86 protein-coding genes and 4 pseudogenes (1 of these 90 running past the window's edge) are annotated in these 95,498 nt (G+C 70.1%); 41 read left to right on the top strand and 49 right to left on the bottom strand.

Going from position 1 to position 95,498, the window contains the following annotated elements; translation table 11 throughout:
- Positions 1–639: 639 nt before the first annotated feature.
- From AB0L75_RS24200 to AB0L75_RS24185, 4 genes are all read left to right on the top strand, one after another.
- Positions 640–1,602 carry a hypothetical protein gene (locus AB0L75_RS24200; RefSeq protein WP_365184255.1) on the top strand — a complete coding sequence of 321 codons (963 nt, stop codon included), beginning with the start codon at positions 640–642 and terminating at the stop codon, positions 1,600–1,602.
- Positions 1,603–1,776: 174 nt separating this feature from the next.
- Positions 1,777–2,310, top strand: a complete 534-nt coding sequence (locus AB0L75_RS24195; RefSeq protein ID WP_365184252.1) for a hypothetical protein — start codon at positions 1,777–1,779, stop codon at positions 2,308–2,310.
- A 4-nt stretch (positions 2,311–2,314) separates the two neighbouring features.
- A complete protein-coding gene (locus AB0L75_RS24190; protein ID WP_365184250.1) occupies positions 2,315–3,538 on the top strand; it encodes an MAB_1171c family putative transporter in 1,224 nt (407 codons plus the stop codon).
- Positions 3,535–4,737 carry a cytochrome P450 gene (locus AB0L75_RS24185; protein ID WP_365184247.1) on the top strand — a complete coding sequence of 401 codons (1,203 nt, stop codon included), beginning with the start codon at positions 3,535–3,537 and terminating at the stop codon, positions 4,735–4,737. Before AB0L75_RS24190 ends, AB0L75_RS24185 begins: the two co-directional genes overlap by 4 nt.
- 73 nt (positions 4,738–4,810) lie before the next feature.
- On the opposite strand, the gene AB0L75_RS24180 is transcribed toward AB0L75_RS24185, so the two are convergent.
- The 3 genes and pseudogenes from AB0L75_RS24180 to ychF form a co-directional block, all read right to left on the bottom strand.
- Positions 4,811–5,167: a hypothetical protein gene (locus AB0L75_RS24180; RefSeq protein ID WP_365184244.1), complete on the bottom strand. Its 357-nt coding sequence runs from the start codon at positions 5,165–5,167 to the stop codon at positions 4,811–4,813.
- Positions 5,164–5,397: pseudogene (locus AB0L75_RS24175) on the bottom strand (hypothetical protein); the annotation flags it as partial. The gene AB0L75_RS24180 and the pseudogene AB0L75_RS24175, both read right to left, overlap by 4 nt.
- Positions 5,398–6,066: 669 nt before the next feature.
- Positions 6,067–7,155 (bottom strand): redox-regulated ATPase YchF, encoded by a 1,089-nt coding sequence (ychF, locus tag AB0L75_RS24170; protein ID WP_365184241.1) that lies wholly within the window; start codon positions 7,153–7,155, stop codon positions 6,067–6,069.
- A 198-nt stretch (positions 7,156–7,353) separates the two neighbouring features.
- Here ychF and AB0L75_RS24165 point away from each other — a divergent pair, with 198 nt between their 5' ends.
- The gene (locus AB0L75_RS24165; RefSeq protein WP_365184238.1) at positions 7,354–7,917 is read left to right on the top strand and encodes a DUF6542 domain-containing protein; all 564 of its coding nucleotides are present in this window, start codon (positions 7,354–7,356) and stop codon (positions 7,915–7,917) included.
- Between the two features lie 74 nt (positions 7,918–7,991).
- Here the strand turns inward: AB0L75_RS24165 and ppgK are convergent, their stop codons facing one another.
- Both ppgK and AB0L75_RS24155 read right to left on the bottom strand, forming a co-directional pair.
- Positions 7,992–8,738 (bottom strand): polyphosphate--glucose phosphotransferase, encoded by a 747-nt coding sequence (gene ppgK / locus AB0L75_RS24160; protein ID WP_365184235.1) that lies wholly within the window; start codon positions 8,736–8,738, stop codon positions 7,992–7,994.
- 29 nt (positions 8,739–8,767) lie between these two features.
- Positions 8,768–9,784, bottom strand: coding sequence for a 4-hydroxy-3-methylbut-2-enyl diphosphate reductase (locus AB0L75_RS24155; protein WP_365184232.1), 1,017 nt, complete (start codon positions 9,782–9,784; stop codon positions 8,768–8,770).
- 64 nt (positions 9,785–9,848) lie between these two features.
- On the opposite strand from AB0L75_RS24155, the gene AB0L75_RS24150 reads away from it, so the two are divergent.
- The 4 genes from AB0L75_RS24150 to AB0L75_RS24135 all read left to right on the top strand — a co-directional run bounded on the left by AB0L75_RS24150 (position 9,849) and on the right by AB0L75_RS24135 (position 13,517).
- A complete protein-coding gene (locus AB0L75_RS24150; protein WP_365184230.1) occupies positions 9,849–11,222 on the top strand; it encodes an APC family permease in 1,374 nt (457 codons plus the stop codon).
- 132 nt (positions 11,223–11,354) lie between these two features.
- Positions 11,355–12,563 carry an exodeoxyribonuclease VII large subunit gene (xseA, locus tag AB0L75_RS24145; RefSeq protein ID WP_365184227.1) on the top strand — a complete coding sequence of 403 codons (1,209 nt, stop codon included), beginning with the start codon at positions 11,355–11,357 and terminating at the stop codon, positions 12,561–12,563.
- The gene (locus AB0L75_RS24140) at positions 12,560–12,784 is read left to right on the top strand and encodes an exodeoxyribonuclease VII small subunit (protein WP_365184224.1); all 225 of its coding nucleotides are present in this window, start codon (positions 12,560–12,562) and stop codon (positions 12,782–12,784) included. Before xseA ends, AB0L75_RS24140 begins: the two co-directional genes overlap by 4 nt.
- A gap of 142 nt (positions 12,785–12,926) precedes the next feature.
- Positions 12,927–13,517: a malonic semialdehyde reductase gene (locus AB0L75_RS24135; RefSeq protein ID WP_365184221.1), complete on the top strand. Its 591-nt coding sequence runs from the start codon at positions 12,927–12,929 to the stop codon at positions 13,515–13,517.
- 79 nt (positions 13,518–13,596) lie between these two features.
- Here AB0L75_RS24135 and AB0L75_RS24130 read toward each other — a convergent pair whose 3' ends face one another.
- On the bottom strand, positions 13,597–14,124 hold the full coding sequence (locus AB0L75_RS24130) for a DUF4245 domain-containing protein (RefSeq protein WP_365184218.1): 528 nt from the start codon (positions 14,122–14,124) through the stop codon (positions 13,597–13,599).
- Between the two features lie 127 nt (positions 14,125–14,251).
- On the opposite strand from AB0L75_RS24130, the gene glpX reads away from it, so the two are divergent.
- Entirely contained in the window at positions 14,252–15,286 is a 1,035-nt protein-coding gene (gene glpX, locus AB0L75_RS24125) for a class II fructose-bisphosphatase (RefSeq protein ID WP_365184216.1), read from the top strand.
- Between the two features lie 52 nt (positions 15,287–15,338).
- On the opposite strand, the gene AB0L75_RS24120 is transcribed toward glpX, so the two are convergent.
- Both AB0L75_RS24120 and AB0L75_RS24115 read right to left on the bottom strand, forming a co-directional pair.
- Entirely contained in the window at positions 15,339–15,713 is a 375-nt protein-coding gene (locus AB0L75_RS24120; protein ID WP_365184213.1) for a WhiB family transcriptional regulator, read from the bottom strand.
- Positions 15,714–15,886: 173 nt separating this feature from the next.
- A complete protein-coding gene (locus tag AB0L75_RS24115) occupies positions 15,887–16,606 on the bottom strand; it encodes a DUF1707 domain-containing protein (protein ID WP_365184210.1) in 720 nt (239 codons plus the stop codon).
- A 168-nt stretch (positions 16,607–16,774) separates the two neighbouring features.
- Here AB0L75_RS24115 and AB0L75_RS24110 point away from each other — a divergent pair, with 168 nt between their 5' ends.
- The 4 genes from AB0L75_RS24110 to AB0L75_RS24095 all read left to right on the top strand — a co-directional run bounded on the left by AB0L75_RS24110 (position 16,775) and on the right by AB0L75_RS24095 (position 21,627).
- Positions 16,775–18,436, top strand: coding sequence for a fumarate hydratase (locus tag AB0L75_RS24110; RefSeq protein WP_365184207.1), 1,662 nt, complete (start codon positions 16,775–16,777; stop codon positions 18,434–18,436).
- A 255-nt stretch (positions 18,437–18,691) separates the two neighbouring features.
- On the top strand, positions 18,692–19,333 hold the full coding sequence (locus tag AB0L75_RS24105; RefSeq protein WP_365184204.1) for a hypothetical protein: 642 nt from the start codon (positions 18,692–18,694) through the stop codon (positions 19,331–19,333).
- A 21-nt stretch (positions 19,334–19,354) separates the two neighbouring features.
- On the top strand, positions 19,355–20,938 hold the full coding sequence (locus AB0L75_RS24100) for a hypothetical protein (protein WP_365184202.1): 1,584 nt from the start codon (positions 19,355–19,357) through the stop codon (positions 20,936–20,938).
- On the top strand, positions 20,935–21,627 hold the full coding sequence (locus tag AB0L75_RS24095; protein WP_365184199.1) for a TIR domain-containing protein: 693 nt from the start codon (positions 20,935–20,937) through the stop codon (positions 21,625–21,627). The genes AB0L75_RS24100 and AB0L75_RS24095 overlap by 4 nt, the downstream gene beginning before the upstream one ends.
- Positions 21,628–21,698: 71 nt before the next feature.
- On the opposite strand, the gene AB0L75_RS24090 is transcribed toward AB0L75_RS24095, so the two are convergent.
- Positions 21,699–22,538 (bottom strand): macro domain-containing protein, encoded by an 840-nt coding sequence (locus AB0L75_RS24090; protein ID WP_365184197.1) that lies wholly within the window; start codon positions 22,536–22,538, stop codon positions 21,699–21,701.
- 191 nt (positions 22,539–22,729) lie between these two features.
- On the opposite strand from AB0L75_RS24090, the gene AB0L75_RS24085 reads away from it, so the two are divergent.
- Positions 22,730–24,091, top strand: a complete 1,362-nt coding sequence (locus AB0L75_RS24085) for a macro domain-containing protein (protein ID WP_365184195.1) — start codon at positions 22,730–22,732, stop codon at positions 24,089–24,091.
- Between the two features lie 84 nt (positions 24,092–24,175).
- On the opposite strand, the gene AB0L75_RS24080 is transcribed toward AB0L75_RS24085, so the two are convergent.
- Positions 24,176–25,681 (bottom strand): ricin-type beta-trefoil lectin domain protein, encoded by a 1,506-nt coding sequence (locus tag AB0L75_RS24080; RefSeq protein WP_365184193.1) that lies wholly within the window; start codon positions 25,679–25,681, stop codon positions 24,176–24,178.
- A 103-nt stretch (positions 25,682–25,784) separates the two neighbouring features.
- Here AB0L75_RS24080 and AB0L75_RS24075 point away from each other — a divergent pair, with 103 nt between their 5' ends.
- From AB0L75_RS24075 to AB0L75_RS24060, 4 genes are all read left to right on the top strand, one after another.
- The gene (locus tag AB0L75_RS24075; protein WP_365184191.1) at positions 25,785–27,182 is read left to right on the top strand and encodes a class II fumarate hydratase; all 1,398 of its coding nucleotides are present in this window, start codon (positions 25,785–25,787) and stop codon (positions 27,180–27,182) included.
- A gap of 84 nt (positions 27,183–27,266) precedes the next feature.
- Positions 27,267–27,956: a DUF402 domain-containing protein gene (locus tag AB0L75_RS24070; RefSeq protein WP_365184189.1), complete on the top strand. Its 690-nt coding sequence runs from the start codon at positions 27,267–27,269 to the stop codon at positions 27,954–27,956.
- 320 nt (positions 27,957–28,276) lie between these two features.
- Positions 28,277–30,379, top strand: coding sequence for a SpoIIE family protein phosphatase (locus AB0L75_RS24065; RefSeq protein ID WP_365184187.1), 2,103 nt, complete (start codon positions 28,277–28,279; stop codon positions 30,377–30,379).
- Between the two features lie 185 nt (positions 30,380–30,564).
- The gene (locus AB0L75_RS24060) at positions 30,565–31,017 is read left to right on the top strand and encodes a DUF2690 domain-containing protein (protein WP_365184185.1); all 453 of its coding nucleotides are present in this window, start codon (positions 30,565–30,567) and stop codon (positions 31,015–31,017) included.
- Positions 31,018–31,130: 113 nt separating this feature from the next.
- Here AB0L75_RS24060 and AB0L75_RS24055 read toward each other — a convergent pair whose 3' ends face one another.
- Entirely contained in the window at positions 31,131–33,497 is a 2,367-nt protein-coding gene (locus AB0L75_RS24055; protein ID WP_365184182.1) for a transglycosylase domain-containing protein, read from the bottom strand.
- Positions 33,498–33,727: 230 nt separating this feature from the next.
- Here AB0L75_RS24055 and AB0L75_RS24050 point away from each other — a divergent pair, with 230 nt between their 5' ends.
- The 5 genes from AB0L75_RS24050 (at position 33,728) to AB0L75_RS24030 (ending at position 38,537) form a co-directional block, all read left to right on the top strand.
- Positions 33,728–34,663, top strand: coding sequence for an SPFH domain-containing protein (locus AB0L75_RS24050; protein ID WP_365184179.1), 936 nt, complete (start codon positions 33,728–33,730; stop codon positions 34,661–34,663).
- Positions 34,660–34,893, top strand: a complete 234-nt coding sequence (locus tag AB0L75_RS24045; RefSeq protein WP_031163798.1) for a hypothetical protein — start codon at positions 34,660–34,662, stop codon at positions 34,891–34,893. The genes AB0L75_RS24050 and AB0L75_RS24045 overlap by 4 nt, the downstream gene beginning before the upstream one ends.
- Before the next feature lie 94 nt (positions 34,894–34,987).
- Positions 34,988–35,512: a PadR family transcriptional regulator gene (locus tag AB0L75_RS24040; protein WP_365184176.1), complete on the top strand. Its 525-nt coding sequence runs from the start codon at positions 34,988–34,990 to the stop codon at positions 35,510–35,512.
- A complete protein-coding gene (locus tag AB0L75_RS24035) occupies positions 35,509–36,198 on the top strand; it encodes an ABC transporter ATP-binding protein (RefSeq protein WP_365184173.1) in 690 nt (229 codons plus the stop codon). Before AB0L75_RS24040 ends, AB0L75_RS24035 begins: the two co-directional genes overlap by 4 nt.
- Positions 36,195–38,537: an FtsX-like permease family protein gene (locus tag AB0L75_RS24030; RefSeq protein WP_365184170.1), complete on the top strand. Its 2,343-nt coding sequence runs from the start codon at positions 36,195–36,197 to the stop codon at positions 38,535–38,537. The genes AB0L75_RS24035 and AB0L75_RS24030 overlap by 4 nt, the downstream gene beginning before the upstream one ends.
- A gap of 44 nt (positions 38,538–38,581) precedes the next feature.
- Here AB0L75_RS24030 and AB0L75_RS24025 read toward each other — a convergent pair whose 3' ends face one another.
- Complete coding sequence (locus tag AB0L75_RS24025; RefSeq protein ID WP_365184168.1) at positions 38,582–39,580, bottom strand: LysR substrate-binding domain-containing protein; 999 nt, start codon at positions 39,578–39,580, stop codon at positions 38,582–38,584.
- A 134-nt stretch (positions 39,581–39,714) separates the two neighbouring features.
- On the opposite strand from AB0L75_RS24025, the gene AB0L75_RS24020 reads away from it, so the two are divergent.
- From AB0L75_RS24020 to AB0L75_RS24000, 5 genes are all read left to right on the top strand, one after another.
- Complete coding sequence (locus tag AB0L75_RS24020) at positions 39,715–40,269, top strand: peroxiredoxin (RefSeq protein WP_023547062.1); 555 nt, start codon at positions 39,715–39,717, stop codon at positions 40,267–40,269.
- Positions 40,270–40,272: 3 nt separating this feature from the next.
- Positions 40,273–40,815, top strand: a complete 543-nt coding sequence (locus AB0L75_RS24015; protein WP_365184166.1) for an alkyl hydroperoxide reductase — start codon at positions 40,273–40,275, stop codon at positions 40,813–40,815.
- Between the two features lie 322 nt (positions 40,816–41,137).
- The gene (locus tag AB0L75_RS24010; protein ID WP_365184164.1) at positions 41,138–41,680 is read left to right on the top strand and encodes a hypothetical protein; all 543 of its coding nucleotides are present in this window, start codon (positions 41,138–41,140) and stop codon (positions 41,678–41,680) included.
- Between the two features lie 91 nt (positions 41,681–41,771).
- The gene (locus AB0L75_RS24005; RefSeq protein WP_365184161.1) at positions 41,772–45,770 is read left to right on the top strand and encodes an SGNH/GDSL hydrolase family protein; all 3,999 of its coding nucleotides are present in this window, start codon (positions 41,772–41,774) and stop codon (positions 45,768–45,770) included.
- Between the two features lie 72 nt (positions 45,771–45,842).
- Entirely contained in the window at positions 45,843–46,295 is a 453-nt protein-coding gene (locus tag AB0L75_RS24000) for a hypothetical protein (protein ID WP_365184159.1), read from the top strand.
- Here the strand turns inward: AB0L75_RS24000 and AB0L75_RS23995 are convergent.
- From AB0L75_RS23995 to AB0L75_RS23975, 5 genes are all read right to left on the bottom strand, one after another.
- Positions 46,251–47,579 (bottom strand): AI-2E family transporter, encoded by a 1,329-nt coding sequence (locus tag AB0L75_RS23995; protein ID WP_365184156.1) that lies wholly within the window; start codon positions 47,577–47,579, stop codon positions 46,251–46,253. The genes AB0L75_RS24000 and AB0L75_RS23995 overlap by 45 nt on opposite strands.
- A gap of 141 nt (positions 47,580–47,720) precedes the next feature.
- Positions 47,721–48,419, bottom strand: a complete 699-nt coding sequence (locus AB0L75_RS23990; RefSeq protein ID WP_365184154.1) for a transglycosylase SLT domain-containing protein — start codon at positions 48,417–48,419, stop codon at positions 47,721–47,723.
- Positions 48,420–48,836: 417 nt separating this feature from the next.
- Complete coding sequence (locus AB0L75_RS23985; protein WP_365184151.1) at positions 48,837–50,162, bottom strand: PhoH family protein; 1,326 nt, start codon at positions 50,160–50,162, stop codon at positions 48,837–48,839.
- Positions 50,163–50,535: 373 nt separating this feature from the next.
- Positions 50,536–51,309, bottom strand: a complete 774-nt coding sequence (locus AB0L75_RS23980) for an isoprenyl transferase (RefSeq protein WP_365184149.1) — start codon at positions 51,307–51,309, stop codon at positions 50,536–50,538.
- 777 nt (positions 51,310–52,086) lie between these two features.
- On the bottom strand, positions 52,087–52,872 hold the full coding sequence (locus AB0L75_RS23975) for a methyltransferase domain-containing protein (protein ID WP_365184146.1): 786 nt from the start codon (positions 52,870–52,872) through the stop codon (positions 52,087–52,089).
- A gap of 52 nt (positions 52,873–52,924) precedes the next feature.
- Here AB0L75_RS23975 and AB0L75_RS23970 point away from each other — a divergent pair, with 52 nt between their 5' ends.
- Positions 52,925–53,422 carry a DinB family protein gene (locus AB0L75_RS23970; RefSeq protein ID WP_365184144.1) on the top strand — a complete coding sequence of 166 codons (498 nt, stop codon included), beginning with the start codon at positions 52,925–52,927 and terminating at the stop codon, positions 53,420–53,422.
- Here AB0L75_RS23970 and AB0L75_RS23965 read toward each other — a convergent pair.
- Genes AB0L75_RS23965 through AB0L75_RS23950 form a run of 4 tightly spaced genes read right to left on the bottom strand, consistent with a single transcriptional unit; the run spans position 53,406 to position 55,384 of the window.
- Positions 53,406–53,555, bottom strand: coding sequence for a hypothetical protein (locus AB0L75_RS23965; protein ID WP_365184141.1), 150 nt, complete (start codon positions 53,553–53,555; stop codon positions 53,406–53,408). The two genes, AB0L75_RS23970 and AB0L75_RS23965, sit on opposite strands and share 17 nt — an antisense overlap.
- Complete coding sequence (locus tag AB0L75_RS23960; protein WP_365184139.1) at positions 53,555–53,938, bottom strand: nucleoside deaminase; 384 nt, start codon at positions 53,936–53,938, stop codon at positions 53,555–53,557. Before AB0L75_RS23960 ends, AB0L75_RS23965 begins: the two co-directional genes overlap by 1 nt.
- A 16-nt stretch (positions 53,939–53,954) precedes the next feature.
- Positions 53,955–54,464 carry a GNAT family protein gene (locus AB0L75_RS23955; RefSeq protein WP_365184136.1) on the bottom strand — a complete coding sequence of 170 codons (510 nt, stop codon included), beginning with the start codon at positions 54,462–54,464 and terminating at the stop codon, positions 53,955–53,957.
- Between the two features lie 47 nt (positions 54,465–54,511).
- Entirely contained in the window at positions 54,512–55,384 is an 873-nt protein-coding gene (locus tag AB0L75_RS23950) for an LLM class flavin-dependent oxidoreductase (protein ID WP_365184134.1), read from the bottom strand.
- An 88-nt stretch (positions 55,385–55,472) separates the two neighbouring features.
- Here AB0L75_RS23950 and AB0L75_RS23945 point away from each other — a divergent pair, with 88 nt between their 5' ends.
- Positions 55,473–55,877 (top strand): DUF192 domain-containing protein, encoded by a 405-nt coding sequence (locus AB0L75_RS23945; RefSeq protein WP_365184131.1) that lies wholly within the window; start codon positions 55,473–55,475, stop codon positions 55,875–55,877.
- Positions 55,878–56,059: 182 nt separating this feature from the next.
- Here the strand turns inward: AB0L75_RS23945 and AB0L75_RS23940 are convergent, their stop codons facing one another.
- From AB0L75_RS23940 to AB0L75_RS23875, 14 genes are all read right to left on the bottom strand, one after another.
- Positions 56,060–56,671 carry an OmpA family protein gene (locus AB0L75_RS23940; RefSeq protein WP_365184128.1) on the bottom strand — a complete coding sequence of 204 codons (612 nt, stop codon included), beginning with the start codon at positions 56,669–56,671 and terminating at the stop codon, positions 56,060–56,062.
- Between the two features lie 7 nt (positions 56,672–56,678).
- Positions 56,679–57,263 (bottom strand): hypothetical protein, encoded by a 585-nt coding sequence (locus AB0L75_RS23935; RefSeq protein ID WP_365184125.1) that lies wholly within the window; start codon positions 57,261–57,263, stop codon positions 56,679–56,681.
- A gap of 16 nt (positions 57,264–57,279) precedes the next feature.
- Positions 57,280–57,828, bottom strand: a complete 549-nt coding sequence (locus AB0L75_RS23930; RefSeq protein ID WP_365184123.1) for a pilus assembly protein TadG-related protein — start codon at positions 57,826–57,828, stop codon at positions 57,280–57,282.
- 50 nt (positions 57,829–57,878) lie between these two features.
- Positions 57,879–58,076, bottom strand: coding sequence for a hypothetical protein (locus AB0L75_RS23925; protein WP_365184121.1), 198 nt, complete (start codon positions 58,074–58,076; stop codon positions 57,879–57,881).
- A 125-nt stretch (positions 58,077–58,201) separates the two neighbouring features.
- Positions 58,202–58,954, bottom strand: coding sequence for a response regulator transcription factor (locus AB0L75_RS23920; RefSeq protein ID WP_365184119.1), 753 nt, complete (start codon positions 58,952–58,954; stop codon positions 58,202–58,204).
- 14 nt (positions 58,955–58,968) lie between these two features.
- Complete coding sequence (locus AB0L75_RS23915) at positions 58,969–60,225, bottom strand: histidine kinase (RefSeq protein ID WP_365184116.1); 1,257 nt, start codon at positions 60,223–60,225, stop codon at positions 58,969–58,971.
- Positions 60,226–60,559: 334 nt separating this feature from the next.
- Positions 60,560–61,447 carry a DUF5936 domain-containing protein gene (locus tag AB0L75_RS23910; RefSeq protein WP_365184114.1) on the bottom strand — a complete coding sequence of 296 codons (888 nt, stop codon included), beginning with the start codon at positions 61,445–61,447 and terminating at the stop codon, positions 60,560–60,562.
- A 16-nt stretch (positions 61,448–61,463) separates the two neighbouring features.
- Positions 61,464–62,408 carry a type II secretion system F family protein gene (locus tag AB0L75_RS23905; protein ID WP_365184111.1) on the bottom strand — a complete coding sequence of 315 codons (945 nt, stop codon included), beginning with the start codon at positions 62,406–62,408 and terminating at the stop codon, positions 61,464–61,466.
- Positions 62,409–62,418: 10 nt separating this feature from the next.
- Positions 62,419–63,756, bottom strand: a complete 1,338-nt coding sequence (locus AB0L75_RS23900) for a CpaF family protein (RefSeq protein ID WP_365184109.1) — start codon at positions 63,754–63,756, stop codon at positions 62,419–62,421.
- A 10-nt stretch (positions 63,757–63,766) separates the two neighbouring features.
- Complete coding sequence (locus AB0L75_RS23895; protein ID WP_365184107.1) at positions 63,767–64,117, bottom strand: TadE/TadG family type IV pilus assembly protein; 351 nt, start codon at positions 64,115–64,117, stop codon at positions 63,767–63,769.
- A 1-nt stretch (position 64,118) separates the two neighbouring features.
- Positions 64,119–64,511 (bottom strand): TadE family protein, encoded by a 393-nt coding sequence (locus AB0L75_RS23890; protein ID WP_365184104.1) that lies wholly within the window; start codon positions 64,509–64,511, stop codon positions 64,119–64,121.
- 17 nt (positions 64,512–64,528) lie between these two features.
- On the bottom strand, positions 64,529–65,761 hold the full coding sequence (locus tag AB0L75_RS23885) for a P-loop NTPase (RefSeq protein ID WP_365184101.1): 1,233 nt from the start codon (positions 65,759–65,761) through the stop codon (positions 64,529–64,531).
- Positions 65,762–65,773: 12 nt separating this feature from the next.
- A complete protein-coding gene (gene cpaB / locus AB0L75_RS23880; RefSeq protein ID WP_365184100.1) occupies positions 65,774–66,481 on the bottom strand; it encodes a Flp pilus assembly protein CpaB in 708 nt (235 codons plus the stop codon).
- Between the two features lie 60 nt (positions 66,482–66,541).
- Positions 66,542–67,372: a hypothetical protein gene (locus AB0L75_RS23875; RefSeq protein WP_365184279.1), complete on the bottom strand. Its 831-nt coding sequence runs from the start codon at positions 67,370–67,372 to the stop codon at positions 66,542–66,544.
- 381 nt (positions 67,373–67,753) lie between these two features.
- Here AB0L75_RS23875 and AB0L75_RS23870 point away from each other — a divergent pair, with 381 nt between their 5' ends.
- A complete protein-coding gene (locus AB0L75_RS23870; protein WP_365184098.1) occupies positions 67,754–69,472 on the top strand; it encodes a glycoside hydrolase family 18 protein in 1,719 nt (572 codons plus the stop codon).
- Between the two features lie 69 nt (positions 69,473–69,541).
- Positions 69,542–70,183, top strand: coding sequence for a CatB-related O-acetyltransferase (locus AB0L75_RS23865; protein WP_365184095.1), 642 nt, complete (start codon positions 69,542–69,544; stop codon positions 70,181–70,183).
- A 40-nt stretch (positions 70,184–70,223) separates the two neighbouring features.
- Here the strand turns inward: AB0L75_RS23865 and AB0L75_RS23860 are convergent, their stop codons facing one another.
- The 6 genes and pseudogenes from AB0L75_RS23860 to AB0L75_RS23835 form a co-directional block, all read right to left on the bottom strand.
- Positions 70,224–70,775, bottom strand: coding sequence for a hypothetical protein (locus AB0L75_RS23860; protein ID WP_365184092.1), 552 nt, complete (start codon positions 70,773–70,775; stop codon positions 70,224–70,226).
- A gap of 73 nt (positions 70,776–70,848) precedes the next feature.
- Positions 70,849–70,983, bottom strand: a pseudogene (locus tag AB0L75_RS23855) (hypothetical protein); the annotation flags it as partial.
- 91 nt (positions 70,984–71,074) lie between these two features.
- Positions 71,075–72,069: pseudogene (locus AB0L75_RS23850) on the bottom strand (transposase); the annotation flags it as partial.
- Between the two features lie 279 nt (positions 72,070–72,348).
- Positions 72,349–72,759: a RidA family protein gene (locus tag AB0L75_RS23845; protein WP_365184090.1), complete on the bottom strand. Its 411-nt coding sequence runs from the start codon at positions 72,757–72,759 to the stop codon at positions 72,349–72,351.
- Positions 72,760–72,775: 16 nt separating this feature from the next.
- Positions 72,776–73,537: an IclR family transcriptional regulator gene (locus tag AB0L75_RS23840; protein ID WP_365184088.1), complete on the bottom strand. Its 762-nt coding sequence runs from the start codon at positions 73,535–73,537 to the stop codon at positions 72,776–72,778.
- A complete protein-coding gene (locus AB0L75_RS23835; protein ID WP_365184086.1) occupies positions 73,534–74,562 on the bottom strand; it encodes a sugar kinase in 1,029 nt (342 codons plus the stop codon). Before AB0L75_RS23835 ends, AB0L75_RS23840 begins: the two co-directional genes overlap by 4 nt.
- Positions 74,563–74,721: 159 nt before the next feature.
- On the opposite strand from AB0L75_RS23835, the gene AB0L75_RS23830 reads away from it, so the two are divergent.
- A complete protein-coding gene (locus AB0L75_RS23830) occupies positions 74,722–75,993 on the top strand; it encodes an amino acid deaminase (protein WP_365184083.1) in 1,272 nt (423 codons plus the stop codon).
- 25 nt (positions 75,994–76,018) lie between these two features.
- A complete protein-coding gene (locus AB0L75_RS23825; protein ID WP_365184080.1) occupies positions 76,019–77,629 on the top strand; it encodes a D-aminoacylase in 1,611 nt (536 codons plus the stop codon).
- A gap of 17 nt (positions 77,630–77,646) precedes the next feature.
- Here AB0L75_RS23825 and AB0L75_RS23820 read toward each other — a convergent pair whose 3' ends face one another.
- Positions 77,647–78,480, bottom strand: coding sequence for a serine protease (locus tag AB0L75_RS23820; protein WP_365184077.1), 834 nt, complete (start codon positions 78,478–78,480; stop codon positions 77,647–77,649).
- A gap of 438 nt (positions 78,481–78,918) precedes the next feature.
- Complete coding sequence (locus tag AB0L75_RS23815) at positions 78,919–79,566, bottom strand: hypothetical protein (protein WP_365184074.1); 648 nt, start codon at positions 79,564–79,566, stop codon at positions 78,919–78,921.
- 126 nt (positions 79,567–79,692) lie between these two features.
- On the opposite strand from AB0L75_RS23815, the gene AB0L75_RS23810 reads away from it, so the two are divergent.
- Both AB0L75_RS23810 and AB0L75_RS23805 read left to right on the top strand, forming a co-directional pair.
- Positions 79,693–80,904 carry a pyridoxal phosphate-dependent aminotransferase gene (locus AB0L75_RS23810; RefSeq protein ID WP_365184071.1) on the top strand — a complete coding sequence of 404 codons (1,212 nt, stop codon included), beginning with the start codon at positions 79,693–79,695 and terminating at the stop codon, positions 80,902–80,904.
- Positions 80,905–80,993: 89 nt separating this feature from the next.
- A complete protein-coding gene (locus AB0L75_RS23805; protein WP_365184069.1) occupies positions 80,994–81,404 on the top strand; it encodes a hypothetical protein in 411 nt (136 codons plus the stop codon).
- Between the two features lie 363 nt (positions 81,405–81,767).
- Here the strand turns inward: AB0L75_RS23805 and AB0L75_RS23800 are convergent, their stop codons facing one another.
- Positions 81,768–83,582 (bottom strand): phosphoenolpyruvate carboxykinase (GTP), encoded by a 1,815-nt coding sequence (locus tag AB0L75_RS23800; protein ID WP_365184067.1) that lies wholly within the window; start codon positions 83,580–83,582, stop codon positions 81,768–81,770.
- A 369-nt stretch (positions 83,583–83,951) separates the two neighbouring features.
- Between AB0L75_RS23800 and AB0L75_RS23795 the strand changes: the two genes are divergently transcribed.
- From AB0L75_RS23795 to AB0L75_RS23780, 4 genes are all read left to right on the top strand, one after another.
- A complete protein-coding gene (locus AB0L75_RS23795; RefSeq protein ID WP_365184064.1) occupies positions 83,952–84,665 on the top strand; it encodes a hemolysin III family protein in 714 nt (237 codons plus the stop codon).
- A 111-nt stretch (positions 84,666–84,776) separates the two neighbouring features.
- The gene (locus tag AB0L75_RS23790) at positions 84,777–86,345 is read left to right on the top strand and encodes an MFS transporter (protein ID WP_365184062.1); all 1,569 of its coding nucleotides are present in this window, start codon (positions 84,777–84,779) and stop codon (positions 86,343–86,345) included.
- Positions 86,342–86,998, top strand: a complete 657-nt coding sequence (locus tag AB0L75_RS23785) for a TetR family transcriptional regulator (RefSeq protein ID WP_365184060.1) — start codon at positions 86,342–86,344, stop codon at positions 86,996–86,998. The genes AB0L75_RS23790 and AB0L75_RS23785 overlap by 4 nt, the downstream gene beginning before the upstream one ends.
- A 33-nt stretch (positions 86,999–87,031) precedes the next feature.
- Positions 87,032–87,763 carry a Mut7-C RNAse domain-containing protein gene (locus AB0L75_RS23780; RefSeq protein ID WP_365184058.1) on the top strand — a complete coding sequence of 244 codons (732 nt, stop codon included), beginning with the start codon at positions 87,032–87,034 and terminating at the stop codon, positions 87,761–87,763.
- Positions 87,764–87,839: 76 nt separating this feature from the next.
- Here the strand turns inward: AB0L75_RS23780 and AB0L75_RS23775 are convergent, their stop codons facing one another.
- The 5 genes and pseudogenes from AB0L75_RS23775 to AB0L75_RS23755 form a co-directional block, all read right to left on the bottom strand.
- Positions 87,840–90,245 carry a galactose oxidase early set domain-containing protein gene (locus AB0L75_RS23775; protein ID WP_365184056.1) on the bottom strand — a complete coding sequence of 802 codons (2,406 nt, stop codon included), beginning with the start codon at positions 90,243–90,245 and terminating at the stop codon, positions 87,840–87,842.
- Positions 90,242–91,411: a glycosyltransferase family 2 protein gene (locus AB0L75_RS23770; protein WP_365184054.1), complete on the bottom strand. Its 1,170-nt coding sequence runs from the start codon at positions 91,409–91,411 to the stop codon at positions 90,242–90,244. Before AB0L75_RS23770 ends, AB0L75_RS23775 begins: the two co-directional genes overlap by 4 nt.
- On the bottom strand, positions 91,408–93,051 hold the full coding sequence (locus tag AB0L75_RS23765; protein ID WP_365184051.1) for a glycosyltransferase family 39 protein: 1,644 nt from the start codon (positions 93,049–93,051) through the stop codon (positions 91,408–91,410). Before AB0L75_RS23765 ends, AB0L75_RS23770 begins: the two co-directional genes overlap by 4 nt.
- The gene (locus AB0L75_RS23760; RefSeq protein ID WP_365184049.1) at positions 93,048–94,316 is read right to left on the bottom strand and encodes a glycosyltransferase; all 1,269 of its coding nucleotides are present in this window, start codon (positions 94,314–94,316) and stop codon (positions 93,048–93,050) included. Before AB0L75_RS23760 ends, AB0L75_RS23765 begins: the two co-directional genes overlap by 4 nt.
- A 236-nt stretch (positions 94,317–94,552) precedes the next feature.
- Positions 94,553–95,498 (bottom strand): annotated as a pseudogene (locus AB0L75_RS23755) (thioredoxin domain-containing protein); it runs 1,162 nt beyond the window's last position.

Raw genomic sequence — 95,498 nt, 5'->3', positions numbered from 1 at the left:
TGAGACTTCGAACACCTCCCCCAACGGCACAGGAGCCTCGTGCGTTGCGCACACCACCAGCGTCACCCGATCAGTGGCCGCGCTGAAAACACTCAATGATTGAAAAGCAAACGGATCACGGCGTGTCCGTCACGGGAAGTTGCCCATCGGACACGGCTCAACTCGCCAGGATCGTGCTAGGTCCGATAAGCAATGTCAACGATCGTTTTCGGCTAAAGGATCGTTGAAAGCAGGCAGTGCGCGACACCCGCTGGTCTTGCACACCTGGGCGTTAGACCAGACAGCGCGGCGCTGCAGGTGCTGCCTGACGTGGCGGACTCACCCACGCCCCATCCGCGGCCGTACGGCACTTCGCAGGACAGGTCACGGGCCGCACCAACGGCCCCCGCAACACGGGATGACGGCGTGCCGCATCCGCTGAGCTGCACCAACGACGCCTGCCATGACAGATGCCGAGTAGCAACGCACTGCCTCGCAACGTCCTGCCAGCACGAGCGGATCGATGCACAGCGATCTCATTTTCGGCGATAAATGATCGTTGAGCCTGCGACCGACGGCACTGTAATGTGCCATGCACAGACCAACCAAATCCACCCGTAGCCTGGGAGTGTCTCAGTGGGTTCTGCCTCACCCCTGCCGATGACGCTTGCGCGCCTCGAGGCACTGCTCAAAGAACGGGGCATAAATCGATCGCAAGTGCTCAACATCGGGGAGTTGGCAGCCAAGGCGGCGCTGCCCGAAGACACCGTCGCCGTCCTGCTCGGAGGCGGCCAAATTCCGGCCGACACCGTGGCCGCCCGGGTCAGCACACGTGTCAAGATCCTCGCTGATGCATACTTGGCGTGCACCGGAAAGCCTATGTCAGACCTGGCCGGCAGCATTTCCCGTCAGCTGGGTGTTTCCTCTTTCTGGGCACGCCAGGTGTGCTCTGGCGACAAAGTACCCAGTGTTGAACTGCTGCACGGCCTGGTGGGATTCTTCGGGGTCGAAGGGGGCGAGGCGTTCTTCACCGCGCCTGCTGCTGAGGCCCTCAACCGCGTACTGCTGCCCATGCTGGCCGCACTGCAGCAGACGTCACGGGGGCCGGAGGTCGATGGTTTGGCCACTTCGCCGGCTGAGCGCGAAGTAGCGGTGCCCTCACCCCGGGAGGCGGACGCCGAGAACCCGCCGAGGCCTGCACAGCCGCCGTCCGCAGTCTCGGATCTCTCGGCGAGACTGAACCGCCTTTTCGCGGTCATGCACCCCAGAGGACGTGCGATGTACACCTCACACGAGGTTGCCGAGACAATCACTGCGCACGGGGTCGAGATCACAGCGGCACAAGTCGAGCAGCTACGACACGGCATCTGGACTTCACCGAGTCCTGAGCAACTCGAAGCCCTCGCCAGCTTCTTCGGCGTACCCGTCGGCTACTTCGTCAACGACGACGTAGCGTCTCAGGTCTCCGCGGATCTCAACCTGGTGGAGACACTGAAGTCCCAGGGCATCGGCCCCCGCCAGATCGCTCTACGGGCAGTCACCGATCTGGACGAGGAGGCGCTTGCTGCCCTTGTCCCGGTGATCCAACACCTGCAGCGGGCAAGCAAGAGGCAACGGATGTGAGCTGCTGGTAGGGCGGTATACGAAGTTGCCCCACTGCAGCCAACCGAGTTGGGACCGGCGGCCCATGCGGGCTTCCGCCGCTGCCGAGCGAGACAGGTGCCGCTGTGGTGAGGGGGGAGCACGAGAGTGGTCTTTGTCCAGTGGCAGTGCGCCGACCCGGGGGGGGGAGCGGGGATGAACGACAGGGAACTGCGTCGCTACTGCGCCGATCTGGTCCGGCAACTCGACCTCCCCGAGCCGTTCAACATCAACGCCCTCATCGACCAGATAGAGGAACGCCGCGGACGACCCATCTCGCTTGTACCGATGCCGCTCCCCGCCGACCGAGGCCTGTGCGGCATGTGGGTCGCTACCCCCGACGTCGACTACGTCATCTACCAGGCGAAGGCCAGAAAGGCACACCAAGGCCACATCGTCCTCCACGAGATCGGCCACATGCTCTGCGAGCACGAGTCCACCCCGGCAGAGGAGGAAGAGGTCTCCCGACTCCTTCTGCCGAACATCGACCCTGCGCTCGTGCGCACCGTCCTCGGGCGCACCTGCTACGACCGGAGCGAGGAGAAGGCTGCCGAGCTTGTTGCCTCGCTGATCCCCCTGCAGGCCACCAACGCCGCTCCCTGGCCGACGACAAGTCTTTCGGAAGACGTGGTCAACCTCGTCAGCCACCTCGAGCGCTCCCTGGGGCGCAGTTCCACACCAAGGACATAGCCGAGTGTTTTTCAACGTCGTCTACGGGATGCTCTCCCTGATCACCTGGAGCGCATTCGCCTTCAAACTGCGAGACCTCGCCCGCGACTGGCGCAATAAGGAGTTGCAGCGGCTTTGCCTGGCGATCGCCACGTTCGCCGCACCATTCGGCTTCGCCACCCCCGCGGTGTACGTACGTGTCGATGCCCTGTTCGGCACGCCCAACATCACTTCGCTGATCATCTACACCACCGTGGAGGTCTGCCTCACCTCGTTCCTGGCCCTCCTCGTCAGCTGGTCGTCTGCGCAGTCGAACGTCCGGCTCCGTCACCGGCTGATCCTCGGATACGCGATCGCCACGGTCACCACGAACTGGGCGCTGTTCTTCCTGGGGGACGCCACCGACGCGTCGCACGCCCTTGACTTCGACGTTCACTATGCCAAGACCGCGTACATCTGGGAGTTCCTCCTCGTCCACCAGACCCTGTTCACGGTCAGCATGATCGGCCTGATCCGGCTCTGCTGGCGCTACTCCAAGATCGTCGGTCAGCCTTGGCTGCGCCGCGGCCTGCGCATCGTCACCGTGGGAGCAGTCGCCGGCTTGGGCTACTGCCTGCCCAAGGCCATCTCCCTCATCTGGGACAAGCTCGGCATCTCACCACTCGGCTTCGTCAACTCCGTTGTGGCCCCCATGTTCGCCAGCGTCGCGGCCGCTCTCTTCGCCGTAGGGTTCACCATGCCCGCCTGGGGCGTCGGCCTCGGCAGAGCCATGGCATGGATATCCGACTACCGCACCTTCCGCCGCCGCTACCCACTTTGGCAGGCGATCACCCGTGCCTTCCCCGAAATCGTCCTCGTCGCCCCGCCGGCCTCCCGCAGGGAGCTGGCTCGCGACCTCCGGTTCTTCCTCGGTCGCCAGGTGATCGAGATACTCGACGGCGAAATGAGACTTCGTCCCCACCATGACCCGGAAATCAATCGCGTGACACGAGAAGTAGCGGCGAACCAGAACATCACCGGTGACGAGGCGGATGCCGTCGCAGAAGCCGCGCAAATCGCAGCAGCCCTTCAGGGTCGGTCTACCGGTCACGAGGCGTCAGGGGGACACGGCACAGACTTCGACGACGCGGCCAACGGCGACCTCAACAAGGAAGGTGCTCGTCTGACCCGGGTCGCCGACGCCTTCAGCACCTCCACCGTCATCCCCGACGTTCTCGAGCGGCTCCAGTCGGCGACAGCAGACGCATGAGCAGCACCGAACGGACCGGCAGCCTCTCGTCACTGCTCAGTGAAGCACTCGTCGCTGACCCACATGGCGCCTACGCCCAGCTCCGCGAAGCCGCCCCGGTCCACCGCACCACCACTCCCGACGGCGAACCCGTGTGGCTGATCACCCGGTACGCCGAGGCCCGCGCAGCTCTGGCAGACCCCCGGCTCTCCCTGGACAAGGCAAAAGCCAAAACCAGTGGCGAGTACAGATCCTCCATGCCCCCTGAGCTCGACGCTCACCTGCTCAACATGGATCCACCCGACCACACTCGTCTGCGCCGACTCGTCGCCAGGGCATTCACTCCCCGTCGCGTCGAGGGCCTGCGCATGCGCATCCAGAAGCTGACCGACGAACTCCTCACCACGATGACCGGCCCTCACGTGGACCTCGTCCACGACCTGGCCGTCCCGCTGCCGATGGGTGTCATCTGCGAACTGCTCGGCATCCCGGAGACAGCAAGGCACGACTTTCGGGCCTGGACCGACACACTTTTCTCACCGACGCAGGGAGCGGCAACGGAGTCACGCACTGCGATGAGGCAGATGCACCAATTCCTCAAAGGTGTCATCGAGGACAAACGAAACAGCCCAACCGAGGACCTTCTGTCTGCCCTCGTCCAGGCACGCGACGACCACGACGCACTCACCGAGCCTGAACTCGTCTCCCTGGCGTTCCTCACTCTGTTCGCCGGCTACGACAACGCCGTACATCTCATCGGCAACACAGCACTGAGCCTGTTGCTGCACCCCCGACTGCTCACGGCAGTGCGAGGTGGCGCCATCCCGATACGGTCGGTAGTCGAGGAGACGCTGCGCTGGAACCCCCCTTTCGCACTGGCAGTGCGCCGCTTTGCCCTCGAAGATGTCAGCATCGGGAACGCTCTCATCCCGGCCGGCAGCCGAGTGTGGGTCTCGATCGCTTCGGCGAACCGGGACGGGCGGGAGTTCGCGTCTCCTGACGTGTTCGACCCGGTCCGTGCACCAACTCACCTGGCATTCGGTTACGGAGTGCACTACTGCCTTGGCGCCCCGCTCGCGCGGATGGAAGCGGAAATCGCCGTACGGTCCCTCCTGGAACGGTTCCCCGTGCTTGAACTAGCCGGAGCGGCTGACGAGTTGGAGTGGTGGCCGACGTTTCACAAACGGGGACTGCGCAGCCTCCCAGTGGTGACTTACTGATGGGATGAAGGGGGTCTCCCGCCCCCTTCATCCCATCAGTGACCAAGCCGTTCCTTCGCAGCCGAGCCAGCAATTACCGATGGGCCGCCGTACCATCGAGCGCCTGCCTCGCTTCATACTCAGCGGTCATCTCGACAACTGTCAGCAGCGAGCGCGCAACCACGCCGAGGCCATGCAGCCGTGCCGCCCGGTCCACTCTCGGCGCCGCCGGGTCAAGCACTTCGTCCGCGTATCGCAGCGTGTGCATCGCGGCGCCCTGCATCTCGTCCTCGAGCGTAGGGGTGAGCGCCGCGACCTCGGGCGAAAGCTGCCGGACGTAGAACCGGAACATCGGCCCCAGATTTTTGACTTGCGGAAACGACCGCGAATCGGTGCGGATCCAGCCAGGATCCAGCCACCGGATACGGCCGGTCGGCGACCGGGATTTCACGCTGGATCATCGGGCTTGTGCGGGGTCCCCGATGCTCCGTCTGACGGTGCGGTGGCCGTGGTGTCGGGCCGTAGCGCGGTCTGCATGATCGTGCGGCAGCGGTCCCAGGACGCGGGGACGAGGTGCCCGTACACGTCGACGGTGGTCTTGATGGAGCGGTGTCCGAGCCAGCGGGAGACTTCGTGGATCGGGATGCCGTGGGCGAGGGCGGTTGAGGCGAAGAAGTGCCGTAGTCCGTGGGGGGGGCGCCCGTCGCTCGCCGATCCTCATCAGGCCGCCACCGCGCCCGAAGTCAACACCCCCGGATGGCCTCCAGCACCCCAGACGCAATCCGCCCCATGCACAACCAATACACAAACGCGCGGGAACTCCCGGGAAATCGCAGGTCACAGCGGGCACTGCCGCGGGACGAGAAATGGCCCTGCCCCGGTGAAAACCCCAGGTCAGGGCCATAAAAGCAGACGAGTCGGGCTATACGCCGGGTTCAGAGCGTCCGCAGCGATTCCACTCGCCATATTTTGCGGCTCCCGCCGGGGGACTCGCCCCCTGTGGCCAACCGCACCACCGCCCCACGCCCCGCACACGGCCATCACCGGCGGCAACAGCGCCGCTGGCACTGCCCCCGACCCCTGGACCCCTGCCATACGAGCCCCGAAGTCCTCGCTCCACACAGGCACGGCGCCCCGCCGCGCATCCCGCTCGCTGACTCTCCGTTCAGCCCGCTCCAGCCAGAATCCAGCCGCCGTACAGAGAACGACGGACGACGACAGGTGACGAGCCGTCAGTTCATCCAGCCAACATCCAGCCGTGGGTACACCAACGGGGCCGACCCGGAATCGGGTCGGCCCCGCCTGACCTGCATATTTGCCTAGTTCGCCAGGTCCATGCTAACGCGTGGCCTATACATTGAAGCGGAACTCCACCACGTCCCCGTCCTGCATGACGTAGTCCTTGCCCTCCATGCGGGCCTTGCCCTTGGCTCGGGCCTCGGGGACCGAGCCGGTTTCGAGCAGGTCGGCGAAGGAGATGACCTCGGCCTTGATGAAGCCCTTCTGGAAGTCGGTGTGGATCACACCGGCCGCCTCGGGGGCCGTGGCGCCCTTCTTGATCGTCCAGGCGCGGGACTCCTTGGGGCCGGCCGTGAGGTAGGTCTGCAGGCCGAGGGTGTCGAAGCCGACGCGGGCGAGGGTGGCCAGGCCCGGCTCGTGCTGGCCGACGGACTCCAGCAGCTCCAGGGCCTCCTCCTCGTCCAGTTCGGCGAGGTCCGCCTCCAGCTTGGCGTTGAGGAAGATCGCCTCGGCGGGGGCGACCAGGGCGCGCTGCTCGTTCTTGAAGTCCTCGTCGATCAGTTCGTCCTCGTCGACGTTGAAGACGTAGAGGAAGGGCTTGGTGGTGAGCAGGTGCAGGTCGTGGAGGAGTTCGTTGCGCTCCGTGCCCTGGACGATGCCGTGCGCGAAGAGCGTGTCGCCCTTCTCCAGGATCTCCTTGGCCTCCTCGACCGCCTTGACCTTGGGGGCCACGTCCTTCTTGATCCGGGACTCCTTCTGGAGGCGGGGAAGGACCTTTTCGATCGTCTGGAGGTCGGCGAGGATCAGCTCGGTGTTGATCGTCTCGATGTCGTCCTTCGGCGAGACCTTGCCGTCGACGTGCACGACGTTCTCGTCCTTGAAGGCGCGGATGACCTGGCAGATCGCGTCGGACTCACGGATGTTCGCGAGGAACTTGTTGCCGAGGCCCTCGCCCTCGGAGGCGCCGCGCACGATGCCGGCGATGTCGACGAAGTCGACCGTGGCCGGAAGGATGCGCTCCGAGCCGAAGATCGAGGCCAGCTGGGCAAGGCGGGCGTCGGGGACGCCGACCACGCCGACGTTCGGCTCGATCGTGGCGAACGGGTAGTTGGCCGCCAGCACGTCGTTCTTGGTCAGGGCGTTGAACAGGGTCGACTTGCCGACATTGGGCAGGCCGACGATTCCGATCGTGAGCGACACGTTGCGACTTCCCGTAGATGAGTGGGCGATGAGTGGGCCAGAAGAGGGTGCCAGGGGCCAGAGACCGACACTGGCCGATCCCCCAGTTTACGGCGTCCGCAACCACCGGCTCGCGGGAGCTTCGAACGCCTGGCCAAGCTCTTCCCACCGGCGTGTCTGATGGGTGATTCGACACATAAGCAGACCTAAGTTGGTCCAGTGGAGCAACACAGATCGCGACCCTCGAACGACGGACCGCGACGTGGCGCGCCGCAGCCCGCGCACCTGCCTCCGCAGGCCCGGCGCCAGCCGGGCGGCGAGGGCGGGCCCGGGGCGGGGGCACAGCGGCGGGACCGCGTCGCACGACAGGCACGGGCCGCCCGGCAGGGTCCGGGACCACGGTTTCCGAACCCCCGGCTCACCGGGCTCGGCAGCGGGCTGTTCTGTACCGTCGTGATGTTCCTGCTCGGCTGTCTGGACGCGCTGCTGTTCGGCGGTGCCCTGCCGGTGTACGGCGTGCTGTTCGTGCCGGTGTGCGTGCTGACCGCGCTGTGGGTGCGGGCCGGGGACGTGCTGACCGCCCCGGTGGTCGTACCGGTCGCGTTCGCGGTGGGGCTGGTGCCCGTCGTCGACGGCAACGGGGGGCTGCTCGGCCAGCTGATGGGACTGTTCACCGGACTCGCCACCCAGGCCGGCTGGCTGTACGGCGGGACGATCATCGCCGGAGTGATCGCGCTCGTACGCCGGGTGCGGTGGGTGCGGCAGCGCCGGCGCCGGACCTGAGCGGGACCCCCCGCGGCCCATCACGGCCCCGGTGTCGCAGGGCCCGCGACACCCTGGCGCCCGGGCCGCCCGGCCTACGCCAGCTGGGCCGCTCTCATCGCCGCTCCCACGATCCCCGCGTTGTTCTGCAGCTGTGCGGGGACGATCTCGGCCTTGATGCCCTCGATGAAGTGCAGGAACTTGTCGGCCTTGCGGCTGACCCCGCCGCCGATGATGAACAGCTCTGGCGAGAACAGCATCTCCACATGCGCCAGATACTTCTGGACGCGGTGCGCCCACTGCTCCCAGCTCAGGTCGTGGTCCTCCTTGGCCTTGCTGGAGGCCCGCTTCTCGGCGTCGTGGCCGTGCAGTTCGAGGTGGCCCAGCTCGGTGTTGGGGACGAGGGCGCCGTCCACGAAGACGGCGCTGCCGATGCCGGTGCCGAAGGTGAGCAGGATGGCCGTGCCCTTGCGGTCCCGGCCGGCGCCGAACTGCATCTCGGCGACGCCTGCCGCGTCCGCGTCATTCAGGACGACCACGGGCAGGCCGCCCAGTCTGCCGGCGAACAACGCGCGCGCGTCGGTGTCGATCCAGCTGCTGTCGACGTTCGCCGCCGTACGGACCATGGCGCCGCCCGTGACCACTCCGGGGAAGGTCAGCCCGACCGGGCCGGTCCAGCCGAAGTGGTCCACGACCTGCTTCACCCCGTCCGCCACACCGTCCGGTGTCGCCGGGTGCGGGGTGAGCACCTTGCAGCGCTCCTGGGCCAGGTCGCCCTTGTCCAGGTCCACAGGGGCGCCCTTGATCCCGGATCCGCCGATGTCCACGCCGAAGATCTGCATGGCACTACGTTACGACGGACGACTGACAGTCACTTCCCGGAAGTGCCGGTGCCGCCGCGCTCGGCGGCCAGGGTGGCCGCCTCCTCGCGCAGGTCGCGGCGCAGCTCCTTGGGCAGCGAGAAGGCGATGGACTCCTCGGCCGCCTTGACGATCTCCACATCGCCGTAGCCGCGCTCGCCGAGCCACTCCAGCACCTGCTCGACCAGGACCTCCGGGACGGAGGCACCGGAGGTGACGCCGACCGTCGTCACGTCCTCCAGCCAGGCCTCGTCGATCTCGTCGGCGAAGTCCACGAGGTAGGCCTCGCGGGCGCCGGCGAGCTTGGCGACCTCGACCAGCCGCTTGGAGTTGGAGGAGTTGCGCGAGCCGACGACGATGACCAGCTCGGCCTCGGCGCCCATCTGCTTCACGGCGAGCTGGCGGTTCTGCGTGGCGTAGCAGATGTCGTCGCTGGGCGGCGAGACGAGCCCCGGGAACTTGGTCTTCAGGGCGTCGACGGTCTCCATGGTCTCGTCGACGGAAAGGGTGGTCTGCGACAGCCAGACGATCTTCGACGGGTCGCGGACCTCGATCTTGGCGACGTCCTCGGGGCCGTCGACGAGCTGGATGTGGTCGGGGGCCTCGCCGGAGGTGCCGATGACCTCCTCGTGGCCCTCGTGTCCGATCAGGAGGATGTCGTAGTCCTCCTTGGCGTACCGGACGGCCTCCTTGTGGACCTTGGTGACCAGGGGGCAGGTGGCGTCGATGGTGGCGAGGCGGCCCTGCCGGGCCTCCTCGTGCACGACCGGGGCGACGCCGTGCGCGGAGAACATGACGATGTTGCCCGGCGGCACCTCCTCCGTCCGTTCGACGAAGACGGCACCCTTCTTCTCCAGGGTCTGCACGACGTACTTGTTGTGGACGATCTCGTGCCGCACATAGATCGGGGCCCCGTACTGTTCGAGGGCCTTCTCGACGGCGATCACCGCGCGGTCCACACCGGCGCAGTAGCCCCGGGGGGCGGCGAGCAGGACACGGCGGGCAGGCGAAGCGGTCATGCGTCCCATCGTAAGGCCGCCTTCGGCGGCGCAGAGATCGCGTGCCCGCTGCCGTGCGGGCAAGACTATTGACATGTCCGACACGGAAGCCACGGCGTCCCCGGCGGATGAGCACCACGAGCTGCGGCGCAGCCTCGGCTTCCGGGATCTCGTGGTCTACGGGCTTCTCTTCATCGCCCCCATGGCGCCGGTCGGCGTCTTCGGCACGCTGGACGCCAGGTCGCACGGCGCGGTGGCGCTGGTGTACGCGGTGGCCACGGTCGCCATGGGGTTCACCGCATTCAGTTATGCGCAGATGGTGCGGGTGGTACCGCAGGCGGGGTCGGTGTTCGCCTACGCGCGCGTGGCGCTCGGCGAGGAGGCCGGGTTCATCGCGGGCTGGATGGCGATGCTGGACTACGTCCTCATCCCGGCGGTGGCGTATCTCTTCTCCGGGATCGCGATGAACGCGCTGGTCCCGCAGGTGTCCCGGTGGGTGTGGACCGCGCTGGCCGTCGGCGTCACGACGCTGCTGAACCTGTGGGGCGTACGGGCGGCCGCGGTCGTGGGGTTGCTCGTCCTGGCCATGGAGATCGTCGTGCTGCTGGTGTTCGTGGTGGCGGCGAGCGTGGCGCTGGCGCGGGACGGGGCGCACCGGGGCCTGTGGTCGCCGTTGTCGGGTGACGGCACCCAGGGGCCGTTCACGCTCGCGGCGGTGATCGGCGCGGTGTCGGTGGCGGTCCTGTCGTATCTGGGCTTCGACGCGATCGCGACGTTCGCCGAGGAGGTCACCGGGGGTTCGGCGAGGGTGGCGCGGGCGCTGCTGTCCTGTCTGGCGCTGGCGGGTGTGCTGTTCGTGGCGCAGACGTACCTGGTGGCGCTGCTGGAGCCGATGACGTCCGCGCGGCTGGCCGCCGCCCCCGGCAGGCAGGGCGCCGCCTTCTACGACGCCGTGGACGTCTCCGTGGGCGGCTGGCTGCACGATCTGGTGGCCGCGAGCAAGGCGATCGGGGCGGCGTTCGCGGCGCTGGCCGGGCAGGCGGCGGCGGGGCGTCTGCTGTTCGCGATGGGCCGGGGCGGGCGGCTGCCGCGGGCGCTGTCCCGGACGGACGGCGGAGTGCCGCGGGTCGCACTGCTGTGCTCGGCGGTGGTCACGCTGCTGGCGGCGGGGTGGGCGGCGCGGCGGGGCGACGGCCTGGACAAGCTCGTCTCGGTGGTCGACGTGGGCGCGCTGACGGCGTTCACGCTGCTGCACGCGAGCGTGGTGGGTTATTTCGCGGTACGGCGGTGGGGGCGGGGGCCTGTGAGCTGGTGGCGGCATGTGGTGGTGCCGGTGGTGGGGGCGGCGATCACGGTGGCGGTGATCGTGGCGGCGAGCGGGGTGGCGCAGGTGGTGGGGGCGGTGTGGCTGGGCGTCGGCTTGGTGGTGCTGGTGGGGCAGCGGGGGCGGGTGGAGGCGTCCGGGTAGCTGGGCGAGGGGGCTGGCGAGGGTGGGTTTTCGCTTGCCCGCGACGGGGGGTGCCGCTGCGACGGCGCGGTGTCCGATCGCGCGCCCGGCGGCGCGTCCCCGATGTCAGTACTCTCCGTTACGCTCGGCCGCATGGCTGTGAACACGACCCCTGAGGCGCCCCTGCCCGTAGGTGAGGTCTCCCGGCTGATCGGGGGGTGGATCGATCGGCTCGGTGCGGTGTGGGTCGAGGGGCAGATCACGCAGTTGTCACGGCGGCCCGGTGCCGGGGTCGTGTTCCTGACGCTGCGGGATCCGTCGTACGACATCTCGGTCAGCGTCACCTGCTACCGGCAGGTGTTCGACACCGTCGCGGACGTCGTCGGCGAGGGCGCCCGCGTCGTCGTACTGGCCAAGCCGGAGTGGTACGCACCGCGCGGGCAGCTGTCGCTGCGTGCCGCCGAGATCAGACCCGTGGGTGTCGGCGAGCTGCTGGCCCGGCTGGAGCGGCTGAAGAAGGCGCTCGCGGCCGAGGGCCTGTTCGCGCCGGAGCGGAAGACACCGCTGCCGTTCCTGCCGCAGCTGATCGGGCTGGTCTGCGGCCGCGCCTCCGCCGCGGAGCGGGACGTGCTGGAGAACGCCCGGCACCGCTGGCCCGCCGTCCGCTTCGAGGTGCGCAACGTCCCGGTGCAGGGTGTGCACGCCGTCCCGCAGGTCGTGCAGGCCGTCAAGGAGCTGGACGAGATCGAGGACGTGGACGTGATCATCGTCGCGCGCGGCGGCGGCAGCGTGGAGGACCTGCTGCCGTTCTCCGACGAGCAGCTCGTGCGGGCCGTGGCCGAGTGCCGTACGCCCGTGGTCTCCGCGATCGGGCACGAGCCCGACAATCCGCTGCTGGACCACGTCGCCGACCTGCGCGCCTCCACGCCCACCGACGCCGCCAAGAAGGTCGTGCCGGACGTGGGCGAGGAGTTCGAGCGGGTGCGGATGCTGCGGGACCGGGCCCGGCGGTGCGTGAACGCGTATCTGGAGCGGGAGGAGCGCGGGCTGGCGCATGCCCTGGCCCGGCCCTCGATAGAGGATCCGCACCGGATGCTCGACGAGCGCGCCGAGCACGTGACTTCCCTCGCCGAGCGCAGCCGGCGCACGCTCGGCCATCTCCTGGACCGTGCGGACTCGGAGCTGAGCCACACGCACGCGCGCGTGGTGGCCCTCTCCCCCGCGGCCACGCTCAGGCGCGGCTACGCGGTACTGCAGAAGGCGGACGGGCATGTGGTGCGCGGCCCGGACGAGGTGACGGAGGGCGAGGCGCTGCGGGCCCGCGTCGCCGACGGCGAATTCACAGTGAAGGTAGGCGAATGACCGACAAGGTGGGCGAAGCGCTCTCGTACGAGCAGGCGCGGGACGAGTTGATCGAGGTCGTACGACGTCTGGAGGCGGGCGGTACGACGCTGGAGGAGTCCCTGGCGCTGTGGGAGCGCGGCGAGGAGCTGGCCAAGGTGTGCCGGCGCTGGCTGGAGGGGGCGCGGGCCCGGCTGGACGCGGCGCTCGCCGAGGAGGCCGAGGAGGCGGACGCCGAGTAGGCATCACCCCGGGGTTGTGAAGCGGGTCACCACACCCCGAGTTTTGTTGAAGGTTGAACTTCGCTGGCGTAAGGTCATGCTGTCAGCCGATCCGGACCACGGTCCGGTTCGTCGGATCAAGACGCACCTAGGAAGTCCACGCATGTCTCTCGTTCTTGACCCCGCCGCCCAGGACCTGCTGTTCCGCGAGGCCCGCACCGCGAACACCTTCACCGACGAACCGGTCACCGAGGAGCAGGTCCAGGCGATCTACGACCTGGTCAAGTACGGCCCGACCGCCTTCAACCAGAGCCCGCTGCGCATCACCCTCGTCCGCTCCCCCGAGGCCCGTGAGCGCCTGGTGAAGCACATGGCCGAGGGCAACCAGCCGAAGACGGCCACCGCCCCGCTGGTCGCGATCCTCTCCGCGGACAACGAGTTCCACGAGGAGCTGCCGACCCTGTTCCCGCACTTCCCGCAGGCCAAGGACGTCTTCTTCAGCGAGCGTCCGGCCCGTGAGGGCGCCGCCACGCTGAACGCCGCCCTGCAGGCCGCCTACTTCATCGTCGGCGTCCGTGCCGCCGGCCTCGCCGCCGGCCCGATGACCGGCCTCGACTTCGAGGGCGTCCGCAAGGAGTTCCTGGACGACGACCACACCCCGCTGATGGTGGTCAACATCGGCAAGCCGGGTCCGGACGCCTGGTTCCCGCGCTCGCCGCGCCTGGCGTACGACGACGTCGTCACGACCGTCTGAGCGCCCCGCGCACGGAAAGAGGCCCCCAGCACCGCCGGGGGCCTCTTTTCCTGCGCGTGGGCTCACCACGCGCGGGAGCTCACCGCGTCTTCAGCGCCGACGCGAACTTCGTCAGGTCCGCGAAGGACGCTGTGCCGGCCACCACCGTGGTGGAGCCGGACCCGCCGTTCAGGACGAGGGCGTCGTAGCGGCCGCCCGTGTAGCGGGTCCAGGTGCGGCCGTCGATCGTCTCGGTCTGCTTCGTCGCCGACGCGCCCTGGCTGGCGTCGTCGATGAAGGCGGCCGGCTTCTGCGTGGACTGCTCGATCTGCACGTACTGGCTGTCCGGGGTCTGGAAGCCCAGGTGCCAGCGGTCGCCGTTCTCGCCCTGGAAGCGCACGGAGGTCGCCTTCCAGGCGCTCGGCAGGCCCTCGGGGGCGGCCACCGGGTAGGTCGCCGCGCGGCGGGCCGTGAGCAGTTCGACCCGGTAGTCGACCCGCTTGAGGTCGGGAGCGTGATCGTCGTGCGGGATGGCGAAGAACCAGACGCCCGCCGCCGCGATGCCGATCAGGGCCAGGGAGAGAACCATGTCCCGGGCCGTCTTCTGCTTGCCGTTCGAACCTGCCACGCCTTCTATCGTCGCAGGTGCCCCAAGCGCTCATCCGTGGGGTCCCCTGCTCATTTTGTCTGCCTAACGATAGAGTCAGGGCCAATACCCTCATCCGGCCGTCGTCGTATCAGAAAGGTGCGCTCCGATGACCGAAAATCATCACCTGCCGTCCGAGCTAGATGTTCCCTCCGAGGCTCCCGACCGCAACCTCGCCCTGGAACTCGTCCGGGTGACCGAAGCCGCCGCCATGGCCGCGGGGCGCTGGGTGGGGCGCGGTGACAAGAACGGCGCCGACGGTGCCGCGGTGCGCGCCATGCGGACCCTCGTCTCCACCGTGTCGATGAACGGCGTCGTCGTCATCGGCGAGGGCGAGAAGGACGAGGCGCCGATGCTCTTCAACGGGGAGCGGGTGGGCGACGGCACCGGTCCGGAGGTCGACATCGCGGTCGACCCGATCGACGGCACCACGCTGACGGCCAAGGGCATGCCGAACGCGATCGCCGTCCTGGCCGCCGCCGAGCGCGGCGCCATGTTCGACCCGTCCGCCGTGTTCTACATGGACAAGCTGGTCACCGGCCCGGAAGCGGCCGACTTCGTCGACATCGACGCGCCCGTGGCCGTGAACATCCGGCGGATCGCCAAGGCGAAGAAGGCCACGCCCGAGGACGTCACCGTCGTCATCCTCGACCGGCCGCGCCACGCGGGCCTGATCAAGGAGGTCCGGGAGGCCGGCGCGCGCATCAAGCTGATCTCCGACGGTGACGTCGCCGGCTCGATCTACGCGCTGCGCGAGGGCACGGGCGTCGATCTGCTGCTCGGTGTCGGCGGCACGCCGGAGGGCATCATCTCGGCCTGTGCCGTGAAGTGCCTGGGCGGAACGATCCAGGGCAAGCTGTGGCCCAAGGACGACGAGGAGCGGGCGCGGGCCATCGACGCCGGGCACGATCTGGACCGGGTTCTGACGACCGACGACCTGGTGTCCGGGGAGAACGTGTTCTTCGTCGCCACCGGGATCACCGACGGCGAGCTGCTGCGCGGGGTCCAGTACCGGTCGGAGACCGCGCTGACCGAGTCGATCGTGATGCGGTCGAAGTCGGGGACCGTGCGGCGCATCTACTCCGAGCACCGGCTGAGCAAGCTGCGGGCCTACAGCGCGGTCGACTTCGACCGGGCCAAGTAGGTCCGGAGACGAGAAGGCGCCCCCTGTGCGGAGGGGGCGCCCTCATCGACGCTCAGCCCGCTATGCGGTTCGCCGTCGCCCTCGCCGCCTTCTTCAGCTCCATCTCGCGGCGGCGGCGCCTCGCCAGGACCACGCGGCGCTCCGCTGCCGTGAGGCCGCCCCAGACGCCGTACGGCTCGGGCTGCAGGAGGGCGTGTTCGCGGCATTCGACCATCACCGGGCAGCGGGCGCAGACGCGCTTGGCCGCTTCCTCGCGGGACAGCCGGGCGGCGGTCGGCTCCTTCGACGGGGCGAAGAACAGGCCCGCTTCATCACGCCGGCACACCGCCTCGGTATGCCAGGGAGCCTCTTGATCCCTGTCCCTCGCTGGCACCCGCTGGGCCGGAACGGCAGCGACCTGCAAGGACGAATGCGGCGGTTGCAGCACGGTCTACTCCTGACGACGGCTTCGCGAGCGAGAGACGATGCAGCAAGGCCTACCCGCTGTGCGCGCGCCTATGCACAGCGTTCCCAACCGCAGGCGCGCGACGGCTCGTTCGCGCCCCTCGGTGGCGGCTCAGCAGGAGTGGAACGCTCCGTTCACCGGCGGATTCGCGAGCGTCAACGGCCCAGGTGTTTGCGCAGCTTCCGGTCGACCTTGTCCTGGACCCGCTCCAGCTTCCGGTCGACCTTGTCCTGGACCCGGTCCAGGATGTCCGCCACGCGCTTGCCGCGCTTGGGGCGGGCCTCGACATTGCCGAGCACGGCCCAGCCGTCGACGTAGACGACGGGGGCGTCGGCGTCGACCGAGTCCAGCGTGTCCACCTCGAAGTTGCCGAGGACGCCGCCTCCGGTGCCGCGCAGCGACACGTTCTCCGGGACGCGGATCTGGACGTCGCCGAAGACCGAGACGGCCTTGATCACGACCTGCTGGTACTCGAAGATCGCCTCGCTGAGGTCGATCTCGACGCTGCCGAAGATCGAGTACGCGTGGAGCCGGCGCCCGGCGCGCCAGCGGCCCCGGCGCACCGCGCTGCTGAAGACGGCGACGACGTTGGCATCCGCCTCGTGCGGGATCGCGCCCGGGGCGGGGCGGGGCGGCACGGGTGTGTAGGCGGGGGCGGCGCCGCCCTGGTGGGCCGCCGGCAGATCCCGGATGAAGACCTCCAGCTCGCCCACCGTCTTGGCGGCGAGGACACCCTCGACCCGCTCGGCATGCTCGTCGGCGGTCAGCCGGCCCTCGGCCAGGGCCTCACGGAGTATCTCGGCGATGCGGTCACGGTCGGCGTCCGAGGCACGCAGCTCGGAGACAGGTGCTTCGGTGTGCTTCTGAAGGTCCACGACAACAGCGTACCGAAACGCGATAGATCGCGACTAGGGGCTGTGGAAAACCCCGGCGTGTCGAACTGAGCCTTACCTCACAGGTTCCCTGTCGGCGGCAGGTTCTACGCTGGTGAGGCCCGCCAGCGTCGGCGGGCCGCCGTCCGTCAGAGTGAGGAATGGGCTGAGATGCCTGAGTTCGCGTACACCGACCTGCTCCCCCAGGGAGCGGACACCACCCCGTACCGGCTGGTGACGTCCGAGGGCGTCTCCACCGTCGAGGGCCCGGACGGGCGGACGTTCCTCAAGGTGGAGCCGGAGGCGCTGCGCAAGCTGGCCGAGGAGGCCGTCCACGACATCCAGCACTATCTGCGCCCGGCCCACCTGGCGCAGCTGCGCCGCATCATCGACGACCCGGAGGCGTCGGGCAACGACAAGTTCGTCGCGCTCGACCTGCTGAAGAACGCGAACATCGCGGCGGCGGGCGTGCTGCCCATGTGCCAGGACACCGGCACGGCGATCGTGATGGGCAAGCGCGGGCAGAACGTGCTGACGGAGGGCCGCGACGAAGAGGCGCTGAGCCGCGGCATCTACGACGCCTACACCAAGCTCAACCTGCGCTACTCGCAGATGGCTCCGCTCACCATGTGGGAGGAGAAGAACACCGGCTCCAACCTGCCGGCCCAGATCGAGCTGTACGCCACCGACGGCGGCGCCTACAAGTTCCTGTTCATGGCGAAGGGCGGCGGTAGCGCCAACAAGTCCTTCCTCTACCAGGAGACGAAGGCCGTCCTGAACGAGGCCTCCATGATGAAGTTCCTGGAGGAGAAGATCCGTTCGCTCGGTACGGCCGCCTGCCCGCCGTATCACCTGGCGATCGTCGTCGGCGGCACGAGCGCCGAGTACGCGCTGAAGACCGCGAAGTACGCCTCCGCGCACTACCTGGACGAGATCCCGGCCGAGGGCTCGCCGCTCGGGCACGGCTTCCGGGACAAGGAGCTGGAGGAGAAGGTCTTCGAGCTGACCCAGAAGATCGGTATCGGCGCGCAGTTCGGCGGCAAGTACTTCTGCCACGACGTCCGCGTGGTCCGCCTGCCCCGGCACGGCGCGTCCTGCCCGGTCGCCATCGCCGTGTCCTGCTCGGCCGACCGCCAGGCGGTCGCGAAGATCACCGCCGAGGGCGTCTTCCTGGAGCAGCTGGAGAGGGACCCGGCGCGCTTCCTGCCGGAGACGACCGACGAGCACCTCGACGAGTCGTCCGACGTGGTCAGGATCGACCTCAACCAGCCGATGGACACGATCCTCGCCGAGCTGACCAAGTACCCCGTCAAGACGCGGCTTTCGCTGACCGGCCCGCTGGTCGTCGCCCGTGACATCGCGCACGCGAAGATCAAGGAGCGGCTGGACGCGGGCGAGGGGATGCCGCAGTACCTGAAGGACCACCCGGTGTACTACGCGGGCCCGGCGAAGACCCCCGAGGGCTACGCCTCCGGTTCCTTCGGTCCGACGACGGCCGGCCGCATGGACTCCTACGTGGAGCAGTTCCAGGCCGCGGGCGGCTCCAAGGTAATGCTCGCCAAGGGCAACCGCAGCAAGCAGGTCACCGACGCGTGCGACGCCCACGGCGGCTTCTACCTCGGCTCCATCGGCGGCCCGGCCGCCCGCCTGGCCCAGGACTGCATCAAGAAGGTCGAGGTCCTGGAGTACGAGGAGCTGGGCATGGAGGCGGTCTGGAAGATCGAGGTCGAGGACTTCCCGGCGTTCATCGTCGTGGACGACAAGGGCAACGACTTCTTCACCGATCCGTCGCCCGCGCCCACGTTCACGTCCATCCCGGTACGCTCGTCCTGATGTGGCGGGTCGCCCTCGGGCGGCCCGAGGATCGCCACCAAGACCCGGCTCCGCAGCCGACGTTCACTCAATCTCAGAGCCCCTGGCCCGCCGCCAGGGGCTCTGCCCGTTTCCGGCGCTGTCGTGGCATCAGGATCGGAAGCGGTTCGGAAGCGGCGAAACCGGCTCCAGCCCGGCGGATGTCGGGCAAGGTAGCTCCGTTCGTACCGAAGAGACGAGCGAGACCCGGCGGTCTGCCGGGAGCTGCGAGGACCCATGAACCACATCTACAAGCCTCCGAGCTTGTTACCCTTCGCCGGCCAGGAGCGGACATACGCGCTGATCATCGCCGGTGTCCCGCTTCTGCTCATCCTGCTGACCGGCGTCCTGCCCCAACTGGCCTCGGACGACGGCGACTCCAAGGGCACGGCCGTGACCGGCAGCGGCGGCTACTCCTACCAGCCGTCCGCCACGGATCCGGCGACACCGGACATATCCACGACGTACGGCACGACGACAAAGGCGTCCGCTCCCGGCACCGGCGCCACGGACCTTTCGCCGAGTCCGCTCGCCACGACGGGCACGGACAGCGCGCGGAGCACGGACAGCACGGCCGGCACCGAGGGCACGGCCGATCCCGCCGCGACGGTCAACGGCTACTTCAGCGCCATCAACGGCCACGACTACCGGACCGCCTGGGCGCTCGGCGGCAAGAACCTCAGCTCGTCCTACTCCTCCTTCGTGGCGGGCTTCGGCAACACCGGGCAGGACCTGGTCACGGTCGACTCGGTCCAGGGCACGACCGTCTCGGTCACCCTCGTCGCCCGGCAGACCGACGGCACCCAGAAGTCGTACAGCGGCCGGTACACCGTGGTGGACGGGGTCATCACCGCCGCCTCGATGACCCCCGCCGGCTGAGCAGAGCGGAGCAGTCCAGACATGGCCAGTGACATCCTTTCCCTCTCCGTTCCGCCGCCGGACCCGACCGGGCGCGCCCCGGGCCGCCCGTCCGGGGACGCCACGAGCAACGCCACCCGACTGCTGTGCGCCGGTACCTACCTCGACCCGGTGTACCGCGCCACGGTCATCCGCGAGCTGCTGACCCACCGGTTCCGGGTGGTGGCACCGTCGTACGGGTACGACGCGGTTCCGGTGCTCGCGCACGCCCTGGCGGCGCGCCGGCTGCACCGTGCCCGGCTGGCCGTTCTCGGCGCGGGCCTCGTCGTCACGTTCGCCCTGATGGTCTCCGGCGTGCTGAACGAGTTCGCCGCGTCGCTGACGATGCTGTGGCTGGTGTGGGTCACCGCGTATCTACGGCGGGTCGTCACCCTGCAGACCCTCACGAGCCGGCTGCGCGGCCGCACCGACGCGGCAGGCCGGAAGGCCGGGTTCGACGGCGCCTATCCCGACCATCCCCGGCTGACGGCCGAGCTGGTGGCCAAGATCGACCGGGAGCAGACGTCGGACGGCAGTCTGATCTGCTACGGCGGCTACAAACCGTTCGTCGGCGCGGGCCAGCAGGTGCGGCGCTGGTCGAACGCCGAGCTGCTGATCGGGGCGCCGGCCCCGGCGTTCGAGCAGCACCAGCACGGACCGGGCATGTCCCGGGCCGCGGCAGGCCAGGAGCCGAAGCGGAAGGAGGTCATCGCCTTCACCGCCGAGGAGATCACCGCCTATGTCGGCGACCGCATGACCGCGGAACTGCGCGACCGGGCACGCGAGGCGGAGCGGATCGACGGACTCGCCGTCGAGCGGTCCACGTTCACCACGGCCGTCACGACCCGTCTCGGGGTGTGGGAGCCGGTCCGGGAGCGCCTCGGCGGCGGCTGGGAGGACGGCTACGGCTCGCAGCGCGCGTATCTGTGCGTCCGGGTGGGCTCGTGGAACCAGGAGCTGGTCACCACGGCGTTCGTCGGTTTCGACCTCAAGGGCAACACCCTCCACACCGAGTTCTACTCGTATGTGCTGGCGCCGATCGAGGCGAGCTTCCATCTGGTGGACCGGCTCCCCGCCGCCCTGAACGGCCGGCTGCTGCTCAGGGTCGCCTGGCACACCCTGCGCAGCACCCCCGAGGCCGCCCTGCGTCCCGCCCTCACCCGGCTGCGCGCACTGCTGCCCGGCCTGCTGCCCTGGCGGTGGGGGAAGACCCTGATCCGGGTGCTGCAGCCGCCCGACACCAGCGAGTTCCGCCTCGGCCGCTACGCGGACACCGTGCTGAACCGCGGGGCGCTCACCAGCATCCGGGAGATGGCGACCAGCGACGACTTCCACGTCTTCTTCCAGGAGACGGACACGATCAAGTACACGCAGATCGTGGAGCGCCAGCTGCTGCAGGTCGTCCGTGACTTCCTGCACGAGCACAACGTGGACCTCGCCGAGCACGAGGCGCGCCAGACGAACATCCTCAACAGCTACGGCGACAACAACAACTTCGTGAACAACAACAGCGGCACCGTCAACTCCGGGACGCAGAACTTCCATCGCGGCACCGACGGCGGCGGCCAGGGGGCGGGATCCTCATGACCGGAACCGGGCACCACAACAACTTCGTGAACGACAACAGCGGCAACGTCAACTCGGGAGAGCAGAACTTCTACGACGGTGCACCGCCCGCCGCCCCGCAGCAGCACGCCGCTCCCGGTCCCTCCCCGGACCGCGGCCGCAATGTCTTCGTCGTCCACGGACGCGACGAGGAGGCGCGGATGAAGGTCTTCGACCTGCTGCGTCTGCTCGATCTGCGTCCGCTGGAGTGGGAGGACCTGGTCAGAGCCACGGGCAAGACGGCGCCGTTCCTCGGCGAGGTCATCGCGCAGGCCCCCGCTCAGGCCCAGGCGGCGCTGGTGCTCCTCACCCCGGACGACGTCGTCCAGCTCCATCCGGACCTGCGGGGCCCGAACGAGCCGCCGTACGAGAGCGAGCCGACCGGTCAGCCCCGGCCGAACGTGCTGATCGAACTGGGCCTGCTGCTGATGGCCTACCCGGAGCGCACGCTGCTGGTGGAGATCGGCGCGCTGCGCACGATCTCCGACATCGCCGGCATGAACGTCATCCGGTTCGACGGCACGGCGACCGCCCTGGGCAAGGTCGTCGAACGGCTGAAGCTGGCGGGCTGCAAGGTCAACGACACCGGCTCGGACTGGCGCCAGACCTGGCCGTACACCCATCTGTCGGCGTACGGCCGCACCGGGCGGGCCGTGCCGCCGACCCGCTGAGCCGCGGTACGGGCCCGCTGACCGGGGGAGGGCCCGTACCGCACGGGTGGGCCCTGGGCGGGCGCCCGGTGTCACACATGGCGCCGGGCGCCCGCCGCCAGGGTCGCCAGGAAGGCACCGGTCTCCTGCAGGTCGATCCGGCCCAGCTCGCCGGGGCGGACCAGCACGCGCAGTTCGCGGCAGACGGTCCGCTCCCAGGAGTGTGCGACGAACGAGAGCAGGATCAGCCGCAGCAGGCTGTCCTCGTCGAGGTCGTGCAGCCGGGCGAGCCCCGCGCCGGTCAGCGGCATGGTGACGCGTTCGAGCTGGGCGTGCCGGTGGACGGCGTCCCACAGCCGGTCCAGGCCGAACCACAGGTCGTGCACGCTGGAGGAGGCGACGCAGTCGTTGCCCATGCGGCTGTAGGCGACGGCGAAGACCAGCCGCGGCCGGCTGCCCAGGGTGGCGACGGTCCCGATCGGATACCGGTCCCGCTTGCCCCGCGGCTTGTCCCGCGCGCTCTCCCTCGCCAGCGGGGCCACCCCGTGCAGCGCGGCGGCCAGTTCCGCGTCCAGTCGCGGGGCGTCCCCGTCGTAGCGGCGGGCGAGCAACTGGCCCTGCACACTGCCGTCGTTGATGACGACGCCGTCGTCCACGCGGGTGTCGAAGGTGTCGGTGAACCCGACCACCAGATGGCCGGGCTGGTCGAAGAGGTCGCCCTCCTCGACCACCACCGTCATCGCGGGGCGGCGGAACTCCTGCCGTACCGCGGACTGCGGCCGCGCCCGGGCGAGTCCCCAGGCCAGGCAGAGGGCGGCGGAGGCGGCGAGGACCATTCCCGGGCGGGACACGGCACGGGGGTACAGCTGCCCGACGAACTGCACGAAGGCCGACACGGCACCGAAGGCCGCCAGCACACTGCCCAGGAACATCCGCCGTCCGCGGCGCGACCCCGGGAGCCGCAGCGTCGGTCGCGGTCGTACGGGACGGAACGGCGGGCTCCAACCGGTCCATCGCAAACCGGACAATCGCATGATTCCCTCCAGGTCCCCTTGGTACGCTGACGGACAGTCACGCGGCAGAGGGGGCGAGGCGCGTGCAGACCCTTACATCCTGCGTACGCGTGAGCGTCCTGGGCCCCGCCCGGCTGGACGTGAACGGCACTCCGGTACGCCTCACCCCGCTGACGGCCCGTCTGCTGGTCCGCCTGGTCGCCGCCGAGGGCGAGGCCGTGACCGCGCGCCGGCTGTACCGGGACGTGTGGCAGCCGACCGTCGAACTGCCGCGCCAGGAGCTGCGCAACCGCAACGAGGTGCAGAAGCGGATCCTGGAGCTGCGGCGCGCTTTCGACCTCGCCGGGCCCGGCCGCGGCGCCCGGATCATCCGTACGGGACAGCTGCCGTCCGGGCGCGGCACCCAGAGCACCTACCAACTGAACCTCGCCGAGGACGAGTTGGACAGCACGGAGTTCACCCGTCTGATCTGCGACGCGCTGCGCGCGGCACCGGCCTCCGCGGTCCGGCTGCTCGCGGAGGCGCTGCGGCTCTGGCGCGGCCGGCCGCTGACCGAGGTGCACGAGGAGGAGTTCGCGCTCGCACCGGTCAGGCGGCTGGTCCAGCTCCGGGAGACCGCGCTGCGGGAGCTGGTCCACGGACACACCGCGCTGGGCCGCTACGACCTGGCGCTGCCGGTGGCCGAGCAGACGGCCCTGGAGCGGCCGGGCGACCCCGAGGCCGCCGCCGTCCTCGCCCGGCTGAACGCCCGGCTGCGCGAGCGGCACGGCGACGAGCTGCTGCGCCACACCCTGCGCGGGCTGCGGGTGGACGTCGTGGTGGTGCGCGGCGACCTGTTCGACCAGCAGGACACCAATCTGGTCGTGGGGTTCTCGGACACCTTCGACACCTTCGCCGACGACGTCGTGATAAGCCGGGAGAGCGTGCAGGGCCAGCTCGTCGACCGGCTCTTCGGGGGCCGGCACCGGCTCCTCGACGACAAACTGCGCCGCGGCCTCGGGGCGTTCACCCCGCTGGCCACGGAGAGCGTCCGGGCGAAGCGGCGCGGCCGGCGCATCCGCTATCCCATCGGTACGGTGGTGGCGGTGCCCGTCGGCACCCGCCGTGTCTTCGCGCTGGCCTACTCCCGCCTGGGCAACGATCTGCGCGCCCGGTCCGGCCCGGCGGACCTGCGGCTGAGCCTGGACCGGCTGTGGCCGACGGTCGCCCTGCACGGGCTGTTCAAACCGGTGGCGATACCGCTGATCGGCATGGGCCTGTCCCGGATCGTCGAACTCGACCGGACCCAGCTCGTGCTGATGATCGTGGAGACCTTCATGCAGAGCCTGCGTCAGGATCCGGCCGTCTCCCCGGAGTTGCGCATCGTCGTCCGCGCCGACGACCTGGAGCGGACCGATCTGTCGGCGGTGGAGGCGTTCTTGCGCGGGGCGGACGAGCGGGGGCCGGCTTACCCGCCGGCCACGGTGCGTTGATCGGGTCACTCCCCCAGCAAAGGTCCCCGTGCGCTTCCGCCGACAGTCGTCGCCCGCTTCCGAAACGCTTCCGGTCCGCGTCGGCTAGCCGAGCCGCTGGTCCGGCGACCCGTCGCAGTTCTGCAGCCGGACACGGTCCTTCGCCGCGGCCTGGGTGAGGCACAGCCCCGGTGCCGCCGCCGGGCGGATGGTCCCCGAGTCGCGGAGGAACTGCTGGTTGGTGCCGCCGTGGCAGTTCCAGACGATCAGGCCGGTGCCCGCGGTGTAGGCGCCGCCCGGCACGTCCAGGCAGCGGTCGTGGGTCAGCTCCAGGTGCAGGGAGCGCTGTCCGGGGTCGTACCACCAGCCCTGGTTACGGCCGCCGTGGCAGTCCCAGCCGATCACCTCGGTGCCGTTCGCGCTCGAACCCCCGGACGCGTCGAGGCAGTTCCCGGTGGCCTGGTCGGTCAGCGGCCGGAAGGCGTCGTCCCAGGCGCCCGGGTACAGCTTGGGACTGCCGGTGCTTGCCGGGTCGGCGCAGCCCGCCTCGCGGTAGCCGGAGTCGTAGAACTGGGTGAGGCAGGACGCGAAGGCGCCGTGGCCCCGGTAGTCGGGGTGGAAGGACTGGCGTACCGAGTTGGAGTCGGGCGGGAAGGGGTTGGTGAGGTCGATGTACAGGCCGCGCGCCCAGGCGTCCTCCATGCAGACCTCGTGGCCGTGGAAGAGGCGGGAGTTGTCGAGGTAGGAGGCGCCGCTCTCCTCGGCGGCCCTGCGCATGCCGCGTTCGAAGAGCGGGACGGCGGTGTTGCGGCCCCAGGCGGCGTCGGAGTCGTAGCCCATGCAGCCGCCGGGGAGCTTGCCCGGGAAGTTCGGGTTGTCGTGGATGTCGGGGCCGATGGGGCTCGGGTAGCCCATGAGGACGAGTGTGTAGTCGTCGTCGCCGTAGCCGGCGTCCCGCATGACGGTCCTCAGGTCGGCGACGGTGGCCTCCACCTTCGGGACCAGGCCGTCGACGCGGGCCTGCCAGCCGGGCGCGTACTTGGGTTCGCAGGGGCCCTGGAGGGTGACGTAGCGGGTGACGCAGTCGGTCATGACGGGGCCGAACTGAAGGTCGTCGTTGGCGCCGATGCCCAGCACGATCATCTTGATCCGGGTGTTGCGGGCCTTGATGGCGAGGCTGTCGCTCTGGACGAGTTCGTCGGCGTACTGCTTGCTGCCGCCGATGCGGATGTTGCCGGTGGAGGCACCCGAACAGGCGACGTTGTAGGTGACGTCCGCAGGGATGCCGGTGCGGTGGATGGCGGAGTCGGGCGAGCGGTGGCACCAGTTGTCCGGGCCGTCGGTGCCCGGTTCGTAGGTGCCGACGCCCTCGCCGGAGATCTCGCTGTCGCCGAGGGAGATCAGCGCGGTCTTGCGGTCGGCCGGGGGCCGCTCGGCGGAGTCGCCGTAGAGGGCGGTGGCCTCGGCGGCGCGGATCCTCTCCAGGCCGGCCGGCAAGGGGGTGGAGGTCGGGGCCGCATGGGCGGCGGGGGCCGCGAGGCCCGCGAGCACGGTGGCGGTCGCCGCGACAGCGACGGCCGTACATCTGATCCTGGACCTGACGCGTTGCATGACGCCTCCCCGAAGCAGGTGTTACTCCGGGTATTTACTGGCGAGTAGTCACAGAGGGAATACACATGCGGCGACAAGTGCTCACCTTTTCGGAGGTACGACGATGACGAGCGAAGAGCCGCGGTACCGGATCGAGCACGACTCGATGGGTGAGGTCCGGGTCCCGGCCCATGCCAAGTGGCGGGCCCAGACGCAGCGCGCCGTGGAGAACTTTCCCGTGTCCGGGCAGCGGCTGGAGCGGGCGCACATCGAGGCGCTGGCCCGGATCAAGGCGGCCGCCGCGAAGGTGAACGCCGAACTCGGCGTCCTGGACAAGGAGATCGCCGAGGCGATCCAGGAGGCGGCCGCCGAGGTCGCCGCGGGGGCCTGGGACGAGCACTTCCCGGTGGATGTGTTCCAGACCGGTTCCGGGACCTCGTCCAACATGAACACCAACGAGGTCATCGCGACCCTGGCGAGCGAGCGGCTGGGCCGGGACGTGCACCCCAACGACCATGTCAACGCCTCGCAGTCGTCCAACGACGTGTTCCCGTCCTCCCTCCACATCGCCGCCACCGCGGCCGTCACGCACGATCTGATTCCGGCGCTGGCGCACCTGGCGGCGTCCCTGACCCGCAAGTCCGAGGAGTTCGCCGACGTCGTGAAGTCGGGGCGGACGCATCTGATGGACGCGACGCCGGTGACGCTGGGCCAGGAGTTCGGCGGGTACGCCGCCCAGATCCGCTACGGCATCGAGCGGCTCGACGCCTCCCTCCCCCGCCTCGCCGAGCTGCCGCTGGGCGGCACCGCCGTCGGCACCGGCATCAACACCCCGCCCGGTTTCTCCGCCGCCGTCATCCAGGAGGTGGCCCGGGCCACCGGGCTGCCGCTCACCGAGGCCCGCGACCACTTCGAGGCGCAGGGCGCCCGGGACGGGATCGTGGAGACCAGCGGACAGCTGCGGACCATCGCGGTCGGACTGACCAAGATCGCCAACGATCTGCGCTGGATGTCCTCCGGGCCCCGCACCGGGCTCGCCGAGATCCGGCTGCCCGATCTTCAGCCGGGCTCGTCGATCATGCCGGGCAAGGTCAACCCGGTCGTACCGGAAGCCGTGTTGATGGTCGCCGCCCAGGTCGTCGGCAACGACGCCACCATCGCCACCGCCGGGGCCGCCGGGAACTTCGAGCTGAACGTCATGCTCCCGGTCATCGCGAAGAACGTGCTCGAATCGATCCGGCTGCTCGCGAACGTCTCGCGGCTGCTGGCCGACCGGACGGTCGACGGCATCACCGCGGACCGGGAGCGGACCCGCGAGTACGCCGAGTCCTCCCCCTCCGTGGTCACCCCGCTCAACAAGTACATCGGCTACGAGGAGGCCTCGAAGGTCGCCAAGAAGTCCCTCGCCGAACGGAAGACGATCCGCCAGGTCGTGCTGGAGGGCGGGTACGTCGAGCGCGGCGAGCTGACCCTGGAGCAGCTCGACGAGGCGCTGGATGTCCTGCGTATGACGCGCCCGTAACCGCCGGCGAACCTTTCCGGCCACCGGCCCGGACCCGTGATGTGCACCGCAGCGTCGTATGCCTACGGCACCTAATATCTGTCCATGACGGACGACGGAGCGGTGACACGCGTGGACGGGGGACCTGTGCCCCACTGGACCCCCGGGACCCGGATCCTGTGGCGCTACCGGGAGAACGCCGGCGAGCACTTCCACATCGCCCGGCCCGTCACCGTCGTACGCGACGACGAGGAACTGCTCGCGGTGTGGCTGGCCCCCGGCACCGAGTGCATGAAGCCGGCCCTGGCCGACGGCACGCCCGTGCATCTGGAGCCGCTTCAGTCCCGCTACACCAAGCCGCGCACGGTGCAGCGGGACCTCTGGTTCGGCACGGGCGTGCTGAAGCTGGCCCAGCCCGGCCGGCCCTGGTCTGTGTGGCTTTTCTGGGAGCCGGGCTGGCGGTTCAAGAACTGGTACGTCAACCTTGAGGCGCCCCTGGCCCGTTGGGCGGGCGGGGTGGACTCCGAGGACTACTTCCTGGACATCTCCGTGCACCCGGACCGCAGCTGGCACTGGCGCGACGAGGACGAGTTCACGCAGGCCCAGCGGGACGGGCTGATGGACGCGGCCACCGCCGAGCGGGTCCGGGCGGCGGGACGGGACGCGGTGGAGGTGATCGAGGGCTGGGGGACGCCGTTCGCGGATGACTGGCAGTACTGGCGCCCGGATCCGTCCTGGGCGGTACCTTCTCTCCCCGAGGACTGGGACCGTACACCCGCGCACGTGTCCTCATGAGACCCTTGATGCGCCCCCGGGCACAAAACGTAGGATCGTCCTCCGCAAACCGATAGTCGGGGGCAGTGTGAAGCACTGTCGTCGAGGGGTGGTGGTCGGGTGGCGGGAGGGGCGCACACAAGCAACTACCGGGGCATGGGCCGAGCTTGACCGATCGTCACCGAGGGGCGGCAGCACGTGAGCGAGGGGCACCAGGGCACAGGAACCACCTCTGAGCACGCGGGAAATCCGTTCCTGGGGCACGTATTGCGGGTATCGGGACTTCTGCGGGACCAACTGCGCGCCCGGCGCGCAGCGCCGTACGGATGGATGCGACACGCGTGACGGAGCAGCCCACCTCCTTCGAGCGCCCCCAGGGCGCCGACCCCGCGGAAGGCCGCGGGGCGCTCCGGCGTGCCCCGAAGCCCGCCGCCACCCCGGCCTTACCGGCGCAGGTCCGGGCGGAGGGAGCCCCCTCCGGGCCGGGCACAGCCACACCCTGTGGCCAGGCAAAGGACGGCAAGGGGAAGGAGCCCCCAGTCAACGGCCCCGAGCACTCCCAGCCCGCCGCCGCCGAGCCCGGCGCACACCGCCCGCGCCCCGCGCCGGAGGGCATTCCGCCGCAGCCCGGCGCCGAGCAGGAGCGGTCGCCGGGCGGTGAGGACCGCCGTACCGGGCGCGGCCTGCCGCCGGGTCGGCCGATGCCGATGCGGCGCGACGGGGACCGGCTCAGATTCGTGGGCGCGGCCACCCGCAGGATCGCGCGCGGCCTGGATCTGGACGAGATCGTGATGGGCCTGTGCCGGGCGACCGTGCCGACGTTCTCGGACGCCATCCTGGTCTATCTGCGCGACCCGCTGCCGGTCGGCGACGAGCGGCCCGTCGGGCCGGTGGTGCTGCGGCTGCGCCGCAGCGACCGGATCCCGGAGGAGCGGGACACCGACGGTGTGCTGCTGCCGCCCGCCTTCGACCCGGAGCCGGAGCCGAGCGCGCTGGCCGAGCTGTCCTCGCTCACCACCGAGTTGTGCGAGGTGCGGCCCGGCGGCGCGCTGAACGAGGTACTGCGCGGGGTGCGGCCGGTGTTCGCCGACTCGCCCGCCGCCCGGGCCGCGCTGCCCGAGCTGCTCGGCGAGGGCAGCGAGGCGGTCGTGCCGTCCGGGCAGCACGCGATCCTCGCGCCGCTGCGCGGCCGACGCCGGGTGATCGGCGCGGCGCTGTTCCTGCGCCGCCCGGAGCGGCTCGCCTTCGAGGCCGACGATCTGCTGGTGGCGGCCCAGCTGGCCACGCACAGCGCGCTCGGCATCGACAAGGCGGTGCTGTACGGCCGGGAGGCCTACATCGCCGACGAGCTGCAGCGCACCATGCTGCCCGAGACCCTGCCCCGCCCGACCGGCGTGCGGCTCGCCTCGCGCTATCTGCCGGCCGCCGAGACCGCGCGGGTCGGCGGCGACTGGTACGACGCGATCCCGCTGCCCGGCAGCCGGGTCGCCCTCGTCGTCGGTGATGTCATGGGCCACTCCATGACCTCGGCGGCGATCATGGGCCAGCTGCGCACGACCGCGCAGACACTGGCCGGGCTCGACCTGCCGCCGCAGGAGGTGCTGCACCACCTGGACGAGCAGGCGCAGCGGCTCGGCACCGACCGCATGGCGACCTGTCTGTACGCGGTCTACGACCCGGTCACGCACCGCATCACCATCGCCAACGCCGGCCATCCCCCACCGGTGCTGCTGCACCTGGGCGGCCGGGCCGAGGTGCTGCGGGTGCCGCCGGGCGCGCCCATCGGCGTCGGAGGCGTCGACTTCGAGGCCGTCGAGCTGGACGCGCCCGCCGGGGCCACGCTGCTCCTCTACACCGACGGCCTGGTGGAGTCCCGGCTGCGGGACGTGTGGACCGGCATAGAGCAACTACGCGAAAAGCTCGCCGCGACCGCCCAGTTGACCGGCCCCGACCATCCGCCGCCGCTGGAAGCCCTGTGCGACGAGGTGCTGGACATGCTCGGGCCGGGCGACCGGGACGACGACATCGCGCTGCTCGCGGCCCGCTTCGACGGGATCGCGCCGAGCGATGTCGCCTACTGGCGGCTGGAGCCGGAGGAGACCGCCCCCGGCCAGGCCCGCCGGCTGGCCCGGCGCGCGCTCGCCCGCTGGGGCCTGGAGGACCTGTCGGACTCGGTGGAGCTGCTGGTCAGCGAGGTCGTGACCAACGCCGTACGGTACGCCTCCCGGCCGGTGACGCTGCGGCTGCTGCGCACGGACGTGCTGCGCTGCGAGGTCGGCGACGATGTGCCGCAGCTGCCGCGCCTGCGGCAGGCGCGGGCCACCGACGAGGGCGGGCGCGGCCTGTATCTGGTCAACAGGCTGGCCCGGCGCTGGGGCGCGACCCGGCTGAGCACCGGCAAGGTGGTGTGGTTCGAGGTCAACTACACGGCCCCGCAGGACTGAGCGCGCACAGCGAGTCGCTTTTCGGTCAACGTGTCCTGAAGGCAAAAGATCCTTGAGGATTTCATTGACTGGAGTGCCGGATGTGAATCAGTCTCACTTGGTCGGCGGAAAGATCACCAGCCGACAGCGCGCACGGCACTGACCGGCCGGGTGCGCTCCATGTTCCTGAGGGGGGAAGTTCAGCCATGCGCAAGATCACAGCCAGGCTGGCGCTCATCGGTGTGGCAGCGGCGACGATGTCGATGGTGCCGCTGGCGGGTACGTCGTACGCCGCCGGCGGCTGTTCCGGCGCCGGGTGCGACAACAAGGGCCCGGCCACCTACAGGTGCGACGCCAGCAGCTCCACGAAGCGGACGGTGAACAGCAACGGCCGAGTGGCCGAACTGCGCTGGTCGGCCGACTGCCTGGCCGGCTGGGTGCGGATCAAGAACAACGCGGACCCGTCGGTCTACGACTCCACCGCGACCATCGAGAAGTGGAGCCTCGACGGCAAGCTGCTGAAGTCCCTGTCCGTCAGGACGCCCGGCTACGGCCAGACCGACTGGTCGAACATGCTCGGCGGTCCGGAGTTCGAGTACCGCGTGTGCGTCCGCTTCGACAGCGACCTGTACCCGCTGCAGTGCAGCAGCAAGTTCTAGTGCCGCCGCGACGCCGGACCGCCGGATGACCGGCTGACCGGAACTCGTCGGACGCACCGGTCCTTCCTTGCGGCCCGTATCCGTGCCACGGCTCGGATACGGGCCCGCCTGCGTTACTGGCCGAAGTTCTGGCCGCCACCCGGATCGAGCGGGTTCTCGGGCGTGGTGCCGCCCGTCGGCGTCTGCGTCGGCGTCTGCGTGGGGGTCTGCGTCGGCGTCTGCGTGGGCGTCTGGGTCGGCTTGTGCGTCGGCGTGTGGGACGGCGACGTGGAGGTCGACGGCTTGCTGGACGGACTGTGCGTCGGCGTGTGGGACGGGGTCGGGCTGAACGTCGGCGTCTGGGTCGGCTGGACGGCGGCGCCCTGCGTGGTCTCCAGGTCGAACTTGCTGACGCTGGCCATCGCCCCGAAGGTGTACGCGGCCCAGATCTTCGCCGGGTAGGTACCACCGTTGATACGGCCGCCGCCTTTGGTGATGAGGCCCGTGGCGCCCGTCAGCGGAACCTGGGCGTGGGTCTTGGCGTCCTCGCCGAACAGGCCGACCGAGGTGACCAGGCCGGGGGTGTAGCCGGTGAACCAGGCCGACTTGTTCTTGTCGGACGTACCCGTCTTGCCGGCGACCTGCTGGCCGTTGCGCTCCGGGTTCTTCGCCACCGACTCGTTGGCCGTACCGTCGTCGACCACGCCGGTGAGCACCGAGGTGACCGTGTCGGCGGCCTCGCGGGGGATCACCTGGTCGCCGATCGGGTCCGGCAGGGTGACAGTGCTGTCCTTGTGCTCGGCCGACTTGATGATCGCCGGGGTGACCTTCACGCCGTGGTTGGCGAAGGTCGCGTAGATGCCTGCCATCTCCAGCGGGCTCGCGCCCATGGAGCCCAGCGTCTGCGCGGGGACCGCTTCCATGCCCTTGGTGTCCATACCGAGCTTGCCGGCCACGGACATCACCTTGTCCATGCCCACATCGACGCCCATCTGCGCGAAGACGGAGTTGACGGACTGGTTCATGGCCGTCTGGACGGTGATGGGGCCGTAGTCCGTGTGGTCCTCGTTGGGCGGGCCGAAGCCGACCTTGCTGCCGTGGTCGACGACCTCGCGGCCGCTGGTGCCGTCGTAGATCGTGCTCGCCGTGATGGGCTGGTTGTCCTGCGTCTGGGCGCCCTCGGCGAGAGCGGCGGCCAGGATCACCGGCTTGAAGGTGGAGGCGGGCTGGTAGTCGCGGCGGGTCGCGTTGTTGGTGTAGTGCTTGAAGTAGTCCGCGCCGCCGTACATGGCGAGGACCTTGCCCGTCTTCGGGTCGACGGACACGGCACCGGGCTGGACATCGCCGTCGACGGAGCGCTTGTTCGCGTCCAGCTTGCTGGTCAGCTGCTCCTTGACGGCCTGCTCCAGCTGGCGCTCCTTCTTCCGGTCGATGTTGAGCGTGATGGTCCAGCCGCCCTTCTTCACCAACGCCTCGGCGTCACCGAGGGAGTTGGCCTTGCCCTGGGCGACCAGCTGCTTCTCCAGCTGCGCGTTGGCCGCGTCCACCAGGTAGCCGGTCTGGCCCTTCATGCCGGGGGCCGCCTTGGGCGCCTTCGGCACCGGGAAGGTCATGGCCTGGCGCTTGCCCGCGTCCAGCCACTGCTGCTTGACCATGTTGTCCAGGACGTAGTTCCAGCGGGCCTGCGCCAGCTTCTTGCCCGTGTCGGTGGCGAGCGCCCAGTCGTACTGGTTCGGCGCCTGGAGCAGCGCCGCGAGGTAGGCGCCCTCCTGGACGGTGAGACTCTTGGCGTCCTTGTGGTAGTACGCCTGTGCCGCGGCCTGGATGCCGTAGGCGCCGCGGCCGTAGTAGCTGGTGTTGATGTAGCCCGCGAGGATGTAGTCCTTGGACTTCTGGCGGTCCAGCTTCAGCGAGATGACCAGTTCCTTCAGCTTGCGCGAGACGGTCTGGTTCTGGTCCAGGTAGTAGTTCTTGACGTACTGCTGGGTGATCGTCGAACCGCCCTGCGTGCCGCGCCCCATGAGGGTGTTGAGCACACCGCGGGCGGTGCCCCTCAGGTCGACGCCGGCGTCGTGGTAGAACGACTTGTTCTCCGCCGCGACGAAGGTGCGCTGGACGTCCTTGGGGACCTCGGCGAGGTCGACGCTCTCACGGTTGAGGTCGCCGGTGCGGGCGAGCATCGTGCCGTCGCTGTACTTGTAGATGTTGCTCTGCAACTGGGCGGCGGCGTTGCCCGCCGGGATGTCCACGTACATGTACAGGCCGATGAAGGTCGCGATCATCAGCAGGCACAGCCCGAAGAACGTGCCGAGGACCTTCTTCCAGGTGAAGATCCGGCGTATGAGGGGCTTCTTCTCCGGCCTGGGCCTGTCCGCCCTGGACGTCTCCGCCCTGGACGTCTCCGCCGTGGGCGTCTCCCCCGTGGGCCTGGAGCGGCGGGGCTTGGGCGCCGCGCGGTGGCCACCACGCTGTCGCGCTCGTCTCTCTTCCGCTCGTCCCATCGGTCCCTACGCTCGCTTCCGTCTCGGGGTCAGCTCCGAAAGCTAACACCCGCCTATATGACAAAGGACGTCCGATCCGCTCTTTTGCGGACGTGACAATGAGCACCTGCTCCAAGGGAACCGACGGCTGTGGAGGTCACAGGGTTGCTTCGACGAGTAAAAGTGATATCACTTAGCTAGAAGCAAGCTAGGCCTGCCGCGGCAGGCCGCAGGAGAAACGGGGACCACCCATGTCCGCACACAACCCGGCCGCCGGCGCCGACGTACCCGAGATGCCCGCCCCGCGGGTGCGCGAGTTCACGGCGCACAGCATCGGCGGCGGGCTCGCCCTGCTGCTCGGCCTGCTCGGGCTCGGCGCCGGCATCGCGCTGTTCGTCACCGCCTCCACGGTCTCCGCCGCCGGTGCCAAGGCCGCGCTCATCGTCGCGGGCGTCGTCGTCTTCCTCGCCGGCGTCATCTCGGTGCGCGGACTGAACACGGTGGCGCCCGGCGAGGCCCGGGTCGTCCAGCTCTTCGGGCGCTACCGGGGCACGATCCGGCAGGACGGCCTGCGCTGGGTGAACCCCTTCACCTCGCGGACCCGGATCTCCACCCGGGTCCGCAACCACGAGACCGCCGTACTGAAGGTCAACGACGCCTACGGCAACCCGATCGAGCTGGCCGCGGTCGTGGTCTGGAAGGTGCAGGACACCGCGCAGGCCACCTTCGAGGTGGACGACTTCGCCGAGTTCGTCGCCACGCAGACCGAGACGGCCGTGCGGCACATCGCGATCGAGTACCCCTATGACGCCCACGACGAGGCCGGCCTGTCGCTGCGCGGCAACGCCGAGGAGATCACCGAGAAGCTGGCCGTCGAGCTGCAAGTGCGCGTGGAGGCGGCCGGAGTTGAGATCATCGAGTCACGCTTCACGCATCTCGCCTACGCTCCCGAGATCGCCTCGGCGATGCTCCAGCGGCAGCAGGCGGGGGCGGTCGTGGCGGCGCGTCGGCAGATCGTGGACGGCGCGGTCGGCATGGTCGAGGCGGCGCTCGCCCGGATCTCCGAGGCGGACATCGTGGAACTGGACGAGGAACGGAAGGCGGCGATGGTGTCCAACCTGATGGTCGTGCTGTGCGGAGACCGGGCCCCGCAGCCGGTCCTCAACACCGGCACCCTCTACCAGTGACGGACCCCTCAGAGGCTCCGAAGCGACGGCCGCAGCAGCGCAAGCAGGTGCTGCTGCGGCTCGACCCGTCGGTGTACGAGGCGCTGGCCCGGTGGGCCGGGGACGAGCTGCGGTCGGCGAACGCGCAGATCGAGTTCCTGTTGCGCAAGGCGCTGGCGGAGGCGGGACGGCTGCCGAAGGAGACCGGGCCGCTGCCTCGTCGCGGCCGCCCGCCCGTTTCGGAACCGTGACAATCGGCCCCCACCTGGACCGCCGTACAGCGGGCCATGATCGGAACACTCCACGTATACATGCCGCGTATACACCGTGTGTAGAGTGCTCCGCATGTCCATCGGTCACACCCTGCTGGGGCTCCTGGAGTCCGGCCCGCGACACGGCTACGACCTGAAGCGGGCCTTCGACGAGAAGTTCGGTCACGACCGGCCGCTGCACTACGGCCAGGTCTACTCCACGATGTCCCGGCTGCTGAAGCACGGCCTCGTGGAGGTCGACGGCATCGAGGCCGGCGGCGGCCCCGAGCGCAAGCGCTACGCCATCACCCACGCCGGCATCACCGACGTCGAGCGCTGGCTCGCGACCCCGGAGAAGCCGGAGGAGTACCTCCAGTCGACCCTGTACACCAAGGTCGTCCTCGCGCTGCTGACCCACCGGAACGCGGCCGACATACTCGACACCCAGCGCGCCGAGCACCTGCGCAGCATGCGGATCCTGACCGACCGCAAGCGCAAGGGCGATCTCGCGGACCAGCTGGTCTGCGACCACGCGCTGTTCCACCTGGAGGCCGACCTGCGCTGGCTGGAACTGACCGCCGCGCGCCTGGACAAGCTCCATGCGGAGGTGACCCGATGACCGCTCCCGCCGGCTCCCTGCTCGCCGCCGAGAACCTGCACAAGGCCTACGGCCCCACGGTCGCGCTCGACGGCGCCGAGTTCTCCATCCACCCCGGCGAGGTCGTCGCCGTGATGGGCCCCTCCGGCTCCGGCAAGTCGACACTGCTGCACTGCCTCGCCGGCATCGTGCCGCCCGACTCCGGATCCATCGTCTACGACGGCCGCGAGCTGGCCGGCATGAGCGACACCGAACGCAGTGCGCTGCGGCGCAGCGAGTTCGGGTTCGTCTTCCAGTTCGGGCAGCTCGTACCGGAGCTGACCTGCGTGGAGAACGTGGCGCTGCCGCTGCGGCTGAACGGCACCTCCCGCAAGCAGGCTGAGAAGGCCGCGCTCGGCTGGATGGAACGCCTGGAGGTGGACGACCTCAGGGGCAAGCGGCCCGGCGAGGTCTCCGGAGGCCAGGGACAGCGGGTCGCGGTGGCGCGGGCGCTGGTCACCTCGCCCCGGGTGGTGTTCGCCGACGAGCCGACCGGCGCGCTGGACTCCCTCAACGGCGAGCGGGTGATGGAGCTGCTGACCGATGCGGCCCGCTCCGCCAACGCGGCCGTCGTCCTGGTCACGCACGAGGCCCGGGTGGCCGCCTACTCCGACCGGGAGATCGTCGTACGCGACGGCAAGTCCCGGGACATGGAGCGCGCCATATGAATGCCCGGCAGTGGACCCGGGACCTCGGCATGGGCGTCCGGTTCGCGTTCACCGGCGGGCGCGAGGGCTGGATCCGGATGCTGCTGACGGCCGTCGGCGTAGGCCTGGGCGTGGCGCTGCTGCTGCTGACGACCGCGATCCCGAACGCGCTGGCGGTACGCGACCAGCGCAACCAGGACCGCATGGACTACCTCTTCGGCGCGCACCCCGCCAAGGCCGCGAACACCCTGGTGATCTCCGACGCCGACAGCTCCTTCCGGGGCAGCGACGTACGCGGCCGGCTGGTGGAGCCCGAGGGGCCGCGGGCACCGATCGCCCCCGGCCTGTCGAAGTACCCCGCGCCGGGCGAGATGGTCGTCTCCCCCGCGCTGAAGAACCTCCTCGGCTCGGCGGACGGGAAGCTGCTGCGCGAGCGGCTGCCGTACCGGATCGTCGGGACGATCGGCGAGCCCGGACTCGTCGGCTCGCACGAACTCGCCTACTACGCCGGGGCGAAGGACCTGGCCGCGCACACGAAGAACTGGCGGACGACCCGGATCACCCACTTCGGGCCTCCGCAGGCGTCACCGCCGGACAAGACCGAACCGGTGCTGATCCTGCTGGTGCTGGTCGTCTTCGTGGTGCTGCTGATGCCGGTCGCCGTGTTCATCGCCACGGCCGTGCGGTTCGGCGGCGAGCGGCGCGACCGCAGGCTGGCGGCGCTGCGGCTGGTGGGCTCCGACAGCCGGATGACCCGGCGGATCGCGGCCGGCGAGGCGCTCGCCGGATCGCTGGTCGGGCTGGCCTTCGGCACGGTCTTCTTCCTGCTCGGCCGCCAACTGGCCGGTTCGGTCGAACTCGTGGGCATCAGCGTCTTCCCCAGCTACCTCGATCCCTCCCCGGCACTAGCCGCCCTGGTCGCCGTCGCCGTGCCGGCGGCCGCGGTGCTGGTGACGCTGTTCGCGCTGCGCGGGGTGGTCATCGAACCGCTGGGCGTGGTCCGTACGGCCAAGCCGGCGCGCCGCCGGCTGTGGTGGCGGCTGCTGCTGCCGCTGGCCGGACTGGCCTGCCTCGCGCCGATGATCGGCCAGGGCCGGAACAACGGCACCTTCAACGAGTACCTGGTGATCGGCGGCGTCCTGCTGCTGCTCGTCGGCGTGACCGCGCTGCTGCCGTGGGTCGTCGAGGCGTTCGTGGCCCGGCTCGGGCGCGGCGGGGTGGCCTGGCAACTGGCCGTACGGCGGCTGCAGCTGAGCAGCGGCACGGCGGCCCGCATGGTCAACGGCATCGCGGTCGCGGTGGCCGGTGCGATCGCCCTGCAGATGCTGTTCGCGGGGATCCAGGGCGACTTCACCAAGTCCACCGCACAGGACACCGACCGCGTGCAGATGCAGGTCAGCCTGGAGCGCGGTGTTCCCTTCCTCCCGGCCGCCGAGAAGTTCGCCGCGACCAAGGGCGTACGGCAGGCCATCTCGCTGGGCGAAACCGAACTGGGCGACCGGCGCTGGACCTCCGACAGCGGGCCGGACAACACCGTCGGTCTCACCGTCGGCACCTGCGCCTCGCTGCGTACGATGGCCGCCCTGCCGACCTGCCACGACGGGGACGTCTTCGCGGTGAGCGGCGGGGACCGGGACACCGACGTGGCGAAGCTCGCCCGGCCCGGCCGCACCCTCCACGTCGACACGAGCGCCGGCAGGGACACCGGCCCGGACCTCCTGTGGACCGTGCCTGGCGGCCTGAAGCAGGGCCGCGCGCTCACCGGCCCGTCCGGGATCAAGGAGAGCGGTGTGCTGATGACACCGGCCGCCATGTCCCCCCGGATGAGCGCCGCGCTGACCGGATCGGTGTACCTCGCGCTGGACGAGTCCCTTCCGGACGTGCACGAGTACGTCCGCAACACCGCGGCCCGCATCGACCCGCTGGCGGACGCGATGGTGTGGTCGTCCACCGAGCGTTCCAGGCAGTTCACCTCGATCCGCACCGGTACGTTCGCCGGCGCCATCTGTGTGCTGGCACTGATCGGCGCGAGCCTGCTGGTCTCCCAGCTGGAGCAGTTGCGCGAGCGCAGGAAGCTGCTGTCGTCGCTGGTCGCCTTCGGCACCCGGCGGCGCACCCTGAGCATGTCGGTGCTGTGGCAGACGGCGATCCCGATCGCACTGGGCCTGCTGCTCGCCTCGGCCGTCGGACTGACCCTGGGCGCGGTGCTGCTGAAGATGGTGGGCGCGACCGTGGGCGTGGACTGGGCGAGCGTACTGTCGATGGCAGCCGCGGGCGCGGCGGTGGTCCTCACGGTCACAGTCCTCAGCCTGCCGCCGCTGCTGCGGCTGATGCGCCCGGAGGGATTGCGTACGGAGTAGGCGGGGGCGGGTCGGAGCAGGCGGCGCAGCCGCCACTCCGGCTGTCAGTCCAGAACCCGCACCGGCAGCGCGCCCAGCGCACCGCGCAGAGCCGAGGCCAACTCCTCGTACTCCGCGGAGCGGGCCGCCCCCGCCCTCATCGCGAGAGCGACCCGGCGGCTCGGGGCGGGCTCGGCGAAGTAGCCGGTGAGGAGCTGGCTGCTGCGGGTGGTCTCCAGCTTCAGCGCGGTGCGCGGCAGCAGGGTGCAGCCGAGGCCGCCCGCCACCAGCTGGACGAGGGTGGAGAGTCCGGCCGCCGTCGTGGTCACCGGGGCGCCCGCCCGTCGCCCACCACCACCCTCAACCGAGGGGCTTCGCCCCGTCCCTTTGAATCCCAGGCCTGCCTCGCGGCAGATGTCCAGGGCCTGGTCGCGCAGGCAGTGGCCCTCGTCCAGGAGGAGCAGGTTCAGCTCCTTCAGGGCCTCGCGCGGGATGCCCTCGCGGCCGCCGAGCCAGTGGTCGAGCGGGGTGACGAGCACGAAGTCCTCGTCGAACAGGGGGAGTTCGACGACCCCGGGCACACTGAGCGGGACCGCCAGCAACAGCAGGTCGAGGCGGCCGGAGCCCAGGCCGTCGATCAGGCTGGCGGTCTGCTCCTCGTGCACCTGGAGGTCGAGGTGCGGGTAGCACCCATGGACGAGCCGCAGCACGGTCGGCAGGAGGTACGGCGCGACCGTGGGGATCACCCCGAGCCGCAGGACACCCGTGAACGGCGCCCGGACCGCCTCGGCCTCCTCCAGCAGTGCCCCGACCGCGTCCAGCACCGCCTTCGCCCGTACCGCGAGCCGCTCACCGGCGGGCGAGAGCAGCACCTTGCGCGTCGTACGCTCAAGGAGGGTCACCCCGAGGGTCTCCTCCAGCGCCGAGACCGCGCCCGACAGGGCGGGCTGGCTCATCCCGATGGCGGCCGCCGCGTCCCGGAAGTGCAGATGCTCGGCGACAGCGGCGAAGGCACGCAGCTGGGCGAGGCTCGGCTGCCTCCGCTTGCCGTTACTGATGGTCACTGATAGCTACCTCCGATCAACGCGACCGATTGTAGCTATTTCTCTAATCAATGCAGATTATGCCACCATCGACAACGTCCAACCCCATGAGAAAAGCCCCCAAAAGGGGCGATTCTTCGCTGCAAGGAGAGCGTGTGCTCACTGTCGGTGACAAGTTCCCCGAGTTCGAACTGACCGCCTGCGTCTCGCTGGAGAAGGGCAAGGAGTTCGAGCAGATCCACCACAAGTCCTACGAGGGCAAGTGGCTGGTCGTGTTCGCATGGCCGAAGGACTTCACCTTCGTCTGCCCGACCGAGATCGCCGCGTTCGGGAAGCTGAACGACGAGTTCGCCGACCGCGACGCCCAGATCCTCGGCTTCTCCGGTGACTCCGAGTTCGTCCACCACGCCTGGCGCAAGGACCACCCGGACCTGACCGACCTGCCGTTCCCGATGATGGCCGACTCCAAGCACGAGCTGATGCGCGACCTCGGCATCGAGGGCGAGGACGGCTTCGCGCAGCGCGCGGTCTTCGTCGTCGACCCCAACCGCGAGATCCAGTTCACCATGGTCACCGCCGGTTCCGTGGGCCGTAACCCCAAGGAGGTCCTGCGGGTGCTGGACGCCCTGCAGACCGACGAGCTGTGCCCGTGCAACTGGAGCAAGGGCGAGGACACCCTGGACCCGGTCGCGCTGCTGGCTGGTGAGTGACCCATGTCGCTCGACTCGCTGAAGTCCCGCGTCCCGGACTACGCCAAGGACCTGAAGCTCAACCTGGGCTCGGTCATCGGCAACTCCGAGCTGCCCGCGCAGCAGCTGTGGGGCACCGTGCTGGCGACCGCCATCGCCTCGCGGTCCCCGATCGTGCTGCGTGAGCTGGAGCCGGAGGCGAAGGCGAACCTGTCGCCGGAGGCGTACACGGCCGCCAAGTCGGCCGCCGCCATCATGGCGATGAACAACGTCTTCTACCGGACGCGCCATCTGCTGTCGGACCACGAGTACGGCACCCTGCGCGCGGGTCTGCGGATGAACGTCATCGGCAACCCGGGCGTGGAGAAGGTCGACTTCGAGCTGTGGTCGTTCGCGGTCTCCGCGATCAACGGCTGCGGCCTGTGCCTGGACTCGCACGAGCAGGTGCTGCGCAAGGCCGGCGTGGACCGCGAGGCCGTCCAGGAGGCATTCAAGATCGCCTCGGTGATCCAGGCGGTCGGCGTCACGCTGGACGCCGAGGCCGTGCTTGCCGAGTCGGCCGAGTAACCCGTCCCGGCGCATCAAAGCCCCTGCCCATCCGATGGGCAGGGGCTTTCGCATGTCCATTGACGTGACGTGCGCCACTCACCCCGCTCCGCACCGGAGCCACGAGTGAACAAAGGGGTCGGGCTATTGCCCGATTCTCCCCTTCGGGTAAGAAATTTCCACACGCGTAGCGTCATAGCGGAATACAACTCTCCACTTCTCTCACAGAATTACCGATCGACAGTCACGGACGCGATCTGATTGGCTCACAGAGACCGCTTTCCCGCCGCCGAATCACATGCACCGGCGGCTACTTGAATGTTTTTCAGAGGGGGAACCTCTCATGTCCGTACTCAGCCATGTCTCGGCACGGACCGTCCTGGCCGCTGCCGCCGCCGGCCTGGGCATCCTCAGTGTCACCGCTCCGCAGGTCGCCGCCGCCGACCAGGCGGTTCCCAGCATCTCCGGCAAGGCCGACCAGCACACGAAGGCGATAGCCGCCGCCAATCCCAAGGGGGTCGCGGCAGGCGCGACCGTCTGCGGTACGGGATACAACCTCTACAAGGCGGACATGCTGCCCGACTCGTCGCGCCTGGGGACTCTCTTCGTCTACGTCAAGGGAAACAACCCCTCCAGCAATGACGCCCCCACGTGCGCCATTCTCGACAACAACACGGTCGGCAAGAAGTGGATGAAGATCAAGCTCTGCTCGAACTACACGGCAGAGGGCTGCGCGAGTGACGCGGGCGTCTACTCCCAGTACGCCGGACCCGTCTACCGCAACCACGGCGGCTGCGGCACGGTCACGTCACTGATGAGTTCCACCACCTCCAGCTCGAGCACGCTCCTCATCAACAACGTCACGGACAGCACGAACTGCGACTAGCAGCCGCTGAACGATCCGTGCACCGGGACTCCACGCATCTCGCGTGGAGTCCGTCTTGTTGCGCCACTGAACCGGAAATCGGGGAACTCCCTTGCGTTTCAAGCGAAGAAATCGCGCGCCCCTGGTGGCCCTTGCGGCCTGCGCCGCAGTGACCGGCGGTCTGCTCCAGGCGGCACCCGCCGACGCCACTCCCAATTCCCGCCCCTCCGCCCACCCCACCACACCACCGGCGCCCCCTGGCGCGATACAGAACCCGGGCGAGAAGCTCGGCAAGGGCTGGCAGAACAGTTCCGACCGCGCGGTCACCGCCGCCGCCGACGCGGACGGTCTGCGCATTCTCGTCGCCGACAGCGACAAGGCCTACACGTGGAAGACCGTCGCGCTCCTGTCGGAGCCGGGCATGCCGGCGGATTCGTGGATCGGCAACCAGTGCCTGATGGACCGCTCGCACGCGGCCGTCGTCTATGCGCCGCGCACCTTCACCAACAAGCCCGACCTGATGCAGGGCGGCGCGTTCGCCGCCGTCGTCGATCTGACGACCGGCAAGGTGACGAAGCTGCCCTTCACCGCGTCGCTGGCGTCCTTCGACCCGTCCTGCAACACGACCACGCACCAGGCCGCGTTCACCGGCTTCAGGGACATGAACGACGCCGCGAGCACACGCACCCGCGTCATCACCGTGAATACGGCCGGGAAGACCACGGGCACGGTGGCGGCCAAGGGTGAGTTCACGAGTGCCGTACCGGTGAAGGACGGCACGGTCGCCGCACTCGGCAGCCGCCTGGTCCACCTCGACCTCTCCGGCAGGGTGAAGAACCTCGCGAACGCGGACAGTGCGCCGTTCGACATCCGGCCCGCCGCCGACGGCACGATCGCCTTCGTCGCCCGCTTGGGCGACTCCACGGCGAATGCCGAACTGTTCACCGGGCGCGGCAAGCCGAAGGGCATCGCCTCGGGCAGGCTCGGCGACCTCGACCTCGTGCAGGGCGATGCGGGCAGGGTCTTCCTCACCGGCCGCCCCAAGGGCACACCCGCCACCGCGGGAACCGGCGTCACCCGCCTCGCCGCCCCGGCCGGCACCGATGTGTCCTCCCAGGGCCGTCTCGCCATCGACCCGGTGCTCACCCCCGGTGTGCACGCGGGCCTGACGCACATCAAGGACGGGGGCAAGGGCTTCACGAAGTCCCAGGAACCCGCCCCGCACACCGCGGCGCCCGGCACCGCCGGCGCCGAACCCCTGACGGTCACCAGCACCGCCACCACCACCGGGACCAGGCTGACCCAGAGCGTGCGGCAGGACGCCGTCGACGGCTCGGGGAACGATCCCTCCCCGGCCCTCCCCGCGGCCACCGGGACGCACCGGCCGAAGGGCGCCTCCTCGAAGGCGGGCCTGACCGCCGGCTCGCCGACCGACGACGACCGCTGGTGCGCCGTATCACGCAACGATGTCAAGGTGCAGGCGCTGCAGCCGACCTCGAACCAGGTCGAGTGGGCGGTCGACATGGCCGTACGCGGTGATCTGAGCGCCAGCTTCATCCGTCAGGGCGGATACCGCGGCCAGGCCGGCATCGGCACCGTCGACCCGCAGGCCCTGTTCCCGCTGCCGAAGCTGACGGGCAACGGCAGGATCCCGGCCAACGTGGTCCTCGGCATCATGGCCCAGGAGTCCAATCTGTGGCAGGCCGAGGGCGGGTCGATCCCCGGTCAGATGGGCAACCCGCTGGCCGCCGTCGACGGCTACTACGGCCACAAGGCCGACCCCAACGACCCGGCCGCCTACTGGCAGATCAACTGGGACGAGTCCGACTGCGGCTACGGCGTCGGCCAGGTGACCGACGGCATGCGTCTGGCCGGTCACGAGAAGCCCCACGAGACCAGCCTGTCCCCGGGGCTGCAGAAGCTGGTCGCGATCGACTACGCGACGAACGTCGCCGCCTCCCTGAAGATCCTCGCCGACAAGTGGAACGAGGTCCACAAGGACGGCCAGAAGATCACCGTCAACAACGACGATCCGTCCATGGTGGAGAACTGGTTCACCGCCGTGTGGAACTACAACCTCGGCTTCAACCCTCCGTCGGAGGCCGGCAAGCACTCCGGGCACTGGGGCCTGGGCTGGTACAACAACCCGGCCAACCCGATCTACGCCAAGGGCTGGGGCCACCCGTTCATGAACACCGACGTGGACGGACCGGCGGCCAACAAGGACGCGGCCCATCCGCAGGACTGGCCGTACGAGGAGAAGGTGATGGGCTGGGCCGCCTGGTCCCAGGACACCGGCCTCTCCTACGCCACCTCCGGCCGTCAGGACTGGCCCGGCGAGTCCGGCTTCTCCTCGGCCGGCTTCCGGCCCGCCTGGTGGACCCTGCCCGCCCAGCGCATCGCCGTCCAGCCGCAGCTGAGCGCGTTCTGCAACACCAAGAACAACTGCGATCCCAACACGCCGCCCAAGTGCCCGGACGCCGAGTGCTACGCGCAGTTCTGGTGGAACCAGCCCAACGTGACCTGGAAGGCCGACTGCGCCACCAGCTGCGGCCACGAGAGCATCAAGTACCAGTCCCTGGTGCAGGAACCGGGGCGCGGCTACCGGCTCCAGGTCGGTACGCCGGTGTGCTCCGGCGCCCCGTCCGGTTCCAAGGTCGTCGCCTCTGTCCCGGACGGAACGCCGTCCTGGGACGACAACTGCGGGCCGATCAAGTCCGCGGGAAGTTTCCAGTTCTCGTTCAACCCCGGCACCGAGGGCCGCTACGAGGCGAAGGCCGACCTGCACTCGGTGGGCGGCGGCTACGGCGGCCACTACTGGTACACCCACACCCGCGACACCGACCACTACGGTGGCCCGGGCGGCTACATGACCATCGACGGCACCTGGACCCTCAACCAGAGCCTCAACTGGGCGCGCGTTCTCGTCCACCTTCCCGACACCGGCGCGCAGACCCGGCAGGCCGCATACAACGTGCTGGGCACGGACAGCCTGAGTCCCAAGCGGGTCGTGCTCCAGCGCGCGGGCGGATGGGTCAGCCTGGGCGCGTTCCACTTCACCGGTACCCCGCGGGTGGAACTGTCGAACTCGACCAAGGACAAGGACGGAACCGCCGACGAGGACATCGCCTGGGGTGCGGTCGCCTTCCAGCCGCTCGCGGGCAAGCCGGCCAACTTCGTCGTCGCCATGGGCGACTCCTATTCCTCGGGTGAGGGGGTCACCGGGGAGAACGGTTCGGACCTGTTCGCGGAGACCGACCATCCCGACAAGCAGAACGACAAGGAAGTCGACAAGTGCCACCGTTCCAAGCTGGCCTGGTCGAGGCAGGCGACCCTGCCGGGCTACTCCAGCTCCATCGGTGCCATGGCCGACGGCCTTGACCCGCAGCTGGACTACCACTTCGTGGCCTGCTCCGGGGCTCGCACCTACAACATCCTCAACCAGGACCTGTCCGGCGAGCTGCCGCAGATCGACACCGGGTACCTGGACCAGAACACCACCCTGGTGACGCTCAGCATCGGCGGCAACGACGCCCGCTTCAGCGACGTCATGGGCAAGTGCATCGACATCGCCGATCCGCAGACGACCACCTGCCCGTACTCGGAACTGGACAACGTCGACCCCGCGACCGGCAAGTCGACGGGCGGCACCACCGGCCCCCTCAAGGACTGGGCGCCGAAGTGGCTGCACGACTCCGTGCGGCCGCAGATCGCCCTCACGCTGAACACCATCCACGCCAAGGCCCCGAACGCGAAGGTCGTCCTCATGGGCTACCCGCGCCTGGTGGAGAAGGACCACAGCTGCTTCCCCGGCGCCTACGAGACCGTCGAGAACGACTGGGTACGGACTCTGGCCGACGATCTCGCGACCGAGATGAAGGGCGCCGCCGAGCAGGACGCCGGCACGTGGGCGGTCTTCGCCGACCCGCGGACCAACTTCGACGGCAAGGCGGCCTGCGGCAATCCGGAGACCATCAACGCCATCGTGGAGAACGGGCGGGAGAAGGCGGACACCGAAGGCCCGAACGCGTCCATGCAGAGCCTCCACCCGAAGATCGCCGGGGCCCGCATCTACGCGGACACCCTCGAACAGACGCTTCGGAAGCCGTGACCCACAACTGACCCCGGGGGCCTGAGTATCCGTACTCAGGCCCCCGGCCGTTGCCTACGGAAGGCTCCAGGCATGACCACCTCCCGCACGGAACCACAGTCCGTCCTGCCGCGGGTGCTGGGCGCGGCCGTCACAGGAGCGGTTCTGGCCGCCGGCGCCCGGGCCTACCTCTCATGGGCCGGGCAGCGCAGCGACCGGATCTGCCGGACAACCGACTCCCTCTGCTTCACCGGATGGAATCTGACAGCCGTCCCCCTGCTGTTCACCGTCGCCCTGATCGTGCTGCTCGTGGTCTACAAGCGGCTGGACATCAGGCCGCGGCTCGCCGTCATCCCGCCGACGCTCGTGCTGGCGCCGATCCCTCTCTCTGCCGCACACACGGCGGCCGGCTGGTGGGCCGTCGCCCTCGCGGGCGGGGCCTGGTCGTACGCGTGGGCGCTCGCCGCGTGGAGCCGCTACCGGACTGCGGCGCTCGCCGCCTCAGCCGCGCTGTTCCTCGGCTCCATGGTCGTCCTCTACGGCTGACGGCTCGATCTTCTTCGCGGCCACTTCCTCGGAGTACACGCGCAGATATCCCACCACCGTGTTGGTCACCGCCACCAGCGGTACGGCGACCACCGCGCCGCCGATGCCGGCCACCATGCCGCCGGCCGCGACCGTGAGGACGACCGCCAGCGGGTGGACGCGGACGGCGCGGCCCAGGATGAACGGCTGCAGGACATGGCCCTCGATCTGCTGGACCGCGAGCACGACCACCAGGGTCATGACGGCCGTGAAGACGCCCTGGGTCACCAGCGCCACGATCACCGCGAGCGCGCCGGAGGCGACCGCGCCGACGAGCGGGATGAACGAGAACAGGAAGATGAACACGGCCAGCGGGACGGCCATCGGCACGTCCAGGAAGTAGATGCCGATGCCGATGAAGGTCGCGTCGATCAGGGCGACCAGAACCGTGCCGCGGACGTAGGCGGTCAGGGTGCGCCAGGCGCGCGGGCCGGCGCCGGCCACGCCGGGGCGGGCCGCGGCGGGCACCAGCTTCAGGAACCACTCCCAGATGCGCTTGCCGTCGTAGAGCAGGAACAGCGTCGAGAAGAACACCAGCAGAATGCTGGTCAGGGTCTCGACGATGACCTGGACGCCCTCCAGGCCGGCGGACGTTATCTGGTCGGCGTTGGCGCCGATCGCCTCGCGGAGGTTCTTGGCGATCTGGTTGATCTGCTTGTCGGTGACGTGGAACGGGCTCTTCAGCAGCCAGTTGCGCAGGTCGTCGATGCCGGACTGGATCTGGGTGGAGAGGGAGTCGATGTTCTCCATGACCTGCCAGGTCACGAACCAGCCCATCAGCCCTATGACGACGAACCCGCTGATCGCGGTGAGGGCGGTGGCGAGGCCGCGCGGCACTCCGCGGCGGGTGAGCCGGGCGACGGTCGGCTGGAGCAGCGCGGTGACGAGCAGGGCTATGACAAAGGCGAACACCACCAGCTGGATGGCGCTGATGACCCGCATCAGGACCCAGAGGGTTCCGGCGAGGACGAGCAGCCGCCAGCCGGCCTCGGCGGCGACCCGGACCCCCCAGGGCACTGCCTGGGCCGGGTCGGGGCGGGGGCCGGCCGGCGGCGCGGGCCTGGGGGCGGGTGGCGGGGTGGCGGCGGCCGGAGCGGCGGGGGCCGCGTCGGGGCGTTCGGGCTCGGTGAGCGGGGTGTCCGGGTCGCTCTCGTGCTCGACCTCCGCGCGGCGTTCGTCCAGGCGCTCGCTCATCTCGGTGAGCCCGGCACCGAGCCGGCCGAGCCACCCAGGCACTCGCGACATGATCCGTCCTCTTCCCCCGCGTCCCCGCGTGCTCGCCACCTCTCCTCCCCCTGGAGGTATCCGGGTACGACCGTACAGGGCGAAAGCCCCTCCCCTGAGGACGGGGAGGGGCTTCGTGAGGTTGAGAGCCGCGGCCGGGCCTCAGTAGTTGCCGTTCGCCTGCCAGTACGACCAGGCGTCGCAGGGGCTGCCGTACCGCACGTTCATGTAGTTCAGGCCCCACTTGATCTGGGTGGCCGGGTTGGTCCGCCAGTCGGCGCCCGCGGACGCCATCTTGCCGGCGGGCAGGGCCTGCACGAGGCCGTAGGCGCCGGAGGAGGCGTTGACCGCCTGGTAGTTCCAGGTGGACTCGTGGTCCACGATGTTGCTGAAGCACTGGAACTGGCCGGCCGGCACGATCTGCCGTGCGATGGCCTGGACCTGCGCCACCGTGTACGAGGACTGAACGGGGAAGTTCGCGTCGCTGCTGTCACCGCTGCGGCTGGCCGCCGTCTTCATCTCGGCGCGCTTCTTGGCGTCGTCCGCCGCCTTCTCAGCGGCCGCCTTCTTCGCGTACGCCGTGTCGGCGGCCGCCTTGCGGGCCGCTGCCTCGGCGTCCTTCTTGGCGCTCGCGTCCGCGGCGATGGCCTGGGCGTCGGCCTGCTGCGTCAGGGACGCGGACTGGACCTGGGCCTGCTGACCCTCGGGTATGTCCGCGAGGAGCGTGGTGTCGGCTGCCGGCGCCTCGGCGTCGTTGTTGTTCTGCGCGACGCTGCCCGAGGCAACTCCGACGACGCTTCCGACGGCGGTGACCGCGGTGGCCGAGGCCACTGCGAATCCCCGGACCGAAATCCGGCTCACACGGTTTCCTTCCAGCATCGCCCGCTTCGGTGACCCTGGCGGACGCAATCGTGCCCCTGACACTGGCCTCCCAACTGCGGGGTCACGGGAGGCGCGGGCCCGGTGGGCAACTCCTTCACGAGGAGCGCCGCGTGGTGCTCGGGCGGCATACGACGAACTGTATGGAGTTGGTGGTGCTTCTGTGGCGCTGTACCGCTGGGGGTACTGCTGTGTCGTATGCGGGGCCTGACAGGAGTGAGACTCTGCCGCAACCGGACGCCGCGTGGCAATTCTGCGTTGAGTGTGAAAGCTCACATCTCGTTTGCCCTTGGGGATTTCTGGAAAGCTCCACGAGCGACGGCGCCGCCCGGCTAGGCTCTTGGCCTTTGCCGGACGGCGCCAACTTCCGTGTGGGGCAGGGCAGATGCGACGGAGGGGTCAGATGTGACCGTCCTCCAGCATTTCGGTCACAAGCGCGGCAATCTGGGACCTCTCGGACCTGGTCAGCGTGACATGGGCGAAGAGCGGGTGCCCCTTCAGCTTCTCCACGACGGCGACCACTCCGTCGTAGCGACCGACCCGCAGATTGTCCCTCTGTGCCACGTCATGGGTGAGAACGACCCGTGAATTGGCGCCGATTCGGGACAGAACGGTCAGCAGGACATTCCGCTCCAGGGACTGCGCCTCGTCCACGATCACGAACGCGTCGTGCAGTGAGCGGCCACGGATGTGGGTGAGCGGGAGCACCTCCAGCATCCCGCGCGCGGTGACCTCCTCGATGACCTCACGGGTCGTGACGGCGGAGAGCGTGTCGAAGACGGCCTGCGCCCACGGGCTCATCTTCTCCGCCTCGCTGCCCGGCAGATAGCCCAACTCCTGCCCGCCGACCGCGTACAGCGGCCGGAAGACCATCACCTTCTGGTGCTGGCGGCGCTCCAGGACCGCCTCCAGGCCCGCGCACAGCGCCAGCGCCGACTTGCCGGTGCCGGCCCGGCCGCCCATCGAGACGATCCCGACGTCCGGGTCGAGCAGCAGATCGAGCGCGATGCGCTGCTCGGCGCTGCGGCCCTTGATGCCGAACGCCTCCCGGTCGCCGCGCACCAGGCGGACGTTGCCCTCGGCGGTGATGCGGCCGAGCGCCTTGCCGCGCTCGGACTGGATGGTCAGGCCAGTGTGCACGGGGAGGTCGGAGGCCTCCGGCACATACACATGGCCCTCCTCGAAGAGGATGTCCACCTGCTCGCCGGAGAGGGTCAGTTCGGACATTCCGGTCCAGCCGGAGTTCTCCGTGATGGCGAGTTCGGCGCGGTATTCCTCGGCGAGCAGCCCGACCGAGGATGCCTTGATCCTCAGCGGCAGGTCCTTCGACACGACGGTGACGTCGTACCCCTCGGCCTGCAGATTGCGGGCCACCGCGAGGATGCGTGAGTCGTTGTCCCCCAGGCGGTAGCCGGTGGGCAGCACGCTGGGGTCCGAGTGGTTCAGCTCGACCCGGACCGTCCCGCCGAGTTCCCCGATCGGGATGGGGGCGTCGAGGCGACCGTTCTTCACCCGGTAGTCGTCCAGCAGGCGCAGGGCCTGGCGGGCGAAGTAGCCGAGTTCCGGATGGTGCCGCTTGGCCTCCAGCTCCGTGACCACCACGATGGGGAGCACGACCTCGTGCTCGTCGAAGCGGGTCAGGGCGTTCGGGTCGGCCAGCAGGACGCTGGTGTCGAGAACATAGGTGCGCCGGTCTGGCTTGTGGCGCTTTGTGCTGGTCACCACGGAAGGACGTACCCCCTCGGATGAGGTCGGGGAGCGACGGAGTGGATGCCGGGCCGGGAGGGTGGGGGAACCACGGCCGGTGTCCCGCCCGCGCGTACGGCGGGCCGAGAACCGGCCCTCCGCGGCTGCTTCCGTGCAGTGACCGCACGATCGGGCTGGTGCAAAGGGCCTCCCGGGCGGACGGCCCCGTGCCGCCCGCTGAGATCCGACGCCCGTGGTTCGGGCGTCGACCTGCTTGGCTTATGCCCTCGAACATGCACTGCCATGCAAAAGCAGCCAACAGCGCGCCGGTGAACTCCTCGTTACGCCCACCCGAACCGGGGTATACGGAGCGCCCCGCTGCCGTGGTGGTCAGCGGGGCGTCCGGTGGGCCTCAGCCGCCGTAACGGCGGTGACGTGCGGCGTAGTCGCGCAGCGCGCGCAGGAAGTCGACCTTGCGGAAGGCCGGCCAGAAGACCTCGCAGAAGTAGTACTCCGAGTGCGCGGTCTGCCACAGCATGAATCCGGACAGTCGCTGCTCGCCGCTGGTGCGGATGACGAGGTCCGGGTCGGGCTGTGCGCCGGTGTAGAGATGACGGCCGATCATGTCGATGTCGACGGACTCGGCGAGGTCCTCCATCGACACGCCCTTGTCCTGGGCGTCGAGCAGCATGGAGCGCACGGCGTCGGCGATCTCCTGCCGGCCGCCGTAGCCGATGGCCACGTTGACCACTATGCCGTCGATGTGGGCGGTGGCCTCCTCGGCCTCCTTCAGGGTGCGCTGCATGCCGCCCGGCAGCAGGTCCGTCGTGCCGACGTGGTGCACGCGCCAGCGGCCGTCGGCGGCGAGGGTGCGGACCACGTCCTCGATGATGCCGAGCAGCGGGACGAGTTCGTCCTGCGGCCGGTCGAAGTTGTCCGTGGACAGCAGCCACAGGGTGACGACCTCGACGTCGGTCTCGGTGCACCAGCCGAGGAACTCCTCAATCTTCTCGGCACCGGCCCGGTGGCCGTGGACGGTGGTGGAGCCGGACGCCTTCGCCCAGCGGCGGTTGCCGTCCATGATGACGCCGATGTGCTTGGGCACCTGATCGTGGTCGAGGTGGCCCTCCACCCGGCGTGCGTAGAGCCTGACGAGCAGGCTGCGCAGGTTGTCGCGCAGGTTCACGTGGCCCTCCGGGGGATTGGCGGGGGATATGGGTGCCGGAGCCGTTGAAGCCTACCCCCGCCGGGGTCCGGCTCTGGCTCGGGGTTTGGGTGGGAAGGGTGCGGCGACCGCTGCGGGCCGGTGGGGGCTTGTCGGCTCCCCCGTCGCGACGGTAGCCGCATGGCAGACACGGCCCCGCGCCCCTTTTAGTAAGGACGCGGATCGCTCGCCGAGCGGTTCCGGAGGCGGAGCGAAAAAACGGGCCGGTCCGTGGGGGGGAGACGGACCGGCCCGAGGGGGGGTTTCCACCATAACCCTTCGTAAGGGATGGTGGGTGCATCAGCGCGAGACAACTACTCTCCGGAATCATCCGGCGACGCCCCGGTGGGCGCGGAATGCTGGATTCAGTGGTGCGGCACGGCCGATTCACAGCGGAATCTCAGGGAAAACCGGTCGGATACGAAGTGATTCGGAGGGATCCAGATGGTTTGGGCCATCTTGGGGATCTGTCGGCATGTCGTCCCGGAGTCCCCCCGACGGGCTACCCGGCCAGTGAATGGTGACTTGACGATTCCGCTACGCGGGCGCGGCGGGATCACCGGGCTTCACGGCACCGCGCAGCCCCCTCCACCGCGCGGTGCCGCCCGCGCAGCTTTGCTGACGCGAATTACCTTGGTCTGAACTTACGTGACAGGTGGGACTGATGTGAACCGGAGGAGATAACGATGTGGAAACTCGCGGCAAACTCCGGATGAACCACCGCCGTTTTCAGCCGATTTCACCGCGGAGGCCGGTTCGTCAGCGGGCCGGCTTGCGCACATCGAAGAGATGCCGGGCGCTGTGCGCGACGAACGGGCCCTCCCGCTCGATCCGTTCGTGCAGCGCGCGGAGCCGGGGTTCGTACGCCTCCACCGTGAAACCCGGGACCATCCACACCACCTTGCGCAGGAAATGGACGACGGCGGCGATGTCGTGGAACTCCATCCGCAGTCGCTCCGCCCGCAGCCCGGCCACCTGAAGGCCCGCCGCCTCGGCATCGGCCCGCTCACGCTCGGGGGCCCGGCCGGAGCGCACCTTTGCCGGCTGCGGCCCGAGGAAGTACTCGACCAGCTCGAAGACGCTGGCCGGCCCCACATGCTGGGCGAAGTACGTGCCGCCGGGCCGCAGCACCCGGGCGATCTCCTCCCAGTGCGGACGCACCGGATGCCGGCTGAGCACCAGATCGAACGCCTCGTCGGCGAACGGCAGCGGCGCGTCGTCCGGGGCGGCGACGACCACCACACCGCGCGGCCGGAGCAGGGCGGTGGCCTTCGCCACGTTCGGCGGCCAGCCCTCCGTCGCCGCGGCCAGCACCGGCCGGGCCGGCTCGGCCCTGCCCAGCGCGAAGTCCAGCACCTCACCGCCGCCGGTCTGGATGTCGAGCGCCGCCTGCGCCCGGGCCAGCCGCTCCCCCGCCGACACGGCATACCTCCACGAGGGCCGCTCCTCGCTCGCCCGCCCCTCGAACCAGGAGAAGTCCCATCCCTCGGTCGGCACGGCCGCGCCCTCGGCCAGAAGGTCTTCGAAGGACGGGTTCACAGCCATGTCGGCCATGATCGCAGGACGCTGCCGGGACGGCCTGCTAATTTCCGCCGGTATGACGACCTACTCCGCCGGAGAGAAGCAGACGCTGCACACGAGCCTCAACCGGCACCGGGACGCCGTGCTGTGGAAGCTGCAGGGCCTCGACGACGAGCAGCTGCGCCGGCCGATGACACCGACCGGCACCAACCTGCTGGGCCTGGTCAAGCATCTGGCCAGCGTGGAGTACGGCTGGTTCGTGGAGACGTTCGGCGGCGAGGCCGAGCCGCTGTGGTTCGACCCGCACGACGACATGCGAGTCACCCCGGAGGAGACGACGGAGCGGATCGTCGCCTTCTACGGCCGTGCCCGCGCCGCCGCCGACGCCGTGATCACCGGGCTGCCGCTGGACGCCCAGGGCAGCCCGGCCTGGCGGGACATCACGGTCAGCCTGCGCTGGACCCTGGTCCACATGGTCGAGGAGACCGCACGGCACGCCGGGCACATGGACATCCTGCGGGAGCTGATCGACGGCGCCACCGGCGACCACCCGCCGGTCACCGGCCGGAGCTGACGAGACAGGGGGCGGCCAGGACGTAGGCCGCCCCGCCGGTCGGCGCGTCGAGCACGCCGGCGTCCAGCGGGCGCCGCGCGAGGGCCTGCGCCGCCGCCCGCTCCGGGGTGTGCAGCGCGACCCACAGCTGCATCAGCAGCCCACCGAACAGGGCGAGCGGCCGCAACGGCCCCGCCGCGCCCAGCGGGCACCGATCGCGCCGCCGACCTGCGGGACATGGGCGTGGATCAGCGCGCTGCCGCACGGCAGGCAGGGTTCGAGGGTGGTGTGCAGCCGGTGACCGGGGTGACGGCGGCCGGCCGGCAGCTGGGCGAGGGCGTTGATCTCGGCGTGCGCGAGGTCCGTACCGGCCGGCTGGCCCGGCGGGGCGTCGGTCTCCCGGCTACGGTTCCGCCCGGCCGCGACGACGTGGCCTTCCGGGTCGTACGGCACCGCGCCGACGGGCCTGCTGCCGGCCCGCAGCGCTTCCCAGGCCAGCTCGAAGGGCAGCTGCCAGGGCGTGGGGAGGCCGGTCATCGGGGGCAGCCGGTCATCAGGGGCGGCCGCTCTCGGGCCCGTCGAGGACGAGGAGGATGTGCTCGTCCTCCCCGTGCCGGACGGTGCCGGCGCGCTGGAAGCCGTGTCTCTCCAGCAGGCGGACGGAGGCGGTGTTCTCGTGGAAGGGGTCGGCGTACAACGGCCGTATGCGCTCCAGCTCCAGGAAGAGGCCGAGCGTGCGGGTGCCGACGCCGCGACCCCAGTACGGCGGCCCGAGCCAGTACCCGACGAACCGCCGCTCGCTCTCCGTCCAGGAGACGACATGCCCGGCGGCCTCGCCGCCCACCGTGACCGTCCGCACGACACAGTCCGGATCGCCCAGCACACGCTCGCGCCAGTGCCGCAGGAAGGCGTCCCGCGGCCGGGGGGTGAATCTCGACCGCCGAACCGCCTCCGGGTCGTGCTCATAGGCGAGGAAGACGAACAGGTCGTCGTCCGAGACGCCCCGCAGGCTCACTTCACCGTGCTCACTGTCCTCGCTGTGCCCGCCATGTTCGTCGGTCATGGCAGGCAGTCTGGCAGCCGCCACTGACAACGCCTCGCCACCTGCGGTTACGGCACCAGCGGGCGGACTTCCTCGGCGGCGAACCGCACGAATCCCTCCGGGTCGGGCTCGTCCGCGGTCGGCTGCAGCACGACGGTGTCGGCACCGGCCCCGGCGAGCCGCCGTACGGCCGCGGCCACGGCCCCCGCGTCGCCCGCCACCCCCACGCCCGAGGCCGACTCCAGTCCTTCGCCGGCGAGTTCGGCCCGCAGCCGGGCGGCGGCGCCGGCTCCGGTGGCGGCGAGCAGATAGACGACGACCGGGTGATGCTCACCGCGCCCCGCCTCCTTCTGCCCCTCCTCGATGAGCTGCCGGGCCCGCCGTACGCCGTCCGGGGAGGTGGAGGCGGTGAGCAGGGTCCCGTCGGCCTTGGCGCCGGAGAGACGGAGGGTGCGCGGCCCGGTGGCCCCGGCGAAGACGGGCACGGCCCGCTCCGGCGGCCAGTCGAGGGCGACATCGTCGAGAGAGACGTACCGCCCCCGCACGGTGAGCCGATCGCCTCCCAGCAGGCCGCGCAGGGCGTCGAGATGCTCGCCGAGGAGGGTGAGCGGGGAGGCGGCGCGGGCACCGACCTGACCCATCCAGTCCTGGACACCGTGGCCGACGACAAGGGTCGCGCGGCCGGGGAACATCCGGTGCAGGGAGGCGGCCTCCATCGCGGTCACGGCCGCGTTCCTGAGCGGCACGGGCAGCAGCCCGACACCGACGCGCACCCGCTCGGTCCACGCGAGCGCCGCGGCGGCGGTCGAGATCCCGCCCTCCAGGAAACAGTCCTCCCACAGCCACAGTTCCTCGAGTCCCGCTTCGTCCGCCGCACGGGCCACCGCCCGCAGCCGCTCAGGCGGAAGCTGGGGGCGGAAGACAACACCGAGTCCAGTCATGGACGCCTTCCTAGTGGGGAGGAAGTGGGGTGGCAACCGGATTTCCACACCGGTGAGTTGGCTGCACCTCGGGGCTGTGGGAGGGGACATGGGTAGACGCTGGCGGGACGGGACGGCGAGGTTGATCGTGCCGAGGGAGGAGGGCGAGGGGGGCGAGGGGGATCCGATGGCCCCGGTGGTCCTCCCCGTGGTCCTCCCGCTGGAGATCGCGGCCTCCTACCGGGCCCGGACGAAGGGGCTGCTGGGCCGGGACTCGGTCGACGGGGCGATGCTGCTGTCACCGGCGAGCGGGGTGCACACCTTCGGGATGCGGATCCCGATCGACGTCGCCTACCTGGACCGCCGCCTGACCGTGCTCGCCGTCCGCACGATGGAACCGGGCCGCCTGGGCCGGCCCCGGCTGCGGGCACGGCACGTGCTGGAGGCGGGGGCGGGGACAATGGCGCGCTGGGGACTGAAGGTAGGAGTTCGGGTCGCAGTCGAGGTCGAGTAGGCCTACCAATAAGGTCACCAGGCCCCCAGGGAGGTCGAGGCGACCCGCGGCCTGTGCCTCAGTTCTCACCCGTCGAAGCCGCCCTCCGTAGACTCCCCGTGGGTCCAGTGAACGGCCGGCCTGATGGCGGCGAATGTCCCGTCGAGGATCTTGTCAGCACGTTCCGCCGCTTCTTGCATGTGCTACTCGCCTCGCGGGAACGACACCTCGACGCGGCGGTTCTTCTTCCGGCCCTCCTCCGTGGAGTTGTCGGCGATCGGGTACTGCTCGCCGTAGCCGCGGACCTCGAAGGTGACGTTCGGGTCGTTCAGGTCCTGGTCCAGGACGGCCTGGACGGCGTTGGCGCGTTGCCTGGACAGGATGTCGCCGTGGGCGGCGGAGCCGAGGTTGTCGGTGAAGCCGAAGACACGGATCTGGTTCGCCTTCTGCTTCTTGATCTCCTCGGCGATGGTGGCGATCCGGGACTTCGCGTCGTCGCCGAGCTTGGCGCTGTCCTTGCCGAAGAGGACCTCGGCCTGCAGGGCGAAGGTGACATCGGCGTTCGTGTCCTCGCGTCGCTCGTCCCCGCTCTGGTCCTCGACGACCGACTTGATGTCCAGCACCTTGGGCGCGGCGAGGGTGGCACCTTCCGGGAGCTTCAGGTCCGGGTCGGTGGGGTCGATCTTCACCGGGGCGGTGGCGGACGGCTCGGTGACGGGGGGCTGACTCGGGTCCGTGTCGTCGGCCCGGGCCGGGGTGACGGTGAGCAGGAGGGTCACGGCGGTGAGGGTGAGGGCGAGACGGGTGGTGGTCACTTCGGCCTCATCCGGAGATCTTGATGGTGGCGGAGGAGAACGTCGGCAGCTGGAATTCCACCCCGTCCGTGTTCGCGGGTGGGGCCGGGAACTGCATGAACACGGCCAGGGTGGCGCCGGCCTTGAGCGCGGTGAAACCGGTGGTGGTCAGCGGGCGGCCGTCGGTGTCCCGCAGCACGTAGTACCGCTTCTTGCCCTGCGGATCGACCAGCGTGGCGCCGCCGAAGGACTTGCCGTTCTTGATGATCTCTGTTTCGGTGCCGCTCAGCGCGGAGGGGATCACCATGGTCTGGGCTCCGTCGTTCTTCAAGGTGCCGTTGACCGTCACAAAGCCGCCCGCATCGCGTTGAGCGGAGGTGATCTGGAGCAGCAGGCCGTCCGACCCGTGCAACTCGGCCAGCGGCTGGTCCGACTGCCCTTCCTGGGCGCTCGGGCCGGAGCCACCGGTCCGGGACGCGGACGCCGAACTGCCCGGCTTCTTGTCATCGCCTCCGCCGCCTCCGCCGCAACCGGCCACACCGACGGCCAGACCAGCCGCAACGGTCAATGCGACCATCCCCCTGCGGGCCTTCGCAGTGAACCGAATGCTCATCGCTTCGCTTCCTTCGTCATTGATCGTTCGCTGGTGAGTCGGCCAGGTGGACGTCGAAGAGGTCTTGAGGCTTCGGGAGCCCGGTCGTGTCGTCCGGCTTCGGATGCCAGACCTTGTCCCTGCAGGTCAGTTGGGGCAGGTCAGCACCCTTGGCACCGTCAGCGGGGAGCTTGAACTTACAGAGGGGTTCGATCACGGCGATCGCGTGCGCCGTCGCATGCTGGTTCTCGGTGCCGGGTACGACGGAGTCGCCCACGGGCTTGATCGTCGTCGCGTCGACTTTGTAGCTCCGCGGCCGTCGGAACTGGCAGCCCGCCGTCGCGCCGTTGTCGGAGGCGAGTTGGACGGCACGCGAGCAGAAGTCGACGCCCCCGACCCCGTCGAAGATGTCCTGCCACTTGGTCGGGTCGCCTACGTCAGCCACCCACATGCCCGCGAGCTGGTCGCGGGTCTTCTGGGCTGCCGCCAGCGCCGCCGCGTCCGCCGCTGTCTGTGCGCTGCTCCGGTTCACCGCGGCCTGGCCCACCGCAAGGTAGGCCAACGCAAGAAAGAGCAGGCCCGCCACCACCGTGATGTAGATGGGGAAGGCCTGCCCTGCATCGTTACGCGGGGGAATCAGCCACCGGTCACTTGGGTGATCTTGCTCGTGATCGCATCGAAGATCGTCTGGCCGATGCTCGTCCCCGTGATCGCCAGGACGATCGCCACCACCACCGCGATGATGCCCAGGTACTCCACGGCGGTCTGGCCCTTGTCGCTGCGGGCGACCCGGGCCTGCAGGTATGCGACGGTGGTGTTGAACCAGTTGCTCATGGTGGTCCCCTCCGGGTTCGCCTGCGATCCGGACAACGTAGGCCGGAACCGCGTACCTGCCAGAGGGCCCCTGGGCCCAAGGCCGGGCCCATTCGGCGCCGTTGGCACTCCCCCGCGCCCTCACCTCACGCCACCCCCAGCCACTTCGCGGCCGCCTGGGACCTGGTGGTGGTCTGGAGTTTGGCGAAGATGCGGTTGATGTGGTTCTTGACCGTCTTCTCGGAGATGAAGCAGGCGGCGGCGATCTGCTGGTTGGTCATGCCGGACGCGATGAGGTCCATGATCTCCGCCTCCCTCGCACTCAGCCGGAAACGTGAACGGAACGACTGTCCCATAGAGGATTGCAGTTGCGAAAGCTCTTGGGGCGAGTTTTCGCCTAAGAAGTACGGGACTTGAGGGTTTGCGTGTGCAGGTGTGTTTGCCCGTAGCTGCATCAGCAACGCCTTCGCCGCTCCCGGCGTCACATGCGGCCGGCCCTCCCGGACATCCCGGACCGCCCTCACCAACTGCTCCGTCGTGAACTCGCCGTGTACCAGGTATCCCCCTGCCCCCAGCCGCAACGCCTCCCGCACGGTCTCCGTCTCATGGCTGTAGGTGAGCATCATGACCGGCGCCAGCCGCACCAGGTGCGGCAATGCCGAGATTCCGTCGACTCCGGGCATGCGGACGTCGAGGAGGATGACGTCCGGGCGGTGTCGTAGCGCCGCCTCGTACGCCTCACGGCCGTCCGTCGCCTCCGCCACCACCGTGGTGTCGTCCCGGCCCGAGAGCAGGGCCGTCAGGCCCGCCCTGACCACGGGGTTGTCGTCGGCCACCAACAGGCGCAGCGGAGGAGGGGACGGTGGGGGAACCTCCGGCCAGGGCTGACTGTGCTGCATGGCGCTGCCTCCTCTCAGGGTTCTGCGGGTGCGGTCGCGGAGTGGTTCAGGGCGGACAGGGGAACTTCCACGCGTACCTCCGTGCCCCGTTCGTGTCCGCCCCTGCCGATACGGATCCGGGCGCCCATCTGTGCGGCCCGTTCCACCATGCCGAGCAGACCGAAGTGGCCGGACGCGCGCAGGCCGTCCAGCGTGGTGCCGGCCGGCAGGCCTCGGCCGTCGTCGTGGACGGTCAGGCGCAGCAGCTCACCGTGGACCGCCGCGTGTACGTCCACCTCGGTCGCGCACGCGTGGCGGTGGGCGTTCTCCAGCGCCTCCGCCGTGATGGAGAGCAGGTGGCGGGCCAGGGGGGCGGGGAGCGGGGGGAGGGCGGCGAGGGTGTTCGGGGGCGGGAGTACGCACGTGGTGTTCAACGCCGTACGCGAGGTGAAGTCCCGGATGTACGCGTGCAGTTCCGGCCAGAACGGGACGTCCTCCGCCCCGTCCGGCGGCGCCTGCTGGCGCAGGTCCCTGAGCAGCTCCCGTGACTCCGTCGCCGCCCTGCGCGCCGAGCGGGACACCAGGTCCGCCTGGGCCCTGATGCGGGCCGGATCGGGAGCCTCCGTCGAGGCCGTCGCCGCCAGGCCGTCCGCCGCCAGGGCCACGCCGTACAGGGTCTTGGCCACCGAGTCGTGCATCTCGCGGGCCAGTCGGGCGCGTTCCGCGCTCACCGCCTCCGCCGCCGCAAGGCGTGCCTGGACCGTCGTCAGGGCCTGGGTCGCCGCGCCGAAGCGGAGCATCAGGTTGCGCAGGGTCGAGCCCATGGCACCGGCGATCACGCACAGGCCGGGCAGGAGGAGGGCCTCGGCGACGGGTGCGTGCCGGTCGGCCTTCAGGGTGGCGTGGACCAGCAGCAGGATCAGGGACTGTAGGGAGGCGAAACAGGCCGCGCCCCGCCAGCTGTAGACCAGCCCGGCCAGCAGCGGGGTGCAGACGCTGACGTAGGCGAGGGTGGTGTCCGGGCCCGCCGAGATCAGGAGGAGGGAGCCGACGAGGGTGTCGGCGGCGAGCAGGCTGGGGTGGCGCAGGAGGAGGGGACCGAAGCGCTCCCAGTCGCGGAAGAGGACGTAGGACGCCATGAAGGTGACGACCACGGCCCCGCCGACCAGGCGGACGCCCAGTCCGGGGGCCGCGTGGAGCAGGGCGGCGGGGGCGGCGAGGGCGATCATGGCCAGGCGGAAGCCGAAGACCTGCCGGCACATCGCCTGCAGCGCGCTGACCTGGATCTTCATGGAGGGTTCGGGCGTGGTGGCCGCCGCTGTGCCGGACGTCGTGCTCGCCCGGCCCGTTGTCGCACGGCGCGCGAACCGGCCGGTGAGTCCCCTCAGCCCCGCACCGGCAGACGTCCCGCTCCGCCCCCTCAGCCCTGCACCGGCAGACCTCCCGCCCCGCCCTCTCAGCAACGCACCGGCAGACGTCCCACCCCGCTCCGTCAGCGACGCACCGGCAGACGCCCCTTCCCGCCCCGCCAGCGACGCACCGGCAGACGCCCCGCCCCGCCCCCGCAACCACGCACCAAGTGCCCCGCTGCTCCGTCCCGTCACCCCGGTCACCGCCATCCCCGTCTCACTTCCCCGTGAGTGAACCGAAGTCCACGCCGGAGCCGAGGATCAGGCCGGCGCCCAGCAGGAGCATCGTGGCCGGGACCATGAACGTGGTGATCATCAGCGTGGCCTTGGGCACCGCGCGGGCGGCCTTGCGGCGCGCGTTCTGGGCGTCGGTGCGGCGCATGTCCTTGGCCAGGGAGACGAGCGTGTCGACGATCGGCGCGCCCAGTTCCTCGCCCTGCTGCAGTGCCGTCACGAACATCGCCACCTGCTCGGAGTCGTTCCTGCGCCGCAGTTCCGCGAAGGCCTCGCGGCGGCTCATGCCGAGGTCCATCTGGCGCAGGGTGATGCGGAGTTCGTCGGCCCAGGGGCCCTCGTAGCGGGAGGCCACGCGGTCCAGGGCCTGGCGGAAGCCGAGCCCCGCGCTGACCACCACCGCGAGCACGTCCAGGAAGTCCGGCAGGGTGCGCTCGATGACGTCCTTGCGGACCCGGATCGCCGACCAGATGCCGACCTCCGTCCAGAACGCCCCGAAGAGCAGCAACAAGACCGCCACGAACCACTGGCCGCGGAGCAGGAACACCAGGAAGCCGACCACGCCCAGCGCGCCGTACACCGCCCGGCGGGCCGCGTAGCGGTCGATGGTCAGGCCGCCGGGGTTGCCGGCGAGGTCGATCTTGCGGCGGTACTTGGCGACCAGGCGCGGGCCCATCAGCCGCAGCACGGCGGGGGCGTAGCGCATGCCCATGCGGTCGATGACCGAGCCGACCGCACCGGTGCGGGTGGCGCCGACCTCCAGGGCGACGGCGAGGTCCCCGGGGAGCCTGGCGTCCGCGCGGTACATGCGGATGCCGGTGAAGGCGCCCCAGACGCCGAGGCCCATCAGCAGCGCGAGCAGGAATGCCATGGAGTCCGCGCCCCCCTCAGACGTCGATCCGGCTCAGGCGGCGGATGAGGACGAAGCCGACGGCGTACATCGCGAACGCGATGACCACACAGGCCTGGCCGATCGGCGAGCCGGTCATCCGCTCCAGCGCGCCGTGCTTGACGCCGTTCATCAGGAACAGCGCGCCGACGCCGAGGACGGGGACGGCGTACGAGGTCATGGTCACCTGGGAGAGCTGGGTGCGGACCTCGCGTCTCGTCTCCTTGCGTTCCTCCAGCGTCTCGGTCAGGTTCCGCAGGGCGGAGACCACTTGGCCGCCCGCCCGGTTGGACAGCACCAGCGTCGTGACCAGGACGACCAGCTCGCGGGACGGGAGCCGGTCGGCCAGCTCGCCCAGCGCGTCGTCCAGGGACTGGCCGATGGCCAACTGGTCGGCGACCTTGCCGAGTTCCTCGCCCGCCGGGGCCTCCAGCTCCTCCGCCGCCATGCCGATCGCGGTGCGCAGGGCGAGGCCCGCCTGAGTGGCGTTGGCCAGGATGCGGGCCAGTTCGGGGAGTTGGTTGATGAAGCGTTCGATGCGCTTCTGGCGCTGCCAGTTGAGGAACTGTACCGCCGCCCAGATGCCGAGCACTCCGGCGAGCGGGCCGAAGAAGGGGGCCAGGGTGGCCTGGCCGATCAGCCAGAGCGCGGCGACGGCGGCGAGCATGGAGACGAAGAACTCGCCGGGGGTGACGTCCAGACCGGTCGCCGCCAGCCTAAGCTGCAGCCAGCGGCCGAGGCGGGTGCGGCGCAGCCGCCGGTCCAGGTCGCGGAAGCGGCGTCTGCGGCCGGTCGCCGGCACCGGGCCGGTGTGCGTGAGACGGTCCACGAGGGCGGCGCGCTGGGCCCGGCCCGAGGCGTAGACGTGCACGCCGGCCACCGCCAGGACGCAGGTCAGCAGCGCCACGCCGGTGGTGAGCTGGACGAGGGTGCGGAGTTCCATGGTCCTGGTCCTACCTGGCTTCTCGGGTGGTGAGTTGGTCCGCCGTGTGGGCGACTCCGAAGGCCTGCGGGATGGGCTGGCTCGCCATGTAGAGGCGGTCGGCGGTACGGCGGGGCAGCGGGAAGTACTGGAAGGCGCCGTACACACGGCCGTCGGGGGTCATGGGCTGGGCGTCGAACCGGGCCACGGTCGCGATCCGGTACGGCTCCCCGCCGTGGCTGTCGAGGAGCGCGATCTCGGTGATCCGGCGCGCGCCGTCGGCGAACCGGGTGAGCTGGACGAGGACGTCGACCGCGCTGTTGATCTGGTCGTGCAGCGCTGCGAAGGGGACCTCGACGTCGGACATGGAGGCGAGGGTCTGGAGCCGGGTCAGGGCGTCCTCGGCGCTGTTGGCGTGCACGGTGGCGAGGGAACCGTCGTGACCGGTGGACATCGCCTGGAGCATGTCGAGGGACTCACCGCCGCGGACCTCGCCGACCACGATCCGGTCCGGGCGCATGCGCAGGGAGTTGCGGACCAGGTCGCGGATGGTGACCTGGCCCTTGCCCTCGACGTTCGGCGGCCGCGCCTCCAGGCGGACCACATGCGTCTGCTGGAGCTGGAGTTCGGCGGAGTCCTCGATGGTGATGATGCGTTCGTGGTGCGGGATGAGCCCGGAGAGGGCGTTGAGCAGGGTGGTCTTCCCGGTGCCGGTCGCGCCGGAGACGATGATGTTGAACTTCGCCTGCACCAGCCCTGCCAGCAGATACACCATGTGCTCGTCGAGCGAGCCGAAGGAGATCAGCTCCTGCAGGGTGAAGGAGCGCGGGAAGCGGCGGATGGTGAGGATCGGGCCGGTCAGCGACAGCGGCGGGATGATGACGTTGACCCGCTCGCCGGAGGGGAGACGGGCGTCGACCATCGGATTCGACTCGTCCACCCGGCGGTTGACCGTGGACACGATCCGCTCGATGGTCTGCATCAGCTGGTCGGCGGAGGCGAACCGGAGCGGCAACTGCTCCACGCGTCCGCCGCGCTCGACGAAGACCGCGTCGGCGCCGTTCACCATGATCTCGGTGATCGACGCGTCCTCCAGCAGCGGCTCCAGGATGCCGAGGCCGAGCGCCTCGTCCACGACCCGGCGGATCAGCTGCGAGCGCTCCACCGTCGACAGGACCGGGCCCTCGCGGCTGATGATGTGCCCGAGCACCCGCTCGAGGCGCGCCCGCCGGTCGGCGGCGGCCAGGGCGCTCATCTCCGCGAGGTCGATCTCCTCCAGCAGCTTGGCCCGGTAGGAGGCGACCAGATGCGCGTCCTCGCCCCGGCTGCCGTGCTCCTCCGGAGTACTGATGCGTGCCCGCAGACTCATGGCTCCTCGCTTAGTGGTCGAGCGGCATGGTGGCGGACTTGACGGCGGGGTCGAAGTGCCAGCCGGGGACGATCTGGGGGATGCCCACGGTGGCGGTGACGGTGACCGAGCCGTCTCCCGCTCTCCGGTCGCACTTCACCGTGATCACGCTGCTGACGGCTTCGGAGCACGCCTGCTGCGCGTCCTGCTCCAGAGAGGCCGCCCGCGCCCCCGCCCGGGCCGCCGTGCTGGCCTGCTCGGCGGCGTAGGCGACGGCCCCGATCTGGATGCCGGCCATGGCCACGATCAGGAGGACCGGGATGAACCCCAGGTACTCGATGGCGACCTGGCCCGCGTCCCGCCGCTTGTGCCGGTACGACATCTCAGTGCTTCACCTCCTCGACGGCGCCGGCGTGGCCGTGCACGGTGGCGGGAAAGGAGAACAGCCCGGGAAAGAGGACCGGGACCCGCAGGGAGACGTCGGCCGTGACATAGCCGGAGGGACTGCAGTCCACTGCCGCGTCCTCCTTCCACCCTGCCGACAGGTGCTTCATCCCGGCCGCCGAGCAGGCCGCCTGACGTGCGGCACCCTGTGGCGCCGCCGTCCCCGCCCGCACCCCCTCGTCCGCAGCATTCCCGGCCAGCGTGAAGGTGTACCCCACCAGCACGGCCTGCCACACGAGCACCAGCGTCAGGATGATCAGCGGCGTCATCCCCAGGAACTCGATGCTCACCTGCCCGCGGTCGCGGTCCCGGTCCCCACCGGGCCGTCTCATCACCCGCTCACTCCCGCTCACTCCTTCCGCCGCCGGAATCCACCCGAGCCGCGCCCGCTCCCCCGATGCGCCCCCTCGCCCGCCTTCACCAGCCCCAGCTCCCCGGCGAGCCCCCACAGCGCCTGCTTCACGGAACTCCTGCTGTCCAGCTCGTGGACCCGCCCCGCGTCCACGACGGCCTGAAGTTCCTTGAAATTGGCGGGAATGGCCGTACGCGCGAGCGCGGTCCCGGTGATGCGCTGCACCAGCGCGGGCTGGATCTCCGTGCTCCGCGTATGCCGGTTGACGACCACCGTCGTCTCCTCGGCCTTGCGGATCTGCAGCCGGTCCCACATCCGTACCGTCCGCTTGGCGGCGCGTACGGAGACGACGTCCGGGGTGGTGACGAGCAGGGCGGTGTCGGCCATCTCCACCACGGCCGCGCCGGCCCCGCTGAGCTGGGCGCCGCAGTCCACCACGACCACCTCGTAGCGGGAGCGCAGGGCGCTGACGATCTGGCGGGCGGCGCGGTCGGTGACCTCCTCGCCGCGTTCGCCCTCGGCGGGGGCGAGGAGCAGGGCGAGTCCGGTGTCGTGGCGGAAGACGGCGTCGGCGAGGACGCGGGGCGAGATGTCGGTGATCGTGGCGAGGTCGGCGACGGACCGCCGGAACTGGATGTCGAGGTAGGAGGCGATGTCCCCGGTCTGGAGGTCCAGGTCGACCAGGGCCGCCGTCCGGCCGGAGGCCTGCGCGGCGAGGGCGAGATGGATGGCCGCCAGGGTGGCGCCCGTTCCCCCCTTGGCGCCGCTGACCGTGACGACCGTACCGCCGGCACCGCCGAACACGTCGGCGCCGTGGCCGAGATGGCGCCGTACGCCGGTGGACCACTGGGCGACGGCCTGGACCCGGCTGGCGAGTTCCTCGTACGACAGCGGAAGCGCGACCAGGCCGCGGGCGCCGGAGTCCATGGCGGCCGAGAACAGGCCGGGGCTCGCGTCGGTGGTGACGAGGATGACGCCGACGGCGGGGAAGCGCAGGGCGACCTCGCGGATCAGCTCCAGGGCCGGAACCGGGCCGATCCGCTCGTGTACGACCACGACCTCGGGCAGCTCGTCCACCGACTCGGCGGCGAGGCGGGCGAGGGTGTCGACGAGTTGGGTGGAGTCGCCGACCGGCGGCTGCGGCTCGGCGTCGGGGAGCTGGCTGAGGAGGGTGACGAGGGAGCGGACGGCGTCGGGGTCCGCGCCGGCCGGGAGGATCCTGGTGGGCATGCGGGCCGCCTCTCACTTGTCCGTCGCGAGTTCGTAGGTGCGGTCCTTGTCGGGGACGCTGGTCTCGCCGCCGGGGGCCACCAGCGCCAGCCGGACGCGCTGGGCGAAGGACTCGGCGTAGGTGATGCGCTGGGCGTCGAGGGTGGACAGCGCGAAGGTGATGGGGACGGCCTCGGTGGGCTGCTGCTGGTTCTTGCTGCTGTCGGGGTCCAGGGCCGTGATCCGGCCGACGTCGAGGACCCGGGCGTCGGTGACGATGATCTTGGACTGGTCGGGGTCGCCGTCCTTCTTGCCCTGGAAGGTGGCGTACACGTTGACGCGCGCCCCCGGGGTGATCTTGCCTGCGACGCCCGTCGCCGCGTCGATCATGATGGCGACCTCCTGCTGTCCGGGCTGGAGGGCGGGCTGGTCGACGATCATGTCGGTCTGCAGCAGGGATCCGGCGCGCAGGGTGGTGACGGCGATCTTGCCCTGGATCTGGCGGAGATCGGTGACCGCGTTGCCGGACAGCCACCGCCTGGGCATCTCGATCTTCTCGAACTGGCCCGTGTCCAGCGTGGTGTACGGCTTGACGTCGGACCTGACCCGATAGGCGGTGACCTCGGGACCGACCTTGGAATTCGCGTTGTGGACGACGGAGAGCACACCGGCGAACGCGCCGAGAGCGCACAGGACCGACAGGATCAGCAGTATCACGCCGCGGCGCTGACGGGAGTTCATGAGCCGTGCAACCTCATTGGGGGAATCGGTCGGGCGGGATGTGGATCAGGTGCGGTCGGGTCAGGCGGGCGTGCGTTGTTCCAGGGCGCGGGGCGGGGCGGGTTCATGGACGGGCGGGGTGGCGGAGCAGAAGACACAGCGGTCGCCGATGACGTCCAGGCCGCACCAGTGGCAGCTGGTCTGCCGTACCGAGGCGACCAGTTGGTACAGGACGGACAGATCGGCGAGGTAGCTGCAGAACTCGGTCATGCGGCCCGTCCCCCACCACACGGGGGACTCGGCGGGCAGCGGGACCTCGCGCAGCCCGTGCACGCTCCACTGCCCGGCGAGCCCGGCCACCCAGTCGCCCTGCGCCTGCTGCGCTCTGGCGACGAGCATCCAGGTGTTGAAGTCGGGCCCCTTGAGGGTGGCGCCGGGTGCGGTGCGCACGAGCTGCGGCTCCGGATGCGCGAGTACGGCGAACTGGCTGCCGGGCATCCAGGACTTGGCGTGCGCCTTCAGCCCGACCGGCACCCGGTCCAGCCGGGCCACCGAGCCGAGGACGGCGCCGGCGTGGATGTAGTGGGTGAGCAGCCGTCCGGCGGAGGCGAGCACGCCGGGGCTCAGATCGCAGGAGGCGAGCTGGCGCAGCTGGCGGGCGATCACGGCGACGCCGAGGGGCGGCAGTTCGGGCCGGAAGAATGCGATGCGGTCGCTCTCCAGCAGCGAGCGCAGGGTGTGCAGCCGTCGCAGGACGGGCTGGGGAGTGGCCCGGGAGCAGACGACCACGAGGTAGCCGTACTGCTCGGTCAGGGTGTGGAGTTCGGTGAGCGCGTGCTCCAGCGGCCGCTGGTCGAGGCCGCTCAGCACGACGGCCGGCATGGTCCGTTCGTCCTGCGCCGGCAGTGCCATGTCGGCACTGGTCACGGCAATGGCAGTTGGCACGCGCAGCTCCCCGTTCTTCACACTCGCCGGCCCACCGGAGTAACTCCCGTACACCGCAACGACTTCACTGCGTGACTACGTGAGCACTGTATCCACGGCCGAATGGCCGGAGAACAGCGTTTGTGAAGCTCATGTGCAACTCGCTCGGAACAAGTCCCGGCAAATCCGGACAGGTTGAGCGGGTATACGGAAACGCATTTGGTCTGGACCTCTTGACACCCTGATTGGTCTGGACCAACTTGTACGCCAACGGTGGCCACTTCTCCCCTTGATCGCCGTTTCCCTCCCCCTCCTTCCTTCCCTCCTCCCCGCCGAGCCGGCACGCCGAACTCCCCACCGGAGGCCCCAGTGGACCACGCACCAGGCATACCCAGACCCCGCGGACGGCGAATCTCCCTGTGGTCCGCCACCACCGCCCTCGCCCTCTCCGTCGCGGGCCTCACCGCGGCCGCAGGCCCGGCCTCCGCGGCGGACGTCAACAACGTCAAGAACGCGGGCTTCGAGTCGGGCCTGACCAACTGGACCTGCACGGCGGGCAGCGGTACGACCGTCTCCTCCCCCGTGCACTCCGGCTCCTCGGCGCTGAAGGCGACGCCCGCCGGCCAGGACGACGCCCAGTGCACCCAGACGGTCGCGGTCAAGCCCGGCTCGACGTACACGCTCAGCGCGTGGGTCCAGGGCGGCTACTCCTACCTGGGCGTGACGGGCACGGGCACGACCGACGTCTCGACATGGACCCCCGACACCACGTCCTGGAAGCAGTTGTCGACGACCTTCACCACCGGCGCCTCCACGACCTCCGTCACGGTCTACACCCACGGCTGGTACGGCCAGGCGGCCTACTACGCCGACGACGTCTCGGTCTACGGCCCCGACGGCGGCGGAGGCGGCGACCCGGCCCCGACGGTGCCGTCCGCACCGTCCGGCCTGACGGTCTCCTCCACGACCTCCTCCGCGGTCTCCCTCTCCTGGTCCCCGGTCTCGGGCGCGACGGGTTACAGCGTCTACCGCGACGGCACGAAGGTGACGGCGGTGACCGGAACGTCGGCCACGGTGACCGGCCTGACCGCCGCCACGTCGTACACCTTCCAGGTGACCGCGACGAACCCGGCGGGCGAGTCGGCCAAGTCGGCGTCGGTGACGGCCACCACGTCGTCCTCCGGAACCAGTGGCGGCGGCCCCCTCCCCAAGCACGCGGTGACGGGCTACTGGCAGAACTTCAACAACGGCGCGACGGTGCAGAAGCTGTCGGATGTCCCGTCGTCGTACGACATCATCGCGGTGGCCTTCGCGGACGCGACGTCGACACCGGGAGCGGTGACCTTCAACCTGGACTCCTCCGGCCTGGGCGGCTACACGGTCGACCAGTTCAAGGCGGACATCAAGGCCAAGCAGGCGGCCGGCAAGAAGGTCGTCATCTCGATCGGCGGCCAGAACGGCACGGTGTCGATCAGCGACTCGGCGTCGGCGGCGAACTTCGCGAACTCGGTGTACGCGCTGATGCAGACGTACGGCTTCGACGGCGTCGACATCGACCTGGAGAACGGCCTCGACGCGACGTACATGACACAGGCACTGAGGTCCCTCTCCGCGAAGGCGGGCTCGTCCCTGATCATCACGATGGCCCCGCAGACGATCGACATGCAGTCGACGTCCAACTCCTACTTCCAGACCGCGCTGAACGTGAAGGACATCCTCACGGTCGTCAACATGCAGTACTACAACAGCGGTTCCATGCTGGGCTGCGACGGCAAGGTCTACAGCCAGGGCTCGGTCGACTTCCTCACCGCCCTCGCCTGCATCCAGCTCCAGGGCGGCCTGGACCCGTCCCAGGTGGGCCTCGGCCTCCCGGCCTCGACCAGCGCGGCGGGCAGCGGCTATGTGTCGCCCTCCGTGGTGAACAACGCCCTGGACTGCCTGACGGCGGGCACCGACTGCGGTTCGTTCAAGCCCGCCAGGACCTACCCCGGCCTGCGGGGCGCGATGACCTGGTCCACGAACTGGGACGCATCGGCGGGGAACGCGTGGTCGAACGCCGTGGGAGCGCATGTGCACGCGCTGCCGTGAGCCATGAGCACCCGAGCAACGCGATCATGGACCGGTCACTGGCCATCGACCGCCGAGGAGCCGAGCCCCATGCCTGTACCCGCCGACCCGACCGTCCTTCGTCCGATGCCCGGGCAGCCGCGGGTCGTGCTGCTCAAGCCGCTGGTCAAGTCCCCCCTGATCGAGGTCGGGGAGTACTCCTACTACGACGACCCGGACGACCCGACCGCGTTCGAGACGCGCAACGTGCTCTACCACTACGGGCCGGAGAAGCTGATCATCGGCAAGTTCTGCGCGCTGGGCACGGGCGTGCGGTTCATCATGAACGGCGCCAACCACCGCATGGACGGCCCCTCGACCTTCCCCTTCCCCACCATGGGCGGCTCCTGGGCCGACCACTTCGACCTGCTGACCGGCCTGCCGAACCGGGGGGACACCGTCGTGGGCAACGACGTCTGGTTCGGCCACGGCACCACGGTGATGCCCGGCGTACGGATCGGACACGGCGCGATCATCGCCTCCGGCGCCGTGGTCACCGGTGACGTGCCCGACTACGGCATCGTCGGCGGCAACCCGTCCCGCCTCATCCGCACCCGCTACGACGCCCGGGACATCGCCCGGCTGCTGGCAGTGGCCTGGTGGGACTGGCCCGCGGAACACATCACCGAGCACGTACGCACGATCATGTCGGGCAGCATCACCGAACTGGAGGCCGCGGCCCCGAACGCCTGAGGCGGGCACGGAAGCCCGGTGGCGAGCAGCTGGTCGGCGACTAGTCGCCCTCGAAGTACGCGTCCAGGACCGCGTCCAGCTGCTCGTCCCACTCCTTGAAGCGAGACCTTGCCGTCGCCTCGATCTCGATGGGGTACCAGCGGCGGTCCGGGGTGTGCACGGTGATGGTGTAGCGCTTGCCGAAGCGGGGGGACTCCGTCTCGACCGCGGCGATCTCGTCCCAGCGGAATGCGCAGGACTCCTCGTCCAGGCGGAGATGGACGCCCTTGCGGTCGGCCACGATCTTCGCGCGGCGGTCGGCGGCCTCGAAGACCGGGCCGCCGTCCGAGCCGTCGTCCGCGCCGTCGTCGTCCGCGGGCTCTTCGGTCTCCTCGGCCGTCCCCGCGCTCGCGGCGGGTGCTTCCGCGTCCTCCGGCTCTGCCGGTACCGCCTTCGTATCCCGCGGTTCCGGCTCCTCGGACGCGGCCGGTGCCGGGGCCGGGGCCGTGAGGCCGGGGATGAACGCCGGGTCGAAACCGGCGCCCGTCACGGGCTCGGCCTTCAACGGCTCGGCCTCGGACGGCTTGCTGCTCGCTCCTATGCGCTGCTCCACGGCGGCAGTATGGACGACTTCCCTGTGCCGGAACCAGTCAGCCCACTCATCCCCGGGTTCACTCACGTCACGTTCACACGATCACGCTCACCGCCGCCGCCACCGCGAAGCCCGCCACCGACAGGACCGACTCCAGCACCGTCCACGTCCGCAGCGTGTCCCGTTCGCTGATGCCGAAGTACTTGGCGACCATCCAGCTGCATCCATCAGCGCGCTCCGCGCGCGGGCACCGCCGTTGACATGCGAGGCGAAGGTGACTCCACCCACCGCTATAGGCGGCGGGCTTCCTACGTCGGTGGCTACGCCTCCGCGCAGAGGACCAGCCCGGCCCTATGTAGGACATTCAAGGCGCCTACGCGGTCGGCGTTTCCCACCAGGCCGCAACTGACGCACTCGAACTTTGCTTGCTTGACGCGGTTCTCCTTCGCGACGTGCCCGCATCCGCCTATCTCCGGCGGGCACGTGCGGGAGGTGTTGCGGGCGTCCACCGGGATCACTCGGCGAGCGGCACTCTCAGCCTTCTGCGCCAGGATTCCGAGAAACTGTCCCCAACCCGCGTCGAGGATACTTTTGTTGAGCCCGGCCTTCGCGGCGGCACCGTTCGCAAGGAACACTCCGGGCTGTTCAGGGTTCGGCTTGGGCGCGGGCGCTTTGGTCATTCCCGCTGTGTTCAGCTTCTCGTGCCCGATCACGTCGTGTTCACGGACGAGGGCGAGAGCCTGCTTGTGGTGGTAGTCGAGACGCTGGCGCCGGATCTTGGCGTGCAGCTTGGCAACCTTCCGTGCGGCGGCGCGGTGCTTCTTCGTGCGGCGCTTGGTGCGCTTGGGGAAGGTGGAAAGGTGCTGATCGGCAGTGGTCAGCTCATCGGCCATCGCATCGAGGAACTTCGCGTTCTCGACGTGCACTCCGCCCGAGTCGGTGAAGAAATGCACCGTGCCCATGTCGATGCCCAGATACTGCCCGTGGCCGGAAGCGGCTCGGCGGGCACCTCGTCACAGGCGAGGACTACGTACCAGCGCCTGCCCTCGCGCTTGACGCTGATCGTCTTCACCCTGCCGCGCACCGGGCGGTGCTGGTGCACCCGGATGTGCCCGACGCCTTGCAGGCGTACTCGTGTCCGGGCGTCGTGCGGGGTGGAGTCCCAGCGGCACCCGTCCCCGTCCTTGGGAAAGGTCACGGTGTCGAAGTGCCCGACGCCCTTGAACCTGGGGTATCCGGGCGTCAGACCAGCCTTCACCCGCTTGAAGAAGGCTTGGAACGCCTTGTCCAGGCGGCGCAAGGTGGCCTGCTTGGTCCCGAAGAGCCTGCTCTTGGCACGTAGTGGGACGAAGGAGGAACTTGTACGCCCGTATCACGAGGCATCCCTCTTCTCCTTCTGCCAGAGGTGCTCCCACAGCGCCCCTGCGGCGGGCGCCTGCTGGTCGAGCCCTACCTCTTGGGGCGCTGTGAGAGAAAGACGCGCACGGCAACCGCGGTCGCGCGCCGCGCTTTCCCTCATGTCCCCTCCCCGTCAGCTCTTTGATCTCATCAACGGCATTACCGCGAAAAGGTCACGAGTTCGAGTTGCGATCAATCAGTCGAGTACCGCAAGGGCGTCGATCTCGATCAGCAGCCCCTTGGGGAGACCGACATACACCGTCGTACGGGCGGTTGCCGGCTGGGTGAGGCTCTCCTTCTCGAAGTACGCGTCGTAAATCTCGTTCATCTCCGCGAAGTGGTCCACGTCCGTCAGATAGACGCGGAGCATCATCACGTCGTCCCAGCTCGCGCCGCCCTCTTCGAGGATCGCCCTGACGTTGGCGAGGGTCTGGAGGGTCTGCTCGCGCAGGGTGGGGCCGGCGGGCGTCGGGGGCTTGCCGTCCTCGGCGGGCAGGAAGCCGACCTGGCCGGCGACCTGGAGGATGTTGCCCTTCTTCACACCGTGGGAGAACCGGGCGGGCGGGGTGGTGTGGGTCTTCGGGGTGAGGGCGGTCTTCTCGGTCATGCACGGTCCTTGTCTGTCATTCGGGGTCGGCCACTGGCGTTCTTCCGGAGTACTCACCGCTGATCGCGTCCGCGGTACGGCGGACCTGCGGGAGCAGGGTGAGGAGTTCCTCGGCGGTGACGACCACGTTCGGCGCGGACACCGACATCGCGGCGACCACCCGGCCGTCGGCGCCGCGGATGGGGGCGGCGACGCAGTTGATGGACTCCTCGTGGCCGCCGAGGTCGGTGGCCCAGCCCTGTTCGCGCACCTTGTCCAACTCGCGCAGGAATGCTGTGGAATCGGGGGTGGAGCGGGGCGTGTAGAGGGGGTAGTCGAGCTTGTCCGCGAGGGCGTGGCGCTCGGGTTCGGGCAGGTCGGCGAGGAGGAGTTTGGCGACGGCGGCGACCGTGATGGCGACGGGCTTGCCGATCCGCGAGTACATGCGGACCGGGTAGCGGCTGTCCACCTTGTCGATGTAGAGGACCTCGCCCTCCTCGTACACGGCGAGGTGCACGGTGTGGCCGCAGGCCTCGTTCAGCCGGGCGAGGTGGGGGTGGGCGATCTCGCGGATGTCGAGGCTCTCCATCGCCTCCTGGGCGAGCGCGAAGAGGCGGGCGCCGAGGCGGTAGCGCTGGTCGGACTGGCGGTAGACCAGGCCGTGCTCGTGCAGGGTGCGCAGCAGGCGGAGTGCCGTGGACTTGTGCACGCCCAGGCGGTCGGCCACCTGGCCGAGGTCCGCGGGGCCCTCGGCGAGCAGCGGCAGGATGCTCAGGGCGCGGTCTACGGTCTGACTCATGGGGTGTTCGCCTCCTCCGTGGCCCGCTCGGCCTGCGTCCAGCCGGGGGCGAGTCGAAGTCTCCCCCATGCGGTGTCGTCCAGGGCGGTCAGGCGGTCGGCGTGGTCCCGGGCGGGGGGTGCGGCCAGGTCGCCGGGGGCGGTGAGGGCCGCGGCGGCGAAGAGGTGGCCGCAGCGCAACCGGGTCCTGAGCGGGAGGCCGCGAAGGGTGCCGGAGAGGAAGCCCGCGGCGAAGGCGTCCCCGGCACCGGTGGTCGCCACGACGTCCACGCGGGGGGCGGGTTCGAAGGCGGCGCGGGGTGCGCCCGCCTCGTTCCCGAACGCCGTCGCCCCCTTCACCCCCTGTTTCACCACCACGACCGCCGGCTCCGGCAGGGCCGCCCGGATCGCCTCCGGGCCGCCCGTGATGCCCCAGGCCCCCTCCGCCTCGTCCTCGCCGACGAAGACGATGTCCGCTCGGCGGGCCAGGTCCAGCAGCGTCAGAGGGCCCTGCGCGCTGCGCCACAGGGCCGGGCGGTGGTTCACGTCGAAGGAGAGGACCGGGCGCCCGGGGCCGGGTGCCGTCAGGGCGTGCATCAGGGTGCGGCAGCCGGCGGACAGTGCCGGGGTGATGCCGGACAGGTGCAGCACCCGGCCGGCCCGCACCGCCGCGAGGTCCACGGTGTCCGGGGACATCGCCGAGGCCGCCGAACCCGCCCGGTAGTACGCGACCTCGTGCGCGCCCGTGCCCCGCTCACCGGCCGTGCGGAAGTAGACGCCGGTCGGGCGGGCCGGGTCCCGGGACACGGACGAGACGTCGACGCCGTACCCGGCGATCCGCTCCAGCAGATGGTCGCCGAAGCCGTCCGCACCCACCCGGCCGACCCACCGCGCGCTGTGCCCGGCGGCGGCCAGCACGCAGGCCACGTTGGACTCGGCGCCGCCGATCGCGCGGTGGAAGGAGGGCACGTCCGCGAGGCGGCCCGGCCGGCCGGGCAGGAAGGTCACCATGGACTCGCCGAGCGCGACCACGTCCACGACATCCATGGCCACACCCTTCACGGCGTAAGCAGCGTCGTTGATGATGACTCCTGTCCGATCCCCGGGTCACGGCTCCGTTGACCCGATGTCGGCGAGATGCTAGACACCATTCAGCAACCTGCGCAATGACCGTTGCAGAGAATGCAACGGCAAGAGAGGGGCTCCATGAGCAGCGAAGCGCTCACCCGGCTGGCCGAGGAACGCGTCGACCATCGCTTCAAGGGCCTCCCGCCGGACGCCGACGGCCTCACCGTCCGCGAGCTGGCCGCCCAGCGCCGCAACCTCTTCGCCGAGTCCGACGGCTTCACCACGCCCGTCCTCGCCCTGTCCGCCGAGCGCCTGGAGCACAACCTGGCGCTCATGGAGACGTACGCCGCCCGGCACGGCCTCGCCTTCGCCCCGCACGGCAAGACCTCCATGGCACCGCAGCTCTTCCACCGCCAGATCGAGCACGGGGCGTGGGGCATCACGCTCGCCGTGCCCCATCAGGTGCGCGTGGCCCGGGCGTTCGGCATCCGGCGGGTCTTCCTCGCCAACGAGCTGGTGGACCCCTCGGCACTGCGGTGGATCGCGGCCGAACTGGCCGCGGACCCCGCCTTCCGGTTCGTCTGCTACGCCGACTCCGTGCGCGGGGTGGAGCTGATGGACGCGGCGCTCCAGGGGACCGTCCGCCCGGTCGACGTCGTCGTCGAGCTGGGGGCCGGCGACGGAGCCCGTACCGGTGTGCGCACGGAGGCGGAGGCGCTGGCCGTCGCCGAGGCCGTGGCCGGCACCCGGACACTGCGGCTCGTGGGGGTCGCGGGCTACGAGGCCCAGGTGCCCGGCGCCGATCCGGAGCTGGTGCGAGCCTGGCTGGAACGGCTGGTCGCGCTCGCCGTGGAGTTCGACAAGGCCGGGCGGTTCGCCGGGGCCGAGGAGATCGTGGTGAGCGCCGGCGGCAGCGAGTGGTTCGACGCCGTCGCCGACGTGTTCGCCCGGGTCCCCGGCCTGTCGCTGCCCGTCCTGAAGCTGCTGCGCTCCGGCGCCTACGTCTCGCACGACGACGTGCACTACCGCAGGCTCACCCCGTTCAACCGGGTACCCGAGGAGGGCGCCCTGGAGCCCGCCTTCCGGCTGTGGGCGCAGGTCGTCTCCCGCCCCTGTGCCGACCAGGCCTTCGTCAACGCGGGCAAGCGGGACGCCGCCTACGACCTGGACCTGCCCGTCGTCCAGGTGGTACGCCGGAACGGCACGGAGCACCCGGCCACCGGGATCGAGGTGACCGCCCTGTCCGACCAGCACCTGTGGCTGCGCACAGACCCGGGCGCGGACGTCGAGGTCGGCGATTGGATCGGCCTCGGGCTGTCCCACCCGTGCACGTCGTTCGACAAGTGGCAGCTGATCCCGGTGGCCGAGGCGGACGGGACGGTCGTCGACTACGTGCGTACGTTCTTCTAGGAGCCGGTGACAAGGGAGGCGGGACATGGAGGACCTGGTCGTCCGGGACGCCGACGTCGTCGACGGCAGCGGCGAGCCGTCGTACCGCGCCGATGTGGTGATCGACGGCGGGCGGATCGTCGCGATCGTCAAGGAGGCCGCGGCGGCCGGCTGCCAGCGCCCGCGCGCCATGCGGGAGCTGGACGCTGAGGGACTGGTCCTCTCCCCCGGCTTCATCGACATGCACGCCCACTCCGACCTCGCGCTGCTGCGCGACCCCGACCACAGCGCCAAGGCGGCCCAGGGGGTCACCCTTGAGGTCATCGGGCAGGACGGGTTGTCGTACGCACCGGTGGACGACCGGACGCTGGAGGAGGTGCGGCGGGCGATCACCGGGTGGAACGGGTACGGCGACGACATCGACTTCGACTGGCGGTCGGTCGGCGGGTATCTGGACCGGCTGGACCGGGGCATCGCCGTCAACGCGGCCTGTCTCGTCCCGCAGGGCACGGTCCGCGCGCTCGTCGTCGGCTGGGAGGACCGGCCGGCCACCCCCGAAGAGCTGGACCGGATGCGGCAGTTGGTGGCGGAGGGGTTGGAGCAGGGGGCGGTGGGGCTGTCGTCAGGGCTCACCTACACCCCCGGCATGTACGCCCCGGACGCCGAACTGACCGAGCTGTGCCGGGTGGTGGCGTCGTACGGCGGCTACTACTGCCCGCACCACCGCTCCTACGGCGCCGGCGCCCTGGAGGCGTACGCCGAGATGGTCGCTCTCACCCGGGCGGCCGGCTGCCCGCTGCATCTGGCCCACGCGACGATGAACTTCGGCGTGAACGAGGGCCGGGCGCCCGAGCTGCTCGCCCTGCTGGACCGGGCCCTGGACGCGGGCGCGGACATCACGCTGGACACCTACCCCTACACCCCCGGCTGCACCACGCTGGCCGCGCTGCTGCCGAGCTGGGCGAGCGAGGGCGGCCCCAGGGAGATCCTGGCCCGGCTCACCGACCCCGAGACGGCCGAGCGGATCCGGCACCACCTGGAGGTGACCGGCTCGGACGGCTGCCACGGTGTGCCCGTGGAGTGGGAGACGATCGAGATCTCCGGCGTCGCCGACCCCGCGCTCGCGGACCTCGTGGGCCGTACCGTCCGGGAGGCGGCCCGGCTGCACGGCGAGGCCCCCTGGGAGACCGCCCGCCGGGTCCTGGTCGAGGACCGGCTCGGGACGACGATCCTCCAGCACGTCGGCCACGAGGACAACGTCCGCACGATCATGCGGCACCGCACCCACACCGGCGGCTCCGACGGCATCCTCCAGGGCGACAAGCCGCACCCGCGCGCCTACGGCACCTTTCCGCGCTATCTCGGCCACTACGTACGGGAGTTGGGGGTGCTCTCCCTGGAGGAGTGCGTCGCCCGTCTCACCTCGCGGCCCGCGGCCCGGCTGCGCCTGCCGGACCGCGGGCTGGTGCGCGAGGGGTACCGGGCCGACCTGGTGCTCTTCGACCCGGAGACGGTGGCGCCCGGCGCGACCTTCGCCGAGCCCCGCAGGCTTCCCACGGGGATCCCGTACGTCCTCGTCGACGGCCGGTTCGTCATCGAGGACGGGAAGCGGACGGACGTGCTCGCGGGCCGGTCCGTCCGCCGCACCCCGGTGTGACCCAGGGGCCCTGGGCCTTACGGCTTCGGCAGGACGCAGCCGGACGCGTCGAGGTTCAGCTTGTTGCCCGTCGTGAAGCAGGCCGGGATCTGGTAGGTCTCCTCGGCGTAGTTGATGCCCTGGTGGATGGTGACGTTGCCGTTCTCGTCCACCTCGCACGGGTTGTTCTCCGTGCAGGTCTCGCCGTCCTCGTTGCCGGTGTTGTTGACGGCGACGACCTTGCCGGTGCCGGTGTCGATGACCGGGGAGCCCGAGGTACCGCCGATGGTGTTGCACGACGAGGTGTAGCGGACGGAGTCCTTCCAGGTCCAGTCGCCCTCCTTCAGCCGGTACACGAACCCGTCGATGCTGCAGCTGTAGGTCCGCTTCCAGTAGCCGGAGACGACCTTGATGGCCGTCCCGGCGGTGGGGTGGGTGTCGTTCACGGTGAGCGGGCTGATGCCGTACGCGCTCTTGATCTTCGCGTACGTGGTGGTCAGCCGGTAGATCGTGATGTCCGTGTCCGTCATGGTCGAGTACACGACCTGGTTGGCGCGCAGGGTGGCGACCTTGCTGCCGGACGAGTTCAGCAGGCCGAAGGTACGGCTGGAGGACTGGCCGGTGATGACCTGGCCGGGGTCCGGGAAACCGGTCTCCAGGCAGTGGCCGTTGGTCAGCACGAGCGCCGGGTCGGTGTCGGCCGAGTTGGGGAAGCGGATCACGGAGCCGGAGCAGTTGCTGAGCGCGACGGTGCCGGCGAAGTCCACGGTCGCCTTGGGCTTGACCGCGCTGTGCGGTGCGGCGACCGCGGGGGCGGCGCCCAGCCCGGTCAGCGCCAGGGAGGCGAGTGCGGCAAGGAGAGGCTTGTTCATGTGGGGGTCCCCTCTTACGACTTGAGCGACCGGACATCTTCCGGCCGCCCGCTCGTTTGTCATGCGCATTGTCATGGCATGCGCGGGGAGGGAACAAGAAGCCGGCTCAGGTCATAGGGGTTTCCCTGTACGAGCGACCGCGCAAAACACCGGACCGTATACGGGCCACTCTCACCCACCGGACGGTCCGACACCGCACACCGACGGCCAAGTGGCCGGGACTGCACCATCGTTGACGCGAAGGCACCGGCCCACGCCGGTCACTGGTGATGCCTCCCGCCAGCAGCCGGGGAAGCCGGAGACGGAGGCCGTCGGACTTGCGGTCGTACCGGCGGGCGTGGGCGGGAGGGCGGTCGTGGAGGTCGCGGCACCGCGCGCCGGGCGGCCAAGTGGCCAGGGCTGCAACATGGTTGACGCGAAGGCACCGGCCCACGCCGGTCACTGGTGATGTCGCCAGCCGCCGTGGCCGTGCCGCCAGCCGCCGGGGAAGCCGGAGACGGAGGCCGTCGGGCTTGCGGTCGTACCGGCGGGCGCGGGCGGGAGGGCGGCCGTGAAGGTCGCGGCGGAGGGTGGGGCGGTCGCGCCGCCGGTCGCTGACGACCGGGAGCTGCGGGCGGCCGCGGAGGCGGATGGTGCGGACGTGCCGGTGGCGGCCGTGCCCGGGGAGCCGGTGTCCGTGCGGGGGCCGGCGGTGGCGGAGTCGCCTACGGCGACACGTCCGCCGCCGGCCGGCCGGGATCCGCCCGGCGTGCCGGAGTCCGAGCCGCCCGCCACCGCGGCGATCACCGCGACCGCGCCGGCCACCCCGAGCGCCCCGGCGGCGGCCGCGACCCGCCGGCGGCCGCCCGTGCGCCGCTCGGCGCGCCGCCGCGCGGCCCGCCCCGCAGGACCTGCCGGCTCGGTCAGCGGGGGCAGCTCGCGCGTGTCGTCGTAGGCGTGCTGCCAGCCGTGGGCGGTGGCGGGGTCGGTGTACCCCTCGTAGGCCGGGGCCGGAGCCTGCGGGAGGTACACATTCGGCCGGGTGTGGGGCGCGCCCGGCTCCGGCGTGCCGTACGGCCCCGCCTCATGCTCCCGTTCGGTGGACATGACGGCGGATTCTAGGGACGCGAGGGGCTCCTGAGACAGCCCGTGGCGATATCCGGGCAAACCTCCCCGTCTCACGTGGCGGAAAACACGGCCCAGAAGGCATTACCGGGTCGTAAGCTCACGGGCATGCAGGTGATCCAGTCGACCAAGCTCGCCAACGTCTGTTACGAGATCCGGGGCCCGGTTCTCGAAGAGGCCATGCGGCTTGAGGCGGCGGGGCACCGCATCCTCAAGCTCAACACCGGCAACCCGGCCGCCTTCGGCTTCGAGTGCCCCCCGGAGATCCTGGAGGACATCCTCCGCAACGTCTCCACCGCGCACGGCTACGGCGACGCCAAGGGCCTGCTGGCCGCCCGCCGCGCGGTGGTCATGCACAACCAGACCATCGGCATCGAGACGGACGTCGAGCACGTCTTCATCGGCAACGGCGTCTCCGAGCTGATCGTGATGGCGATGCAGGGCCTGCTCGACGACGGCGACGAGGTCCTGGTCCCGGCCCCCGACTACCCGCTGTGGACGGCGGCCGTCTCCCTGTCCGGCGGTACAGCCGTGCACTACCGCTGCGACGAGCAGTCCGACTGGATGCCCGACCTCGCCGACATCGAGCGCAAGGTCACCGACCGCACCAAGGCCATCGTCATCATCAACCCGAACAACCCCACGGGCGCGGTGTACGACGAGGCGATGCTGAAGGGCCTGACCGACATCGCCCGCCGGCACAACCTGCTGGTCTGCTCCGACGAGATCTACGACAAGATCCTCTACGACGGCGCCACGCACATCCCGACCGCGAAGGTCGCCCCCGATCTGCTCACCCTCACCTTCAACGGCATGTCGAAGGCGTACCGGGTGGCCGGCTACCGGGTCGGCTGGATGTCGCTCTCCGGGCCGCGCGCGCACGCCGACTCCTACATCGAGGGCCTGACGATCCTGGCGAACATGCGCCTGTGCGCCAACATGCCGGGACAGCACGGGGTGGTCGCCGCGCTCAGCGGACGCCAGTCGATCAACGACCTGGTGCTGCCGGGCGGCCGGCTGAAGGAGCAGCTGGACACCGCGTACGAGCTGCTGACCCAGATCCCGGGCGTGAGCTGTGTACGGCCCAAGGGCGCGCTGTATCTCTTCCCGCGCCTCGACCCCCAGATGTTCAAGATCAAGGACGACCGGCAGATGGTCCTGGACCTGCTGCGCCAGGAGAAGATCATGGTCGTCCAGGGCACGGGCTTCAACTGGCCCGAGCCGGATCACTTCCGCGTGGTGACCCTGCCCTCGGTCGGCGACCTCCGGGCCGCGATCACCCGGATCGGCACCTTCCTGGACGGATACGGCCAGTCGTAGTCGACAGACTTCATTCCATGATCCGACTCAACTTTAGACGAAATCCAAGCTAGGATGGCTTCCTGTCAGAGCACAGGAGGCCATCCCCCATGTACGAACCGATCCGCACCAAGTCGGTCCACAGCACGATGGCCGGCACCGCCTCCGACTTCCCCCACCGGTCGCGCGAGGAGGAGCTGGACATCCAGCTCGCCGGCCATCTCGCGGCGTTGCTGGCGGTCACCGACGAGCTGCGCGGGCTGACTCCCTCGGTCGAGCTGGACACGGCCGCCGAGCGGCTCGCCGAACAGGTGGCCCGACTCCGGGGAGGGCGCGGCCCGCTGCGGGCGGAGCCCTCCGCCGACGGCGAGCCGCTGCCGCTGCACCGGCGTGCGCACGCCCTCGCCGGCCGGGCGCTCGTCGTCGCGGCGTCCCGCGCGGACACCTCGGCGGCGATCCTCGCGGCCGAGCGGATGGACGCGCACAGCTCCGCGCTGGCGCTCAGCGCCAGCGCCCACTGACCTCCGCCGGGGTCCCTCGATCGGCCCCGGTCCGCGTGCACCCGCAGCGACGCGCGGACCGGGAGCCACACACTGCGTTGGCCCCAGCCGCGGCGCGTTTCGCCGTAGGGGCGTGTGTCGTCCTGCGGATGCCGGCTGTTCGTGGTTGCTCGCGCAGTTCCCCGCGCCCCTCAGGGCGCTGGCGCTACCCGGTGGAGACAGGCGAAGGCCTGTCGTCGCGCTCCCGTCGGGGCGGACGGGAACGTGACGACAGGCCACGACCCCCACGCCGTTGTGCGGGCCTCGCCGGCATGTCACCACGGCCGGCCGGGACGATCGCTGGTCAGGGCACGGCGGCCGGCCGTGGAGTCTTCAACGGGCGGTTCAGCCCAGGCGCTTCACCAGCGCGTGGTACTCGTCCCACAGCTCGCTCGGGGTGTGGTCGCCGAAGGTGTTGAGGTGCTCGGGGACGAGCGCGGCCTCCTCGCGCCAGACCTCCTTGTCGACCGAGAGCAGGAAGTCCAGGTCGGAGTCGGCCAGTTCGAGGCCGTTCGTGTCCAGGGCGTCCCGGGTCGGCAGGATGCCGATCGGGGTCTCGACGCCCTCGGCCTTGCCGTCCAGCCGCTCCACGATCCACTTCAGGACGCGGGAGTTCTCGCCGAAGCCCGGCCAGACGAACTTGCCCTCGTCGTTCTTGCGGAACCAGTTCACGTAGTAGATCTTCGGCAGCTTGGCCGCGTCCGCGGACTTGCCGACCTTGATCCAGTGGGCCATGTAGTCGCCCATGTTGTAGCCGCAGAAGGGGAGCATGGCGAAGGGGTCGCGGCGCAGTTCGCCGACCTTGCCCTCGGCCGCCGCCGTCTTCTCGGAGGCCACGTTGGCGCCGAGGAAGACGCCGTGGTTCCAGTCGAAGGACTCCGTCACCAGCGGCACCGCGGTGGCGCGGCGGCCGCCGAAGAGGATCGCCGAGATCGGCACGCCCTTGGGGTCCTCCCACTCCGGCGCGATGATCGGGCACTGGGCGGCGGAGACCGTGAAGCGGGAGTTGGGATGCGCGGCGGGCTCCGAGGACTCCGGGGTCCAGTCCCGGCCCTTCCAGTCCGTCAGGTGGGCCGGAGTCTCCTCGGTCATGCCCTCCCACCACACGTCGCCGTCGTCGGTGAGCGCGACGTTGGTGAAGACGGCGTTGCCCCACAGGGTCTTCATCGCGTTGGCGTTGGTGTGCTCACCGGTGCCGGGCGCGACACCGAAGAAGCCGGCCTCGGGGTTGATGGCGTAGAGGCGGCCGTCCTCGCCGAAGCGCATCCAGGCGATGTCGTCGCCGATCGTCTCGACCGTCCAGCCGGAGACCGTGGGCTCCAGCATGGCGAGGTTGGTCTTGCCGCAGGCCGAGGGGAAGGCCGCCGCCACGTACTTCGACTCGCCCTGCGGAGGCGTGAGCTTGAGGATCAGCATGTGCTCGGCCAGCCAGCCCTCGTCACGCGCCATGACGGAGGCGATACGCAGCGCGTAGCACTTCTTGCCGAGCAGGGCGTTGCCGCCGTAGCCGGAGCCGTAGGACCAGATCTCGCGCGACTCGGGGAAGTGCGAGATGTACTTGGTGGAGTTGCACGGCCAGGGGACGTCCTGCTGGCCCTCCTCCAGCGGGGCGCCGAGGGAGTGCACGGCCTTGACGAAGAAGCCGTTGTCGCCGAGTTCGTCCAGGACGGACTGGCCCATGCGCGTCATCGTGCGCATGGAGACCGCGACGTAGGCGGAGTCTGTGATCTCCACGCCGATCGCGGACAGCGGGGAGCCGAGCGGGCCCATGCAGAACGGGACGACGTACATGGTGCGGCCCCGCATGGAGCCGCGGAACAGGCCCTTCTCGCCGCTGAAGATCTCCCGCATCTCGGCGGGGGCCTTCCAGTGGTTGGTCGGGCCCGCGTCCTTCTCCTGCTCGGAGCAGATGAAGGTCCGGTCCTCGACGCGGGCGACATCGGTCGGGTCGGAGGCGGCGTAGTAGGAGTTGGGGCGCTTGATCGGGTCGAGCTTCCTGAAGGTGCCCTTGGCTACCAGTTCTTCGGCAAGCCGCTCGTACTCGGCCTCGGAGCCGTCGCACCAGACCACGCTGTCCGGCTGGGTCAGTTCGGCGATCTCGTTGACCCACGAGATCAGTTCCTGGTGGTTGGTGGGGGGAGCCGCGATGTCGCGCGCCACGATTGCTCCTAAGTGAGGGATTTTTGCCCTTGTAAGGGATTTTTCCTTGGGGCCCCGTGGGGGCTGCGACCCGGATGCTTCGCAGTCGTCCGACTGTCTGGCGCTCATCCGGTGCCGACCGCACTCATTTGATCATCCGTCGCGAGTGCCCATATGTCCAGGGGGTGTCACAGGTGAGCGGCGTGAGGAAGGCCACGGTTTTCCGCGTCTTCCCTGCGTATCCCCGTGTTCCTTTACGTGCACGTTGAGTTCGCCTGAAGGACTTTTTGAACACAACGGCCAGGTCACCCATGAGACGATGGCCACTCCGGACCGATCCGTCGGCGAGACTGATTCGTAACTTACGGTTCCGTAGGTACGATGCGGCCCATGACTGCGTCCGCCCCCGACGCGCCCACGGACCCGCCGGCCGCCGGCCGCGGTCCCGTCGCGCTCTCCTTGCCGCATCCGGTCAAGCCCCGGCTCCGTGGCTGGCTGCACCTCGGCATGTTCCCGGCCGTGCTCATCGCAGGGCTCGTGCTCACCGCCCTCGCCGACTCCACCAGAGGCCGCGTGGCCTGCGGGATCTACGTCCTGACGGCCTGCCTGCTGTTCGGCGTCAGCGCGCTGTACCACCGGGGCAACTGGAGCCCGCGGATGGACGGCGTCCTGCGCCGCCTGGATCACGCCAACATCTTCCTGATCATCGCGGGCACATACACCCCGCTGACCCTGCTGCTCCTGCCCAGCGCGAAGGGCCAGTGGCTGCTGTGGGGCATCTGGGCCGCCGCCACGGCCGGCATCGTCTTCCGGGTCTTCTGGGTCGGCGCCCCGCGCTGGCTGTACACGCCCTGCTACATAGCGATGGGCTGGGCGGCCGTCTTCTTCCTGCCCGACTTCATGCGCACCGGCGGTATCGCGGTCCTGATCCTGGTGATCGTCGGCGGCCTGCTCTACAGCGCCGGCGGCGTGATCTACGGCATCAAGCGCCCGAACCCGTCACCGCGCTGGTTCGGCTTCCACGAGGTCTTCCACTCCTTCACGCTCGCCGCGTTCATCGTCCACTACGTCGGCATCTCCCTGGTGGCCTACCAGCACGCGTAACCCCTTTCCACCTCCCCTTCCGGCCACGGCTCCCCAGCCGTGGCCGTTTTCGTATGCCTGACACCAACTAGCGGTTGACAGTTACAGGATTTTGAGAGCTACTTTCATTTCATGGCTACTGTCACCCCTGCCGCCGAGGCGCGGCGCGACCCCCGCCGCTGGTGGGCCCTCGGGGCCCTGGTCGCGAGCATGCTGGTGCTCGCCTTCGACTCGACGATCCTCAATGTGGCCCTGCCGACCATGGCCGCACAGCTCGGCGCCACGACCGGGCAGCAGCAGTGGATGGCGGACGCGTACGTCGTCGTCTTCGCCGCGCTGATGCTCCCGGCCGGCCTGCTCGGCGACCGGTTCGGCCGGCGGCTGATGCTCATCGCCGGGCTCGCCGTCTTCCTGGGCGGCTCGGTGCTGGGCGCCCTCGCCGGCGATGTGAACGCCGTGATCGCCGCCCGTGCGGTGATGGGCGTCGGCGCCGCGCTGATCATGCCGCTGTCCCTGGCCGTGCTGCCCGCGATGTTCGGTCCGGACGAGCGCGGCAAGGCCGTCGGCATGATCTCCGCCGCCTCGGCGCTCGGCATGCCGCTCGGCCCGCTGGTCGGCGGCTGGCTGCTGAGCCACTTCTGGTGGGGCTCGGTCTTCCTGATCAACATCCCGATGGCCGCGCTCGGTATCTCCGCCTGCGTCTTCCTGCTGCCCGAGACCCGCGACCCGGCGAGCCCGAGGGTCGACCCCGTCTCCACCGCGCTCACTGCGGCCGGCCTCGGCTCCCTCATCTACGCGATCATCGAGGCCCCGGGCCGCGGCTGGGGCGACGGCCGGGTGCTGGCGATGTTCGCGGCGGCCGCCGTCCTGCTCCCCGCGCTCGTGCTGCGCGAACGCCGGATGACCCGCCCCATGCTGGACATGGGCCTGCTCGCGCACCGCGGCTTCCTGCTCAACGCCGCCGCCGCGACCCTGGTGATGTTCGTGCTGTCGGGCCTGATGTTCACCGTGCCGACCTATCTGCAGGCGGTGCTCGGGCACGACGCCTTCGGCACCGGACTGCGGCTGCTGCCGATGACCGGCGGGCTGATGATCGCCGCGAAGGGCGCTCAGGGGGCCGTCGCCCGGTTCGGGGCGCGCGCGGTGGTCAGCGCGGGCCTGGTCGTGCTCGCCTTCGCCGCCCTGCTCGGCAGCCGTACCACGGCGGACTCCGGTTACGGCTTCACCGCCCTGTGGCTGTCGCTCACCGGCCTCGGCTTCGGCTTCTCGGTCGTCCCGGCGATGGACGGCGCGCTCGGCACCCTGCCCGCCGACCGGGCCGGCAGCGGCTCCGGGCTGCTCATGACGCTCCGCCAGGTCGGCGGCGCCATCGGCATCGCCCTGCTCGGCAGCCTCCTCGCCGGCGCCTTCCGGGACCGGCTCGACGTGGCCGGGCTGCCCGGGCCCGCGGCGCACGCCGCCAAGGAGTCCGTGGTCGCCGCGCACGCGGTGGCCGCGCACACCCGCTCCGCCCGGCTGGCGGCCTCCGCCGACCTCTCGTACGTCCACGGCATGACCGTGGTCCTCATCGTGTGCGGGATCGCCTCCCTGGTGGCAGCCCTGCTCGCGGCGCTGTTCCTGCCGAACACCCCTGTCGTACGGCGCCCCGGACGGAAGGAGGCCCCGGCCGTGGCCGCCCCCGTCGCGGATGCCGGACAATGACCGCCATGACGGCCGCACACACCCCCACCACCGCTTCGAGCCACTCCCCCGCCGACCGCCCCCGCCTCGGCCTGCGGGAACGGAAGAAGATCAAGACCCGGGAGGCGATCCGTGCGGCGACGTACGCCCTGATCAAGGAGCAGGGCTACGACGCCACGACGATCGACCAGATCGCCGAGCGGGCCGAGGTGTCGCCGTCGACCGTCTTCCGGTACTTCCCGACCAAGGAGGACATCGTCCTCACGGACGAGTACGACGAGGTCATCCTGGCGGAGATCAGGCAGCGGCCCGCCGAGGAGCCCTGGCCGGACACCCTCCGCCACGTCCTGCACCGGGCCGTCGAACTCGGCACCTCGGAGGACGAGGAGGTGTCCCGGCTGCGCACCCACCTCATGGTCCAGGTCCCGGCGGTGCGCTCGCGGATGATGGAGAGCATGTCGGCCACCGGCCGTATGCTCTGCGAGGCCATAGGCGAGCGCACCGGCCGCGCCCCGGACAGCCTGGAGGTCCGGGTCTACGCCATGTCCCTGATCGGCGGCCTGATGGAGACCTCCATGTACTGGGCGGAGAACGACCACCGGGACGACTTCGGGGCCCTGATCGACCGCGCCCTGGACGTCATGCGGCACGGCCTGCCCGGCGAAAACCCCTGAGGTCCGGGCCGCCTCCCGTGCGATGCTGACGGGGTGAACGGACCCGAGATCCACGTCGAAGTCGCCCCCGCGCTCCATCTGTTCGTGCCGTCCGCCCGGCGGGCCGGCGCCACGCCGCTCGGCACGGACGGGGTCTCGACGCTCGGCCATGTCATCGAGTCCCTCGGCGTCCCGCTGACCGAGGTCGGCGCGCTGGTCGTGGACGGCCACGAGGTGCCGGTGTCGCACATCCCGAAGGCGGGCGAGACGGTGCGGGTGCGCCCCGTCGACCGCCCCCAGCAGGTCCCCGGCGCCCCGCTCCGCTTCCTCCTCGACGTCCACCTCGGCACCCTGGCCCGACGGCTGCGGCTGCTCGGCGTGGACGCGGCCTACGAGTCCACGGACATCGGCGACCCGGCGCTGGCCGCGCGCTCGGCGGCCGAGAGACGGGTCATGCTCAGCCGCGACCGGGGCCTGCTGCGCCGCCGCGAACTGTGGGCGGGCGCGTTCGTCTACAGCACCCGCCCCGACGACCAGCTGCAGGACGTCCTCGACCGCTTCGCCCCCGACCTGGCCCCCTGGACCCGCTGCACCGCCTGCAACGGCCTGCTCAGGCAAGCCACCAAGGAAGAGGTCGCCGGCCAGCTCAAGGGCGGCACCCAGCGCTCGTACGACGTCTTCGCCCAGTGCACGGGGTGCGGCCGCGCGTACTGGAAGGGCGCCCATCACGACCAGCTGGAGGCGGTCGTGGAGCGGGCGTTGAGCATGCGGGCGCAGGGGGATTGAGAAAGGGGCGAGGGGGACTGCGTGAGCGACCGCAGACGACTCGCGGCCGCCGCACGGCAGTCCCCCAAGCCGATCCTCAGCGGCGCCTGACGTCCCCCTTTCCGCACGCCACGCCGTCCCGGTCCGGGTCCAGGCCCAGGGGATCGTCGCCGCCGTTGACCTCCAGCCGGCCGTAGTGGTTCTGCCTGAGCCAGCTGCACCGGGCGGCGGTCGTCCTTCCCACCTGCGCGGGGAACACCGTCGGCACGCACACGTTGACCGAGCCGTAGTGCCGGTCGCAGCCGGAGAGGGTCGGGCTGACCTGCTGCGAGGTCCTCTTCTTGGCCGGGCCTGAGACCGTGCCCGACAGGGAGTCGGCGAAGGCGTGGATGTGTGGGGCGGCGGTCGTGGCGCTCAGGGCCGCCGGGCCCGTCAGATGCACCCACTTGGCCACCGAGGGCACCCCGTTGGCGTCGACCGCGAAGAGCATGTACCAGCCGGGCGGGGCGATGTTCGGGTTGTTGGTCACGTTCAGGTCGACGTTGTTGCCGTCCACCGACAGCGGCAGGTCGACGAACCGCTGGTTCGGGTCGGACGAATGCGTCACCGCGGCCGGCCGGATCAACTCCGCCTTGGCGATGGGGCGGTCGACCGTGATCCGCTGGGTGTCGCCGTACTTCCACTCCTGGTTGATCACCGAGGTGATCGTCGGACGCGTGCCCTTGTAGAGGTAGGGCGGGGAGTAGATCGACACGTTGTGGTTCCAGCTGCCGTTGCCCGGGTTGTCACCGGTGGCCATCACGCGGCCGTCGGGCAGCAGGAACGCCGAGGAGTGGTAGCCGCGCGACTCGGGGTCGGCGGTCACGGGGTGGAAGGTGTTGGTGCCGGGGTCGTAGATCGAGGACTCGTACACCGGGTTGGCCCGGTTGTGCAGGGCGCCGCCGGTCTCCAGCACCTTGCCGTCGGGCAGCAGCACGGTGGAGACGTACATCTTGCCCTGGTTGCCGGTCTCGGGGACCTTGCCGTTGCCGAGGTCGACCGTGCCCTGCGGGATCGGCGGGCCGGCGACGTAGGACGGGTTGGCCTGCTTGAGGTCGATCACGTCGGTGAGGCGGCCCGCGTCGGGGTTGGAGTCGATGTTGCCGCCGCCGACGGTGAGGACCTTCTGGTCCTGGGCCGGGGGCAGCAGCACGCTCGACGACTGGTCCCGCTGGTCCTTGTTCTGCAGACCGGGGATCTGCGTCACGGTGTTGGCGTTGTAGTCGTAGATCGCCGAGCCCGTGCCGGGGATGTTGTTGCCGAAGACATGGCTGCCCGTGTAGAAGAGGCGGCCGTCCTGCATCAGGACCATCGCCGGGTACAGACCCCAGAACGACCAGGTCTGGTTGACCTTCCAGGTCGGCAGCCACTGCTGGTCCTTGTCCGACCAGCGCTCGGCGGTCACCGAGCCGGTGGAGTCCTCGCGCAGCCCGCCGAAGGTGATGACGTCACCGTTGCCCAGCTCGGTCGCCGACGGATACCAGTGGCCGTCGTTGAGGTCGTTGGTCCTGGTGTAGGTCTCGGTGTTCGGGTCGAAGATGTACGAGTCCTTGAACCCCTCGTAGCCGTGGGTGCCGTTCGGGTCCGGATAGGACTTGTTGCCGCTCAGCACGAGCACCCGGCCGTCCTGGAGCTGCACATGTCCGGCGCAGAACATGTCCTTCGGCGTCGGGATGACCTTGTAGGTGCCGTTCGCCGGGTCATACACGGCCGAGGTGAACGTGCCCGCGTTGAAGGCGTCCTGGCTGTTGCCGGAACCGGCGATCAGCAGCACCTTACCGTTGCTGAGGACGACGGAGTGCATCGAGCGGACCGGGTTCTGCGTCGGCAGGACCGACCAGCTGCCGTTGGCGCACTGGTCGTCGGTGCCGGTGCACTGCGCGGGCGGGAGGACGTCCGGCACCTGGTCCATGGTGTAGTCGTCGGTGGTCGCCGAGCCGGTGCCGTAGACGGAGACGCCCCAGGTGATGCGGTCGGTGCCGGCCGGGATCGCGGGGGTGCGGACGGTGGCCTGCGTCCAGGTCGAGGCCATGTCCAGCGTCTTGACGTCGGTCCAGTACTGCCAGCCGGTCGTCGTGTCGTGCCGGAAGAGGGTGACGTTGGCGTCGGGGGTGGTGGTCTTGTACCAGAGTCCCAGGTCGTACTGCTTGCCGACGCTCACCCCCGGTGCGCAGTCCGTCGACTCGGTGAGCATCGCCTTGCGGTCGCCGTCGACCCGGCGGGTCAGCGTGACCTTCATGGCCTTGGACCCGGAGTGGGCGTCCGAGGTCGTCTCGAAGGTGAAGTCGTTGTCGCCCCAGCCGGACTTCTCCCAGCAGTACGGCATGTCGTTGGTGCCGGCCGTCTCGAAGCCGGGGTTCTTGATCAGGTTGGCGGCCTCGGCGCTCTGCGGCGCGGCGAGGAGCAGACCGGCGGTCAGGGCCCCCACCCCGAACAGCGCGGTCCGTCTGCGGTGCTTGTTCAAACGGCTCTCCTCCGGTGGGTACGTCGCGGGAGATAGACCAGCGCTTCGGTCCCGACGAAGCGCAGGACGAACGTCAGGACCAGTGCGAGCGCGGTGGCCGGCAGGGCGCCCATGCCGAACCGGCCGACGAGCAGCGCGATCAGCGGGATGCGCAGGACCAGGTCGGCGTTGGCCAGCAGCGCGAACCGGCCGAGCCGGTCCCACCAGCGGCGGTGCGCGCGCCGGTCACGGAACAGCAGCTGCTCGATGAGCAGGAAGTTCCAGGCGACGCCGAGCTGGTTGGCGAGGATCTCGGCGGGCAGGTAGTGCATCCCGAGGACGGTGAGCGCCCACAGCCCGACGAGGTTCGGCACGAACCCGCTCGCGCCGATCAGCCCGAAGCCGACCATGCGGGCGACGGGCGAGGCGGTGCGCAGCCCGGCCAGATGGCGCAGGAAGCGGAAGCCTTCTCGCGCGCTCGACTTGGACTCGCCCGCGAACCGGTCCTGGAAGACGAACGGCACCTCGGCGACCCGGCGCGGGCGGCTGCGGACGGCCAGCTCCAGGAGGATCTTGTAGCCGAGGGGCTTCAGCACGTCGGCGGTGACGGCGCTGCGCCGGATGGCGAAGAAGCCGCTCATCGGGTCGCTGATGCCGTGCAGCCGGCGCGGGAAGAGGGCCTTGGTGAGCCAGGTCGCGCCGCGCGAGACGGCCACCCGGTAGCCGCCGGCGAGCCCGGCCCGGCTGCCGCCCTCGATGTACCGGGAGGCGACGACGAGGCCGGCGCCCTCCCGCTCGCCGGTGGCCACCAACTCCGGTATCAGGGAGGGCGGATGCTGGCAGTCGCCGTCCATGACGACGATCCACTCCGAGGTCGCCGCCCGCAGCCCCTCGACGACCGCCCCGCCGAGCCCGCCGACGGGCTCCTCGCGGTGCAGCACGGCCACCGGGAACGGGCAGTCCCCGGCGGCCGCGCGGATCACCTCGGCGGTGTCGTCGGTGGAGTCGTCCACGAAGAGCACCTCGCAGGGCAGCCGCGCGGGCACCGACTCGGTGACCTGGTGGAGCAGCTGCCGGATGTTCGCGGACTCGTTGAACGTCGGTACGACGACGGTGACGGCGCCGGGTTCGGCGACTTCCACCGCCTCCAGGCCCTGCGCCTGTGCCGGCGCGGTGTACTCGCTCATCGGGCGCCTGCCGCGGCCTGGATCCGCCGGATCTCGATGCGGTCCTCTCCGGTGCCGAAGGTCGCGACCGGTGTGGAGTGCCGGATCGCCGCCTTGACGTTCGGCAGGCCCTTGGCGTCCCGGCGGACGGTCGGCGAGGCGACGACGTAGTCGATGTCCTGCCAGCCGTGCGGCATGGTCCTGCTGACGGCCGGGTCGAGGTCGGCCTTGTAGAACCAGATGGCGCCGAGTCCGGGCCGGTATCCGGCGTGCACGAGGTCCAGCCAGAGCGCGTCGTCGACGAGGACCCGGGTGTCCTTCGGATCGGTCACCTCGGTGGTCAGCCAGTGGGACGCCTGCCGGTAGGGCTTGTTGGCGTCGGCGGTGACGGCGGTGCGGTCGCCGTCGTACCAGCGCGGTACGACGTAGGCGCCGGCGGCGAGGGCGAGGACGGCGGCGAGCGCGTACCGGCCGCCGGTGACGTACCGCCGCTCGCTCTCCCCGCGCCATCTGCGCAGCACCGCGTGGGCGACGGAGGCGGCTCCTCCGGCGAGGACCAGGGCGAGGAAGGGCAGCGCGCCGATGACGTACATCGCGGGCAGATAGCCGCTGGGGCGCATGGCGACCGCGGCCAGGACGGCGACCGTCAGCGCGGGTCCGGCGAGGGCGCGGGCGGTGACCGACCAGCGCCAGGTGAGCAGCAGGAGCAGGGCTCCGGCGAGGCCGCCGAGGGGCAGCACGCGGTCGTAGTACAGCCAGGAGTGCAGGACGCCGTACGAGCCGGAGCCCTTGTCGAGGATGAATCCGGAGCCCGGCCTGGACATCTGGTACGTGATGCCGTCCCACAGGGAGACATGCCCGGCGCCGGGGAACAGCTCGCCCTTCAGCAGGGCGAACAGCGGGTAGGAGAAGCCGATCAGGGTGCAGGCGGTGACGGCTCCGGTGAGGGCGAACTTGCGGGTGTCGCGGTGGCTGTGCCGCCACATGGTGACGAACAGGGCGGGCAGGACGACGAGCATCGTCTCCTTGGTGAGCACGCCCGCGGCGGCGGCGAGGCCGGACCCGAAGTGGTGCCAGAGGTGGCGGCTGGGCGAGGCGGCGAGGCAGAACGCCAGCAGCAGCCACATCACGGCGATGTTGTCGAGGAAGATCTCCCGGCTGAGCACGACCGCGAGCGGGGAGAGCCCGAACAGGGCCATGCCGCATCCGGCGGCCCAGCGGGGCAGTGAGAGCCGGCGTCCGAGGACGTAGACGAGGACCGCGCTGACGCCGCTGACCAGCAGCATGACCAGCCGCATGGTGCCGACGGTCATGGAGCCGGGGCTGAGCGTCGAGGGGACCCAGCTGAGCAGGGCTATCTGGATCCAGCCGAGCGGCGGATGGTCGTACCAGTAGGTGTAGTGGGCGAGGCCCCGGCCCTGCTGGACGGCCCAGGCCTGGGCGAGATAGGTGCCCTCGTCGTCGCTGAGGGTCGGGTAGTCCGCGATGTTCCAGCCCTGGACGACGAGGATCGCGGTGAGCAGGGCACCGCAGAGCAGCAGGTCGGGGCGGGAGGAGCGGAGTCGCGGCAGTGGTGTTCGACTGGTCGAACGGACCGTGGGCGCAGGCGGATGCGGCGCGGGGACCTTCGCTGCGGTCACCGCGGGAAGTGTGGAGGTCACGCAGGAACGTCCTCTCGGAGGGGCTCGGCCGCGGTGAGGTGCGCGCCGACGTGCGAGGTCAACTCCCAGTCGTTGCGGCCGCGTTGCTCACGCCACACGGCACGGATCGCGGCACCGGCGAGGAGGACCTGGTAGAAGGGCCCGCCGACGACGAGCTTCACGTAGTGGTTGAGGCGGACCCGCAGGCCGTACTGCTTGCCGAAGTCGTGCAGCCCGACCACCTCGAAGACGAAGGTGACGGCGGCGGTGACCAGCGGAAGGAAGGTGAGGAAGGCGACGCCGACGGGCACGTCGAGGAAGAGCGCGACGGCCGCGTTCAGCGGGATGATGAAGCCGGAGAAGGCCTGCATGAACGGCGTCATCAGGGTGTACCGGGCCAGCAACCGCTGCCCGAATCCCGGCAATTGCTTCCAGTCCTTCTTCCGGTACACCTGCAGGAAGCCCTGGTTCCAGCGGGTGCGCTGCTTGAGCAGCGACATCAGCGAGCCGGGTGTCTCCTCGCGGGTGACCATGTCGGAGTCGTAGGCGACGACGACCTTCTTGCCGACGGACGACAGGCGGACACCCAGGTCGCAGTCCTCGGCGAGGCAGTTGGGGTCCCAGCCGTCCGCCTCCCTGAGCACGTCGGTCCGTACGAAGACGGTGTTGCCGCCGAGCGGGATGAACCCCTTCTGCGCGTGCAGGTGCAGCCGGGAGCGGAACCAGAAGAAGTACTCCAGGCAGTTGCGCAGGCTGTACCAGCTGGAGTGGAAGTTGATGAGCTGGACGCCGCCCTGGACGACGTCCGCCTCGGTGGTGCGGAAGGCGTGGTCGACGTGGGCGAGCAGCTCCGGGTGGACCTGGTCCTCGGCGTCGAAGACCCCGACGACGTCGCCGCGGCAGTGCGGCAGCGCCGTGTTCATGGCCTTGGGCTTGTTCTTCTTCTCGTGCGTGTCGACGACGACCCGGACGCGCTGGTCACGGGCGGCGGCCTGCTCGGCGACCTCCGTGGTCTCGGGGTCGTCGTGCCCGACGATCACGATGATCTCGAAGTCGGTGTGCGTGGATTCCAGCAGCCGCTGGATGGTGTGGTCCAGCACCGCCTGCTCGTGGCGGGCCGGCAACAGCAGTGAGAACGACAGGTGTTCGCCGCCGTCCGGCCTGCCGAACCGGGTGGAGGCCAGCACCTCGGGCGTGCGCCACGCGTGCATCTGCCACCACAGGGTGAAGGCCGCGATCCAGAAAAGGGCAAGCGAGACGGCGGCGATGAAGACAGACGTGAGCAAAAAGATCCCCCCAGATCCCCTGTAACCCCCTGTGCGCACGACGGTTGGTCATCAGTGGGTCACCCGTCGTGTCGCTGTGGAGAGCGTAGGGGGGATCTGTGAAGTGTGGGAGCTCTTCCGATAAATAGCTTGTTTCGGAACGGTGGCACAGGAAGGGATAGGAAGCGGTATCTATCCGAACACCTGGCCAGTTCCGGACAGTTCACCCCCTCCCTTGCGGCCCGCGTTTACGCAGCTCAGCGGCTGTTGAGCACGGCCCTCAGCCGTTCCGGATCGGTCGTCGGCGCATCGCAGGTGAAGTTTCGGCAGACGTACGCCGCCGGTTCGCCGGCCACGAGCGGCCGCTCCGCGAGAAGCGGGAACTCGTCGCTCTCCGCAGCGCCGACGGCGACGACGGCGCCCGGGGCGGTGCCCAGAAGTGCCGTACGGTGCAGGGCCGTTGTCCGCTCGTCCGCGAGGCCGGGTCCTACGACGGCGACCTCCTTCGGCCCGTCGAGCAGGGCCTCGGCGACGGCGAGACCCCAGCCGATGAACCGGGGCACGCGCGGCCCGAGGGTCTTCACGACGCCCAACGCCCGCTCGGCGGCGGTCCGGTGCGGCTCGGATCCGGTGTGTGCGGCGTAGCCGAGCAGCGCACCGGCCGCGGCGGTCCAGCCGGAGGGGGTGGCGTTGTCGGTGGGGTCCTGCGGCCGGCGGATGAGCCGTTCGGCGTCGGAGGCGGTGTCGTAGAGGGCGCCGTTCTCGGGGTCGGTGAAGCGGTCGAGCACATGGCCGAGAAGCAGCCCGGCGAATTCCAGCCAGACGCCCTCCCCCGTCACGGACGCGAGGGCGAGAAAACCCTCGGCGACATCGGCGTAGTCCTCCAGGACCCCGGCGTTGGGGCCGACGCGGCCGTCCTTGCTGGTGCGGGAGAGCCGGGCGTGGTCGTCGAGGTGCACGCGGACGACGAGGTCGGCGGCGCCGAGCGCGGCCTCGATGAGATCGGGCCGGTCGAAGTAGGCGCCGGTCTCGGCGAGCGCGGCGATCGCCAGGCCGTTCCAGGCTGCGACGATCTTGTCGTCCCGGCCAGGTGCGGGGCGCTCCGCCCGGGCGGCGAGCAGCCGCTCCCTGACCGAGGCGATCTTCTCGGCGTCGAAAAGGGTGTCCTGCTGGGGCAGTTGAAGGACGGACTGCCCGTGCTCG

The sequence above is a fragment of the Streptomyces sp. NPDC052101 genome (genome assembly GCF_040680235.1).
Classification (GTDB): domain Bacteria; phylum Actinomycetota; class Actinomycetes; order Streptomycetales; family Streptomycetaceae; genus Streptomyces.
Note: the sequence above shows the minus strand (reverse complement) of the source record. Positions and strands in the feature narration are given on the sequence as shown.

Coding starts and splice junctions, on each gene's coding strand:
- AB0L75_RS24075 (WP_365184191.1), top strand. CDS start 25,785: ATGACGAGCGAAGAGCCGCGGTACCGGATCGAGCACGACTCGATGGGT.
- AB0L75_RS23995 (WP_365184156.1), bottom strand. CDS start 47,579: ATGTCGCGAGTGCCTGGGTGGCTCGGCCGGCTCGGTGCCGGGCTCACC.
- cpaB (WP_365184100.1), bottom strand. CDS start 66,481: ATGAACTCCCGTCAGCGCCGCGGCGTGATACTGCTGATCCTGTCGGTC.
- AB0L75_RS24185 (WP_365184247.1), top strand. CDS start 3,535: ATGAGCAGCACCGAACGGACCGGCAGCCTCTCGTCACTGCTCAGTGAA.
- AB0L75_RS24060 (WP_365184185.1), top strand. CDS start 30,565: ATGCGCAAGATCACAGCCAGGCTGGCGCTCATCGGTGTGGCAGCGGCG.
- AB0L75_RS23945 (WP_365184131.1), top strand. CDS start 55,473: ATGGGTAGACGCTGGCGGGACGGGACGGCGAGGTTGATCGTGCCGAGG.
- AB0L75_RS23975 (WP_365184146.1), bottom strand. CDS start 52,872: ATGGCTGTGAACCCGTCCTTCGAAGACCTTCTGGCCGAGGGCGCGGCC.
- AB0L75_RS24110 (WP_365184207.1), top strand. CDS start 16,775: ATGCCTGAGTTCGCGTACACCGACCTGCTCCCCCAGGGAGCGGACACC.
- AB0L75_RS24015 (WP_365184166.1), top strand. CDS start 40,273: ATGTCGCTCGACTCGCTGAAGTCCCGCGTCCCGGACTACGCCAAGGAC.
- AB0L75_RS24090 (WP_365184197.1), bottom strand. CDS start 22,538: ATGTTCCTGGGCAGTGTGCTGGCGGCCTTCGGTGCCGTGTCGGCCTTC.
- glpX (WP_365184216.1), top strand. CDS start 14,252: ATGACCGAAAATCATCACCTGCCGTCCGAGCTAGATGTTCCCTCCGAG.
- AB0L75_RS24150 (WP_365184230.1), top strand. CDS start 9,849: ATGTCCGACACGGAAGCCACGGCGTCCCCGGCGGATGAGCACCACGAG.
- AB0L75_RS23825 (WP_365184080.1), top strand. CDS start 76,019: ATGGAGGACCTGGTCGTCCGGGACGCCGACGTCGTCGACGGCAGCGGC.
- AB0L75_RS23770 (WP_365184054.1), bottom strand. CDS start 91,411: ATGAGCGAGTACACCGCGCCGGCACAGGCGCAGGGCCTGGAGGCGGTG.
- xseA (WP_365184227.1), top strand. CDS start 11,355: ATGGCTGTGAACACGACCCCTGAGGCGCCCCTGCCCGTAGGTGAGGTC.
- AB0L75_RS23900 (WP_365184109.1), bottom strand. CDS start 63,756: ATGAGTCTGCGGGCACGCATCAGTACTCCGGAGGAGCACGGCAGCCGG.
- AB0L75_RS23885 (WP_365184101.1), bottom strand. CDS start 65,761: ATGCCCACCAGGATCCTCCCGGCCGGCGCGGACCCCGACGCCGTCCGC.
- AB0L75_RS23820 (WP_365184077.1), bottom strand. CDS start 78,480: ATGAACAAGCCTCTCCTTGCCGCACTCGCCTCCCTGGCGCTGACCGGG.
- AB0L75_RS23835 (WP_365184086.1), bottom strand. CDS start 74,562: ATGGATGTCGTGGACGTGGTCGCGCTCGGCGAGTCCATGGTGACCTTC.
- AB0L75_RS23795 (WP_365184064.1), top strand. CDS start 83,952: ATGACTGCGTCCGCCCCCGACGCGCCCACGGACCCGCCGGCCGCCGGC.
- AB0L75_RS23865 (WP_365184095.1), top strand. CDS start 69,542: ATGCCTGTACCCGCCGACCCGACCGTCCTTCGTCCGATGCCCGGGCAG.
- AB0L75_RS23965 (WP_365184141.1), bottom strand. CDS start 53,555: ATGCAGCTGTGGGTCGCGCTGCACACCCCGGAGCGGGCGGCGGCGCAG.
- AB0L75_RS23815 (WP_365184074.1), bottom strand. CDS start 79,566: ATGTCCACCGAACGGGAGCATGAGGCGGGGCCGTACGGCACGCCGGAG.
- AB0L75_RS23970 (WP_365184144.1), top strand. CDS start 52,925: ATGACGACCTACTCCGCCGGAGAGAAGCAGACGCTGCACACGAGCCTC.
- AB0L75_RS24195 (WP_365184252.1), top strand. CDS start 1,777: ATGAACGACAGGGAACTGCGTCGCTACTGCGCCGATCTGGTCCGGCAA.
- AB0L75_RS23915 (WP_365184116.1), bottom strand. CDS start 60,225: ATGAAGATCCAGGTCAGCGCGCTGCAGGCGATGTGCCGGCAGGTCTTC.
- AB0L75_RS24100 (WP_365184202.1), top strand. CDS start 19,355: ATGGCCAGTGACATCCTTTCCCTCTCCGTTCCGCCGCCGGACCCGACC.
- AB0L75_RS24095 (WP_365184199.1), top strand. CDS start 20,935: ATGACCGGAACCGGGCACCACAACAACTTCGTGAACGACAACAGCGGC.
- AB0L75_RS23830 (WP_365184083.1), top strand. CDS start 74,722: ATGAGCAGCGAAGCGCTCACCCGGCTGGCCGAGGAACGCGTCGACCAT.
- AB0L75_RS24070 (WP_365184189.1), top strand. CDS start 27,267: ATGACGGACGACGGAGCGGTGACACGCGTGGACGGGGGACCTGTGCCC.
- AB0L75_RS23955 (WP_365184136.1), bottom strand. CDS start 54,464: ATGACCGACGAACATGGCGGGCACAGCGAGGACAGTGAGCACGGTGAA.
- AB0L75_RS24155 (WP_365184232.1), bottom strand. CDS start 9,784: ATGGGACGCATGACCGCTTCGCCTGCCCGCCGTGTCCTGCTCGCCGCC.
- AB0L75_RS23920 (WP_365184119.1), bottom strand. CDS start 58,954: ATGCAGCACAGTCAGCCCTGGCCGGAGGTTCCCCCACCGTCCCCTCCT.
- AB0L75_RS23785 (WP_365184060.1), top strand. CDS start 86,342: ATGACCGCCATGACGGCCGCACACACCCCCACCACCGCTTCGAGCCAC.
- AB0L75_RS24105 (WP_365184204.1), top strand. CDS start 18,692: ATGAACCACATCTACAAGCCTCCGAGCTTGTTACCCTTCGCCGGCCAG.
- AB0L75_RS23895 (WP_365184107.1), bottom strand. CDS start 64,117: ATGTCGTACCGGCACAAGCGGCGGGACGCGGGCCAGGTCGCCATCGAG.
- AB0L75_RS23875 (WP_365184279.1), bottom strand. CDS start 67,372: ATGGCACTGCCGGCGCAGGACGAACGGACCATGCCGGCCGTCGTGCTG.
- AB0L75_RS23910 (WP_365184114.1), bottom strand. CDS start 61,447: ATGGCATTCCTGCTCGCGCTGCTGATGGGCCTCGGCGTCTGGGGCGCC.
- AB0L75_RS24055 (WP_365184182.1), bottom strand. CDS start 33,497: ATGGGACGAGCGGAAGAGAGACGAGCGCGACAGCGTGGTGGCCACCGC.
- AB0L75_RS24040 (WP_365184176.1), top strand. CDS start 34,988: ATGTCCATCGGTCACACCCTGCTGGGGCTCCTGGAGTCCGGCCCGCGA.
- AB0L75_RS23840 (WP_365184088.1), bottom strand. CDS start 73,537: ATGAGTCAGACCGTAGACCGCGCCCTGAGCATCCTGCCGCTGCTCGCC.
- AB0L75_RS24200 (WP_365184255.1), top strand. CDS start 640: ATGACGCTTGCGCGCCTCGAGGCACTGCTCAAAGAACGGGGCATAAAT.
- AB0L75_RS23890 (WP_365184104.1), bottom strand. CDS start 64,511: ATGAGACGGCCCGGTGGGGACCGGGACCGCGACCGCGGGCAGGTGAGC.
- AB0L75_RS23805 (WP_365184069.1), top strand. CDS start 80,994: ATGTACGAACCGATCCGCACCAAGTCGGTCCACAGCACGATGGCCGGC.
- AB0L75_RS23790 (WP_365184062.1), top strand. CDS start 84,777: ATGGCTACTGTCACCCCTGCCGCCGAGGCGCGGCGCGACCCCCGCCGC.
- ppgK (WP_365184235.1), bottom strand. CDS start 8,738: ATGCAGATCTTCGGCGTGGACATCGGCGGATCCGGGATCAAGGGCGCC.
- AB0L75_RS23935 (WP_365184125.1), bottom strand. CDS start 57,263: ATGAGCATTCGGTTCACTGCGAAGGCCCGCAGGGGGATGGTCGCATTG.
- AB0L75_RS23960 (WP_365184139.1), bottom strand. CDS start 53,938: ATGACCGGCCTCCCCACGCCCTGGCAGCTGCCCTTCGAGCTGGCCTGG.
- AB0L75_RS24050 (WP_365184179.1), top strand. CDS start 33,728: ATGTCCGCACACAACCCGGCCGCCGGCGCCGACGTACCCGAGATGCCC.
- AB0L75_RS23845 (WP_365184090.1), bottom strand. CDS start 72,759: ATGACCGAGAAGACCGCCCTCACCCCGAAGACCCACACCACCCCGCCC.
- AB0L75_RS24140 (WP_365184224.1), top strand. CDS start 12,560: ATGACCGACAAGGTGGGCGAAGCGCTCTCGTACGAGCAGGCGCGGGAC.
- AB0L75_RS24010 (WP_365184164.1), top strand. CDS start 41,138: ATGTCCGTACTCAGCCATGTCTCGGCACGGACCGTCCTGGCCGCTGCC.
- AB0L75_RS24080 (WP_365184193.1), bottom strand. CDS start 25,681: ATGCAACGCGTCAGGTCCAGGATCAGATGTACGGCCGTCGCTGTCGCG.
- AB0L75_RS24000 (WP_365184159.1), top strand. CDS start 45,843: ATGACCACCTCCCGCACGGAACCACAGTCCGTCCTGCCGCGGGTGCTG.
- AB0L75_RS24035 (WP_365184173.1), top strand. CDS start 35,509: ATGACCGCTCCCGCCGGCTCCCTGCTCGCCGCCGAGAACCTGCACAAG.
- AB0L75_RS23925 (WP_365184121.1), bottom strand. CDS start 58,076: ATGAGCAACTGGTTCAACACCACCGTCGCATACCTGCAGGCCCGGGTC.
- AB0L75_RS24030 (WP_365184170.1), top strand. CDS start 36,195: ATGAATGCCCGGCAGTGGACCCGGGACCTCGGCATGGGCGTCCGGTTC.
- AB0L75_RS23950 (WP_365184134.1), bottom strand. CDS start 55,384: ATGACTGGACTCGGTGTTGTCTTCCGCCCCCAGCTTCCGCCTGAGCGG.
- AB0L75_RS23905 (WP_365184111.1), bottom strand. CDS start 62,408: ATGGAACTCCGCACCCTCGTCCAGCTCACCACCGGCGTGGCGCTGCTG.
- AB0L75_RS24135 (WP_365184221.1), top strand. CDS start 12,927: ATGTCTCTCGTTCTTGACCCCGCCGCCCAGGACCTGCTGTTCCGCGAG.
- AB0L75_RS23810 (WP_365184071.1), top strand. CDS start 79,693: ATGCAGGTGATCCAGTCGACCAAGCTCGCCAACGTCTGTTACGAGATC.